Source organism: Brevundimonas vesicularis NBRC 12165 (assembly GCF_001592205.1).
GTDB lineage: Bacteria > Pseudomonadota > Alphaproteobacteria > Caulobacterales > Caulobacteraceae > Brevundimonas > Brevundimonas vesicularis.
The window spans coordinates 1-111,066 of the sequence record NZ_BCWM01000001.1 but is presented as its reverse complement, the minus strand read 5'-3'; the positions used below and the strand labels follow the sequence as shown (position 1 = coordinate 111,066).

General features: G+C 65.2%; 108 protein-coding genes and 7 tRNA genes (1 of these 115 only partly in view). 75 read left to right on the top strand and 40 right to left on the bottom strand.

Annotated features, from left to right (window positions below; all coding sequences use genetic code 11):
* Positions 1 to 39 carry the beginning of a CE1 family esterase gene (locus BVE01S_RS00550; protein WP_066622930.1) on the bottom strand. The gene continues 873 nt to the left of window position 1, outside the view, so the window shows 39 of its 912 coding nt (coding positions 1-39); its start codon is at positions 37 to 39; its stop codon lies off the left edge, out of view.
* A gap of 119 nt (positions 40 to 158) precedes the next feature.
* On the opposite strand from BVE01S_RS00550, the gene BVE01S_RS00545 reads away from it, so the two are divergent.
* Positions 159 to 836 carry a type 1 glutamine amidotransferase domain-containing protein gene (locus BVE01S_RS00545; RefSeq protein WP_066622927.1) on the top strand — a complete coding sequence of 226 codons (678 nt, stop codon included), beginning with the start codon at positions 159 to 161 and terminating at the stop codon, positions 834 to 836.
* 40 nt (positions 837 to 876) lie between these two features.
* Here the strand turns inward: BVE01S_RS00545 and BVE01S_RS00540 are convergent, their stop codons facing one another.
* Together BVE01S_RS00540 and BVE01S_RS00535 are read right to left on the bottom strand one after the other, a co-directional pair.
* On the bottom strand, positions 877 to 2,853 hold the full coding sequence (locus BVE01S_RS00540) for a M61 family metallopeptidase (RefSeq protein ID WP_066622923.1): 1,977 nt from the start codon (positions 2,851 to 2,853) through the stop codon (positions 877 to 879).
* 115 nt (positions 2,854 to 2,968) lie between these two features.
* Positions 2,969 to 4,930, bottom strand: coding sequence for a M61 family metallopeptidase (locus tag BVE01S_RS00535; protein ID WP_066622920.1), 1,962 nt, complete (start codon positions 4,928 to 4,930; stop codon positions 2,969 to 2,971).
* A gap of 220 nt (positions 4,931 to 5,150) precedes the next feature.
* On the opposite strand from BVE01S_RS00535, the gene BVE01S_RS00530 reads away from it, so the two are divergent.
* A complete protein-coding gene (locus BVE01S_RS00530) occupies positions 5,151 to 6,554 on the top strand; it encodes a Do family serine endopeptidase (RefSeq protein ID WP_066623324.1) in 1,404 nt (467 codons plus the stop codon).
* Positions 6,555 to 6,558: 4 nt separating this feature from the next.
* Here BVE01S_RS00530 and BVE01S_RS00525 read toward each other — a convergent pair whose 3' ends face one another.
* Complete coding sequence (locus BVE01S_RS00525; RefSeq protein ID WP_066622917.1) at positions 6,559 to 6,981, bottom strand: VOC family protein; 423 nt, start codon at positions 6,979 to 6,981, stop codon at positions 6,559 to 6,561.
* 74 nt (positions 6,982 to 7,055) lie between these two features.
* On the opposite strand from BVE01S_RS00525, the gene BVE01S_RS00520 reads away from it, so the two are divergent.
* The 6 genes from BVE01S_RS00520 to BVE01S_RS00495 all read left to right on the top strand — a co-directional run bounded on the left by BVE01S_RS00520 (position 7,056) and on the right by BVE01S_RS00495 (position 11,898).
* The gene (locus BVE01S_RS00520) at positions 7,056 to 8,384 is read left to right on the top strand and encodes a replication-associated recombination protein A (protein ID WP_066622914.1); all 1,329 of its coding nucleotides are present in this window, start codon (positions 7,056 to 7,058) and stop codon (positions 8,382 to 8,384) included.
* Between the two features lie 16 nt (positions 8,385 to 8,400).
* A complete protein-coding gene (locus BVE01S_RS00515) occupies positions 8,401 to 9,126 on the top strand; it encodes an RluA family pseudouridine synthase (RefSeq protein WP_066622911.1) in 726 nt (241 codons plus the stop codon).
* 64 nt (positions 9,127 to 9,190) lie between these two features.
* Complete coding sequence (locus BVE01S_RS00510; protein WP_066551854.1) at positions 9,191 to 9,679, top strand: CC0125/CC1285 family lipoprotein; 489 nt, start codon at positions 9,191 to 9,193, stop codon at positions 9,677 to 9,679.
* 40 nt (positions 9,680 to 9,719) lie between these two features.
* Positions 9,720 to 10,115: a fluoride efflux transporter CrcB gene (gene crcB, locus BVE01S_RS00505; RefSeq protein ID WP_066622908.1), complete on the top strand. Its 396-nt coding sequence runs from the start codon at positions 9,720 to 9,722 to the stop codon at positions 10,113 to 10,115.
* Complete coding sequence (locus BVE01S_RS00500) at positions 10,112 to 11,137, top strand: RluA family pseudouridine synthase (protein ID WP_066622905.1); 1,026 nt, start codon at positions 10,112 to 10,114, stop codon at positions 11,135 to 11,137. The genes crcB and BVE01S_RS00500 overlap by 4 nt, the downstream gene beginning before the upstream one ends.
* Complete coding sequence (locus BVE01S_RS00495; protein ID WP_084375226.1) at positions 11,134 to 11,898, top strand: ATP12 family chaperone protein; 765 nt, start codon at positions 11,134 to 11,136, stop codon at positions 11,896 to 11,898. The genes BVE01S_RS00500 and BVE01S_RS00495 overlap by 4 nt, the downstream gene beginning before the upstream one ends.
* Here BVE01S_RS00495 and BVE01S_RS00490 read toward each other — a convergent pair.
* On the bottom strand, positions 11,895 to 12,674 hold the full coding sequence (locus BVE01S_RS00490; RefSeq protein ID WP_066622903.1) for a pseudouridine synthase: 780 nt from the start codon (positions 12,672 to 12,674) through the stop codon (positions 11,895 to 11,897). The genes BVE01S_RS00495 and BVE01S_RS00490 overlap by 4 nt on opposite strands.
* A gap of 279 nt (positions 12,675 to 12,953) precedes the next feature.
* Between BVE01S_RS00490 and BVE01S_RS00485 the strand changes: the two genes are divergently transcribed.
* Complete coding sequence (locus tag BVE01S_RS00485; protein WP_228763712.1) at positions 12,954 to 13,445, top strand: hypothetical protein; 492 nt, start codon at positions 12,954 to 12,956, stop codon at positions 13,443 to 13,445.
* On the opposite strand, the gene BVE01S_RS00480 is transcribed toward BVE01S_RS00485, so the two are convergent.
* On the bottom strand, positions 13,446 to 14,081 hold the full coding sequence (locus BVE01S_RS00480) for a DUF938 domain-containing protein (RefSeq protein ID WP_066622901.1): 636 nt from the start codon (positions 14,079 to 14,081) through the stop codon (positions 13,446 to 13,448).
* 196 nt (positions 14,082 to 14,277) lie between these two features.
* Between BVE01S_RS00480 and BVE01S_RS00475 the strand changes: the two genes are divergently transcribed.
* Both BVE01S_RS00475 and BVE01S_RS00470 read left to right on the top strand, forming a co-directional pair.
* Positions 14,278 to 16,125: a phosphoenolpyruvate carboxykinase (GTP) gene (locus tag BVE01S_RS00475; protein ID WP_066622899.1), complete on the top strand. Its 1,848-nt coding sequence runs from the start codon at positions 14,278 to 14,280 to the stop codon at positions 16,123 to 16,125.
* A gap of 48 nt (positions 16,126 to 16,173) precedes the next feature.
* Positions 16,174 to 17,187 (top strand): NAD(P)/FAD-dependent oxidoreductase, encoded by a 1,014-nt coding sequence (locus BVE01S_RS00470; RefSeq protein WP_240612080.1) that lies wholly within the window; start codon positions 16,174 to 16,176, stop codon positions 17,185 to 17,187.
* Here BVE01S_RS00470 and BVE01S_RS00465 read toward each other — a convergent pair.
* Entirely contained in the window at positions 17,184 to 17,915 is a 732-nt protein-coding gene (locus tag BVE01S_RS00465; protein ID WP_066622893.1) for a TonB family protein, read from the bottom strand. The genes BVE01S_RS00470 and BVE01S_RS00465 overlap by 4 nt on opposite strands.
* A 166-nt stretch (positions 17,916 to 18,081) precedes the next feature.
* Here BVE01S_RS00465 and BVE01S_RS00460 point away from each other — a divergent pair, with 166 nt between their 5' ends.
* Together BVE01S_RS00460 and spbR are read left to right on the top strand one after the other, a co-directional pair.
* Positions 18,082 to 18,879: a transglycosylase SLT domain-containing protein gene (locus BVE01S_RS00460; RefSeq protein WP_066622889.1), complete on the top strand. Its 798-nt coding sequence runs from the start codon at positions 18,082 to 18,084 to the stop codon at positions 18,877 to 18,879.
* Positions 18,880 to 18,967: 88 nt separating this feature from the next.
* Positions 18,968 to 20,107, top strand: coding sequence for a SpbR family protein (gene spbR / locus BVE01S_RS00455; RefSeq protein ID WP_066622886.1), 1,140 nt, complete (start codon positions 18,968 to 18,970; stop codon positions 20,105 to 20,107).
* Positions 20,108 to 20,226: 119 nt separating this feature from the next.
* Here spbR and BVE01S_RS00450 read toward each other — a convergent pair whose 3' ends face one another.
* From BVE01S_RS00450 to BVE01S_RS00440, 3 genes are all read right to left on the bottom strand, one after another.
* The gene (locus tag BVE01S_RS00450) at positions 20,227 to 20,703 is read right to left on the bottom strand and encodes a hypothetical protein (protein WP_055754927.1); all 477 of its coding nucleotides are present in this window, start codon (positions 20,701 to 20,703) and stop codon (positions 20,227 to 20,229) included.
* Between the two features lie 61 nt (positions 20,704 to 20,764).
* Positions 20,765 to 21,559 carry an NAD kinase gene (locus tag BVE01S_RS00445; protein ID WP_244878333.1) on the bottom strand — a complete coding sequence of 265 codons (795 nt, stop codon included), beginning with the start codon at positions 21,557 to 21,559 and terminating at the stop codon, positions 20,765 to 20,767.
* Between the two features lie 31 nt (positions 21,560 to 21,590).
* A complete protein-coding gene (locus BVE01S_RS00440; protein WP_066622883.1) occupies positions 21,591 to 22,715 on the bottom strand; it encodes a DUF2336 domain-containing protein in 1,125 nt (374 codons plus the stop codon).
* A gap of 173 nt (positions 22,716 to 22,888) precedes the next feature.
* On the opposite strand from BVE01S_RS00440, the gene BVE01S_RS00435 reads away from it, so the two are divergent.
* The 4 genes from BVE01S_RS00435 (at position 22,889) to BVE01S_RS00420 (ending at position 28,845) form a co-directional block, all read left to right on the top strand.
* Positions 22,889 to 23,653 (top strand): class II aldolase/adducin family protein, encoded by a 765-nt coding sequence (locus BVE01S_RS00435; protein WP_055754843.1) that lies wholly within the window; start codon positions 22,889 to 22,891, stop codon positions 23,651 to 23,653.
* Positions 23,654 to 23,688: 35 nt separating this feature from the next.
* The gene (locus BVE01S_RS00430) at positions 23,689 to 24,423 is read left to right on the top strand and encodes a hypothetical protein (protein ID WP_240612081.1); all 735 of its coding nucleotides are present in this window, start codon (positions 23,689 to 23,691) and stop codon (positions 24,421 to 24,423) included.
* A 112-nt stretch (positions 24,424 to 24,535) separates the two neighbouring features.
* Positions 24,536 to 25,639 (top strand): efflux RND transporter periplasmic adaptor subunit, encoded by a 1,104-nt coding sequence (locus tag BVE01S_RS00425; RefSeq protein ID WP_066622880.1) that lies wholly within the window; start codon positions 24,536 to 24,538, stop codon positions 25,637 to 25,639.
* Positions 25,639 to 28,845, top strand: coding sequence for an efflux RND transporter permease subunit (locus tag BVE01S_RS00420; protein WP_066623310.1), 3,207 nt, complete (start codon positions 25,639 to 25,641; stop codon positions 28,843 to 28,845). Before BVE01S_RS00425 ends, BVE01S_RS00420 begins: the two co-directional genes overlap by 1 nt.
* A 4-nt stretch (positions 28,846 to 28,849) precedes the next feature.
* On the opposite strand, the gene BVE01S_RS00415 is transcribed toward BVE01S_RS00420, so the two are convergent.
* Complete coding sequence (locus BVE01S_RS00415; protein WP_066622877.1) at positions 28,850 to 29,353, bottom strand: c-type cytochrome; 504 nt, start codon at positions 29,351 to 29,353, stop codon at positions 28,850 to 28,852.
* A 151-nt stretch (positions 29,354 to 29,504) separates the two neighbouring features.
* Here BVE01S_RS00415 and BVE01S_RS00410 point away from each other — a divergent pair, with 151 nt between their 5' ends.
* From BVE01S_RS00410 to BVE01S_RS00400, 3 genes are read left to right on the top strand one after another with little or no spacing between them, the layout of a single operon-like run.
* The gene (locus tag BVE01S_RS00410; RefSeq protein ID WP_055754847.1) at positions 29,505 to 29,771 is read left to right on the top strand and encodes a FeoA family protein; all 267 of its coding nucleotides are present in this window, start codon (positions 29,505 to 29,507) and stop codon (positions 29,769 to 29,771) included.
* Positions 29,771 to 31,639 (top strand): ferrous iron transporter B, encoded by a 1,869-nt coding sequence (gene feoB, locus BVE01S_RS00405; protein WP_066622874.1) that lies wholly within the window; start codon positions 29,771 to 29,773, stop codon positions 31,637 to 31,639. Before BVE01S_RS00410 ends, feoB begins: the two co-directional genes overlap by 1 nt.
* A 33-nt stretch (positions 31,640 to 31,672) precedes the next feature.
* On the top strand, positions 31,673 to 32,437 hold the full coding sequence (locus BVE01S_RS00400; RefSeq protein WP_066622872.1) for a prepilin peptidase: 765 nt from the start codon (positions 31,673 to 31,675) through the stop codon (positions 32,435 to 32,437).
* Here BVE01S_RS00400 and BVE01S_RS00395 read toward each other — a convergent pair.
* The 9 genes from BVE01S_RS00395 to BVE01S_RS00355 form a co-directional block, all read right to left on the bottom strand.
* The gene (locus BVE01S_RS00395) at positions 32,434 to 33,060 is read right to left on the bottom strand and encodes a TetR/AcrR family transcriptional regulator (RefSeq protein ID WP_066622870.1); all 627 of its coding nucleotides are present in this window, start codon (positions 33,058 to 33,060) and stop codon (positions 32,434 to 32,436) included. The genes BVE01S_RS00400 and BVE01S_RS00395 overlap by 4 nt on opposite strands.
* Positions 33,061 to 33,081: 21 nt before the next feature.
* A tRNA-Thr gene (locus BVE01S_RS00390) sits at positions 33,082 to 33,157 on the bottom strand.
* Between the two features lie 137 nt (positions 33,158 to 33,294).
* Positions 33,295 to 33,384, bottom strand: a tRNA-Ser gene (locus BVE01S_RS00385).
* A gap of 87 nt (positions 33,385 to 33,471) precedes the next feature.
* Complete coding sequence (locus BVE01S_RS00380; RefSeq protein WP_066622868.1) at positions 33,472 to 34,404, bottom strand: NUDIX hydrolase; 933 nt, start codon at positions 34,402 to 34,404, stop codon at positions 33,472 to 33,474.
* Positions 34,405 to 34,408: 4 nt separating this feature from the next.
* Positions 34,409 to 35,050, bottom strand: a complete 642-nt coding sequence (locus tag BVE01S_RS00375) for a YfbR-like 5'-deoxynucleotidase (protein WP_088582949.1) — start codon at positions 35,048 to 35,050, stop codon at positions 34,409 to 34,411.
* Positions 35,051 to 35,144: 94 nt separating this feature from the next.
* Positions 35,145 to 35,948 (bottom strand): methyltransferase type 11, encoded by an 804-nt coding sequence (locus BVE01S_RS00370; RefSeq protein ID WP_066551818.1) that lies wholly within the window; start codon positions 35,946 to 35,948, stop codon positions 35,145 to 35,147.
* A gap of 73 nt (positions 35,949 to 36,021) precedes the next feature.
* Entirely contained in the window at positions 36,022 to 36,882 is an 861-nt protein-coding gene (locus BVE01S_RS00365) for an AAA family ATPase (protein ID WP_017505219.1), read from the bottom strand.
* A gap of 63 nt (positions 36,883 to 36,945) precedes the next feature.
* Entirely contained in the window at positions 36,946 to 37,140 is a 195-nt protein-coding gene (locus BVE01S_RS00360; RefSeq protein ID WP_017505218.1) for a hypothetical protein, read from the bottom strand.
* A 12-nt stretch (positions 37,141 to 37,152) separates the two neighbouring features.
* Complete coding sequence (locus BVE01S_RS00355; RefSeq protein ID WP_066623308.1) at positions 37,153 to 37,596, bottom strand: hypothetical protein; 444 nt, start codon at positions 37,594 to 37,596, stop codon at positions 37,153 to 37,155.
* 156 nt (positions 37,597 to 37,752) lie between these two features.
* Here BVE01S_RS00355 and flbT point away from each other — a divergent pair, with 156 nt between their 5' ends.
* Complete coding sequence (gene flbT, locus BVE01S_RS00350; RefSeq protein ID WP_045811316.1) at positions 37,753 to 38,175, top strand: flagellar biosynthesis repressor FlbT; 423 nt, start codon at positions 37,753 to 37,755, stop codon at positions 38,173 to 38,175.
* Complete coding sequence (gene flaF / locus BVE01S_RS00345; protein WP_066622861.1) at positions 38,135 to 38,500, top strand: flagellar biosynthesis regulator FlaF; 366 nt, start codon at positions 38,135 to 38,137, stop codon at positions 38,498 to 38,500. Before flbT ends, flaF begins: the two co-directional genes overlap by 41 nt.
* Before the next feature lie 251 nt (positions 38,501 to 38,751).
* On the opposite strand, the gene BVE01S_RS00340 is transcribed toward flaF, so the two are convergent.
* From BVE01S_RS00340 to BVE01S_RS00310, 8 genes are all read right to left on the bottom strand, one after another.
* Positions 38,752 to 39,516, bottom strand: a complete 765-nt coding sequence (locus tag BVE01S_RS00340) for an exopolysaccharide biosynthesis protein (RefSeq protein ID WP_205678486.1) — start codon at positions 39,514 to 39,516, stop codon at positions 38,752 to 38,754.
* Between the two features lie 99 nt (positions 39,517 to 39,615).
* Complete coding sequence (locus tag BVE01S_RS00335) at positions 39,616 to 39,801, bottom strand: DUF3008 family protein (protein ID WP_066622856.1); 186 nt, start codon at positions 39,799 to 39,801, stop codon at positions 39,616 to 39,618.
* Positions 39,802 to 39,858: 57 nt separating this feature from the next.
* Positions 39,859 to 40,554 carry a hypothetical protein gene (locus BVE01S_RS16675; RefSeq protein ID WP_146112046.1) on the bottom strand — a complete coding sequence of 232 codons (696 nt, stop codon included), beginning with the start codon at positions 40,552 to 40,554 and terminating at the stop codon, positions 39,859 to 39,861.
* Complete coding sequence (locus BVE01S_RS00330) at positions 40,551 to 41,720, bottom strand: isovaleryl-CoA dehydrogenase (protein WP_066622853.1); 1,170 nt, start codon at positions 41,718 to 41,720, stop codon at positions 40,551 to 40,553. Before BVE01S_RS00330 ends, BVE01S_RS16675 begins: the two co-directional genes overlap by 4 nt.
* 43 nt (positions 41,721 to 41,763) lie before the next feature.
* Positions 41,764 to 42,909 carry a glycoside hydrolase family protein gene (locus tag BVE01S_RS00325; protein WP_105625207.1) on the bottom strand — a complete coding sequence of 382 codons (1,146 nt, stop codon included), beginning with the start codon at positions 42,907 to 42,909 and terminating at the stop codon, positions 41,764 to 41,766.
* A 78-nt stretch (positions 42,910 to 42,987) separates the two neighbouring features.
* The gene (gene mgtE, locus BVE01S_RS00320; protein ID WP_066622847.1) at positions 42,988 to 44,406 is read right to left on the bottom strand and encodes a magnesium transporter; all 1,419 of its coding nucleotides are present in this window, start codon (positions 44,404 to 44,406) and stop codon (positions 42,988 to 42,990) included.
* Positions 44,407 to 44,471: 65 nt separating this feature from the next.
* Positions 44,472 to 44,556 (bottom strand) — tRNA-Leu (locus BVE01S_RS00315).
* An 86-nt stretch (positions 44,557 to 44,642) separates the two neighbouring features.
* Positions 44,643 to 44,894 (bottom strand): FliM/FliN family flagellar motor switch protein, encoded by a 252-nt coding sequence (locus BVE01S_RS00310; protein WP_017505209.1) that lies wholly within the window; start codon positions 44,892 to 44,894, stop codon positions 44,643 to 44,645.
* 65 nt (positions 44,895 to 44,959) lie between these two features.
* On the opposite strand from BVE01S_RS00310, the gene lipB reads away from it, so the two are divergent.
* The 4 genes from lipB to BVE01S_RS00290 all read left to right on the top strand — a co-directional run bounded on the left by lipB (position 44,960) and on the right by BVE01S_RS00290 (position 48,495).
* Positions 44,960 to 45,676, top strand: a complete 717-nt coding sequence (gene lipB / locus BVE01S_RS00305) for a lipoyl(octanoyl) transferase LipB (RefSeq protein WP_066622844.1) — start codon at positions 44,960 to 44,962, stop codon at positions 45,674 to 45,676.
* A gap of 127 nt (positions 45,677 to 45,803) precedes the next feature.
* Positions 45,804 to 47,288 carry a hypothetical protein gene (locus tag BVE01S_RS00300; protein ID WP_066622841.1) on the top strand — a complete coding sequence of 495 codons (1,485 nt, stop codon included), beginning with the start codon at positions 45,804 to 45,806 and terminating at the stop codon, positions 47,286 to 47,288.
* Between the two features lie 76 nt (positions 47,289 to 47,364).
* Positions 47,365 to 47,859 (top strand): peptide-methionine (R)-S-oxide reductase MsrB, encoded by a 495-nt coding sequence (msrB, locus tag BVE01S_RS00295; protein WP_066622838.1) that lies wholly within the window; start codon positions 47,365 to 47,367, stop codon positions 47,857 to 47,859.
* Positions 47,860 to 47,907: 48 nt separating this feature from the next.
* Entirely contained in the window at positions 47,908 to 48,495 is a 588-nt protein-coding gene (locus BVE01S_RS00290) for a hypothetical protein (RefSeq protein ID WP_205678487.1), read from the top strand.
* Between the two features lie 66 nt (positions 48,496 to 48,561).
* Here the strand turns inward: BVE01S_RS00290 and BVE01S_RS00285 are convergent.
* Positions 48,562 to 48,636: transfer RNA gene (locus BVE01S_RS00285), tRNA-Thr, on the bottom strand.
* Between the two features lie 110 nt (positions 48,637 to 48,746).
* Between BVE01S_RS00285 and BVE01S_RS00280 the strand changes: the two genes are divergently transcribed.
* The 14 genes from BVE01S_RS00280 to BVE01S_RS00220 all read left to right on the top strand — a co-directional run bounded on the left by BVE01S_RS00280 (position 48,747) and on the right by BVE01S_RS00220 (position 57,384).
* Entirely contained in the window at positions 48,747 to 48,944 is a 198-nt protein-coding gene (locus BVE01S_RS00280) for a hypothetical protein (protein WP_055754875.1), read from the top strand.
* Positions 48,945 to 49,046: 102 nt separating this feature from the next.
* Positions 49,047 to 50,336, top strand: coding sequence for a UDP-N-acetylglucosamine 1-carboxyvinyltransferase (gene murA / locus BVE01S_RS00275; protein WP_066622835.1), 1,290 nt, complete (start codon positions 49,047 to 49,049; stop codon positions 50,334 to 50,336).
* The gene (locus BVE01S_RS00270; protein WP_066551770.1) at positions 50,326 to 50,811 is read left to right on the top strand and encodes a DUF2948 family protein; all 486 of its coding nucleotides are present in this window, start codon (positions 50,326 to 50,328) and stop codon (positions 50,809 to 50,811) included. The genes murA and BVE01S_RS00270 overlap by 11 nt, the downstream gene beginning before the upstream one ends.
* Positions 50,808 to 51,275, top strand: coding sequence for a UPF0262 family protein (locus BVE01S_RS00265; protein ID WP_066622833.1), 468 nt, complete (start codon positions 50,808 to 50,810; stop codon positions 51,273 to 51,275). The genes BVE01S_RS00270 and BVE01S_RS00265 overlap by 4 nt, the downstream gene beginning before the upstream one ends.
* 103 nt (positions 51,276 to 51,378) lie before the next feature.
* The gene (infA, locus tag BVE01S_RS00260) at positions 51,379 to 51,597 is read left to right on the top strand and encodes a translation initiation factor IF-1 (RefSeq protein WP_008261544.1); all 219 of its coding nucleotides are present in this window, start codon (positions 51,379 to 51,381) and stop codon (positions 51,595 to 51,597) included.
* The gene (locus BVE01S_RS00255) at positions 51,598 to 52,179 is read left to right on the top strand and encodes a Maf family protein (RefSeq protein ID WP_066622831.1); all 582 of its coding nucleotides are present in this window, start codon (positions 51,598 to 51,600) and stop codon (positions 52,177 to 52,179) included. It abuts the gene before it with no gap.
* The gene (locus BVE01S_RS00250) at positions 52,176 to 53,210 is read left to right on the top strand and encodes a ribonuclease E/G (protein WP_066622827.1); all 1,035 of its coding nucleotides are present in this window, start codon (positions 52,176 to 52,178) and stop codon (positions 53,208 to 53,210) included. Before BVE01S_RS00255 ends, BVE01S_RS00250 begins: the two co-directional genes overlap by 4 nt.
* 3 nt (positions 53,211 to 53,213) lie before the next feature.
* Entirely contained in the window at positions 53,214 to 53,378 is a 165-nt protein-coding gene (locus tag BVE01S_RS16420; protein WP_082854100.1) for a DNA gyrase inhibitor YacG, read from the top strand.
* Positions 53,379 to 53,441: 63 nt separating this feature from the next.
* Positions 53,442 to 53,517: transfer RNA gene (locus tag BVE01S_RS00245), tRNA-Phe, on the top strand.
* Positions 53,518 to 54,049: 532 nt separating this feature from the next.
* Positions 54,050 to 54,931 (top strand): MotA/TolQ/ExbB proton channel family protein, encoded by an 882-nt coding sequence (locus BVE01S_RS00240; protein WP_055754881.1) that lies wholly within the window; start codon positions 54,050 to 54,052, stop codon positions 54,929 to 54,931.
* Positions 54,932 to 54,936: 5 nt separating this feature from the next.
* Positions 54,937 to 55,371, top strand: coding sequence for a biopolymer transporter ExbD (locus BVE01S_RS00235; protein WP_055754882.1), 435 nt, complete (start codon positions 54,937 to 54,939; stop codon positions 55,369 to 55,371).
* 14 nt (positions 55,372 to 55,385) lie between these two features.
* Positions 55,386 to 56,099, top strand: a complete 714-nt coding sequence (locus tag BVE01S_RS17335; protein ID WP_066622824.1) for an energy transducer TonB — start codon at positions 55,386 to 55,388, stop codon at positions 56,097 to 56,099.
* A gap of 123 nt (positions 56,100 to 56,222) precedes the next feature.
* Positions 56,223 to 56,299 (top strand) — tRNA-His (locus BVE01S_RS00225).
* A gap of 98 nt (positions 56,300 to 56,397) precedes the next feature.
* Positions 56,398 to 57,384, top strand: a complete 987-nt coding sequence (locus tag BVE01S_RS00220) for an aldo/keto reductase (RefSeq protein WP_066622822.1) — start codon at positions 56,398 to 56,400, stop codon at positions 57,382 to 57,384.
* 72 nt (positions 57,385 to 57,456) lie between these two features.
* Here BVE01S_RS00220 and BVE01S_RS00215 read toward each other — a convergent pair whose 3' ends face one another.
* Positions 57,457 to 57,879, bottom strand: coding sequence for a DUF2147 domain-containing protein (locus tag BVE01S_RS00215; RefSeq protein ID WP_066622819.1), 423 nt, complete (start codon positions 57,877 to 57,879; stop codon positions 57,457 to 57,459).
* Between the two features lie 201 nt (positions 57,880 to 58,080).
* Between BVE01S_RS00215 and BVE01S_RS00210 the strand changes: the two genes are divergently transcribed.
* From BVE01S_RS00210 to adhP, 3 genes are all read left to right on the top strand, one after another.
* Positions 58,081 to 59,055: a GAF domain-containing protein gene (locus tag BVE01S_RS00210; RefSeq protein WP_066622817.1), complete on the top strand. Its 975-nt coding sequence runs from the start codon at positions 58,081 to 58,083 to the stop codon at positions 59,053 to 59,055.
* A gap of 135 nt (positions 59,056 to 59,190) precedes the next feature.
* A complete protein-coding gene (gene exaC, locus BVE01S_RS00205) occupies positions 59,191 to 60,708 on the top strand; it encodes an acetaldehyde dehydrogenase ExaC (RefSeq protein ID WP_066623302.1) in 1,518 nt (505 codons plus the stop codon).
* Positions 60,709 to 60,851: 143 nt separating this feature from the next.
* Complete coding sequence (gene adhP / locus BVE01S_RS00200; RefSeq protein WP_066622815.1) at positions 60,852 to 61,880, top strand: alcohol dehydrogenase AdhP; 1,029 nt, start codon at positions 60,852 to 60,854, stop codon at positions 61,878 to 61,880.
* A gap of 70 nt (positions 61,881 to 61,950) precedes the next feature.
* Here the strand turns inward: adhP and ligA are convergent, their stop codons facing one another.
* Positions 61,951 to 64,284: an NAD-dependent DNA ligase LigA gene (ligA, locus tag BVE01S_RS00195; RefSeq protein WP_066623299.1), complete on the bottom strand. Its 2,334-nt coding sequence runs from the start codon at positions 64,282 to 64,284 to the stop codon at positions 61,951 to 61,953.
* Between the two features lie 120 nt (positions 64,285 to 64,404).
* Here ligA and BVE01S_RS00190 point away from each other — a divergent pair, with 120 nt between their 5' ends.
* The 3 genes from BVE01S_RS00190 to BVE01S_RS00180 all read left to right on the top strand — a co-directional run bounded on the left by BVE01S_RS00190 (position 64,405) and on the right by BVE01S_RS00180 (position 66,593).
* Positions 64,405 to 65,358, top strand: coding sequence for a M28 family peptidase (locus BVE01S_RS00190; RefSeq protein ID WP_066622813.1), 954 nt, complete (start codon positions 64,405 to 64,407; stop codon positions 65,356 to 65,358).
* Positions 65,355 to 65,852 carry a hypothetical protein gene (locus tag BVE01S_RS00185; protein ID WP_066622810.1) on the top strand — a complete coding sequence of 166 codons (498 nt, stop codon included), beginning with the start codon at positions 65,355 to 65,357 and terminating at the stop codon, positions 65,850 to 65,852. Before BVE01S_RS00190 ends, BVE01S_RS00185 begins: the two co-directional genes overlap by 4 nt.
* A gap of 171 nt (positions 65,853 to 66,023) precedes the next feature.
* Positions 66,024 to 66,593: a sugar transferase gene (locus BVE01S_RS00180; RefSeq protein ID WP_066622807.1), complete on the top strand. Its 570-nt coding sequence runs from the start codon at positions 66,024 to 66,026 to the stop codon at positions 66,591 to 66,593.
* Here the strand turns inward: BVE01S_RS00180 and rpiA are convergent.
* Both rpiA and glmU read right to left on the bottom strand, forming a co-directional pair.
* The gene (rpiA, locus tag BVE01S_RS00175) at positions 66,590 to 67,273 is read right to left on the bottom strand and encodes a ribose-5-phosphate isomerase RpiA (protein ID WP_066622803.1); all 684 of its coding nucleotides are present in this window, start codon (positions 67,271 to 67,273) and stop codon (positions 66,590 to 66,592) included. The two genes, BVE01S_RS00180 and rpiA, sit on opposite strands and share 4 nt — an antisense overlap.
* Complete coding sequence (gene glmU, locus BVE01S_RS00170; RefSeq protein ID WP_066622801.1) at positions 67,270 to 68,622, bottom strand: bifunctional UDP-N-acetylglucosamine diphosphorylase/glucosamine-1-phosphate N-acetyltransferase GlmU; 1,353 nt, start codon at positions 68,620 to 68,622, stop codon at positions 67,270 to 67,272. Before glmU ends, rpiA begins: the two co-directional genes overlap by 4 nt.
* A gap of 64 nt (positions 68,623 to 68,686) precedes the next feature.
* Here glmU and BVE01S_RS00165 point away from each other — a divergent pair, with 64 nt between their 5' ends.
* The 9 genes from BVE01S_RS00165 to BVE01S_RS00125 all read left to right on the top strand — a co-directional run bounded on the left by BVE01S_RS00165 (position 68,687) and on the right by BVE01S_RS00125 (position 81,829).
* The gene (locus tag BVE01S_RS00165) at positions 68,687 to 69,400 is read left to right on the top strand and encodes an HAD-IA family hydrolase (protein ID WP_066623297.1); all 714 of its coding nucleotides are present in this window, start codon (positions 68,687 to 68,689) and stop codon (positions 69,398 to 69,400) included.
* Positions 69,401 to 69,500: 100 nt separating this feature from the next.
* The gene (locus BVE01S_RS00160) at positions 69,501 to 70,790 is read left to right on the top strand and encodes a dicarboxylate/amino acid:cation symporter (protein WP_066622799.1); all 1,290 of its coding nucleotides are present in this window, start codon (positions 69,501 to 69,503) and stop codon (positions 70,788 to 70,790) included.
* 56 nt (positions 70,791 to 70,846) lie between these two features.
* Positions 70,847 to 70,921 (top strand) — tRNA-Val (locus tag BVE01S_RS00155).
* A gap of 172 nt (positions 70,922 to 71,093) precedes the next feature.
* Complete coding sequence (locus BVE01S_RS00150; protein ID WP_066622798.1) at positions 71,094 to 72,101, top strand: hypothetical protein; 1,008 nt, start codon at positions 71,094 to 71,096, stop codon at positions 72,099 to 72,101.
* Positions 72,088 to 72,753 carry a hypothetical protein gene (locus BVE01S_RS00145; protein WP_066622796.1) on the top strand — a complete coding sequence of 222 codons (666 nt, stop codon included), beginning with the start codon at positions 72,088 to 72,090 and terminating at the stop codon, positions 72,751 to 72,753. The genes BVE01S_RS00150 and BVE01S_RS00145 overlap by 14 nt, the downstream gene beginning before the upstream one ends.
* 46 nt (positions 72,754 to 72,799) lie before the next feature.
* Positions 72,800 to 75,976, top strand: coding sequence for a helicase-related protein (locus tag BVE01S_RS00140; protein ID WP_066622793.1), 3,177 nt, complete (start codon positions 72,800 to 72,802; stop codon positions 75,974 to 75,976).
* Positions 75,973 to 76,743: a DUF4391 domain-containing protein gene (locus BVE01S_RS00135; protein ID WP_066622790.1), complete on the top strand. Its 771-nt coding sequence runs from the start codon at positions 75,973 to 75,975 to the stop codon at positions 76,741 to 76,743. Before BVE01S_RS00140 ends, BVE01S_RS00135 begins: the two co-directional genes overlap by 4 nt.
* A 26-nt stretch (positions 76,744 to 76,769) precedes the next feature.
* Positions 76,770 to 78,800, top strand: a complete 2,031-nt coding sequence (locus BVE01S_RS00130) for a site-specific DNA-methyltransferase (protein ID WP_066622788.1) — start codon at positions 76,770 to 76,772, stop codon at positions 78,798 to 78,800.
* Positions 78,797 to 81,829, top strand: coding sequence for a type III restriction-modification system endonuclease (locus tag BVE01S_RS00125; protein ID WP_066622785.1), 3,033 nt, complete (start codon positions 78,797 to 78,799; stop codon positions 81,827 to 81,829). Before BVE01S_RS00130 ends, BVE01S_RS00125 begins: the two co-directional genes overlap by 4 nt.
* A 10-nt stretch (positions 81,830 to 81,839) precedes the next feature.
* Here the strand turns inward: BVE01S_RS00125 and BVE01S_RS00120 are convergent, their stop codons facing one another.
* Positions 81,840 to 82,418, bottom strand: a complete 579-nt coding sequence (locus BVE01S_RS00120) for a helix-turn-helix domain-containing protein (RefSeq protein ID WP_169802106.1) — start codon at positions 82,416 to 82,418, stop codon at positions 81,840 to 81,842.
* A gap of 114 nt (positions 82,419 to 82,532) precedes the next feature.
* On the opposite strand from BVE01S_RS00120, the gene BVE01S_RS00115 reads away from it, so the two are divergent.
* The 7 genes from BVE01S_RS00115 (at position 82,533) to BVE01S_RS00090 (ending at position 88,095) form a co-directional block, all read left to right on the top strand.
* On the top strand, positions 82,533 to 82,715 hold the full coding sequence (locus BVE01S_RS00115) for a hypothetical protein (protein ID WP_066622780.1): 183 nt from the start codon (positions 82,533 to 82,535) through the stop codon (positions 82,713 to 82,715).
* A complete protein-coding gene (locus tag BVE01S_RS00110; RefSeq protein ID WP_066622773.1) occupies positions 82,712 to 82,978 on the top strand; it encodes a hypothetical protein in 267 nt (88 codons plus the stop codon). Before BVE01S_RS00115 ends, BVE01S_RS00110 begins: the two co-directional genes overlap by 4 nt.
* Positions 82,978 to 85,059 carry a recombinase family protein gene (locus tag BVE01S_RS00105; RefSeq protein WP_169802105.1) on the top strand — a complete coding sequence of 694 codons (2,082 nt, stop codon included), beginning with the start codon at positions 82,978 to 82,980 and terminating at the stop codon, positions 85,057 to 85,059. The genes BVE01S_RS00110 and BVE01S_RS00105 overlap by 1 nt, the downstream gene beginning before the upstream one ends.
* A gap of 18 nt (positions 85,060 to 85,077) precedes the next feature.
* Positions 85,078 to 85,521, top strand: a complete 444-nt coding sequence (locus BVE01S_RS17190; RefSeq protein WP_244878332.1) for a hypothetical protein — start codon at positions 85,078 to 85,080, stop codon at positions 85,519 to 85,521.
* An 86-nt stretch (positions 85,522 to 85,607) separates the two neighbouring features.
* Positions 85,608 to 86,516 (top strand): tyrosine-type recombinase/integrase, encoded by a 909-nt coding sequence (locus BVE01S_RS00100; protein WP_244878331.1) that lies wholly within the window; start codon positions 85,608 to 85,610, stop codon positions 86,514 to 86,516.
* Between the two features lie 126 nt (positions 86,517 to 86,642).
* On the top strand, positions 86,643 to 87,200 hold the full coding sequence (locus tag BVE01S_RS00095) for a type IV toxin-antitoxin system AbiEi family antitoxin domain-containing protein (RefSeq protein ID WP_218015892.1): 558 nt from the start codon (positions 86,643 to 86,645) through the stop codon (positions 87,198 to 87,200).
* A complete protein-coding gene (locus BVE01S_RS00090) occupies positions 87,193 to 88,095 on the top strand; it encodes a nucleotidyl transferase AbiEii/AbiGii toxin family protein (RefSeq protein ID WP_066622761.1) in 903 nt (300 codons plus the stop codon). The genes BVE01S_RS00095 and BVE01S_RS00090 overlap by 8 nt, the downstream gene beginning before the upstream one ends.
* A 128-nt stretch (positions 88,096 to 88,223) precedes the next feature.
* Here BVE01S_RS00090 and BVE01S_RS00085 read toward each other — a convergent pair whose 3' ends face one another.
* Entirely contained in the window at positions 88,224 to 89,105 is an 882-nt protein-coding gene (locus BVE01S_RS00085; protein WP_066622758.1) for an ROK family protein, read from the bottom strand.
* Between the two features lie 242 nt (positions 89,106 to 89,347).
* Between BVE01S_RS00085 and BVE01S_RS16970 the strand changes: the two genes are divergently transcribed.
* The 4 genes from BVE01S_RS16970 to BVE01S_RS00070 all read left to right on the top strand — a co-directional run bounded on the left by BVE01S_RS16970 (position 89,348) and on the right by BVE01S_RS00070 (position 92,632).
* Positions 89,348 to 89,488 (top strand): hypothetical protein, encoded by a 141-nt coding sequence (locus BVE01S_RS16970; protein WP_165116349.1) that lies wholly within the window; start codon positions 89,348 to 89,350, stop codon positions 89,486 to 89,488.
* 66 nt (positions 89,489 to 89,554) lie between these two features.
* A complete protein-coding gene (locus BVE01S_RS00080) occupies positions 89,555 to 90,925 on the top strand; it encodes a class II 3-deoxy-7-phosphoheptulonate synthase (RefSeq protein WP_066622756.1) in 1,371 nt (456 codons plus the stop codon).
* Positions 90,926 to 91,015: 90 nt separating this feature from the next.
* On the top strand, positions 91,016 to 91,591 hold the full coding sequence (locus BVE01S_RS00075) for a prephenate dehydratase domain-containing protein (RefSeq protein WP_066622754.1): 576 nt from the start codon (positions 91,016 to 91,018) through the stop codon (positions 91,589 to 91,591).
* A gap of 318 nt (positions 91,592 to 91,909) precedes the next feature.
* Positions 91,910 to 92,632, top strand: a complete 723-nt coding sequence (locus BVE01S_RS00070) for a chorismate mutase (RefSeq protein WP_231868790.1) — start codon at positions 91,910 to 91,912, stop codon at positions 92,630 to 92,632.
* Between the two features lie 44 nt (positions 92,633 to 92,676).
* On the opposite strand, the gene panC is transcribed toward BVE01S_RS00070, so the two are convergent.
* Positions 92,677 to 93,537: a pantoate--beta-alanine ligase gene (gene panC / locus BVE01S_RS00065; protein WP_066622749.1), complete on the bottom strand. Its 861-nt coding sequence runs from the start codon at positions 93,535 to 93,537 to the stop codon at positions 92,677 to 92,679.
* Between the two features lie 75 nt (positions 93,538 to 93,612).
* On the opposite strand from panC, the gene BVE01S_RS00060 reads away from it, so the two are divergent.
* From BVE01S_RS00060 to BVE01S_RS00050, 3 genes are all read left to right on the top strand, one after another.
* Complete coding sequence (locus tag BVE01S_RS00060) at positions 93,613 to 94,272, top strand: SPOR domain-containing protein (protein WP_066622746.1); 660 nt, start codon at positions 93,613 to 93,615, stop codon at positions 94,270 to 94,272.
* Between the two features lie 129 nt (positions 94,273 to 94,401).
* Positions 94,402 to 95,238, top strand: a complete 837-nt coding sequence (locus BVE01S_RS00055) for a division plane positioning ATPase MipZ (RefSeq protein ID WP_066622744.1) — start codon at positions 94,402 to 94,404, stop codon at positions 95,236 to 95,238.
* Positions 95,239 to 95,245: 7 nt separating this feature from the next.
* On the top strand, positions 95,246 to 95,674 hold the full coding sequence (locus BVE01S_RS00050; protein ID WP_084375219.1) for a J domain-containing protein: 429 nt from the start codon (positions 95,246 to 95,248) through the stop codon (positions 95,672 to 95,674).
* Positions 95,675 to 95,677: 3 nt separating this feature from the next.
* Here the strand turns inward: BVE01S_RS00050 and BVE01S_RS00045 are convergent, their stop codons facing one another.
* A complete protein-coding gene (locus BVE01S_RS00045; protein ID WP_017506749.1) occupies positions 95,678 to 96,229 on the bottom strand; it encodes an FKBP-type peptidyl-prolyl cis-trans isomerase in 552 nt (183 codons plus the stop codon).
* Between the two features lie 340 nt (positions 96,230 to 96,569).
* Between BVE01S_RS00045 and rpoB the strand changes: the two genes are divergently transcribed.
* The 3 genes from rpoB (at position 96,570) to BVE01S_RS17330 (ending at position 105,239) form a co-directional block, all read left to right on the top strand.
* On the top strand, positions 96,570 to 100,685 hold the full coding sequence (gene rpoB, locus BVE01S_RS00040) for a DNA-directed RNA polymerase subunit beta (RefSeq protein WP_066551888.1): 4,116 nt from the start codon (positions 96,570 to 96,572) through the stop codon (positions 100,683 to 100,685).
* 103 nt (positions 100,686 to 100,788) lie between these two features.
* Positions 100,789 to 104,985: a DNA-directed RNA polymerase subunit beta' gene (gene rpoC, locus BVE01S_RS00035; RefSeq protein WP_055754901.1), complete on the top strand. Its 4,197-nt coding sequence runs from the start codon at positions 100,789 to 100,791 to the stop codon at positions 104,983 to 104,985.
* Positions 104,986 to 105,107: 122 nt separating this feature from the next.
* The gene (locus BVE01S_RS17330) at positions 105,108 to 105,239 is read left to right on the top strand and encodes a hypothetical protein (protein WP_255353850.1); all 132 of its coding nucleotides are present in this window, start codon (positions 105,108 to 105,110) and stop codon (positions 105,237 to 105,239) included.
* A gap of 2 nt (positions 105,240 to 105,241) precedes the next feature.
* Here BVE01S_RS17330 and BVE01S_RS00030 read toward each other — a convergent pair whose 3' ends face one another.
* Genes BVE01S_RS00030 through BVE01S_RS00020 form a run of 3 tightly spaced genes read right to left on the bottom strand, consistent with a single transcriptional unit; the run spans position 105,242 to position 107,351 of the window.
* Positions 105,242 to 106,078, bottom strand: a complete 837-nt coding sequence (locus BVE01S_RS00030; RefSeq protein ID WP_146112047.1) for a hypothetical protein — start codon at positions 106,076 to 106,078, stop codon at positions 105,242 to 105,244.
* Positions 106,075 to 106,773, bottom strand: coding sequence for a hypothetical protein (locus BVE01S_RS00025; RefSeq protein WP_146112048.1), 699 nt, complete (start codon positions 106,771 to 106,773; stop codon positions 106,075 to 106,077). The genes BVE01S_RS00030 and BVE01S_RS00025 overlap by 4 nt, the downstream gene beginning before the upstream one ends.
* Before the next feature lie 32 nt (positions 106,774 to 106,805).
* Positions 106,806 to 107,351, bottom strand: coding sequence for a hypothetical protein (locus tag BVE01S_RS00020; RefSeq protein ID WP_066622738.1), 546 nt, complete (start codon positions 107,349 to 107,351; stop codon positions 106,806 to 106,808).
* A 451-nt stretch (positions 107,352 to 107,802) separates the two neighbouring features.
* On the opposite strand from BVE01S_RS00020, the gene rpsL reads away from it, so the two are divergent.
* The 3 genes from rpsL (at position 107,803) to fusA (ending at position 110,956) form a co-directional block, all read left to right on the top strand.
* The gene (rpsL, locus tag BVE01S_RS00015; protein ID WP_008260482.1) at positions 107,803 to 108,177 is read left to right on the top strand and encodes a 30S ribosomal protein S12; all 375 of its coding nucleotides are present in this window, start codon (positions 107,803 to 107,805) and stop codon (positions 108,175 to 108,177) included.
* Between the two features lie 81 nt (positions 108,178 to 108,258).
* Positions 108,259 to 108,732, top strand: coding sequence for a 30S ribosomal protein S7 (gene rpsG / locus BVE01S_RS00010; protein ID WP_055754905.1), 474 nt, complete (start codon positions 108,259 to 108,261; stop codon positions 108,730 to 108,732).
* Positions 108,733 to 108,877: 145 nt separating this feature from the next.
* Complete coding sequence (fusA, locus tag BVE01S_RS00005) at positions 108,878 to 110,956, top strand: elongation factor G (protein ID WP_066622735.1); 2,079 nt, start codon at positions 108,878 to 108,880, stop codon at positions 110,954 to 110,956.
* Positions 110,957 to 111,066: the final 110 nt, after the last annotated feature.

Below are 111,066 nucleotides of genomic sequence, written 5' to 3'. Positions count from 1 at the left end.
GCCCATCAGGGCGGCGAACAGACCGAACCAAGGCTTCATGCGACGTCATCTCCGCTGATCGAGGCCGAAAGGGTGGGGTGTTTTCGGCTTCGAGGCCAGTCTTGAGCGGCGCCGTGCGGCTTCCCATCTGTGGACACCCCAAGACGGAGCCATCCCCTATGAAAATTCTGCTGGTGCTGACGTCGCACGACCAACTCGGCGACACGGGCAAGAAGACCGGCTTCTGGCTGGAAGAGCTGGCGGCGCCCTATTACGCGCTGAAGGACGCGGGCGCGGAGCTCGTGCTGGCCTCGCCCAAGGGCGGTCAGCCGCCGCTGGACCCCAAGAGCGACGACCCCGACGCCCAAACCGACGACACGCGCCGGTTCAAGGCCGACGCCGAAGCCCAGGCCGCCCTGGCCTCGACGGTCGTCCTGTCTTCGGTGAAGGCCGAGGATTTCGACGCTGTCTTCTATCCCGGCGGCCACGGACCGCTGTGGGATCTGGCGAACGACGCTGACTCCATCGCCCTGATCGAGGCCTTCGCCAAGGCGGACAAGCCGACCGGCTTCGTCTGCCATGCGCCCGGCGTGCTGAAGTCTGTGAACGGGCAGGATGGCAAGCCGCTGGTCAACGGCCGCAAGGTGACCGGCTTCACCAACTCCGAAGAGGAGGCCGTGGGCCTGACCGACGTGGTGCCGTTCCTGGTCGAGAACGTGCTGACCGCCAACGGCGGCGACTACTCCAAGGGGCCGGACTGGGGCTCCTATGTGCTGACCGACGGCAAGCTGGTGACCGGGCAGAACCCCGGCTCGTCGCACGCGGCGGCCGAGGCGTTGCTGAAGCTGTTGAAGTAAGGGGCGTGTCTCCTCCCCGCACTGCGGGGAGGAGACGCCTTCAGCGCCGGCGGGGCGCGAGGATGTCGGACAGGCGATCCGGCTCGCCTTCGATCCGTTCCAGCCGCGGGTAGCGCAGGCCGTCGTGGTAGGCGAAGGCCACCGTGCGGAAGCGATCGCCGGATTTCAGCAACAGTTCGATCGGGGCGTCGGTCCCTTTCGCCGCCGTGACGGCGTCGCGCAGGACCTCGGCCGAGCCGGCCTTGCCGTTGACGGCGACCAGGCTCCAGCCGGCGCCGAGGCCTTGCTCGAAGGCGGGGCCGCCCCAGCGGATGTTGGTCAGCTTGTCGCCCGACAGGGTGAAGCCGAGCGAATATTGGAAGTCGTTGGCCCAGCCGCTCTGGACCGACTTCTCCGCCGCCGAGGGCGTGTCGGTGTAGGTCAGTCGCCAGCCGCCACGCTCGATCCCGGCCAGCGGCGCGCGGGCGTCGGGACCGACGGCGTCCAGACGAGTGCGCAGGAAGGCGGCCCAGTCGTGGGGATAGACCGCATTCAGGGCCGCGACGACGTCTTCGAAGGTGTAACCCTGAGGCGCCCATTCGCCGTCGTCGTGACCGAAGAAGCCCTTGGCGAAATCATCCAGCGACTTGCGGCCATTGGTGCCCTCGCGGATCATGGTGTCGGCGTCCAGCCAGACCAGCAGGCTTTCGCGGTAGTAGTCGCCGGTGCCGCGCATCCACGAAGTGAACTGGCCCGGCACGCGATAGCCCAGCAGATTGTGGTTGTTGGTGTCCTGCAAGGCGCGCCACTGGCGGCCCGGCTGCTGGTCGTAGAAGGCGGCGACGCTGGCCAGGGTCGCCAGGGCCACGTCCTTGGAATGCAGCCTCGAACGGGCGGCCAGGACATCGCCCCAGTATTCGGTCTGACCCTCATAGACCCATAGCAGTGTGTTCTGGGTCGGGACGTTGTGGTTGGCGGTCAACTCGTCCGCCGGACGCATGAACTTGCCGTTCCAGGAGTGGGTGTATTCATGGGGCAGCAAGCCCCGGTCGCCGGCGCTCTTGGTCCAGTTGGTGAAGAAGTCGGGCGCGCCGGTGTTCTCGGACGAGCGATGATGCTCCAGCCCGATGCCGCCCATCTGATCGGTCAGGGCGAACAGGAATTCGTAGTTGTCGAAGTGACGGGCGCCGAACAGGCGGTCGGCCTGCTGAACCATGTTCTCGAACAGTTTCAACTGGTCGTCGGTGGCGGCCAGACCCTTGGCCTCGTCAGCCAGGATGTTCAGGTGGACGCGCTCGCCGCTGGGGTCGATGTCGACGCGGCGGTAGTGCGCGCCCGCGAAGATGGGGCTGTCGATCAGGGTGTAGAGGTCGGTCGGGGCGAAGGCCGCCACGTCGCCGTCCTGAGACGCCGTGGTCAGGGCGGTGCCGTATTTCCAGCCGGCGGGCAGGACCACCGACGGGGCGATCTGGATCTGGCGGCTGAAATAGCCGGCCGGATAGAGGATGGCCTTTTCCCACTGCAGATTGACCATGGCTGGGGTCATCAGCACGCGCCAGTTGGAGGCGTCCGGTTGGGTCAGTTGCTGGAACTGCACCTCTATGCTGGTCACGCGCGCCGGAATGTCGAGGTGGAAGGCGTAAGGGTCCAGCGTGTCGCGCAGCCACTCGATCCGCTGGCCGTTGGCGGTGACGGTCAGCCCGGACAGCAGTTGGATTGGGCCGGTGGCGGCGTGGTTGCCGGGCAGGAACTTCGGATAGAGCAGGGTCAGCGGGCCAGGACCGGCGACCGGGATGGTCTGGCTGACGCGGATGATGCGGCGGTCCAGGTCGGTGATGTCGGCGCGGTACTGGATCACGCCCGGATAGGGCTTGTCCTGCGGCGCCGGGATGGACGGCTGGGCGCGGGGCAGGGCCAGCGGCGCCTGGGTCGCATCGGCGACGATAGGGGTCGACTGGAAGCTCTGGGCCAGAACTGGCGAAGCGGCGGCCGTCATCAGGACGGCAAGGCAGGCGGCGGTCAGGCGGGTACGCGGCATTCGGTCATCCGGTTCGACGAGGGAGCCGCACCGTCGGGGGCGAGGGGCGATGCGTCAAGCGTGGCGTTGTGTCTCCTCCCCACGCAGTGAGGAGGAGACGTAGGTGTTCGGCGTTTTATCGCCGACGCGGCGTCAGGATGTCGCCCAGGCGGTCGGGCGTGTCGGGGATGCGTTCCAGGCGGGGGTAGCGCAGACCGTCGTGGTAGTCGAAGACGACGGTGCGGTATTGCTCGTCATCCTTGACGATCAGGGTGATGGGCGTCGACGGATCCTTGGCTGCGGTGACGGCCTCGGTCAGGCGTTCGGCGCTGGCGGCCTGCCCGTTGACGGCGACGATCTCCATCCCGGCGGCCAGGCCCGACTTGAAGGCCAGGCCGTTCCACTGGACGCTGCGGATCTTGTTGCCTTCGCCGGTCTGGAAGCCCAGCGAATAGGTGAAGTCGTTGCGTTTCAGCTCGGAGTACAGAGTCTTCATATAATCGGTGGGCTTGTCCGAATAGGCCAGCCGCCAGCCGCCGCGCGCCAGACCGTCCAGTGGGGCGCGGGCCTCGGGGCCATCGGCGTCCAGTCGGGTGCGCAGGAAGGTCGCCCAATCGTTGGCGACGACGCCGTTCAGGGCCGCGACCACATCCTCGAACGTATAGGGGGCGGGCGTGTAGCTGCCGTCCTGGACGCCGTAGAAGGCGCGGGCGAAGTCGTCGAGCGACTTCCGGCCGCCGGTCTTCTCCCGGATCGTCGTGTCGACGTCGAGCCAGATCAATTGGCCCTCCGAATAGTAGTCCTCGTCGCGCTGCCACGACAGCCAGCCCTTGGGCTGGCGCTGGCTGATGATGGGGTCGTTGGTCGTGTCCTGCATCGCGCGCCATTCGCGGCCGACGCGCGTGTCGAACGTCGCGGCGGTCATGGCCAGGGCGTCCATCGCCTGTTGCTTGCTGAGCAGGCCCGAGCGGGCGGCGATCACCTGGCCATAGTACTGGGTCTGGCCCTCGTAGACCCACAGCAGGCTGTTCTGCAGGGGGCTGTTGAAGTTGGGCACATACTGGTCGGCGGGGCGGCGCCATTTACCGTCCCAGGAGTGGTTCATTTCGTGGCTGAGCAGGTCGCGATCGGACAGGTGGGTGTCCCAGCCGGTGAAGAAGGCGGGATCGACCGAGTTTTCCGAACTGCGGTGATGCTCCAGCCCGATGCCGCCCAGCTTGTCCGTCATGGCGATCAGGAAGTCGTAGTGGTCGAAATGGCGTGCGCCATACAGCCGGTCCATCTGGGCGACCAGATTGCGCAGGATCTGGATCTGCTCGTCGGTGGCGTTCAGGCTGTCGGCCTTGTCGGCGACGATGTTGGCGCGAACGGGCGAGCGGCCGCCGGGATCGAGGTCGATCTGGCGATAGTGGACACCGGCGAAGACCGGGCTGTCGATCAGCACTTCCAGATTGACGGGCTTGAAGGTCTGGACGTCGCCAGCCTTGGTTTCGGGCTCCAGCGCCGTGCCGAACTGCCAGCCGGCGGGGAACTTGACCGTGGGCTGGACCGTGATGTTCCGCGACCAGTGGCCGGCGGGATAGAGCAGCATCTTCTCCCACTGGATGTTCAGCATCTCGGGCGTCATCGTGATGCGGCCCTGATTGCCGGTCGTCGGCGACAGGTGCTGCAGGGTGATGTTCAGCGCCGTCGCACCGGCCGGGACGACCACGTGGTAGGCGAAGGGATGCAGTGTGTCGCGAACCCACTGCACCCGCTGGCCGTTCGCGGTGATCTCGATGCCGGCCAGCTGCGCGATGGGGCCGACAGGGCCGTGGTTGCCCGGCAGCCACTCGGGGAAGAACAGGGTCATCGGTCCCGCCTGGGTGACCGGGATCGTTTCCTTCACCGCAAAGATGTGTTGGGCCAGGTTGGTGGCGTCGACATCCAGGGTGATGACGCCGGGATAGGCGACATCCCGCGCTTCCGGAATCGCGGGCAGGGGCGCAGGCAGGGCGGGCGGCGTGGTCGAGGCCTGCTGCGCCAAGGCGGCCGGGGCGGTCGAGGCCAATAGGAGGGCGAGGCCGAGAGGGGCGGCGCGCAGGCAAGAACGGATCATCGAGGACTCTTCAGGCGACTGGGGGAGCCGCGACAGTCCGACGCAGGGTGCAAGGCGTCAAGGTCGAAGCCGTTGACAATCTTGCGTTCGCCGCCGGGCGGAACGGCCTGTCCCGCTTTTCCGTTGATGCCGCGCACACGCCTTGATCCGGCCCGAAACCGGGTGCGGAATGGCGTCGCTTTACGCTTGCCAGTCTCGGATGCCCCAGTCTCGGATGCCCATGAAGACCCGATCGATCGTGCTCGCCGCCGCCTTCGCCCTGTCGGCGTGCGGCAATCCCTCGAACTCCAGGGCGCAGGAGGGCGAGTTCGCCCAGCCGACGCGCACCGCCCCGGCCGATGCGGCGGGGATGAAGTCCAGCTTCGCACCGGTGGTGCGATCCGCCGCGCCGGCTGTGGTCAATATCTCGGCGCGCAGCGTGCAGCGGGTGCAGGCCGATCCCTTCTTCCAATTCTTCGGCGGCGGCATTCCCCAGGCGCGGGTGGCGGAATCGGTCGGTTCTGGCGTTATCGTCCGTTCTGACGGGATCGTGGTGACCAACAACCACGTCATCGACGGCGCCCAGCAGATCAAGGTCGTGCTGAACGATCGGCGCGAGTTTCCCGCCACCGTCATCCTGGCCGACGAGCGCAGCGACATCGCGGTGCTGAGGCTGGAGAACGTCAGCGACCGCCTGCCGGTCCTGGCTATCGACGATCAGGAAGAGCAGCAGGTCGGCGATCTGGTCCTGGCCATTGGCAATCCGTTCGGCGTAGGGCAGACGGTGACGAACGGCATCATCTCGGCCCTGAATCGGACCGAGACCGGCATTTCCGACAGCGGCTCCTTCATCCAGACCGATGCGGCCATCAATCCCGGCAACTCGGGCGGGGCGCTGGTGGACATGGATGGCGACCTGATCGGCATCAACACCGCCATCTTCTCGCGCTCGGGCTCCTCGGCCGGGGTGGGGTTCGCGGTGCCGGCGGCCATGGTCAAGCGGGTCGTCGACAGCGCGCTGGGCGGCGCGACGGCTGTGGTTCGGCCGTGGCTGGGCGTGAAGGGCGATACGGTCACCGGCGACATCGCCGGCAGCCTGGGCCTGAGCCGACCGCAGGGGCTGGTCGTCACCGACGTCTACGCAAACGGTCCGGCCGCGCGCGCCGGCATTCGTCAGGGCGACGTCATCACCGCCGTCGATGGTCAGGAGATCAACGACCAGAACGGACTGAACTACCGCGTCGGCTCGCGCAATCCGAACGATCAGGTGCAGGTGTCCATCCTGCGCGACGGTCGGGCTCAGACCTTGACGGCGCGGGTTCAGACTCTGCCGGGCGACGCTGATCCGAAGCAGGGGGTGACGATCCAGTCTGGCCCCTTCGCCGGCGCCGAGGTCGTGGCGCTCAGCCCTGCTCTGGCGGACCGACTGGGCGGCGATCCGTTTGCGACGGGCGTCATCGTGACCGGCGTGTCCGGCCGCGGCTATGCGGCGCGCGCGGGCTTCCGCCAGAACGACCTGATTGTCAGCATCAATGGCCGCGCCATCGGCTCGGCCCGCGATGTGGAGGCCGCCAGTTCCGGTCGCGGCCCGTGGGAGGTCGTGGTCAACCGGGGCGGCCGTCAGATCCGCGGCGTGCTGAGATAGGTCGTCACGCCTTCGTCGGCCCGCCGATCGACCAGGTGTGGCCGAAGGGGTCGCGCAGGACGCCGTAGCGGTCGCCCCAGAACTGATCGGCCATGTCCAAGACGGGTTCAGCGCCGCCGACAGTCATGGCGCGCGTCCACCAGGCGTCGGGATCGGCGACCTGAAGATGCAGGGTGACGCCGGCTGGGCGGACATCCTGGGAACCGCCGTATTCCGGAAACTCGTCTTTCAACATGACGCTGGCGCTGTTGATCCTCAGGTGGGCGTGCATCAGTCGCTCGCCATCATCGGCCAGTCGACGGTCCAACACCTCGGCGCCGAAGGCGATGATGTAGAAATCGATCGCCGCAGAGGCCCCGCGCGACGGGATGGTCAGGTGCGGCGTCACGCCAGAAGTCGGACCCTGGTTCGGATTGGCGTCGGTCATGGGGCGGTCTCCGTGGCGGTTCGCCATACTAACGCGTGAAAAGCCTTTGGCGAACGCCTACATAGGTCGCACCCATGAGCGACCTGTTTGAAGCCTCCGGCATTCTGCCCCCCGACGCCCCCTTGGCCGACCGCCTGCGTCCGCGCACGCTGGACGAGGTGGTCGGGCAGGATCATCTGCTGGGGCCAGGCGGGCCGATCCGGCGCATGATTGAGGCCGGGCGGCTGGGCTCGATGATCCTGTGGGGACCGCCGGGGACGGGCAAGACCACGATCGCGCGCCTGCTGGCGCAGGCGGCCGGCTATGAATATCAGGCGATCAGCGCGGTGTTTTCGGGCGTCGCCGACTTGAAGAAGGCGTTCGAGGCGGCGCGGATGCGGCGTGCTGCGGGACGGAGCACGCTGCTGTTCGTCGATGAGATCCACCGCTTCAACCGCGCCCAGCAGGACGGCTTTTTGCCGTTCGTCGAGGCAGGCGTCGTGACCCTGGTCGGGGCCACGACGGAAAACCCCAGCTTCGAGCTGAACGGCGCCTTGCTGTCGCGCAGTCAGGTCTATGTGCTGAAGCGGTTGGACGACGCGGCATTGGATCAGCTGCTGAGCCGGGCCGAGACGCATATGGACCGGACCCTGCCGCTGACGCCGGAGGCCCGGCAGGCGATGCTGGCCCTGGCCGACGGCGACGGGCGGTATCTGCTGACCATGTCGGAGGTGCTGTTCGACCTGCCTGAGGGCGAAAAGCTGGACGTGCAGGGACTGGCCGGCGTGCTGCAACGCCGGGCGCCCGCTTACGACAAGAGCCGAGAAGAACACTATAACCTCATATCCGCCCTGCATAAATCGGTTCGGGGATCCGACCCTGACGCGGCGCTCTATTGGCTGGCGCGCATGCTGAACGGGGGGGAGGATCCGCTGTATCTGGCGCGACGGATCGTGCGGATGGCGGTCGAGGACATCGGCGAGGCCGATCCGCTGTCGATCCTGGTCGCCAACGCAGCCAAGGACACCTACGACTTCCTGGGCAGTCCCGAGGGGGAGTTGGCCTTGGCGCAGGCGGTGGTCCACTTGGCGACGGCGCCCAAGTCGGTCGGGGTCTATGAGGCGTTCAAGGCGGCAAAGAAGGCGGCCTATGAGACGGGCTCGCTGATGCCCCCCGCCCATATCCGCAACGCCCCGACCAAGCTGATGAAGTCGCTGGGCTACGGCAAGGGCTATCAATACGACCCCGATACGCCCGAAGGCTTCTCGGGCGCGAACTTCTTCCCAGACGAAATGGAACGCCGCACCTTCTACAAGCCCAAGGGCGAGGGGCACGAGGAGAAGGTCAAGGCGCGTTTGGAACGCTGGGCCGAGATGCGGGCGCGGATGGCGGTGGACGGCGCTGTGGACGCGGCGGGCGGCTGACCTCTAGAAGCGCCCGATGTCCGAACGCCAACCCGTCGCCCTATCCCAAGACGAAATCGCCGCCGTCCGGTCGTGGGTGATCCACGAGGATGCGCACGTCATCGCCTTTTCCAAGCCGCCGGGACTGTCCAGCCAGGGCGGGCGGATCAAGGCGCATACACTGGACGATCTGCTGTGGGCGTTCGCCCGGTCCAACGGCAAGCGGCCGGAACTGGTGCACCGGCTGGACCGAGACACCTCGGGCGTGATCCTGGCGGCCAAGACCAAGCCGGCGGCGAGTTTTCTGGGTAAGGCGTTGCAGATGCGGCGTTTCAGAAAACAGTATTTGGCCCTGCTGTCGGAGGCGCCTGAGCCCAAGGCGGCGACCATCGACGCGCCGCTGCGTCGCGAAGAGATCGGGCGCGAGAGCTATATGCGGGTCGTCGCCTTTGACGCGCCGGGCGCGCAAGGGTCGCAGAGCCGCTATCGGACCCTCGCCGCGGGACCGGAAGGGGCCGTGGTCGAGCTGGAGCCGCTGACAGGGCGGATGCATCAGTTGAGGGTGCATATGGCCCATATCGGTCGGCCGTTGATCGGGGATGTGCGTTACGGCGGCGCTCTGACCACGCCCGTTGGACCTGCGCCGCGTCTGATGCTGCACGCCGCCAGACTGAGCTTTCCGCATCCCGTGGGCGGGACGACGACGGTTGAAGCGGCGGCGCCCGAAGATTTCGCGAAGCTGAGGACGGCGCTGGGTCTTTAGGGCGCGGGCGCCTCAGGGAACGACGTGCGCGTTTTGGCGCTATGTCGTTGAAAGGATACCTCTGATGAAGCGTCTCGCCCTCGCCCTGACCGGCCTTTCCGCCCTGGCCCTGACCGCCTGCGCCAGCTTGGCGCCCTATGGCGCCCAGATGGGTCCGAACGGGCAGGGGTATTCCGAGCAGCGGATCGAATCCAACCGCTATCGTGTCACCTACAACGGCGTCGGCGCGGCGGGCCGTGTCGCCGATTGGGCGCTGGTGCGCGCCGCCGACCTGACCACCGAACAAGGTTACGACTGGTTCGAGGTGACGCAGAGCTGGACCGATGGTCGGCCGGGTGGCGCAGGCGGCGTCAGCCCGAGCGTCTCGATCGGCGGCGGCAGCAGCCGATATGGGGGCTATTCGGCGTCCGGCGTCGGCGTGGGCGTCGGTCTGAACTTCAGCGGACCGCAGCCGACCTCGACAACGCTGGAAGTGGTTCTGGGACGCGGCCAGAAGCCCGATCGTCCGAACGCCTATGACGCACGTTCGGTGCAGAGCTCCATCCCGCGCTGACCATCGCTTTCGGCGCGGGCGGCGTATATATCGCCGCACGATGACACGTTTTCTTCTCGTTGCAGCAGGTGGGGCCATCGGCTCCATGGCGCGCTATGGCCTCGGCCTCGCCGCCGGGCGGCTTGCGCCCAATGCCGGCTGGCCCGTGGGCACCTTCGCCGCCAATGTCGCCGGCGGTCTGCTGATGGGTTTGCTCGTCGGCTGGCTGGCGTTCCGGGCCGGGGCGCAGCAGGAGATGGTCCGCCTGTTCGCCGCCGTCGGCGTGTTGGGCGGGTTCACGACCTTTTCGTCCTATTCGCTGGAAGCGGTGCAGATGATCGAGCGCCGCCAGATCGGCCTGGCCGCCGCCTATGTGATCGGCTCGGTGGTTCTGGCTATCGCGGCCCTGTTCGTCGGCCTGATGGTTGCCCGCCGCGCCTTTGGAGTTCCCGCTTGACCGATCAGCCGCCCGCAGCCGATGCGCCCAAACGCGAAGTCCTGACGATCTATGTCGCCGAGGATGAGGACGGCATCCGGCTGGATCGCTGGTTCCGCCGTCGCTGGCCGCACCTGTCCAACATCCAAGTGCAGAAGATGGCCCGCAGCGGCCAGATCCGCGTGGACGGGGCCCGCATCAAGCCCGAAGGCCGACTGACTGCCGGCGCCGCCGTGCGCGTGCCGCCGATCCCGGACGACACCTCTCGTCAGGCGGGTGACGCCCACACCCTGTCCGAAAAGGACATCGCCTTCGCCAAGTCGCTGGTGCTGTATGAAGACGACATGGTCATCGCTCTGAACAAGCCGCATGGCCTGGCGGTGCAGGGCGGGACCAAGACGAGCCGTCACGTGGACCGTCTGCTGTCGGCCTGGGGCGAGGGATTGGAGCGACCGCGCCTGGTCCACCGGCTGGACCGCGACACCTCGGGCGTCCTGCTGCTGGGCAAGGGGCCGGAGGCGGCCAAGCGACTGGCGGGCGCCTTTGCCCGTCGGCAGGCCAAAAAGACCTACTGGGCCATCGTCATCGGCAATCCGAAACCCTATACGGGCCAGATCGACATGCCGTTGAAGAAAACCGGCATCAACGATTTCGAGATGATGCGACCAGCCGAGCGCAAGGATCCGCGCGCCGAACCGGCCGAAACGGCCTTCTCGACCATCAGCCGCGCCTCGCACCGGGCGTCATGGATGGCCCTGCGCCCCTTCACCGGACGGACGCACCAGCTGCGCGCCCATATGGCGGGGATCGGTCACCCCATTCTGGGCGATCCGAAATACGGCGACGAGAAATCGCGTGAACTGTCGGGCCCCCTGAAGCTGCAACTGCATGCCCGCAGCATCGAACTGGATCACCCACGCGGCGGCGTTCTCAAAGTCACCGCCCCCTTGAGCCCCGAGATGAAAGCCGGCTTCGCCCACTTCGGCTTCTCCGAGGACGAGGCCGAAGACGATCCCTTCCTGGGTGTGAAGAGACTCCGATGAGCCATATCCCGCCGCTCGACCCCATGGTCGCCGCTCGCAAAGGGTTTCGCGAGACAGAAGATCGCATCTCCCGCTTCTGGACCGAGGCGGAAGTCGGGCCGCATGCGGACGGGGGCTGGGCCGTGCTGTTGGATGGGCGCACGCCGAAAACACCGGACAAGGCGGCGCTGGTCTTGCCGACGCAGTCTGCGGCGCAGTTGGTCGCCGACGAATGGGCGGCGCAGGGCAAGTTTCTGGATCCCTCGACTATGCCGGCGACGCGCTTGGCCTCGACCGCGATCGACCGGATCGGTCAGGCGCGCGAGCCGGTCGCGGACGAGATTGCCGCCTATGCCGGATCGGACGTGGTCTGCTATCTGGCTGATCATCCGACGCCGCTGGTCGAACGGCAGGCGCGGGAGTGGGGGCCTTGGCGCGATTGGGCCGCGCGCGAGATGGGTGTGGTGCTGGAGCCGGTTGAAGGCATCGTGCATCGGCCGCAGTCGCCTGACGCCATCGCGCGGGTCAAGGCGCATGCCCTGTCGCTGGACGACTTCCGCCTGACCGGACTGGCGACGGCTGTGCCTCTACTGGGGTCGGCCGTGTTGGCCTTGGCGGTGGAGCAGGGGGCGTTGGATGGCGGGGCGGCGTTCGACCTGTCGCGGATCGACGAGCTGTTTCAGGAAGAGCAGTGGGGCGTGGACGCCGAGGCCGCCGAGCGCACCGAGGCGCGCCGTGAGGAGGCCCAACTGCTGGACCGGTGGTTCAGAGCGCTCGGTTAGGGCGCTGGAGGTGTCGTCGAGGCCGAGATCAGCATCGCGCGTTCCTGATTGGTCAGGTGACGCCAGCGACCCTCGGGCAGGTCGCCAAGTTTCAGCGGGCCGATGCGGATGCGGTAGAGATCCACGACCTCGAGCCCGACCAGTTCGCACATGCGGCGGATCTGGCGATACTTGCCCTCGGTCAGGACGAAGCGAAGGCGTTGCGGTTCGATCTGGGTGACGCGGGCGGGCTTCAGGGGCTTGTCGTTCAGCGACAGGCCGTGGCGCAGCTTGCTGAGCTTGCCTTCGGTGATCTGGCCTTCGACGACGACCAGATATTCCTTGTCCAGCTCGGACGCCGGGCCGATCACCGCCTTGGCGACGACGCCGTCCGACGACAGAAGCAACAGGCCGCGCGAATCCTCATCCAGCCGACCGATGGGGGGCAGGGAGGCGTCGCGGGCAGGCGTCTCACCCTCGCCGATACGATTGGGCGTCTTCAGCAGTCGCACGGCCGGGATCTTGCCGGGATCGGGCTGGCCCGAGACGTAGCCGACCGGCTTGTGCAGCACCAGGGTCATGCCCGTCGCTAAGGCCGCCTGGGCGGTGTCGTTCAGGGTCAGGGTTTCGCCCGGTTGAATCTTTCGGCCGGCGTCGCTGATCGTCTCGCCATCGATGGAGACCAGACCATTGGCGATCAGGGTATCGGCCTCGCGCCGCGAACAGACGCCGGTCTGGCCCAGCCACTTGTTCACGCGAACGGGTTCGTCGCCGTCATAGGTGCGGGTGAAAGCCATGCGATTCCGTCGTCCAGTCGATGCGGCTGTCTAGAGCCGGGCGGGATCGCGAGCAAGCGGGCCGCCGCTTTCAGGATTAGTAGGGCCGGTCCGTTTGAACTGATAGGTTGATCCGGCCGGGATCGTCACTATATCTGACGGCATTCCACAAATGAGCCAGAGTGCGGGACGACACGCGTCGGACCCGTCGATTTTCATTTTTCTGGTCATCGGCGTGGGTGGTTCGACAGCGTCGCTTGTCGGATCTGGATCAGTATTGAAACATCTCTAGGAGACGTCTTGTTCGCTCAAAACAAATCTTCCGCAGGCCCTCGTCGCACCGGTTACAACCGTCCTGTTCCCACCCGTCTGCGCATGGGGCTGGTGATGCGGCGTGACATGGCGTTCGGCGAGTTGGGCGACGTGGAGGGCGCGTTGCGGGCCGAAGGCGTTGGCTTGGCCCCGATTTCGACGGGCGACGCCAGTTTGATCGCCGGCGGCGTGACCGTGCTGGCCACCGCAACGGCCAAGGACATCGCCGAAGGCCGTCTGAAGGGTCTGGTCGTTCCGGGCGGCTCGACGGATGAGGCGTCGTTGGCGGCCGTGCGGTCGCTGATCGACCTGGCGCGCGCCAACGGTCTGACGGTCATCGCCTTCGCGGACGGCGTTGCGCTGGCGGCCGACAGCTTCGGCTTATCGGCCCAGGCCGAGGGCGCGGTGTTCAAGGACGGGGGGGTGACCCTCCTGAACGAGCGGGCCGAACTGTCCAAGCTGGTCGGCGCGATCGTCTGATCAGACGGCGCGGAACAGCAAAATGAGGTTGTTCGCCGGCATCTGAACCCGCAGCGTGGCCGCAAGGCCATGCGAGCGGGCTAGGGCCTCGACCGCTTCGCGATCACGCAAACCCCATTGCACGTTTCGCGCCTTCAGACTGGCCTCGAAGGCCGCGTTCGACTCCGCCAGCGGAACCTTGGCCTCGCGGTAGGGGCCGTAAAGCGCCAGCAGGCCGCCGGGCCGTCGCAAGACCCGACCGGCCAGATCCATCAGCCCCTCGGTCGCCGACCAGGGGCTGATGTGCGTCATGTTCGCACAATACAGAGTGTCAAACGTGTCGGCTGGCCATGTCGTGGGGTCGCCGGCGTCGAGCGCCAACGGCGGTTTCAGGTTCGACAGATCGAGCTGGCGGCTCCAGGCGGCGATGCTTTCGCGGGCCTGATCGCTGGGGTCGCTGGGCGTCCAGTCCAGATCCGGCAGGGCGGCGGCGAAGGCGGCGGCGTGTTCGCCCGATCCGGACGCGATCTCGAGCACCGATCCACGCGCCGACAGATGGGCGCGGAGCACGCGAAGAATCGCCTCGGCATTGCGCCGCGCAGCGGGCGATGTCAGTGCGCCGTCCGGCAAGACGGTGATGGAGTCCAGGCTGTTCATTCGTCCTAAGTATCGTCGAAACGCGACGAACACATCTGCGATTTCTCACCGCGAAAGGCCGGTTGTTTGTGCATTTTTTGCGCAACTTGACGATCCCCGAGGCCCGGCGCAATTCGCTTGTAACAGTGCGTGATCGTCACGCTCTGAAGGCCACGACGGCGTCAGATCGTCGGACCTTTTCGCTCAGGAGACGCCCTTGTCCATTCTCACTACGCCCGGATTGCGCCCGGCGCCCACCGCCCATGCCGGGCTGATCGCCTGGATCGAGCAGATCGCCGCCCTGACCAAGCCCGCCAAGGTCCATTGGTGCGACGGCTCCGAGGACGAGAAAGAAGCCATTACGGCCGACCTGCTGGCCAAGGGCACGCTGAAGGCGCTGGATCAGACCAAGCGGCCGGGCTGCTACTACGCCGCCTCCGATCCGCGCGACGTCGCGCGCGTGGAGAGCCGCACCTTCATCTGCTCGGACGACAAGGCTGACGCTGGCCCGACCAATAACTGGGCCGATCCGATTGAGATGCGCGCCCGTCTAGACGGTCTGTTCGACGGCTGCATGGCCGGGCGGACGATGTATGTCGTCCCGTTCTGCATGGGCCCGCTAGGATCCGAGATTAGCGCCCTGGGCGTAGAGATTACCGACAGCGGCTATGTCGCCCTGTCGATGGGCGTGATGACCCGTATGGGTAAATCGGCGCTGGATCAGTTGGGCGATAAGGGCGTCTTCGTGCCGGCCGTCCATACGCTGGGTGCGCCGCTGGCCGACAGTCAGGCGGACGTGCCCTGGCCCTGCAACGACGACAAATGGATCGTGCATTTCCCCGAGACGCGGGAAATCTGGTCCTATGGCTCGGGCTATGGCGGCAACGCCCTGTTGGGCAAGAAATGCTACGCTCTGCGCATCGCCTCGATCATGGCTCGCGATGAGGGATGGCTGGCCGAGCATATGCTGATCCTGAAGCTGACGGATCCGAAGGGCCGGGCGAAATACGTCGCCGCCGCCTTCCCCAGCGCGTGCGGCAAGACCAACCTGGCCATGTTGCAGCCCAGCCTGCCGGGCTGGAAGGCCGAGACCATCGGCGACGACATCGCCTGGATGCGGTTCGGCGACGACGGGCGGCTGTATGCGGTCAATCCCGAGGCCGGATTCTTCGGCGTCGCGCCGGGCACCAGCCGCAACACCAATCACAATGCGCTGGAGACTCTGGCCTCCAACACCATCTTCACCAACACCGCCCTGACCAACGATGGCGACGTCTGGTGGGAGGGGCTGACGAAACAGGCGCCTGAGGGCCTGACGAACTGGAAGGGACATCCGCACGATCCCGCGTCCGGCGAACCCGCCGCGCACCCCAACGCCCGTTTCGCGGCGCCCGCCAGCCAATGCCCGGCCATCGCGCCGGAATGGGAAGATCCCAAGGGCGTGCCGATCGACGCGATTCTGTTCGGCGGTCGTCGCGCCAGCGCCGTGCCGTTGGTGACCGAAGCCTTCGATTGGGAGCACGGCGTCTTCATGGGCTCGACCGTGGCGTCCGAAGGCACGGCGGCGGCCGAGAACAAGGTCGGCGAACTGCGCCGCGATCCCTTCGCCATGCTGCCGTTCTGCGGCTACAACATGGGCGACTATTTCGCCCACTGGCTGAAGATGGGGCAGGGGCGAGACGCCTCCAAACTGCCGCGCATCTTCTTCGTCAACTGGTTCAGAAAGGATCAGGACGGCCGCTTCGTCTGGCCCGGTTTTGGCGACAACGTTCGTGTTTTAAAATGGATCAGCGAGCGGATCGACGGCGAGGCCGAGGCGGTTGATACGGCGGTCGGGCGCGTGCCGTCCGTCTCCGCGTTGGACCTGTCAGGCCTGGACTTGACGCCGGCGCAGTTGTCGACCCTGTTGGACGTGGATGCAGGCGTCTGGGCCGAAGAGGCGGCATTGATCCCCCACTTCTATCGCCAGTTCGACGATCGACTGCCGACTGCCCTGTGGAACCAGCACGCGGCCCTGGTCGCGCGTCTGGACGACGCCGGCGCGGCCTCGATGGCGGCGGAATAGGCGAAAGCCATCTTGCAATAGGGACGTTGCGGGTCAATCAGACGGCTTGTGACGTCTTCCTCTCCCATCGTGATCGTCGGCGCTGGCGTGCTGGGCCTCTGCACGGCGTTTGAACTGCATCGGCGCGGCCGTGCGGTGTTGGTGGTCGATCCCGGCGAGGTGAACGCCTCCCTGGTGGCTGCGGGGATGATCGCCCCGGCGATGGAATCAGCCATCGAAGACGTGTCGGTTGATCGCGCGCAGCTGTTTCGGGCGGGACGCGACCTGTGGCCCAAGTTCGCGAGGGTGGCCGGCATCGCTCTGGAGCGTCGACCCGCCGAATGGCGAGGCGGCGATGTGGAGGTGATTGAGGCGCGGTTGCGCGCGCTGGGCTTCGACGCGCGGCGCGATGGCGCCAGCGTCACGACCGACGACGATTGTCAGGTCGAGCCGCCACAGGCTCTGGCGGCGCTGAAGCAGGCGCTGGGCGCGGCTGTGGTGGCCGGGACGGTAACAACGATCGCCCGCACCGATGGCGGCTGGCGGCTCAAAGTCGGTGATCGATGGCTGGATGCGGAGGGGGTCGTGCTGGCCACCGGCGCCGGTGACGCCATCATTGGTCTGCCCGAGACCGCGCGCCGTTTGATCGAGGAGATTCAGCCGATCGGCGGACAGATCGGTGTGACAGCCGGACATCTTGTCGATCATGTTGTGCGCGGGCCGGGCGCCTATGTCGCGCCAATGGCCTCGGGTGCGGTCATCGGAGCGACGATGGAGCCTGGGCGGCGGGATACGGCGCCGGATGCCAAGGCGTCCGAACGCCTGACCCAGGCGGCTTGGGCTGCGCTGGGTCGGTCGCCTGAGCCGCTGTTTATCGAATGGCGCGTCGGCATTCGCGGCGCGACGGCGGATGGCCTGCCGCTCGCGGGCGCGGCGCCCGGCGAAGAGGGCCTGTTTATGGCCTTGGCGCCGCGTCGAAACGGCTGGCTGCTGGGGCCCTTGGTCGGCGCCGTGGTCGCCGATGCGATCGAGGGGCGGACGGCGTCGCCACACGCCCGCGCCCTCGACCCTGGTCGGTTCTAGCCTTCCATCGCGAACCGGACGGTGAAGTTGACGGTCGCGCCGTCGACAGGCCGGCCGTCAACGGTGCGCGGGTTCATGCGGAACGACCGCGTCAGGCTCTGCGCGGCGCGGCCGAAGCCCTGGCCGCTCGGTGTTTCGCCCACGACCCGGCAGCCGTTCAGGCCGCCGTCCGCATTGACCACGCAACTGAGCGTCGCCGAACCCGGCGTGCCGTTCTCTGCGGCGCGGGTCGGATAAGCCCGCGCCATCTGCGCCGCCGAAGGCCGGCTGGCCCAAGTTGGATTGTTGATCACCGACGGCGGGCGCGGTGGCGTCTCGACGGTTGCCGTGCCGCCCTCGACGCCGGTGGGAGCGACGCTGATGGTCGGCAGACCGGGTTGAGCGGTCACGACGCCGGGCTCGGGCGGCGTCAGCGGGATCGTCTGCACCGTCGAGGGCACGGGGATCGCCGACTTGTGAATGGGCGTTGGCGGCGCCGCCGTTTCAGGCGTGGGCAAGGGCTTGGGTTTGGGCGGCGCCATCATCACCGAGACCGGCGGGTCGAGGATGTCGTCAATGGGCGCCGCACTCAACTCGAACCTCTGATTATAAAGCGCCACCCCCGCCGCAACGTGCAGGACGACCGAGACGCCGATGGCGCCCAGCATCCAGCGCGGGATGGGTTTCTTGCGTTCCCCGAAGTCGATCGGGCTGATCAAGCCGGGACCACCGGCAGCACGGATCATCATAACGTCACTCCCTCGTTCACCGCCCCCGCAGCGCCCGTAACTGGAAGTTGAGCGCGCAGGTTGTGGCGGCTTTACGGCGAAGTTTTCCCGTTCGACGAAGGTCGAGGCGTTAACGCGGCCGTTAAGAATTAAGAGTTGGTTAACTACGTTCGCCGACCCTTCGCACATGGGTGTCGGAGCGATTCCATCGACAGGCGGAGTAGAGGCGGCCATCCGGCGCGCGTCGAACGCCGTTGGCGTGGACTATGACTTCCTGGTCAAGACCGCGCGGCGCGAGAGCGCGATGAACCCGTCGGCCAAGGCCCCGACCTCGTCGGCCGCCGGCCTGTTTCAATTCATCGAACAGACTTGGCTGGGCACGGTCAAGCAGCACGGGGCCCAACACGGCTACGGCCAATACGCCGATCTGATCCATCGCGGGTCGGACGGACGTTGGCGCGTCGAGGGTTCGGCGCGTAACGTGGTGCTGGACCTGCGGTTCGATCCCCATGCGGCCTCGACCATGGCGGCTGAGTTGACGGCGTCCAATGCCGCCTATCTGCGCGGACGTACGGGCAAGGAACCGGGCGCAGGCGATCTGTATGCGGCTCATTTCCTGGGGCCGGCTGGGGCCGCCGGTTTGATGGAGGCGATGGATCGTAATCCGGGCGGCAGCGCCGCAGCGCTGTTCCCCGACGCTGCGCGGGCCAACCGCAGCATCTTCTATCGCAATGGACGCGCCGCCACGGTCGCCGAGGTCCACGCCAATCTGCAGCGCACGGCAGGCGAGGGCGCACCCGCCGCCGGAGCCGGCGAGACGAAATACGCCGTGCCGAACCTGAGCGACAAGGACCAGATGCTGGCCGCACGTCTGGATCGGCTGAAGCAGGATCAAGGCCTTCTGGCGCTATTGCTCGGTCAGGATGGATCGTCCAGCAGCGGCTTCGGCGGCGCTTTCTCGCCAAATGGCAAGGAATCGACCTGAGTCGTCGCATTGCAACCGATGGTAAACCGCCCGTTAAGCATGGCAGTCTCATTCTGGGATCAACGTCCGATTCCATCACGAGCCGTCCATGACCGCCTTCCGCGCCCGCCTGACAGAAGTGGACATTCGACGCCTGATCAAGGCGACGGACGACGATGAGCGGGCCGAAGCGGCGCACAAGCTGTGCCGCAACATGGAGCGCGCGGAACTGAATGAGGACGACCGGGCGGCGGCGCAGAAAATCCTGCGTCTGCTGGCCAATGACGCCGCCGAACTGGTGCGTCGCGCTATGGCCGTGACGCTGAAGGCGTCCGATCTGATTCCCAATGACGTGGCGCGCAAACTGGCCGGCGATCTGGACAGCATCGCCCTGCCGATCATCGCCTCGTCGCCGGCGTTCAGCGACGAGGATCTGATCGAGATCGTGCGCGCCGGATCGGTCGTGCGTCAGGTCGCCGTGGCGGGGCGGGCGCGGGTGTCGCGCGATGTCGCGACGGTGCTCGCGGCCGAAGGCTGCGAGCAGTCGGTTCGCACCTTGGCGGCGAACGACAACGCCGACCTGTCCGAAGGCGCGCTGGCGACCGTCGTGGATCGTTTCACCGAAGCGGCTGAAGTCCTGACCGCCGTAGCCTATCGCCAGGTCCTGCCGCTGCATGTGACCGAACGGTTGATCCAACTCGCCAGCGAGGCGGTGCGCGAACATCTGATCAGCCATCACGCTGTGGCTCCGGAAACGGCGATCCGTCTGGCCCAATACTCTCGTGAGCGGATGACGGTCGATCTGGTCGATCAGGCCAGCGTCAGCACCGATCTTGCGGCTTTCATGGCCCAGTTGAACGCCCGTCGCGTCCTGAACGCATCGCTGCTGCTGCGCGGACTGGCGCGGGGTCAGATGGCGATGTTCGAATATGGGTTGGCCGAACTGGCCAACACGCCCCATCACCGCGCCTGGCTGATGGTGCATGACGCCGGTCCGCTGGGGCTGAAGGCCATCTATGACCGCGCGGGTTTGCCGCCGCGCCTGTTCCAGGCCTTCCGCGCGGGCGTCGACACCTGGCGTGCGCTGGCGGCGGAGGGGATCGATACGTCGAGCGCCTATTTCCGCGATCAGATGCTGGAGCGGTTCCTGACCCAGCGTCCGGCCGTACTGCGCGACGATCTGGCCTATCTGATGGAGCGGCTGGATCAGTCGCCGTCGCTCAGCCTGACCGCCGCCAACGCGGCCTGATCCTGAGAGCCTGATTCACGGCATCGACGAGATCGCGAAGCGATTTGTTTCGACCGATCAGGCTCAAAGAAAAAGGCCCGCCGGAGACGACGGACCTTTCGCAAACGGCTGGAGGGACTTCAGCCTGCGAGGTGATCTGCGACGCGCGCTTCCAGGGTCTCGGCCAGGGCGCGGCCGGTCGGATGTTCGTCGGTCTTGATCTGGTCGCGGACCACGGCGCGGATAGCGTCGATGTGGGCGTCCAGAATGGCGATGGGCGCGGTCATGCGGCGATCAGCGTCGTCCAGCATCTTGCACAGCGAACCAGCGATGCGCGTCACCAGCGGATATTCATAGGTCGTGCCCAAGCCCTTCAGATCATGAGCGCGGAAATATAGAGCCTCTGCGGTGACGGGGGTGTAGCCCTGCTCACGGATGTCGGCCTGCGCCTTGTCCAGCTTGACGATCTCGTCGTTCAGCCACTGGCCGAACTGGGCCGACATGGCTTTCAGCGCCTCCTCTGCACGAGCGATGGCGTCGGCGTTGATGCCGAAGCCGCCGCCGACCTTGAGCCGCAGCGAGTTGGTCGGAGGGGTGATCTGCGCCGGATTGCTCATGGCGGGCTCCATAGGACGTTCACGCCAAGATACGGTAGCGGGCTTAAGAAGCCGTGACCGATCAGTTGGCGAACTGTTCGGCCATCACGCGTTCGTCGAACGACCGGCCCGCATCGAAGAGCATGGTCAGGGTGACGTCACGACGCTCGCGCACCTCGACGCGGGCGACACGGCGGACCTCGAAGTTGTCGGCGGTCGCCGAGACCGGGCGTTTGTCGGCCTCCAGAACCTCGAACCGCACCTTGGCGCCGTGCGACAACAGCGCGCCGCGCCAGCGACGAGGTCGGAAGGCGCTGATCGGCGTCAGGGCCAGGATGCGGGCGTCCAATGGGATGATCGGGCCGTGCGCCGACAGGTTATAGGCGGTCGATCCCGCAGGCGTCGCGACGAGGCAGCCGTCGCAGGACAGTTCTTCCAGCCGCACGCGCTCATCGACGGTGATGCGCAGCTTGGCCGACTGGCGCGTCTGGCGCAGCAGCGACACCTCGTTGATGGCCAAGCCGGTGTGGACCTCGCCGCTTTCGGTCCAGGCATCCATCTGCAGCGGGTGGATGACGGTCTTTTCGGCCGACGCGATCCGCTCCAGCAGACCGTTCTCGTCGTAGTCGTTCATCAGAAAGCCGACGGAGCCGCGGTTCATTCCATACACGGGCGTGCGCTGGCGCAGGTTGCCGTGCAGGGTTTCCAGCATCTGCCCGTCGCCGCCCAAGGCCACGATCACATCGGCCTCGTCTTCGGGCACGGCGCCATAGCGGGCGATCAAGGCCTTGCGCGCCGCCTGGGCTTCGGGCCGGTCGCTGGCGACGAAGGCCAATCGGGGCGACGACGGCAGGGGAGAGGAGCTTGACTGAGTCACTTGGCGACGTGGCCCGAGCAGGGGCGCAGAGTCAAACGGTCGCGGGCCTGTGCATCATCTGATGGAAGGCGCGAGAGGCGGCGTGCGCGCTCATCGGCGTCGCCTTCCAGCCGCCGTCGGCAGGCATTCCGCCCGAAAGCTTGCGCACCTCGACCAGAAGGGAGGCGAAGACAGCCTTATCCACGCCCACAGCGATGCAGGCCAGGTAAAGCGGCTCGGCGGTCGGCGCGCGGATGGCGTGATGCACCTGAGCCTCGCTGAAGCCGCCCAGGGCCGCCAGGGTTTGTTCGAACAGTTCGAAACGCTGTTCTCGTAGCGCGCGGACCAGCAGACCGGGGCGCAGCTGGCCGGCGGCTTGAAGTTTTTCCACCAGTCGTCGTTCCGCGTCGATGCGTACGCGATCCTCGGTCATCCGGGCGGACATGGCGCGCCATTCCGGGCTGCCGGCAGCCTTCGCCGCCGCGTCCTGAACCGCCGCATTCAACTGGGCGTCGTCGATGCGGAAGCGTTCGCCGATCGACTGACGCAGAGCCTGGCCGACCCATTGATAAAGCTGCTGAGCCAGTTGTTCGTTCAGCCTGGGGTGACGCGTCAACGGCGCCCGTAGGCCCGCGATGCGGCGCGAATGATCGACCAGCTTGCGCATGGCGTCTTCGCCAATGTCGGCCGTACGGTTGGACGCCAGCGCCGTCATGGTGACGGGTTCGGCGCGATCGACGATCGTGTCCACGACCGGCCGCGCCAGCTGCGGGCGCCGGGCGACGGCGATTTGATGCTCCAGCGTCGCCTCGATCAGCAGGCGTATCAAGTCGGCGTTTTGAAGAAGCGGGCTGGAGGTGATGACCGGGCGGGCGATCTCGATCTCATCCAGCGCCAGCATGTTGACCAGCGCAGGCGGCGCCCAGTCGACGCCCGCGATCCGTTCGGACAGGGCCAGTCGAATATCCCGCTCGGCCTGGGCTGTCAGAGCGAGGAAGATGTCGCTGAGCAGCGGCGCGACCTTGGGCGGCGGCGGATCGGATTCACACAACGAGGTGACCTTCAGCAGCAGGCGCTGACGGTCGTCGGCCGAACGGCTGCTGGCCAGCGCCAGAAGCTCAGACACAGTCCGGTCGTCCCAGGCGTCGCGGGGCGGCTCCAGTTGAACGACAGACAAGGCGGCTCCCCGAACCGGCGACGATGCTTAACCATATGCTTGCGTGATGAAGACCGGGTTAAGCAAGGCCGCTGCGGGGAGTGACGTCACGTCAACGGCGGCCTTGTCGGCTTGACGACGCGACCGCGCGGGGTGACGGTTTGTAAAAGCCCATCCAGAGGCAGGAGGAAATCATGGCGGACGGAACCAGTCCCTCGATCAAGTCGCGCGTGTCCGAAGCCGAATGGCAGGTCCGTGTGGAGCTGGCGGCCCTCTATCGGCTGGTCGCCTTGAACGGTTGGGACGACATGATCTTCACCCATATCTCGGCGCGCGTGCCCGGGCCGGAGCATCATTTCCTGATCAATCCCTACGGCTTTTACTTCGACGAGATCACGGCCTCTTCGCTAGTGAAGGTCGATCTGGAGGGGAACATCGTCCAGGACACGCCCTATTTCATCAATCCGGCGGGCTTCACGATCCACTCGGCCGTCCACGCCGCGCGCGAAGACGCCAAGTTCGTCATCCATCTGCATACAGTGAACGGCGTGGGCGTCGCCGCTCAGGCCGAGGGTTTGCTCCCCGTCAGTCAGAACGCGTGTTTACTGCAGCATCAGGTTGCGTATCATGGGTACGAAGGGTTGGCCCTGAACCATGACGAACGCGAACGTCTGGTCGCCGACCTGGGGGACAAACCGCTGATGCTGCTGCGAAACCACGGCACGCTGGCGGTCGGGGAAACGGCGGCTCAGGCATGGATCGGCATCTTCTTTCTGGAGAGGGCCTGCGCGCAGCAGGTTGCGGCGTTGTCTGGCGGGCGCGAGCACATCTTGCTGGCGCCGGACGAAGCGCAGGCCGAGACCAAGGAGCAGGGGCGCGGCATTGGGTTCATCTCGTCGCTGGCCTGGCCGGGCGCTCTGCGACAACTGGATCGCAAGTCGCCGGGCTACGACGCCTAGTTCCCGTCGTCGCCGGGGCGCTGGTCCTCGCGGCATTGACGCCGGCTGAAGTCGTCGCCGGCGCCTGGACCCAGCCGAAAGGCAAGGGCCAAGCCATCGTCAAATATGAGCGGCTGAGCGCCGACACAGGTTTCGACGCTGGTGGCGAGGAGCGTGATCTGCGCGGCCAGCGGCGCGACGCGACCTTGGGTCTGTTCGCCGAATACGGCGTGTCGGATCGGCTGACGCTGCAGCTCAAGGCGGACTGGCAGGACGGCGAGGACGCCTTCGTCGACTACAGCGGACGCGGCCCAATCGAAATCGGTGCGACTTGGCAGGTCTGGCGCGACGACCTGAACGCCGTCAGCCTTTACGGCGGCTATACCCAAGCCGGGGAGGGGCGCAACGCCGGCTATGCCGCGCCGGGCGTAGGCGATCACGATTGGGAGGCGCGAGTTTCGGTCGGCCGATCCCTTGGCGAGATGGGCGAGCGCTGGGGAATGGACGGCGCATTTGTCGAGCTTCAGGCCGCACGCCGTCTGCGGGACGGCTTGCCGGATGAAACCCGCATCGACGCCACGGCGGGCGCCCGGATCGGCGAGGATTGGATGATGCTGGGCCAGGCGTTCGGCGGCGCGGCCGACGGCGGCGCGCGCTGGCTGTCCTTGGAAGCCTCGGTGGTGCGTGATTTCGGCGCCTGGAGCTTGCAGGCCGGATGGAGACAAACCGTCGCAGGCCAGGAGATCCCCATCAGCAGCGGGCCCGTTCTTTCGATTTGGAGACGATTTTAGGCAAGATTTCCTCGACGGAAAATGTGATCCGGCACGTTACTGATACGTAACATTGCGCGCACTTCATTACCCGGTAATGCATGCGGCGTCCCCCTGACCGAGAGACCCCCGCGTGATCAAACGTCACTTCTTCCTCGTCGCCGCCGCCGTCCTGCTTGCCCTGATGGTCGTCGCCGCCATCGTCAAAGTCTCCGCTGGAGACGAAAAGAAGGCGGCAGGGCCGGGCGCGGGGCGCGGACGCGGGGCGCAGCAGGTGTCCGAGGCCGTCGTGGCGCAGCGACCCTTCTCGGATCAGATTCGCGTTTTGGGCGTGGCGCGCGGCGAGCGGTCGGTGAACGTCACCTCTTCGACCACCGAACTGATCACCCGCGTCCTGTTCGCGGACGGCCAGTACGTCTCGGCTGGCGCGCCACTGGTCGAACTCCAAGCGCGTGAAGAAGACGCCGCCATTATCGAGGCTCGCGCCAACGTGAATCAGGCCCAGCGTGAATACGATCGCTACAAGGCCCTGGCCGACCGGGGCGTCGCGCCCCAGGTCATGCTGGAACAGGCCGAGACCGGGTTGGAAACCGCGCGGGCGTCGTTGCAGGCGGCCCAAGCGCGTCGCGGCGATCGGGTAATCCGGGCGCCGTTCTCCGGGCGCGTCGGTCTGACGACGGTGACGCCCGGCACGTTGATCAACCCGGGCGCGGTGATCACGACGCTGGACGACACCTCGACGATCCGCGTCGATTTCCCCCTGCCTGAGCGCTATCTGAACCTGCTGCGTCCCGGCGCCCAGCTGACGGCGACGGCAGACGCCTATGGCGACGAGCCGTTCACTGGGCGGATCGCCCTGATCGACACGCGCGTCAACGAAACGACCCGCGCCGCAACCGCGCGCGCGGAGTTCCCCAACCCCGGCGGTCGGATCCGTCCCGGCATGCTGATGCGTGTGGCGGTCCAGCAGGGCCAGCGTCAGAGCGCCGCCGTGCCCGAGTCGGCCGTGCAATATGAAGGCGCCGGCGCCTTCGTCTATCGCATCGCGCCCGGCCAGAACGGCTCCACCGCCCAGCGGGTCGAGGTCGAAACCGGGGCCGTCGAGAACGGCTTTGTTGAAATCCTGTCCGGTATCGAGGCGGGCGACCGCATCGTCGGGTCGGGCCTGAACCGTATTCAGCCGGGCGCGCCGGTCAGCGTGGGCGGCCAGGGTCGCAAGTCGGGCGCCGCCAAATGATGCTGTCCGACGTTTCGGTCCGGCGGCCTGTCTTCGCGGCCGTCGCGGCCACCGTGCTGTGCGTCATCGGCGCGGCGGCCTTCTTCTTCCTGCCCGTGCGTGAACTGCCCGACGTCGATCCGCCGATCGTGTCGGTCAACACCAGCTACGCCGGCGCCTCGGCCGAGGTGATCGAAAGCCGCATCACCGAGCCGGTGGAGCAGCAGATCGCCGGCATCCAGGGCGTCGAACGCATCAACTCGACTAGCCGCGACGGACGCTCCAACGTGAACATCGAGTTCTCGCTGGACCGCAACATCGACGACGCCGCCAACGACGTACGCGACCGCGTCAGCCGCGTGGTCGGCCGCCTGCCGGACCAGGCCGACCCGCCTGAGGTGGCCAAGGCCGATTCCGACAGCCAGCCGATCATCATCGTCTTCCTGCGCTCGACCAGCATGAACCGGCTGCAGCTGACCGATTACGCTGACCGCTATCTGATCGACCGGATGGCGACGGTGCCCGGCGTGGCCCAGGTCAACATATATGGCGAGCAGCGCTATTCGATGCGCATCTGGCTGGATTCCGCTGCCATGGCGGCGCGGGGCCTGACGGTCAACGACGTCGAGACGGCCCTGACGAACCAGAACGTCGAACTGCCCGCCGGCTCGCTGGAATCGACGGACAAGGACTACACCGTCCGCGTGGCGCGCACCTACGCCCTGCCGGAAGACTTCCGCCAGTTGCCCATCGGGACGCGAGGCTCAGCCTCGGCCTCAGCGACAGTCGCCACGGGGACAGGCAGCGGCTCTTCAGCCATCATCCAGGGGCAGCCGACTTATGTGACGCGCCTTGGCGACATCGCCCGCGTCGAGGAGGCGCCGGAAGAAGACCGGCGTCTGTTCCGCGGCAACGGCATGGATCAGATCGGCCTGGCCGTGACCCGTCAGGCGCAATCCAACGACCTCGCCATCTCGGACGGCGTCCACAAGATGATCGAGGAAATCCGGCCGACACTGCCGCCGGGCGTGACCATCGAGGTCGGATCCGACAACTCGGTCTTCACTTCGCACGCGATCGACGAGGTCTGGATCACCATCGGCATCTCCATGGCCCTGGTGGCCCTGGTGAACTTCATCTTCCTTGGCAGCCTGCGAGCCGCGCTGATCCCCTCCATCGTGGCGCCGATCTGTCTGCTGGCGACCTTCATCGTCTTGGCCCCGCTAGGCTTCTCGCTGAACCTGTTGACTTTGCTGGCCCTGGTTCTGGCGATCGGCCTCGTGGTCGATGACGCCATCGTGGTGGTCGAGAACATCCAGCGCCGTCTGGATCTGGGCGAGCCGCCTCTGGTCGCCGCCGAACGCGGCGCGCGCCAGGTCTTCTTCGCGGTCGTGGCCACCACCATCGTCCTGCTGTCAGTGTTTGCGCCGCTGCTGTTCCTGCCGGGCTATGTCGGACGTCTGTTCGTCGAACTGGCCGCAGCGATCGCGGCGGCCGTGGCCTTCTCCGCCTTCCTGGCGCTCAGTCTGTCGCCGATGCTGGCGTCCAAGATCCTGCGCCCTGCTCATGGCGGCGGCTGGGTGGCGCGCAAGGTCGACTGGGGTATGGACCGGCTGAAGTCGTCCTATGGCCGGTCGCTGGAGATGCTGTTGGGCCGTCGCATCGCCGTGATCGGCGTCGGCGCCCTGATCCTGCTCGTCGCCGCAGGGGCGGGCGGCATCTTCCTGACCCTGCCTAACGAATTGGTGCCGGACGAGGATCGCGGCCGGGTCACGGTGCGCGTCGCCGGGCCCGAGGGCGCGGGCTTCGACTATACCCGCAAGATCATGCTGGGGCTGGAGCCTCTGCTGGCTGAATACAAGACGAGCGGCGAGGCCGACAGCTATCTGGTGTCCGCGCCCGGCTTCGGCGGCGGCAGCTTCAACTCCGGCAACGCCGTCCTCACGCTCGCCGACTGGTCCAAGCGCGACCGCTCGGCGGCCGAGATCGCTCAGGAACTGAATGGCAAGCTGCGCGGCCAGACGGGCGCCCAGGTCAACGCCTCGACCCCCGGCGCCTTCCAGCGCGGCGGCGGCAACTCCAACTCCATCGAACTGATCGCGACCGGCAGCGACTACCAGCAGATCTACGCCTGGCTCCAGCCGATGCTGGCCGCAGCCCAAGCCAATCCTGGCTTCTCGCGTCCACGCCTGAACTATGAGCCGAACTCGCCGCGTCTGCTGGTCGATGTCGATCCGCAGAAAGCCGCCGCGCTGGGCGTTTCCTCCCAGTCGATCGGCCGCACGCTGGAGACAATGTTTGGCTCTCGCCGCGCCACGACCTACATCAAGGGTGGTCAGGAATACGATGTCATCCTGCAGACCGAGCGCGACAATCGTCGCGAGGTCGCCGACCTGGAAGCCCTGTATGTTGCAACCGGGGGCGGCCAACTCGTGCCGCTGTCGGCCGTGGTCACGACCAAGACCAGCGGGGACACGCCGGACCGTCGCCGTCTGGATCGGCAGCGCGCGATCTCCCTGCAGGCCGACCTCAATCCCGGCACCACGATCGACGACGCGATTCAGTTCCTGAACGCCGAGGCGGCCAAGCAGCCGCAAGGCGCCGTCGTCACCCAGTGGGGTGGGGCGGCGCGCGATCAGCAGGAAGCGGGCGGGGCGGTGTTCGCAGCCTTCGGTTTGGCGCTGTTGCTGGTCTTCCTGGTTCTGGCGGCCCAGTTCGAGAGCTGGATCACGCCTGCGGTCATCATGTTAACGGTGCCGCTGGCGGCGGCGGGCGGGCTTTTCGGCCTGCTGATGGCGGGCTCCAGCCTGAACATCTACAGCCAGATCGGCCTGATCATTCTGATCGGCGTGGCGGCCAAGAACGGCATTCTGATCGTCGAGTTCGCCAATCAGCTGCGCGACCAGGGGCGCTCGATCAGGGAGGCGATCATTGAGTCGTCGTCCTTGCGTCTGCGTCCGATCATCATGACCTCGATCGCAACCGCCTTTGGCGCCCTGCCGCTGGTGCTGTGGCAAGGCGCAGGCGCCGGCAGCCGTCAGACGATCGGCGTAGTGATCTTCACCGGCGCCATCTTCGCCACCGTCCTGACCCTGTTCGTGGTGCCGGTGATCTATGGTGTCCTGGCGCGCTTCACCAAGTCGCCGGAATGGACCGCCCGCAAGATCGAGGAGTGGGAGGCTCAGGAACTGCGCGAAGGCGGCCCCAAGGAACTGCCCGAGGTCTGACGGATCAGGCGGCGGGCGCCGCCTCCGGCTTGTAGCCCGTCTCCACCTTCAGGAAGGCGATGACGTCGCGGCGATCCGCGGCGTCGGGCAGACCGGGGAAGGTCATCTTGTTGCCGGGCAGGAAGGTGCGCGGGTTTTCAAGCCAGTGGTCCAGCTTCTCGGCGTCCCAGGTGAAGTTCGCCGTGCGCATAGCGTTGGAATAGTTATAGCGCGGACGGTCTCCCGCCTTGCGGCCGAACACACCGTACAGGTTTGGCCCCGCCATGTCCGGGCCGCCTTCACCGATGGTGTGGCAGGCGCGACAGCGCGCAAACGCCCGGCGCCCGTTCTCGAGATCGCCCGCATTGTAGGGGGCGGGCAGGGAGGCCAGAAGCGTCGCCTTTTCCGCATCCGTCAGCACGTGAACCGGCGCGGCAGGCGTAGTTGTGGACGGTTCGCCCTGACCACAGGCGGCCAACGCCAAAAGAGGGGCCAGAAGAAGGGGGGCGACGAGGGCGTGGCGGGGCATGGCGGCTTCCTGTTTGCCTTGTGATAGCGCAACGCATCGGCGCGGCAATTGGTCAAGCTGTCCTGCTGGACGTAGGCCCCTCGCACCTGATAATCAGTGTCAAAGAAACGCGGAGCCGTTGGGGAGCGGCCTCGCCCGTGCGAGCGTAGAATTGACCGACACCATAAAGTTGAGCCAGGCCCGACGCGGCGATCGCGGCGTCATCGTTCAGGTGGGCGCCCATTGTCACCATCAGGGCGAGGCGGTCGAGTTGGAACGCCGTCTGCTGGAACTGGGCTTCGTCGAAGGCGCGCAGATCGAACTGCTGCATGAAGGTCTGTTCGGACGCGACCCGATCGCCATGAAGGTGGACGACATGCGCGTGGCCCTGCGTCGTCACGAGGCGGAAAGCCTGTCGATCCGGCTGGGCGCCGCCTGATGGACATTGCGCTGAAGACGGCTCGCGTCGCGCTGGTCGGCAATCCCAACAGCGGCAAGACGGCTCTGTTCAACGCCCTGACCGGGGCTCACCAGAAGGTCGCCAACTACGCCGGCGTGACGGTGGAGCGCAAGGAAGGCCTGATCCGCGCCGCCTCGGGCCGCACGATGTCGGTGCTGGACCTGCCCGGCACCTATTCCCTGCGCGCGCGCAGCCCGGACGAGGAGGTCACGCGCGACGCCGTCCTGGGGCGATTGGCCGGCGAGACGCCGCCCGACGTGGTGGTCTGCGTCGCCGACGCCACCAATCTGCGCCTGGTCCTGCGCCTGATTCTGGAGCTGAAGGCCGTGGGACGGCCGATGGTTCTGGCGTTGAACATGTACGACATCGCCCAGCGCCAGGGCCTGCGCATCGATTTGGAGCGATTGCGCGCCGAACTGGGCGTGCCGATCATCACCACCGTGGCCACGCGCAAGCGCGGCATCGACGATCTGGTCGCCGCCATCGAGGACCAGGCCGCTGTCGCGGCCGTGACCGAAAGCCAATGGCGCAGTCCGGACTCCGCCGAGCTACGAGCCGCCGCCCGCGAAGCCGAGCGGATCATGAAGGCCTGTGTCCGGCCGCCTGAACGGCCCGACACCCTTACCGGCAAAATCGACTCGGTGCTGCTGCATCCGGTCGGCGGGCTGCTGATCCTGTTCGCCCTGCTGTTCGTGATGTTCCAGGCCGTGTTCAGCTGGGCCGCGCCCGTAATGGACGGGATCGAGGCCGGCATCGCCTGGTTGGGCGGCTTGGTCGCCAACGTCCTGCCCGACGGTCTGCTGCAAAGCCTGATCGTTGACGGGATCATTTCCGGCGTCGGCAGTGTGCTGGTGTTCCTGCCGCAGATTTTGATCCTGTTCCTGTTCATCATCGCGCTGGAAGATTTCGGCTATATGGCCCGCGCGGCCTTCCTGATGGACAAGATCATGGGCGGGGCGGGGCTGCACGGCCGGGCCTTCATTCCGCTGCTGTCCAGCTTCGCCTGCGCCATTCCCGGCGTCATGGCGGCGCGGGTGATTGATTCCCGGCGTGACCGCCTGACCACCATCCTGGTCGCCCCCCTGATGACCTGCTCGGCGCGCATCCCGGTCTATACGCTGATCATCGCCGCCTTCATTCCGAACGAGACGGTCTGGGGCTTCGCCAACCTGCAAGGCCTTGTGATGTTCGGCCTCTACGCGGCCGGCATCGTCAGCGCCCTGATCGTGTCCCTGCTGATCCGCAAGGTGTTCTGGCGCGGCGCGGTCGAGCCCTTTATGATGGAGCTTCCGGCCTACAAGACGCCGGACCTGCGCAGCGTGGGCTTCAACCTGTGGCTCCGGGCTAAGATCTTCCTGAACCGGGCGGGCCGCATCATCCTGCCATTGGTAATCATCTTGTGGGTGCTCTCGACCTTCCCCTATCCGCCCGAGAATGCGACCTTGCCGGCCATCGACTATTCGTTCGCGGGCATGATCGGCCGGGCGCTTGAGCCGATATTCGCCCCTATCGGCTTCAACTGGCAGATGGTCATCGCCCTGATCCCCGGCATGGCGGCGCGTGAGGTCGCGGTGGCGGCGCTGGGCACGACCTACGCCATCGCTGACGCCGAAAATGCGACGGGCCTTCTGGCGTCGACCCTGGCGTCGCACTGGTCGTTGGCGACGGCCTTGTCCTTCCTGGCCTGGTACATCTTTGCGCCCCAGTGCGTGGCGACCTTGGGCGTCGTGCGGCGCGAGACCAACTCACTGAAGTGGACCTGGATCATGATCGGCTACATGTTCGGTCTGGCCTATCTGGCGTCGCTGGTGACCTATCATGTGGCGGTGGCGCTCGGAGGCGGTTAAGCCTGAGCGGTTCGCCGCCTTCGGGACGTCTTGATGAATCCTGTACTCGCCGCCGCCGTCATGGGCGGGCTGGGCATGATCGTCGGCAGCTTCATCGCCGCCGTCAGCGTTCGCCTGCCGCGCGACGAGGACGTCGTCTTCGCGCGCTCGCGGTGCCGGGGCTGCGATCAAATACTACGCCCTTGGGAGCTTGTGCCGGTCTTTAGCTGGCTTGGCTTGCGCGCTCGGTGTGCGCGATGCCACACCCGAATTTCGCCGCGTTATCCCCTGATCGAACTGGCGTCGGCCGGTATCGGCATCTGGGCCGGCCTGTGGGGCGCGACAGGCGGCGCCTCGACATTCATGATCGCCGCCACAGCCGTTCTGGGTTGGCAGTTGTTGCTGATCGCCATCGTCGACGGCGAACACTTCTGGCTGCCGGATAGTCTGACGCTGCCCTTGATCTCGACAGGGGTTACGGTCGCCCTGATTCTGGATTGGGGCCTCGGTTTTTCCCATCTGATCGGTGCGGCTGTCGGGTTTTGTGGTCTGTGGCTGGTCGGTTGGCTCTACCAACTCGTCCGAAAGCGTCAGGGACTGGGGGGAGGCGACCCCTTCCTGTTCGCGGGGGCAGGGGCCTGGGTTGGCTGGATGGGCCTGCCCAGCGTGCTGCTGTGGGCCTGCGCGGTCGGGCTCAGCGTGGTCTTCGGCATTCTGGTGGTCCGGCGCAGCGTCAGCGGATCAGAGAAGCTGCCTTTCGGCGTCTTCCTGGCCGTCGGGATCTGGATGACCTGGCTGTATGGGCAGTTGGGCCTCTAACGTCCGGTCGTCAGCTTGACGATAATAATGGCCGCCGTATCCAGAATGGCTTCGGGCGTATCGGCCCGTCGCAGAAGATCGAAACTGGCCGCCGTCGATTCGGCGATCGAGGCGATCTGATACGAGGCCAGCCGCGGACTATAGTCCTTGGTATGCAGGCCGCTGGCGTGGGCTTGGGCCACGCGACGTTCGATGGACAGGTGCAGCCGGCGCAAACGGCGCACCCGGCTTTCGACGAAGGCGGCGTCGCCATTGTCGGCCAGCATATGTTCGACACGCAGCACCTGACCGTGGCTGCGCCAGATGGCCATCACATCCAGAATGAAGGCGCGCGCGATGACGAAGGCCTTGTCGCCCGGCCAGTCGGCCTGGAAATGCGCCGCCAGCCCCTGAAAATCCGCTGCGGCGACCTCGCACAACGCCAGAACAGGTTCTTCGACCGTCTTGAAATAGGTGTAGAAGTTGGAAGGCGATACACCAGCGGCCGAGGCCAGATCGGCGACGCGAATTTCACCGTAATGCCGCTCGTTCAACAGGCGTTGGGTCGCGTCGAGGATCGCCTGGCGGGTTCTGCCGCCTCGCGCACCGATCTTGTGGCCCAGCTTGTTGGTTGTGTCGGCCATGTCCCCGATGGTCGAAAGGCGTGGTGCCGGCTGCAGGAATCGAACCCGCGACATCCAGTTTACAAAACTGGCGCTCTACCAACTGAGCTAAGCCGGCCCGCATTTGCGGTTTCGCTCTTATGTCTAGGCCTTGGCCGCGACGCAAGACGATGCTGCGCTGCAAACGGACAAAACGCGCCAATTCAACGCCCCCGACGTCAGCTAGATCATAATGTCACTGTGTCGTAGGGCCGATGGCGGAGAGGGTGGGATTCGAACCCACGGTACCCTTCCAGGCACGCCGCATTTCGAGTGCGGTACATTCGACCACTCTGCCACCTCTCCGCGGCGCCGATATCGCTTGGTCGAGCGAGGGGCTTCTCTAGTCGGAGCCGCAGCGCTTCGCAACCCGTCTGTGAAAGAAATCCGACGCTATCTTTGCGCGGGCAAGGACAGGCCCGGCGCGGCGCCGGTCTGGGCGTCCACGCCCTTGAATCGAAACAGTTCGGCGGGTCGGCCGCCCGTGGTTGAGGAGAGCTGTCCGGTCGGTTCGACGAGCCCTGTGCGCTCTACGCCGCGTCGGAAATTCTGCTTGTGCAGGCTCAGGCCCGACACGGCCTCGGCGCCCGCCTGGAGTTCAGACAGGGTGAAGACGCCGGGAGTCAGATCGAACAGGACCGGGCGGTATTTCAGCTTGCTGCGCAGACGGCCAAGCGCCGTCGCCAGGATGCGCCGGTGATCCGAGGACATGATGCGTCCCGGCATGGGCTGTGTGGGTGACAGGTCGGCGTCGCGCCACGCCTCGGCGACCAGACGCGCCTCGTAGAGGAGTTCGTAGCGCTCCAGGACCCGCTCCTCGTTCCAGCGGTGATCGGCCGTCAGGGCGAACAGGGCGCGGGCGCGGGCCAGGCGGTGCTCGTCGCCATCGGCCCAGGCGTGCAGGCCTTTCGTGATCTGAGTGTCTTGGCCGCCGCGCCGGTCTTCCCAGGGAAAGAACTCGAACACGGCGTCCCAGCGGGCGTCGTGGGTCTGGCCTTCCGCGGCGTCGGGCGTCAGGGCCAGATAGCCGACGGAGACCTCTCTGTGCCGGCCAGGACCGGGGGTGGCGCGCGGCGAGGCGCGGCCCGCGTCGCCGAAGGTGTAGAGCTGTTCAACGAAGCCGAGCCGAAACCCGGTCTGGGCGGTCACGAAGTCCCGCAGGGCGCGTTCGAAGGTGCGGTCACGCACGGGATCGAAAGGCCCGAAGGGCAGGGCGCGTGAACCGTCCTCGGTCGGGGTCGTCAGGACGACGGCCTGTCGGTCTCTCAAGGTCATCACGACCGCCGACAGACCGATGCGAACGCCATCCTCCGCCCCCTGAGTCATCGCTTTATTCCGTGTGCCAGGCGTCGTCGGCGGGGATCAGACCGACGGCTCCCGCCAGGACGCGGTAGCGTTCCAGATAGCGGGCCTGGGCGACCGGCGCGGGTTGAGGTTCGATCGTCAGGCTGTAGCCTTCGGGCGGGCTGCCGAAGAAGCCCAGAGATTCCTTTTCGGTGAAACCCGCCAACTGAGTCGCCTCGAAGAAGGCGCAGGCCTTGTCGGCCTTCTTGATCAGGGTCTTGATCGTTTGCGGCGTCTTGGGCGGCAGGCCGTAGCGCAGGTGGATCGCGGCTTCCAGCTTGGCCTCGAAGTCCTTGTACCCGGCGCCGAGCGCCGCCTTGAACGGCGAGATCATGTCGCCGATGACGTATTCCGAGGCGTCATGCAGCAGGGCCGCCAGACGCCATTTCGGATCCAGGCCGGGCTTGATGTGGGCGGCGATCTCTTCGACCACGCACGAGTGCTGGGCGACCGAGAATGCGTGTTCGCCGATGGTCTGACCGTTCCAGCGGGCGACGCGAGCCAGCCCGTGGGCGATGTCCTCGATCTCGATGTCGAACGGCGACGGGTCCAGCAGGTCCAGGCGACGACCGGACAGCATGCGCTGCCAGGCGCGGGGGGCGTTCTTCTTGTTGGGGCGCTCGGCCAAATCGCGTGTCCTGATCGCTTGTCGGCTGGTCAGGTGACGCAAAGACACGCCGGGATCAAGCGGGAGGGACCAGACGGCGAAGGAAATCGCCGCGTCAGCGTCCGACATTCAGCGTAACCAGTTCCTTGGCGTCGTCGAAAATGCCGTCGTTTCGGCGATCCTTGGACCTGACCACGGCGATGACGATCGGGCCGCCGCTGGGGCCGCGCGCCTCGAAGCCGACCTGGCGCCAGCCCGCATCGCCGGGCTGATCGTCAGCCAGGATATAGGTCATGCGCGTCGCCGCGCCCGGCGCACGGGTGCGCACGCGAGTGGAGTTGTCGTTGGCGTCCACGCTGACCGTCGAGGTTTCGGTGCGGACGTTTTGTCCGTCCTTGGACTGGATGTTGATGCCACCGATACGGACGCTGGCGTTATCGCCCTGGGTCTCGATCTTCAGGCCGGGCAGGCGGACCGAGGCGTCCTCGCCGCGCGTCTTGATGTCGACCCCAGGCGCCTGGACGGAAGTCGTATCGCCTGCCTCGATCGATGGCGGAGGCGGCGGCGCATCTCCGGCCCCGGGAGCAAGGCGCGCGACCGTATGGGGCAGATCGGCGCTGGCGCGCGCTTCGAAGTCCCGCAGGACGTCATCGACGGAACGCCCGTCCAGCTTGACCAGATGCAGCACGACGTCGGCGCCCTTGGGGCCGCCATAGACGCAGTTCGCGCCGCCCGCCGCCGCCAGGCCCTTTCGTGTCAGGACGCCAAGATTGTCTGGGCATTGCAGGGCGTCGATCACCTTCAATACGCCCGCGCCCTGATCGTCGCTGGAGGAGGTGGTGGTGATGCGGACCGAGTTGTCGCCGTCGCAGGCGGCCAGGCTGGCGCTGAGGGCTAGATAAAGCAGGACATGACGCATGGTCGAACCTCTCTTGGCTCCCATTCTGCGCGCTGTGGTCGCACGATCCAGTGAAATCGCGGTAATCACAGGGTCAGCCGCCGGGGCGCGAGCCTTCGCGGCGGTTCAGGAACGCCAGGCGTTCGAACAGATGCACGTCCTGCTCGTTCTTCAACAGCGCGCCATGCAGCGGCGGGATCAGCTTGTTCGGCGTCTTCTCGCGCAGGGTCTCTGCGTCGATGTCCTCGACCAGCAACAGCTTCAGCCAATCCAGAAGCTCTGATGTCGACGGCTTCTTCTTCAGGCCCGGCGTATCGCGGATTTCGTAGAAGGTCTTCAGCGCCTCGGACACCAGGCGCGGTTTGATGCCGGGGAAGTGCACATCGACGATGGCCGACAGGGTCTCGGCGTCGGGGAAGCGAATGAAGTGGAAGAAACAGCGGCGCAGGAAGGCGTCGGGCAGTTCTTTTTCATTATTGGAGGTGATAATCACGATGGGGCGCACTTCGGCGCGGATCGTCTCGTCCGTTTCCTGGACGTAGAACTCCATCCGATCCAGTTCCTGAAGCAGGTCGTTCGGGAACTCGATGTCGGCCTTGTCGATCTCGTCGATCAGCAGGACGGGGCGGGCAGGGGCGGTAAAGGCCTCCCACAGCTTGCCCTTCTTCAGATAGTTGCGCACGTCATGGACGCGCTCCTCGCCCAACTGGCTGTCGCGCAGTCGGCTGACGGCGTCATATTCATAAAGTCCGTTATGGGCCTTGGTCGTGGATTTGACGTGCCAGGTGATCAGCGGCGCGTCGAAGGCCTTGGCGATCTCATAGGCCAAGACCGTCTTGCCTGTGCCGGGCTCGCCCTTGATCAGCAGGGGACGCTCCAGTGCGACCGCGGCGTTCACCGCGACCTTGAGGTCGCTCGTCGCGATATAACGGTCCGTGCCTTCGAAACGGCTCATAGAAAAACCCACTCCATGTTTCCACGAAGTGGGTTAGCGGATCGCCTGCGTCGTGAACAGCGATCAGGTGATGCGCTTGGCCGAGACCGGATCACTGGCGGGGAAGGTCTCTTCCAGGCCTTCATCGACCAGAGCTTCCTGGCGGCTGTCGGACTTGTCGATCTTGTCGAGCTGGTCCGGCACGCCGTCCTGCGAGGTCGTGCGCTTGGCGTGCGGGGCGTCGGGCGACGCGTCGTGACGGGCTTTGTCGTCGGTCATGTCATTCTCTCCTTATCGAGCCGGAGCGTCTTGATCGCCGTCCGGGCCGTATCCCAGATCCGTGATGTCGTCATCCGAGAGCCGTTTCGCCTCCCAGTGGGCGGCGCTGGCCTGTGCGCCGCGTTCGTTTTCCATCAGGCCCGAATAGACGAGCTCGACTTCATCTGGTGCTGACGGGGGCCCGCCTTCGGCGTCGATCTGATCGCGGTTTTCGCCATCGACGCCCAACAGGGCGTCGGCTTCGCGTTCGATGCCGTCGAGGGCCAACTGGTCATCGAGATCGACCTCGGCGTCCTCGTCGAAATCCTCTTCGTCGGCGTCGCCTTCGGCCTGGGTCACGTCCAGCACCTGGTCGGCTTCATCCAGCAGAAATTCGCCGTCGCCCTCGTCGTCCAGATGGGTTTCGTCGAACGTCTCAGACTGTTCCTGATCGTCCTGATAGTCGTTGTCCGGCATCGTCGTCTCCTCTTCGACAAGCCAACGCAACGGCGACGATACGCGTTCCAGCGGATCGATCTCACAAGGGATGGTTAACTGATGCCGGGGTAGAGTCTGATTCACTCGGAGCTGTCGTGCGCGACCGGCTCGACCACGACTGGAGTACGGTCCTCAATGGCCTTGAAGCTGTCGCTGAAACCCGGCGAGAAGTTCGTTCTGAATGGCGCCGTGGTCCAGAACGGCGATCGTCGCGGCGTGCTGATCCTCCAAAACCGCGCCAGCGTTCTGCGCGAGAAGGACATCATGCAGGCCGAGGACGTCACCACGCCCGCACGCCGCATCTATTTCCCGATCATGATGATGTATCTGGACGAGAGTTCGGCGTCGAAGTTCTTCGACGAACTCGCTCTGCGGATCACCGAATTCATGGGCGCGACGCAGAACCCGGACATCCTGGCCGAATGCGTCTCGGCCTCGCGTCATGTGCTGGCGCGCGAATACTACAAGGCCCTGATGTCGGCGCGTAAGATTGTCGAGTATGAAGAGAGAGTGCTGAATGTCGCTTCAGGCCTACACAGCGGCGACAGCGAGGGCTGAGAGCCCGCGCGACCTGGAGTACCGTCTGTTCGGTCAGGTCACGCGCGCTCTGGTTCACGCCTCGACCGTCGACGAGTCCGACATCGCCACACGTATCGACGCGCTGGACTGGAACCGGCGTCTGTGGTCGACGCTGGCCGGCGAGTGCAGCGATGCAGGCAACGCTCTGGGCGCTCCGATGCGTGCTCAGATCATTTCCCTGAGCCTGTTCATCAATCGCCATTCCTCTGCGATCATGCGAGGTGAAGAGAACTTTCAGGATCTGATCGACATCAATCGCATGATCATGCAGGGCCTGTCCGGCGGGGCGTCGCCGACGCAGTAGGTCGGCACGCGTTCACGAAAGCGCGAAGCCCATTGGCGCAAGGCGTTGAGCCGTCTTATGTTTCACCTCCCTGTTCAACAGTCGAAAGGAGGTGATCCAGTGTCTCATTGTCATCAATCGCGAGCGGCGACCGCGACCCTGGCCCTCGGAGAGGGTCTGGTCTGAGCCTTTCAGACTGAGTTGCGGCCGGACCGTTAGCGGTCAGGCAATGAAGGGTCGCCGGGGAAACCCGGCGGCCCTTTTTGTCGCCGTCAGTGCAGCAGTTTGGCGAACCAGCCGGTCACGTGCTGGGCCACCTCGACCACCGTCGCCCAGATCAGGAACAGATAGAGGGCGCTGGCTGCGGTGCCGACGACGCCGAGCAGGATGGCGACCCCGTCGCGCTGCATCATGCCCAGGGCGAACAAAACAAGGGCGATGCCGGGCAGGGCGTCTCCAAATGGGATGGGCAAGGCCATGATCAGGGCCAACACGACACAGACCAGGCCGGTGAAGGTGTCGGCGACATCGCCGGTCAGCAGCGGCAGGCGCGGCCGGGTCAATCGTTCGATGGCGCGAACCATCTTCAGGACGCTCATGCCATTCGGGCGTCTGCGAACGGCGCGCCTCACGCCGTCGGAAAAGATGTAGCGGCGCCCGGCGATCCGCACCTTTGCCGACAGGACCCAGCGGCGTAGCCAGGCCGGAGCTGCGAACGGCGTGGCGATCAAGGAATTGTAGGCGGCGCGTGACACCGAGGCCTTCAACATCCATCGCGGCAGCCACACGCTCTGTCTCTGAAAGGCCAGTTCAAGAGACATCAGGATGATCGGCACGGCGAACACCGCCTTGCCGCCCGGCGGCCACGGCAGGAGCGCCAGTAGAGACAGGATCAGGATCATGGCCCCGAAGCCGCGCTCGCCGAACGACGCGACCAGTTCGGCCATGGTCAGCTTGGGTTCTGGGGCGTGGCCGAGGTCTTCAAGGACGTCGGAAAACCGCCGCAGGTCGTCGTTCGGAGGCGGTTGGGCGGGCATCAGGCGGGGCGCTCGGCTGGAGATTGCGCCCATCTAGGCGGTCGGCGCGCGGATCGCCACTTACAGAACGGACAGGCGATCAGATAAATCGACTGTGTCTCAGTCCTGCACGTGTTCGGGTTTGCCCTTGCGCTTGGTTTCGGCAAGGTCTTCCAGCTGCTGTTCCGTCATGGACTCAACCATGGACTTGGACGCGCCCTTCAGCTTCGACTTCGGCGTGTCTCCTCGCTTGGCCGACAGGGCGGCGCCGGCGGCCTTCTGCTGAGCGGCGGATTTTGCGGGCATGGTCTGTCTCCTTGCGCGGAGACAAGCCGTCAGCCGCCCAGCAGTTCCCGCTATCGCCTAGAACGGCCATTTACTGGGCAGGGAGAAGACATTTTCGAAAGCTTGATCGGTAAGAGTCAAAAATCTCTCTTCTTGCTCTTTCAGCTCTTGAATCAATGCGCGCTTAGTGCGCCGCTCAGCATCCTTTCGTTGGGATGTCATAAGCGCGACAAAATTCTTATCTGCGACCGCATCGGATGTTAGAAGTTCCAGAGTCTTTAGTTGCTCGACAAGTGGATGATGGGCATCGTATTCATGTGTGTGACGGTGGCGGGCATATAGGATACGATCGGATTGCTTTTTGTAAGTGGCCATCGCTTTTTTAATATCTGCCTCTAATCCAGCAGCACAGGGGCTTAACTTAAGCAAATCAACGAGATTTCTAAGCCGTTCTCTAGCGGTATATTGACTATCCCAACTTTGAATGAAAACGATATGGGCTCGTTCTGATAAGGGGAGCGACGCCAGTCGAAGTATGACTTCTCGTGTTGATGCTGAGCTGATAAGCGCTTGCCTTGCCATGACGAAAGAGAAAGCAAGTCTTTTAAAGCGGTATTCTCCCTGAGAATCAGAAAACGGATTTCGCTCTTTGGCGCCGCTTTCAGACAGAAGGTCCTCGTTGAACGCGGCTTTCATTTCAGGTGTCGGCACTACACCGCTAACTGAATCGAGTAGTGCTTGCTGAAAGCGATCGAAGGTCGGACCTTTGTTCACCCGCCCAGCAGTTCCCGTCCGATCAGGAAGCGGCGGATCTCGTTGGTGCCGGCGCCGATGTCATAGAGTTTGGCGTCGCGGACCAGTCGTTCAACCGGCCATTCCTTGGTGTAGCCGGCGCCGCCTAGGGCCTGAACGGCCTCCATCGTGACCTTCACCGCATTTTCGGACGCCAGCAGGATCGCACCCGCCGCGTCGTAGCGCGTTGTCAGGCCGGCGTCGCAGGCACGGGCGACCGAATAGACATAGGCGCGGGCGCTGTTCAGGGCGACGTACATGTCGGCGATCTTGCCCTGCATCAGCTGGAATGAGCCAATCTGCTTGCCGAACTGTTTGCGGTCGCGAACGTAGGGCAGGACCACGTCCAGCGCGGCCTGCATGATGCCGAGGGGGCCAGCGGCCAAAACGGCGCGCTCATAGTCCAAGCCGCTCATCAGCACGCCGGCGCCGCCGCCCAGCGGACCCATGATGTTTTCTTCGGGCACTTCGCAGTCCTCGAACACCAGTTCAGCGGTGTCGGATCCACGCATGCCCATCTTGTCCAGCTTCTTGGAGACGCTGAAACCCTTCATGCCCTTTTCGATCAGGAAGGCGGTGCAACCCTTTGATCCCGCGTCCGGATCGGTCTTGGCATAGACGACGAGGGTGTCGGCGTGGGGGGCGTTGGTGATCCAGAATTTGGTGCCGTTCAGGACGTAGCGATCGCCCTTCTTTTCAGCGCGGGTGCGCATCGACATGACGTCGGAACCTGATCCGGCCTCGGACATGGCCAGCGAGCCGACATGTTCGCCGCTGATCAGCTTGGGCAGATATTTCTGCTTCTGCTCGGCCGTGCCCCAGCGCCGAATCTGATTGACGCAAAGGTTGGAGTGGGCGCCGTAGCTCAGGCCGATCGAGGCCGAGGCGCGCGACACTTCCTCCATCGCCACAACATGTTCGAGATAGCCCAGGCCAAGGCCGCCGAACTCTTCTTCGACGGTGATTCCGTGCAAGCCCAGTTCGCCCATCTCGGGCCAGAGCTCGCGTTTGAATTCGTTCTTTTCGTCGATCTCGGCGGCCAGCGGGGCCAGGCGATCGGCGGCCCAGCGGGCGGTGGTGTCGCGGATGGCGTCGGCGTTATCGCCAAGGCCGAATTCCATGGATTGGGGCGCGAAGGGAATGCTCATGCGCTAGGGCGTAGCATCGCGCACGGCCTTCCGCCAAGCGCTGTCAGACGCGGTCAGCCCGTCCCCAGCGCCGATAGCAGTTGTAGCCCGACACCCCCAGGCAGGCGGCGGCGACCAGGATCAGGACCCAGGCGACCGTGGCGGTGTCGCTGCTGTTCGATATCGACGCGCGGCGAAAGGCGGCCATGGCGACGCCGAGGCACAGGGCGCCTAGGCCGCCCATGATGACGAAGGTCAAGGTTTCCCCCAGGCCCGAACGCCGCTTGGCCCGAGCGCGGGCCACGACGTCACGCATGCTCAGCACGTCTTCGCTGGCTGCCGCATCACCCTCGATGGCCGGTGCGGCGGCGCTGTCGCCGGACGTGGCTTCGGCCAGTCCCGGCGCGGTCAGCACCACGCTGGCTTTCTGCGCACCCGCGAAGCCCGACGGCGTCTCCGGCTGTTGGGTCTCGACCGAGGCGTGGATGTCGTTGGCGGCGATGATCGGCGCAGCGACGGACACGGTCTCCGATTGCCCGGTCAGCGGCACGACGTCCGGGACCGGGCCGACAGCCGTCGCGGCATAAACGGCGTGCGGCTGAGTCACCGTGGTCGCTTGAGCCAGCGCCACGTCGTCCTGGGCCGGGAAGGGGGCGACAGCCTCATCCAGGGCGCCGTCCACGGCGGGCAGGGCCGGCTCGTCCGTCTCGAAAGGAGACGGCAGGGGCGCTGCGAGAAGATCCGCCAAGGTGACCGGCGCGCCGGGTGCGGCGTTGAACAGCGCGTGTTCAGCCGAACGACGGCGGGTTGGGGTCTCGGCTGCGGCTTCATCGGCCCAGGCGCTCATGGAGGCGGACGCCTGACGAGCAGATCCTGCATTCAACTGCTCGACCACTTCGGATGCGGCGAACCTGTCTGCGCCGATGGAAAAGGCGAAACTGGCCAGGGCGTCGAACTGATGCTGGGTGAGGGCAACGCGGACATGATCGGTCACGGCCTTCACGACCGGGATCAGGTCGTACTGCATTAGCAGTTCGGCCTCGGCCTCGGACACCCTCGCGCCCTCGCGAGCCGACCGGGTGTGGCCATAGCCGATGACCCAGCGACCGTCGCTGCGCTGCATGGCCCGAGGCCGGAAGCCTTCGAAACTCTTGATCAGCAGGACGCCCTCGCGGGACACCTTGCTGGGTTTGGGGAGGACGTCAGACACAGTTGACCCAATTGGAAACAGGCGCGCGGCGCTCGCACCGCTCCCAGCAAGGGCCGCGCCGGATCGTCCGCGCTTTGTCTAGAGCAGCACCAGTGTGGCCAGACCAAGGAAGATCAAGAAGCCGAAGAAGTCGGTGGTCGCCGTGACGAACACGGCCGATGACACGGCTGGGTCGAACTTCAGCTTGGACAGGGTCAGGGGCGTCAGGACCCCGATCGAAGCGGCGACCAGCAGGTTCAGGATCATGGCCGCGCCGATCACCAGGCCGATCTTCCAGTCTTCGTCCCTGAACCAGAAGCCGGCCGCGATTCCGATCAGGGGGGCCAGGATCAGACCGTTGGCCAGGCCGACCATCATTTCACGCCAGAAGGTGCGCGGGGCGTTCGAACTGTTCAGCTCGCGTGTCGCCAGGGCGCGCACGGTGACGGTCAGGGCCTGGGTGCCGGCGTTGCCGCCGATGGCCGAGACGATCGGCATCAGGACGGCGAGGGCGACGATCTGCTGGATGGTGGCCTCGAACAGGCCGATGACGCTGGCGCCCAGCGCCGCCGTCGCCAGATTGATCGCCAGCCAGGGCACGCGACCGCGCACGATCTCGGGCACGGACGAACCGCGGTCTTCGTCGGCGACACCGGCCAGACGCAGGATGTCCTCGCGGTTCTCTTCCTGAATGATGTTGACGATGTCATCGACGGTGATCTGACCCACCAGCCGACCGGCCGCGTCCACGACGGGCGCCGAGATGAGGTGATATTTCTCGAAGATGTAGGCGACTTCTTCCTGATCCTGATCGACGGCGATCTCGTTGATCGGCTCCATCAGATCGGTCAGGGCGACGGTGCGGCCGGCCCGCAGCAGGCCGCTGATCGGCACGCCGCCGACCGGGCGGTTCAGCGGATCGACCACATAGATGTCGAAGAACAGCTCGGGCAGGTCGTCGCCCTGTTTGCGGATGTGGTCGATGGTGTCGCCCACGCTCCAGAACTGGGGCGCGGCCATCACCTCGCGCTGCATCAGCCGGCCGGCGGACTCTTCCGCATAGCCCAGGCTGCTTTCGATGGCGGCGCGATCGACTTCGGGCATGGCGGCCAGAACGCGTTCGCGCTGGTCGTCTTCCAGGTCTTCGACGACGGCGGCGGCGTCGTCGGAATCCAGTTCCTGCAGCGCCTCGGCCAGGGTGCCGTGCGGGACCCGCTCCAGCACCTCTTCGCGGATATTGTCGTCGAGCTCGGGCAGGGTCTCGGCCAGAAGCTCGGGCGGCAGCCACAGCACGACGACGGCGCGGTGTTCCGCCGTCAGAAAGCCCATCAGGTCAGCGACGTCGGCCGGGTGCAGGTCTTCCAGCAGCGAGCGCAGCCGCATCCCGTCGCCGTCGTCGGCGGCGTCCACGACTTTCTCGACGAATTGAGGGGTGAGGACATAGTCCTCGTCCAGGGCGGCGTGGTCTTCGTTGTCGAGCGTCTCGTCTGGAGCAAAGGCGGTGTCCGTGGTGCTCACGTGGTCGCCTCCCTTGGTAGAATGTCCAGCCGTACTTAGCCGATGAATCGCCCTGTTTAGCCAGATGGTGCGGTCGAGAAGACTCGAACTTCCACGGGTTGCCCCACAGCGACCTCAACGCTGCGCGTCTACCAATTCCGCCACGACCGCTCGCATCGGAGCGGCGGCGAATAGACGAAGCCGTTGGAAAAGGAAAGGGCGAAATGAACGACGCAAAGACGTCGCGGATCAAAGCCTCAGGCCGACCCGGCCATGAAGTCGTACACGTCGGCCTGGCGGGTGACGGTGATGGCGATACGGTCGTCGCGGATCTCGATTTCGCCGCGCGCGACCGGATAGTTGTTGGCCAGGATCCAGACCTCGTCGCCCTCTGCGGCGTCCAGGGGAATCACCGCGCCGCGACCCATGCGCAGCAGTTGCGACATCGGCAGCACCGAGCGACCCAGCACCACTGAGATTTCGACATCGACGGCGTTGATCTGGGTCACATAAAGCTCTCTTCACTGGAGGGCCGTCTCTTGCAGAAACGCCCTGGCGACCACATTGAAGCGTCATGCTTGCTGAGCCGTTAAGCCCGTCCCTTCAGAAACTGCGTCTCGACGATGGCCGACCGGTCGAATGGGCCGTGTCGAAAGGCTACGTAGACTATGCGGCCGCGGAGGCTTTCATGGAGGCGCGCGTCGCCGCCATTGCGGCCGGCGAGGCGAATGAGATGGTCTGGTTGCTGGAACATCCGCCGCTCTACACGGCTGGCGTCTCGTCCAAGGACGACGACCTTCTGGATGCCGGCCGGTTTCCGGTGCATCGCACAGGGCGGGGCGGACAGTTCACCTATCACGGGCCGGGACAGCGCGTGGCCTATGTGATGCTGGACCTGAATCGGCGCGGCAAGGACGTCCGGTGTTTCGTGCGCGGGCTTGAGCTGTGGCTGATCGGCGCCTTGGATACGTTTGGCGTAAAGGCCGACATCCGGCCGGGTCGCGTGGGCGTGTGGGTCGAGCGCAAGGGGGCGGGCTGGTCGCGTGAGGACAAGATCGCCGCCATCGGCGTCAAGGTCCGCAAATGGGTCAGCTTCCACGGCATCAGTCTGAACGTGGAGCCGGATCTGGATCATTTCGGCGGCATCGTCCCCTGCGGCATTCAGGAACACGGCGTCACCAGCCTGGTCGATCTCGGCGTTCTGGCGACGATGGACGAGGCGGACGAGGCCTTGAGGCGCAGCTTCGATCGGATCTTCGGCGCAGCGGTCGAGGCGCCGGCGCCGCTTTGATGCGCGCCGCATCGCCGCAGCCCATGTGACAATCGGGCGAAAACCCGCGCGGCGGGGTTGGCAAGCGCCGGACGCATGGGGTTTAACCTTTCCCACGAGCTTGAAATCAAAGGCCGCAGGAAACCCCATGAACCGAATGATCGCCGCCGCATCAGCCGCCGTTCTGTCGCTGACCGTCGCTGCTGGCGCCGCTGTCGCACAGGATTTTCGCGCTCTGGCGCAGCAAGACCTCCAAGCCGCGCATGACGCCCTGGCCGCCAACCACCCCGCCGCCGTGATTCCCGGCGCGCCCAGCGAAGCGTTTCGCAGCTGGATCGATGCGGGCCTGACCGATGCGCAAGGCAAGGTGGGACGCGTGAACAGCGGCGACAGCCACGCCTATCTGATGCGCTACTACGCCAACGGCTTCCGCGATTCGAACATCGCGATTCGCCCGACCTACGAAGGCCTCGGCCCCTTCTTCGCGACCAGCTGGCCGGGCGTCACCACGGCGTGGCGCAACGGCGAATATGTCGTCTCCTATGTGAAGCCCGGCGTTCGCAACGTGCCGCCGCTCGGCGCGACACTGGTCAAATGCGGCGACAAGACCGCCGCTCAGTTGGCCGAAGAGCGGCTGGACCGCTGGGAAGGCGACCTCACGACGGAAGCCGGACGTGTCCGCACCGCCCCCTATCTGCTGTGGAACCGCAATAACCCGTTCACCGGCGGCGTTCCGTCGCTGTGCACCTTTAAGGTCGGGCGTCGCGATCGTGACTTCCAGATGCAGCCCCAGCCGGCCGACGCCGCCAGCCTGGAAGCCGCCTATCGCGCCACCGTCTATACGCCGGGCGCCAATCCGTTGTCGGTCGAGACGGTCGACGGCCGTCCGTGGATCAACGTTCACACCCTGACTGACGACGCCGGATGGGACGCCTTCTACGCCGCTGTCGAAGCCCAACTGCCCGCCATTCGCGGCGCGCAGGGGCTGGTCATCGATTTGCGCGGCGCAAACGGCGCTTCGCTGAATGCGACGGGCAAGGGCTATGGGCTGGCCAACCGCATCTGGACGCCGGAGTTCACTGTCAGCCGTCAGCCTGAAGCCGGCTCGATCACCTACCGCGCCACGCCCGCGAACCGTCAGTGGTTCGCCGACACGCTGACCCGCATGCAGGCCGACCCGCGCTTCGTCGCCGAATCCGGCCCGGTGATCGAACAGACCCAGGCCATCGTCGCCGCCTTCGATTCGGCCCTGGCCGCTAATCAGCCGACCTTCACCATGCCGGGCCGTCCTTCCGTGGCGGACACGGGCGCGGCGAATCCGGTTGCGGGTCCGGTCGTGGTCCTGGTCGATAGCGGCTGCACCAGCGGCTGCTTGGATACGTTGGACCTTCTGACCCGCCTGCCGAACGTGCGTCTGGCTGGCTCGGTGACGGCCGAGGATTCGATCTTCATTGAGCCGACCGTGCTGCGCCTGCCGTCGAACTATGCCGAGCTGACCTATGGTCATAAGGCCTGGACCACGCGTCAGCGCGGCAACGATGCGCCCTTCACCCCGGCGCAGGGCCTTGCCTATACCGGATCGGCGACGGACGAAGCGGCCGTGCGCGCTTGGGTCGGGACGCTGTTCCAATAAGTAAGGACCGGTCCGTCGAATGAACGAGGGGCGGGCAGGGGTGGAACCCTTCGCCCGCCCTTCTTATTTGCAGTCCATGACCGATCTCGCCCAAACCTCCGAAACCCTCCGTTCGCCGTCGGGCTATGACCTGACGCCGCCGAACGCCGAAGAACGCGCCCGGCTCGAAGCCGATTTGAATCCTGAGGAAAAGCGCGTCCTGCTGTCCCATGGAACGGAGGCGCCGTTCTGCGGCACTCTGCTGGGTGAGAAGCGGGCTGGCGTCTTCTGCTGCCGCGAATGCGGCTTGCCGTTGTTCAAGAGTGGAACGAAGTTCGAAAGCGGCACCGGCTGGCCCAGCTTCACCCAGCCGGTCGATGAAGCGCACGTCCATGCAATCCGCGACACCAGCTACGGCATGATCCGGGTCGAGACCCAATGCGCCCGGTGCGGCAGCCACCAGGGTCACGTCTTCCCCGACGGCCCGCCGCCCACCGGAAACCGCTATTGCATCAACTCGGTCGCGCTCAGTTTCGTAGCCGAGGGCGAGGCCTTGCCGGACCCCCTGAACCGTGGCGACGGCATCGCCTGACCTTGGCCTCAATCGCTGTGCTAGGATGATGTCGAACGGAGGTGGCCTATGCTGATCGCAAGTCTCTTGGCGGGTGTGGCGCTGGCGGCGTCGGACGGTGATCCGGATGGCGTGGTGACCACGGCGCCGACAAACGCGCCCACCTTGGCCCAAGCCCTGGCTGCGACGCCTGAGGCGTCGGTGACTGCGCCGACGGCTCAGGACGCCGCCCCGCACGGCATGACCACCGAACAGCAGATCCAGAACTGGATCAGCGCGCGCACGCCGGGCGCAACCTTCGACGAGAGCGCAGAGCCGGGGGCGCCGGCCGAACGCAAGATGCATGGCATGGTCGAGGCCGGGATCGGCACCGGCGGCTATCGCAGCTATGGCGCGGCCGTTTCCTTGCCCGTCGGCGAGAATGGTCGCCTGGACCTCGCCTACCGCGAAGGCCGCAACGAGCCGTGGGGATACGGCTACGGCGGCTATGGTCTGCGCGCGCCGGGCTTCTACTCGCCCTATGGCGGCGGCTGGCGCGGTCGAGGCTATGGGGCCGACACTACGACCAAGTCGATGTCGATGGGGTTTAGCTGGAGCAAGGACGGGGATGCGGATGATCGCGATCCCTATCGCCGCGGCCTGTACGGCTACGACTGAAGGCTTTTCCGTCCGATTTGGAAATCAAAAAGGCCCGGCGAAAGCCGGGCCTTTTCAAGTCTCAGATGGTGCCGCCGGGGGGAATCGAACCCACGACCTCAGCCTTACCAAGGATGCGCTCTACCACTGAGCTACGGCGGCCCCGACTGAGGAAGCGGCCGTATAGCCAAACCCTTCCGGGGAGGGAAGCGGCTTTTTGACGATCTGAAAGAAAGTTTGGACATGACCCGTGATCACGGCATCATCGCGCCATGACTCGCACGCCGCATGACGCCGATACGCCCTCCGCCGCCGCGCAGGCGACGCCGATCGTCGAATCGGGGCCTGAATTCGAGAAAGCGCGCGCAAAGGCGGAAAAGGCCATGCGGCTGGCCTCCGCCCTTCGCGCCAACCTGCGACGCCGCAAGGCGCCCGCGCGGACGCCTGCTGCGCCGCGCGACAGCAACTGAAAGTCATCGGCTCGCGATCACGCAGCCCTTTGGCAAGCGCCCATCGGCTTGCTAGAGAACCTTCCCCCCGAGGCGTTGGCATCGGGCGCGCTTAAGGACGTCATGGACAGCATCGCCATTCAGGGCGGCGCCCAGCTTTTCGGGGACATTCCCGTCAGCGGCGCCAAGAACTCCGCCATCAAGCTGATGGCCGCCTCGATCCTGACGGATCAGCCCTTGCTGCTGACCAATATGCCGCGTCTGGCCGACACCCGGTTCCTGGGTCAGTTGCTGCGCCAGTTTGGCATCGAAGTGACCGAGCGTGACGGCGCGGACGGGCAGGAGAGCCTGTTTCACGCCAAGGACCTGACCTCGACCTTCGCCCCCTATGATCTGGTGCGCCAGATGCGGGCTTCGTTCAATGTGCTGGGGCCGTTGCTGGCGCGCACAGGCGAAACCAAGGTCTCGCTGCCGGGCGGCTGCACCATCGGTGCGCGTCCGGTCGATCTGCATCTGCAGGCGCTGACGGCGCTGGGCGCCGAGATCGAGCTGGACGAAGGCTATGTCACCGCCCGCGCGCCCAAGGGCCTGAAGGGCGCCGAGATCGAGTTCCCCTTCGTCTCGGTCGGCGCCACCGAACACGCGCTTCTGGCCGCTGTGCTGGCTGAAGGCACGACTGTCCTGCGCCGTGCGGCGCGCGAACCCGAGATCGGCGATCTGGCCCACTGTCTGACGGCCATGGGCGCCAGGATAGAGGGCATCGACACCGACGTCCTGACCATCACCGGCGTCTCGTCGCTGAATGGAACGACCTGGTCTGTGATTCCCGACCGGATCGAGATGGGCTCCTACGCCGTCGCCGCCGCCATGGCGGGCGGCGAGGTGCGTCTGACCAAGGCGCGGGCTGAGTTGATCGGTTCGTTGACGGACAAGATGGTCGAGGCGGGCGTCGAGGTCTCGCCGACCGCCGACGGCGTTCTGATCAAACGCGACCCGAAGCAGCGCCTAAAGGCCGTGGATGTCGAGACGGCCATCTATCCGGGCTTCGCTACCGATCTCCAGGCCCAGTTCATGGCGCTGATGACGACGGCGGAGGGCGTCAGCACGGTTCGCGAGACGATCTTCGAAAACCGCTTCATGCATGTGCCGGAGTTGGCGCGACTGGGCGCCGACATTTCGGTTCATGCCGGAGAGGCGCACGTCACCGGCGTCGAAGTCCTGCACGGCGCACAGGTTATGGCGACGGATCTTCGGGCCTCGATGTGCCTGGTCATCGCGGGCCTCGTCGCCGAGGGCGAAACGACGGTCGGACGCGTCTATCATCTGGATCGCGGTTTCGAGCGTTTGGAAGAAAAGCTCGGCGCATGCGGAGCCGACATCCGCCGCATAAAGGGAACAGGTGATGAGCACTGAGATCGACGGCGTCATCCCCGAAGCCAAGGCGCCGGTCGAACCGCTGCGTCTGCTGGCCGAGGACGCCGACGATCTTCAGATCATCTCCGCCGCGCTCCAGGACGCCATCCTGCGTCCCGTGGATATCGTCTGGGAAAAGGCGGCCCGGACCCTGACCATCGCCTTCAGCCGCTTCTGCTGGGAGTGCGGCGGGACGCGGGTGATGTGCGCCATGCAGTTCGGCGACGTTCTGGCGGTCAAGAGCCGCCGCCTGTCGCGCAGCCCCGACGCCTCGCTCGAACTGCTCGCGCTCGACTTCATTCCGACCGAGGATCTGAGCGGGCGCGTCATCCTGATGTTCGCCGGCGGCGGTGATTTGCGAATCGACGTCGAATGCCTGGACGCCGTGGTCACGGACATCTCCGACCGCTGGCCTGCACGGATCGCGCCGACCCACCTGGACACGCCCGAACTGGACGAAGGGACTGCGGCATGAGCGCCGATCACAAGCTGGCCTCGGTCGAACTGGACGCCGCAACCCTGCCGGCGGCGACGGCCGAGATCGAGCACGAGCGTCGCGTCGCCATCTTTGATCTGGTCGAGAAGAACAGCTTTGAGCCCGTCGGCGCCGAGGGCGGACCCTACAGGCTGAAGCTGTCGCTTCAGGACAATCGTCTGGTGTTCGACATCGACGCCGAGAACTTCACGCGCACCTACGCCATCAGCCTGACGCCGCTGAAAGGCGTGATCAAAGACTATCTGATGATCTGCGACAGCTACTATGAGGCTCTACGCGGATCCTCGGCCAGCCAGATCGAATCGGTCGACATGGGACGGCGCGGCCTGCACAACGAAGGGGCCGAGCAGCTGAAGACGCGGTTGGACGGCAAGATCGTGGTCGATCACGAGACGTCTCGCCGCCTGTTCACATTGCTCTGCGCCCTCTACCGTCGCGGCTGACCTCGACTATCTCTGTGTTTTCGGGCATTAGGCCCGTCCATTCCGCCCCTCGCGCCCGCCCGGCGTGGGGTCGAACGCATATTCAACGGGCGTGAGAGGCCGCATGGCTAAGGAAGAACTGCTCGAGTTTCCCGGCACCGTCAGCGAACTGCTGCCGAACGCCACCTTCCGCGTGACGCTCGAGAACGACCACGAGATCATCGCCCACACCGCCGGCAAGATGCGCAAGAACCGCATCCGCGTTCTGGCCGGCGACAAGGTGCTGGTCGAAATGACCCCCTACGACCTGACCAAGGGTCGCATCACCTATCGCTTCAAGTAAGTGGCTGCGGGTCGCCCCGAACTGGTGCTGGCCTCGGCCAGCCCGCGCCGCATCGAATTGCTGGCGCAGGTCGGGATCACGCCCGACGACATCGATCCCGCCGACATCGACGAGACGCCTCTGAAGGGCGAGACCCCGCCGCGTCTGGCCGAACGGCTCGCCATCTCTAAGGCCCAGGTTGTCGCAGAACGCCGTCCCGACGCGGTCGTCATCGCCGCCGATACGGTTGTCGCCGTGGGGCGTCGCTTTCTGGAGAAGGCGGCGGATGAGGCCGAGGCGACGCGTTTTCTGAAACTGCTGTCCGGCCGCAATCACCGCGTCTTCACCGGCGTCGCTGTCTGGCGCGACGGAAAGATATCGTCGCGCGTCAACGAAACCCGCGTGACCTTCAAACCCTTGTCCGACCACGAGATCGCATCCTACGTCGCCACGGGCGACTGGCGCGGCAAGGCCGGGGGCTATGGCATCCAGGGCCCGGCGGCCGCCTTCATCCAGCGCATCGTCGGCAGCCATCCGTCCGTGATGGGCCTGCCCGTCTATGAGGCCGTCCAGCTTCTGCACGGCGTCGGCTGGCGTTCATGAGCGGCGCAGTCGAGGTCTTCCTCGACGAGACGCCTGGCGAGACGCGTGGCGCGATCATGCGCGACGGCCGCTACACTCATCTTCTGATCCACCGCGAGGATGATGCGGCGCAGACCCGGCTCGGCGCCCGCTCGGTGGGGCGTGTGATCGAGGTGAACCCTGGCTTACGCGGCGCCTTCGTCGATATCGCCGCACCGGCCGCCGCCTTTCTGCCTTTCCCGAGAAACGACCGTCTTACCCAAGGCCAGCGGCTAGCAGTCGTCGTCACCGCCGAACGTCGGGCCGGGAAAGGGGCGGTGGTTCGCCTTCTGGGGGCGGGAGAGGGGACGCCCCGCCTGATTCAGCCCGCGACCAGCATCGCCGAACAGTTGCGCGATCTCGCGCCCGGCGAGGAATCAGTCACCGGCATCGCCGCCATCGACGCCGTGATCGAGGCGGAGGAGGAGGCCCTAGCTCGGTCGTGCGTTTTCGCCTCGCAAGGAATCGATCTCGCCATAGAGCGCACCCGCGCCCTGGTGGCTGTGGACATCGACTTCGCATCCACGCCCGGTCGTGATCCGAAACAGGCAAGGGCGGCTGCGAATCGCGAGGGGTTGAAACAGGCGGCGCGGCTGATCGGCTTGCGGAACTGGGGCGGCCTGGTCGTCATCGACATGATCGGGGACGGTACGGACGCGGAGGCCCAGGCCAAGGTTGCGCGGGCCGCGTTCGGTCACGAACCCCAGGCCGTCTTCGGACCCGTCAGTCGATTCGGCCTGTTGCAGATGTCGCTTCCCTGGCGCCGTACGCCGATCGAGGAGGTTCTGCTCGACGCCAGCGGACGCCCGTCTGTTCAAACACGAGTTTTGTCTGTCGTGCGCGCTGTGCGACGGCAGCTACTGACGGATACCTTGTCGCCGCGCATCATCGCGCGTTGCGCGCCGGAAGAAGCTCTGATTGCTCATCCGTTGGCGGCTCGTCTGGGACCGCGAGCGGTGATCCAGGCCGATCCCGCGATCCCGGCTGGGCGCGGACGAATAGAAGAGGGTTGAGCCGTGGCTTCCTGTCCCATCTGCCGCAAGGCCGACGCCGATCCCAAGTACAAGCCCTTCTGCTCACGCCGCTGTTCCGACGTCGATCTGCAGCGCTGGTTCACTGGCGGCTACGCCATTCCGGTCGCCCTGGACGAGGGTGCGGAAGATGATGACGAAAAGGACTGATTGGGCGCTGGACAGGCGGAAAAGCCTCCCCTATAGACCCGCCTCTCGCGACGCCGCGTCGGCGCCTGGATAGCTCAGCTGGTAGAGCAGCGGATTGAAAATCCGCGTGTCGGTGGTTCGAACCCGCCTCCAGGCACCATCTTTTCCCGCCCCACAAAAATCGATTGCGCCTGCGCATTATCTTGCGCTGCGGCCCTTGCGCCGTCCTTGGCTTTCAGGCGGCTTGCAGCGATCTGCCCTACAATTTGCAGTATTGGGAAACGATCGCGCTCAGGATGGCCGTTTTGAACAAACTTGCTTCATCTGACGCCAGATCATCATCAAAATGTCGCGCGGCCGCACTTTAATGCGCCGGTTGGTGGAACTTTTCTCCATGTCTCTCGACGGGTTAAAAGCCCCTCTTGTCCCTTGACGCTCCGGTAAGGGTTCGTCAAAGGGTTGAGGCGCCTTCGCAAGAAGACGTTAATACGGATCGCCGGGGACGTGTCTCCGAAGGTTCGACCAGCGGAGACGAGGCGGGCGACCGGTTCGATTTCCACCGAAGATTTCAGCGAGCTCTGATCCTCGAAAGGACGGGCGCGTTGAAGGAAACATTTCAGGTTGGGGGGCGGTCGCTGACTATGGCCGCACCTTTGGTTCCACGAGTCAGACCAAGCAGGAACTGGCGAATTATGCTGAACAGCAAAAAGACGAATATCCTTCTCGCCATGGCCGGCGCCGCCGCGCTGATGGCGAGCTCGCCGGTCCTGGCCCAGGCCCCGGCCGAGCCCACCCCGGCCGCCTCGACTGCGGCTCCCGCAGCCGCCGCTCCGGCTGCCGGCGAAGCTGATCCCGCAACGGTGAACGACGCCGTCGGCGGCGGCCACGGCGACATCACCCCGATCTCCATGTTCATGGAAGCCACGGTCGTCGTTAAGGTCGTCATGGCCGGCCTGCTGCTGGCCTCGATCCTGTCGTGGACCCTGCTGCTCATCAAGCTGTTCGAGTTCGGCGCTCTGAACCGCAAGACCGACACCTTCCTCGAGAACTTCCGCGGCGCCCGCACCATCGCTGACATGCGCGCTGTCTCGACCCAAGAAGAGTTCGACGGCAATCCGCTGGCCGACATGGCCGCCGCCGCCACCGAGGAAATCGAACTGTCGCGTCAATCGGGTCTGTCGGTCACCGGCGATCACCTCGATTCGGCCATGGGCCGCGCTCAGTCGGCTGTCGCCGCCGTGCAATCCGGTCTGGCCCTGCGCCTTTCGGGCGGTCAGCAGTTCCTGGCTTCGGTCGGCTCGATCGGTCCGTTCGTCGGTCTGTTCGGCACCGTGTACGGCATCATGAACTCCTTCATCGGTATCGCCCAGTCGAACACGACCAACCTGGCCGTCGTGGCGCCGGGTATCGCTGAAGCTCTGCTGGCCACTGGTATCGGTCTGTTCGCCGCTATTCCGGCCGTTGTGTTCTACAACTACTTCAACACCCGCATCGCTGCTTACGGCACGCGCGCCGACGGCTTCGCCGCTGAGCTGCTGAACGGCATCTCGCGTCAGCTCGACAAGGGGGCGTAAGACGGATGGCCGCCAAGATTAAATCGGGCGGCGCTGGCAACCTGCCTCAGGCCAACAGTGATATCAACGTTACGCCTTTCGTTGATATCATGCTGGTCCTGCTCATCATCTTCATGGTGGCGGCTCCGCTTGCCTCTGTGTCGGTGCCTGTCGAGTTGCCAATCGCCGTCGCCAAGGCGGCCCCGAACCCGCCCAAGCCGGTCTATATTTCGATCCAGAATGACGGCGACGTCTATGTGGGCGACTTCAAGACCGACGTCGGATCCCTGGGCGCCGATCTGAAAGAACAGATCGGTTCCCGGAACCCGGCCGATGAGCGGATCTTCATTCGGGGCGACCAGAACACCCGTTACGGCGACTTCATGCAGGTCATGAATGCGCTGCAGGATAACGGCTTCTATAGCGTTGCGCTGGTCGGCGAAGACCAGGCGACGAGTTAGGATGCGGAGATAGTATGACAGACGTCGAATATCATCGCAGTCGCTACGACGTACCCAAGAAGAAGGGCTTCATGGGGGTGTCCTACCCCGTGCTGATCGTCTGCCTGATGGTGGTCAGCATCTTGTTTGCGTTGCTGATCTTCTTTGTTCAGCAGTCCAAGTTCAAGCTGAAGGAGTTCAACTACGTCGACGAGTCCGTCGAGGTCGAGTTGGTCGAGCCGGTTCCGCCGCCTCCGCCGCCTCCGCCTCCGCCGCCTCCGCCGACGGATACGCCTCCGCCGCCGAAGCTTCAGGTGCGCGTGCCGGCTCCGGTCCCGAACATCGTCCCCCCTCCGCCGGTCAACATCACGCCGACGAAGAAGGAAGATCGGGTTGAATACACGGGTCCGCCCGTCAATATTCCTGGACCGCCGCCTCCGCCCGCCCCCCCGGCTCCGGCTCGTCCTTCGACGATCACGAACGTGTCGTGGTCGCGGCAGCCCCGCCCGGAATTCCCCGCTCGCGCTCAAGAGCGTGGGATCGAGGAGGGAACGGTCGTGTTGCTCTGCTCGGTTCAGGCCAATGGATCGGCGACGAACTGCAGCGTCGTTTCCGAAACGCCTTCGGGCGCCGGGTTCGGTCGCGAGGCGCTTTCGTCCATGCGGTCTGCGCGCTTTGCGCCAGGCACGGTGGATGGTGTCGCTCAAGGTGGACAAGCGCGCTTCACGGTTCGCTTCCGCCTTCAGTAGGACCAATCTTCGACCAGACAGAACGCCCCGGCATCCGCCGGGGTGTTTTTGTTTGTCTGTTCCAAACTCTTCGCTTGATTGGCCTGTAAGGCCTCGGTAGAGAACGCGCCTCGCGATGCGCGGGCCGCCTTAGCTCAGTTGGTTAGAGCGCCGGTTTGTGGAACCGGAGGTCCTCAGTTCAAGCCTGAGAGGCGGTACCATCGCAAAGCACGGCCGGGCTTGCAGCCCGCCGTCGCCGCGACCATCTCCTGATCATCGGCCGTGTGGTCGATCCCCCACATCGACAGGAGAAGGCCCCATGAAGACGCGCAAGTTGGGTGCGAACGGCCCCCAGGTTTCGGCCATTGGTCTGGGCTGCATGGGCATGAGCGCCTTCTACGGCGGCGCCGACGAGGCCCAGTCCATCTCCGTCATCCATCGCGCGCTCGATCTGGGAATCACCCTCTTCGACACCGCCGAAATGTACGGCCCTCATACAAACGAGGTGCTGGTCGGCAGGGCGCTGAAAAATCGGCGCGACCAGGCCTTCATCGCCACCAAATTCGGCATCAACTATAACGCCGACCGGACCAAGCTGATGACCGACGGCAGCCCGGCCAATGTGCGTCGCGCCATCGAGGGCAGCCTGCAACGCCTGGGCGTCGATCACGTCGATCTCTACTATCTGCACCGCGTTGATCCGGACACGCCGATCGAGGACACGGTCGGGGCGATGGCGGAACTGGTCAAGGAGGGCAAGGTCCGCTTCCTGGGGCTGTCCGAGGCCGCGCCCGACACCCTGCGAAAGGCGCACGCCACCCATCCGATTACGGCGCTGCAGACGGAATACTCGCTGTGGAGCCGCGAGCCCGAAGACGAACTGTTCGGGGTCGTGCGCGAACTGGAAATCGGCTTCGTGCCCTATAGTCCGCTGGGACGCGGCTTCCTGTCGGGCGACATCACCTCGATCGATGACCTAGACGCAGACGACTTCCGTCGCACAAATCCGCGCTTCATGGGCGAGAACTTCCAGAAGAATCTGGATTTGGTGGAGGCGGTAAAGGCCATTGCTTCGGACAAGGGCATAACCGCTGCTCAACTGGCGCTGGCCTGGGTGCTGGCGCAAGGCGAGGATTTGATCCCGATCCCCGGAACGCGTCGCATCGCGACCCTGGAGCAGAATGCGGCGGCCGTAGACGTCGTGCTGACGCCTGAGGATCTCGCCCGGATTGAGGCCGTCTTCCCCAAGGGCGCGGCGACGGGGCATCGCTACGCCGAGGCGGCGCGGGCGGCGCTTAACCGCTAAGCTGCTGATCGATACAAAAAGGCCCGGTCAGATTTCTCCGGCCGGGCCATTCGTCCGTGTGTCGTGCTGATCCTATTGGATGCGGGTCCAGGTCTGGGTCTTGCAAAGCGGCGCGACGATGCAGCCGCGCAGACGCAGGCTGTTGTCATTGGTCATGGTGATGGTGCCGCGATAGGTGCCGCCGTCGGCCGGATTATAGACCGAGCCATTGCGCCATTCCGTCGGACCGCCGGTGAAGCCGGTCAGCATGGGCAGATTGCGCAGGGTGCGGTTCCGCTGGGCGGCATTGCGATTGTTGCCGTCCCGCGCATTGGCGTCGGCGCGAATATGGTCCGAAGTCACCAGCGTGCCGCACAGCGCCTGGCCGCAACGCGCGATCCGCACCTGGCCGCCATTCGTCGGCGTCTGCCACAGGCCGGTTGGATCACCCGCCAGGGCCGGAGAGGCGAGGGCCGTCGCCAGCGCGGCGGCGGCCAGCATGATCTTGGTCTTCATGGTCGTTCCCTTGTTCAGGCCGCCTGTGCGACCCTTTGATGCACAAGGTGATCCGGCTTTCGGCCGAAAACAAGGCCGAACTCATCCACGAAGACCAATGAAAACCGGACCTTAGGGAAGCTTTTGAAGCTTTGCGACGCATCCCTTGACCTTGGCTCGGTGCGGGCGTCTGATCGGAGCGAGAATGTCCTGGGAGACACCATGGCCGACCGGCCGGGACACAACCATGGAAGCCTGATCAAGCGGGCGCTTGAAAACGGCGCCGAGCCTGCGCGCTCGGCCCTGGCGGCGTCGTGGCGCCGATCCCTGTCGCTGTATGGCCTGGATCCCGGCGACCAAGGCATGCCGCAAACCCTGACCGAGGGTCAGCTGCGCGAGGCGCGCCAAGCGATGGAGCCGATGACGCGGGCCGCGCAAGGGGTTCTGGATCGGCTGTTTCTGGCCGTGGGTGATACCGGCTGCTGCATCCTGCTGACCAATGCCGACGGGGTGCCGCTGGAGCGCCGGGGGGCGGCGGCGGACGACGTCGCCTTTCGTCGATGGGGGCTGTGGCCGGGGGCCATATGGTCCGAGGCGGTGGAGGGCACCAACGGCATCGGAACCGCTCTGGCGGAGCACAGGCCCGTGACCATCCACCGTGACCAGCATTTTCATACGCGCAACACGGCCCTGAGCTGCACGAGCCATCCGATTCACGATCACCTGGGGCGGCTGGCGGGACTGCTGGACGTGTCGTCCTGCCGCGCGGATGCGACGGAGGGCGTGCTGGGACTGATCGCGGCGGCGGTCGCCGACGCCGCGCGCGCCATTGAGGCGCAGACTTTCCGCCAGGCCTTCCACCAGGCCCGGATCCTGCTGGCGGGCGATACCGGCGAGCGGAACACGGCGGCGCTGTTGGCTGTCGACCGGGACGATATGGTGATCGGCGCCACTCGCGCCGCACGCCTGGCCCTGTCTATCACCGATGAACGGATCGCGGCGCAGCTGGCGGCGTCAGAGGTGCTCGACACGGGGTCGGTCGAGGCCGAGCTTCTGGAAGCCGAGCGAGGCGCGGTGCGTCGGGCCCTGGCGCGCACCGGGGGCAATGTGTCCGCCGCAGCGAAAGCGCTGGGCGTCAGCCGGGCGACTCTGCATCGCAAATTGCATCGTCTGGGGCTGTCCCGGGAAACCCACTGAACCGACTGTCGCAGGGATGCGACAGGTTTGCGCTGCACCATGGCGTCGTCGTCTGGCGGACGGGCGCAGGCCGATGGCACTTCTTGTTCCAACGACGTCGACAATCGACGCCAGAGGAAACCGCAGGAGGCCATCATGACCAAACCCGAGTTCAGCCGCGCCGCGACCCCCAAGTTCAAGGCGCGCTACGACAACTTCATCGGCGGACAGTGGGTCGCGCCCGTCAACGGCCGCTATTTCGAGAACACCTCCCCGGTGAACGGCCGCGTCCTGTGCGAGGTCGCACGATCGGACGCGGCCGACGTCGAACTGGCCCTGGACGCCGCCCACGCCGCCAAGGACGCCTGGGGGCGAACTAGCGTCGCAGAACGCGCCGTCATCCTGAACAAGATCGCCGACCGGATCGAAGCCAATCTGCAAGCCGTCGCAGAGGCGGAGACCTGGGACAACGGCAAGCCGGTGCGCGAGACCACGGCCGCCGACATCCCCCTGGCGATCGACCATTTCCGCTACTTCGCCGGCTGCATCCGGGCGCAGGAAGGCGGAATCTCGGAACTGGACCACGACACGGTCGCCTATCATTTCCATGAGCCGCTGGGCGTGGTGGGGCAGATCATCCCCTGGAACTTCCCTATCCTGATGGCGGCCTGGAAGATCGCTCCGGCTCTGGCGGCGGGCAACTGCATCGTGCTGAAGCCGGCGGAGCAGACCCCGGCGTCCATCCTCGTGGTGATCGAACTGATCCAGGATTTGCTGCCGGCCGGCGTGCTGAACATCGTTTCGGGCACGGGGGCCGAGGTGGGCGAGCCGCTGGCCACCAATCCGCGCATCGCCAAGATCGCCTTCACCGGCTCGACCGCCGTTGGTCAGAAGATCATGCAGTATGCCACCCAGAATCTGATTCCGGTCACGCTGGAGCTCGGCGGCAAGTCGCCGAACATCTTCTTCAAAGACGTGATGGATCACGACGACGCCTATCTGGACAAGGCGCTGGAAGGCTTCGCCATGTTCGCGCTCAATCAGGGCGAGGTCTGCACCTGCCCCAGCCGCGCTCTGATCCACGAGGACATCTATGAGGCCTTCATCGAGAAGGCGATCGCGCGGGTGGAATCCATCGTTCAAGGCGACCCTCTGGACCCGGCGACCATGGTCGGCGCCCAGGCCTCGGACCAGCAACTGAAGAAAATTCTCGGCTATCTGAAGCTGGGCAGGGAGGAGGGGGCCGAGGTCCTGACAGGCGGCGATCAGGCCGCGCTCAAGGACGATCTGGCCGGCGGCTATTACGTCAAGCCCACCGTGTTCAAAGGCACCAACGACATGCGGATCTTCCAGGAGGAGATCTTCGGCCCGGTCCTGGCGGTGACGACCTTCAAGACCTTCGAAGAGGCCATGGAAATCGCCAACGACACCGAATACGGCCTGGGCGCCGGGGTATGGTCGCGCGACATGAACACCGCCTACCGCGCCGGTCGCGCCATCCAGGCGGGACGGGTCTGGACCAACTGCTATCACCAGTATCCGGCCCATGCGGCCTTCGGCGGCTACAAGAAGTCGGGCATCGGGCGGGAGAACCACCGCATGATGCTGGATCACTATCAGCAGACCAAGAACCTGTTGGTCAGCTACAGCCCCGACAAACTGGGCTTCTTCTGATCTGCATCAAGGATGGCCGGTCCCGGATCGGCCATTCTGTGATCGCTCTCTGATCCGTCGGTTCGGAGAAGCATACGTCCCAAGAGGGCGGGCCGGTGTCCTGCTTCCGGCCCGTCTGTCCCCTAAAATGACGAGGATGTTCCATGCCCAGAACCATGAAGGCCGCTGTCGTGCGCGCGTTCGGTCAGCCGCTGACCATCGAAGAGGTTGCGGTGCCCGAGCCGGGTCCAGGTCAGATCCAGGTCAAGATCGAGGCGTCGGGTGTCTGTCACACCGATCTGCACGCGGCCGAGGGCGATTGGCCGGTCAAGCCGAACCCGCCCTTCATTCCGGGCCACGAGGGCGTCGGCTATGTCTCGGCGGTCGGGGCGGGGGTCACCTTGGTCAAGGAAGGCGACCGGGTCGGCGTGCCGTGGCTGTACTCGGCCTGCGGCCATTGCAAACACTGCCTGGGCGGCTGGGAGACCCTGTGTCACGATCAGCAGAACACCGGATATTCGGTCAATGGCGGGTTCGCGGAATACGCCATCGCAGACCCCAACTACGTCGGCCATCTGCCGTCCAATGTCAGCTTCACCGACATCGCCCCGATCCTGTGCGCCGGGGTGACGGTCTATAAGGGGCTGAAGATGACGGACACCAAGCCGGGCGACTGGGTCGTGATTTCCGGCATCGGCGGCCTGGGCCATGTGGCGGTCCAGTACGCCAAGGCCATGGGGCTGAATGTCGCCGCCGTGGACGTGGACGACGCCAAGCTGGATCTGGCGCGACGGCTAGGCGCGACCGTCACCGTCAATGCCAAGACGTCCAACGATCCCGCCGCCGACATCAAGGCCCAGACCGACGGCGGCGCCCAGGGCGTGCTGGTCACGGCCGTCTCGCCCAAGGCGTTCGAACAGGCGGTCAACATGACCTCGCGCGGCGCGACCGTTGCGCTGAACGGCCTGCCGCCCGGCGACTTCCCTCTGTCGATCTTTGATATGGTGCTGAACGGAACCACAGTGCGCGGCTCCATCGTCGGCACCCGCCTGGATCTTCAGGAGGCGCTTCAGTTCGCGGCCGACGAGAAGGTCAAGGCTACGGTCTCGGTCGAGCCGCTGGAGAATGTGAACGGCATCTTCCAGCGGATGCGCGATGGTCAGATCGAGGGCCGCGTCGTGATGACGATCTGAAGCGCGGCAATGGCCCAACTGATGCCTTCGGGTGTCGACAGTTTGGGCGCGCTAGGCCTCGCCGGCGCGCCTACCCTCCGATCAGGGCCAGCCAGTCGTCCTCGGTCAGCACCTGGACGCCGTGCTTTTCGGCGTCCTTCAGCTTGGACCCGGCGCCGGGCCCGGCGACGAGGTAGTCGGTCTTTTTCGACACCGAACCCGACACCTTGGCGCCCAGGCTTTCGGCGCGGGCCTTGGCCTCGTCGCGGGTGAAGCGTTCAAGAGCGCCGGTGAAGACGACGGTCTTGCCGGCGACCGCAGTGTCGGACTTGGGCCGTTCGGCGTCGAGGATTTCGGTCAGTTCGGCTTCGAGTGCGGCGACGACCTGCAGATTATGCGGCTCGTGGAAGAAGTGGGCCAGGGCCTCCGCCGCGACCGGGCCGACCCCGGTGACGCCCGCGATCTGGTTCAGGATTTCGGACGGACCGTCCTCGCGCGCGACACGGGCCAGTTCGACCAGCCCGGACCAGTCGTTCGCCATCGTCGCCAGAGACCGGCGGGCCGGGGCGGCCATGCCGGGGAAGGCCTGGCTGATCTTCATGTCCATCGTCGCCTCGGGCCAGGGATCGACGGCGGGGGGCTTAGCCTCGGCCATCAGGGCCAGGACGCGGGGCGATATGGCGTGGGCGGCGGCCAGGTCGGTCCAGGCGTCGGACGGGACGCCAGAAGCGGCCTGGAGGCAGGCGGCCTTCAGCGCGGGCCAGCTCTCGAAGGCGCGGGCCAGGACGATAGAGGTCTGTTCGCCGATGTCGCGGATTCCCAGACCGAACAGGAACCGGTCCAGCGCGATGACGCGGCGGGCGTCGATGCCGGCGACCAGATTTCGGATGCTGGTCTCGCCATAACCGTCGTCACGCTCAAGCTCCCTCAGCCGCGCCTCGTCGCGCGCCAGTCTGAAGATGTCGGCCGGCTCCTTGATCCAGCCGCGCGTATGGAAGGCGACCAACTGCTTTTCGCCCAATCCCTCTATGTCGAAGGCGCGGCGGCCGACGAAATGCTTCAGCCGTTCGACGATCTGGGCGTCGCAGATCAGGCCGCCGGTGCAGCGGCGCTTGACCTCGTCGCCCTCGCGCACGGCTTCCGAGCCGCAGACGGGGCAGTGTTCCGGGAAGACATAGGGGGCGGCGTCGGCCGGACGTAACTCCGGGACCACGCCCAGGATCTGGGGGATGACGTCGCCGGCGCGCTGCAGGCGGACCGTGTCGCCGATGCGGACATCCAGACGCTCGATCTCGTCTTCATTGTGCAGGGTGGCGTTGCGGACCACGACGCCGCCGACGGTGACGGGGTGGAGCCGGGCGACGGGGGTCAGGGAGCCGGTGCGGCCGACCTGGATGTCGATCCCTTCCAGCACCGTGGTCGCCTGCTGCGCCGGAAATTTGTGGGCGATGGCCCAGCGGGGGCTGCGGGCGACGAAGCCCAGGCGGCGTTGCCAGTCGATGCGGTCGACCTTGTAGACCACGCCATCAATGTCATAGCCCAGGGTGGCGCGGTCGCGTTCCAGTTCGCGATAGACGGCGATCAGCCCCTCGGCGCCCTCGACCCGGCGCGAGCGGGCGTTGACGGGGAAGCCCCAGGCCTTGAGCTTTTGCAGGGCTTCCCACTGTGTCTCGGCGAAGTCGCTAGAGTGTTCGCCCCAGGCGTAGGCGAAGAAGTTCAGCGGGCGCTTGGCGGTGATTTCCGCATTCTTCTGACGAAGGGATCCGGCGGCGAAGTTACGGGGGTTGGCGTAGGTGCGGCGGCCCTCGGCTTCCGCTGAGGCATTGAACGCGGCGAAGGCGTCGTTGGGCGCATAGACCTCGCCCCGGATCTCGATCCGGTCGGGCCAGCCGTCGCCGGCCAGGGTCTGCTGCACATCGGCGATGGTGTTCAGATTGGCGGTGACGTCCTCGCCCGCGCGGCCGTCGCCGCGCGTGGCGCCGATCGTCAGCTTGCCTTCGACATAGAGAAGATTCGCGGACAGGCCGTCGATCTTGGGCTCGGCGACGAAGGCGATCGGTTCGTCGGCGGGCAGTTTCAGGAAGCGCGTGATCCGGGCCACGAAATCGCGCAACTCGCCCTCGTCGAAGGCGTTGTCCAGCGACAGCATGGGCACGCCGTGGCGCACCTCGGCGAACTGGGTTGAAGCGACGGCGCCGACCTTGTTCGACGGAGAGTCAGGCCGGATCAAATCGGGGAAGGCGGTTTCGATCGCCAGGTTGCGCGCACGCAGGGCGTCGTAGTCGGCGTCGGAAATCTCGGGCGTCGCCTCGTTGTAGAGCGCGTCGTGACGGGCCATTTCGGCGGCCAGCCAAGCCAGGGCCTCGGCGGCCGTCTCGGCGGTGAGGTCTTCGACGGGGACTTCAAGAGGAATCGCATTGGCCATGGCCGTCGTCATATCATCTGACGCGCCGCCCGTGCATCGCGCAAAGCCGATGATGACAGAACCGTAGGCTGACGCGCCGTCCGCTCTTCGCTAGGTTCGCGCGTCCTTATCGGAGCCTGTATGACTCGTTCGAGACTCTGCCTTTTCGTCGCCGGCGCCCTAATCGTCAGCGGTTGCGCCGCCGTTCCCGCGACGGCGCCGATTGCGCCGAGCGCCGTCGCGACCGGTACGAGCCAACTGCTGGAGGACGTGCGCATCCTGTCGGCCGACGACATGCAGGGCCGCGACACGGGCTCAGAAGGCGGCGAGCGGGCGCGCGCCTACATCGTCTCGCGATTGGAGGCCATGGGCATTCAGCCGCCGCCGTTCGGGCGTTTGCAGCGGTTCGAGACACCGGGCCGCACGCGCGAGGGCGTGAAGACCTTCAGCGGCGTCAACATCGTCGGCCTGATTCCCGGTACCCGCGTCGCTGACCGCTATATCGTGGTGACGGCCCATTATGACCATGTCGGCGTCAATGACGGCCAGATCTTCCACGGCGCCGACGACAACGCCTCGGGCGTGGCGACGATGCTGGAACTAGCGGCGCGACTGAAGGCCCAACCGCCGGAACACAGCGTGCTGATCGTTGCGCTGGATGGCGAGGAGCGGGGGCTGTTGGGCGCTCGCGAGTTCGTCAAGGCGCCGCCGGTGCCGCTGTCGTCATTGAGCCTGAACCTGAACTTCGACATGACGGCGCGGGCGGAGACGGATGGCCATCTGTGGGTCACGGGGACCTATCAGCATCCCAATCTGCGCCCCGTGCTGGAGGCCGTGGCGCCGAACGGGGCCGTCTCCTTCGCCTTCGGCAAGGACACCCCTCAGGACACGGGCGAGAACAACTGGGTAGACGCCTCCGATCATGGCGCCTTCCACGAGGCGGGGGTGCCCTTCCTGTACATGGGCGTCGATTATCATCCAGACTATCACCGACCGAGCGACACCTTCGACCGGATCACGCCGTCGGTCTTCACCAGCGCGACTGAGATCGCCATCGCCGGGTTCCGCGCGCTGGACCAGGCGCTGGATCGATGAGGTCCTCATGGGTTGTCGTCGCAGTCATTGCCCTGCTGAGCCTGGCCGCTTGCGAGCGGCGCGACGCTGCGACGCCGACGTCGACGCCGGAAGCGACGTTCCAGCATCGTCTGAGCGGTGATATTTCGGGCGACTATCGCCCGACAGGTGAGGGAGCCATTCAGCCCGTGGCATCGCTGTTCATCGGACAGGATGAGGCCTTCGCCGCCTGGGAAGGCGGGTCCCGCGCTTCGCCGCCGCTGATCCTGTCGCTGGCCGCGCCGCAAGGTGTGATCAGGGTTTTGCCGGACGCCTATGTCGTCACCGACGATCGGATCCAAATGAGCGGGTCTGCGCCTGGCATGGGCCCCGTCGAGTTGTCGACGCGGATTGACCAGGGCGCTTTGGCGACGGCGCGGCGCAATCTCGGCGATCAGACGCCTGTCGTTACCGGGACGGTTTCGGTGAGCGGCCGTCGCACGCCCTTCACGCTGAGTTGGTGGGGCGGCGACTGATCTGAGCAATCTGTGCTGACGACGCGCCAGGATTGCCACCCATGCAATCCCAAGTCATGGTGACGCTTGGGGGCCTGAATGTCTATATCGGAAGTGGCCGGGTGCGATGTGACGTCGACATGCGGCGTCGGTGCGTCTCGGCGCCGTGTTCGTCACGACCCGACCCGCGCCATGGATATCGCATTCGCCCTGATAGGCCTGCTTCTGACCTGGCCGCTCTTCCTTTTCATTGCTCTGGGCGTCAGGACGCAGGACGGAGGGGCCGCGATCTTTCGCCAGCAGCGCATCGGCCGCGACGGCCGAATGTTCGACTGCCTCAAATTCCGTTCGATGACGGTGGGCGCGGAGCAAGCCTTGCCGTCAGCCTCTGATCCGGAATGGCAGGCGATGCGAAAGCTGACGCACGATCCGCGCGTCACGTCGCTGGGCCGCCTGTTGCGACGGTCCAGCCTTGATGAACTGCCGCAGCTGATCAATGTGTTGAGAGGCGAGATGTCGCTGGTCGGCCCCCGACCGATCGTGATCGACGAGGCGGCGCGATACGGCCGTCGACTGGCCGACTACTGCACGGTCCGACCGGGCCTGACGGGGCTGTGGCAGGTCTCGGGGCGCAACGCCGTGCCCTATCCGCGCCGCGTGGCGATGGATGTCTGGTTCGTCAGAAACCGCACCATCGGCGTCTATCTGGCCATCCTGGCGCGCACGGTTCCGGCGGTGCTGAGCCGCCGGGGCGTGTCCTAGGGAAGACGCTGCTCAACGCCGTCGTCCGTGCCGATGATGGCGAGGTCCGCGAGATCCAGGAACAGTCCGTGCTCCACCACGCCGGTGATCAGTTTCAGGTCGTCGGCCAGACGGACCGGATCGTGGATCGCTTTGCAGCCCGCATCGTAGATCAGATTGCCGCCGTCTGTGCGGACCAGGCCGCGATCCGCCTGACGCACGCGCGCCGGCTGGTTGATGTCGTGGTCGATCAGCACATCGGCGATGCGGTTGGCCGTCGTCTTGTGACCAAAGGCGACGACCTCGATCGGAAGGGGGAAGGTTCCCAGCACAGGCACCACCTTGGCCGCGTCGGCGATGACGATGCAGCGGGCCGAGGCCTCCCACACCAGCTTCTCGCGCAGCAGAGCCGCGCCGCCGCCCTTGATCAACGCCAGACCCGGCCCGATCTCGTCGGCGCCGTCGACGGTCAGGTCGATGCGCGGCGTGTCTTCCAGCGTCGACAACGTCAGTCCAAGTTCGCGCGCGAGATCTGCAGTCTTTTCGGATGTCGGCACGCAGCGCAGGCCGGGAAGGTTGCGCGACGCCAACGCCTTGACGAACCAGGCGGCCGTCGAGCCGGTGCCCAACCCGACGATCATGCCCGCCTCGACGTGGGCGGCGGCGGCCTCGCCGGCGTTCTTCTTCTGGAGGTCGCTCATTTGGATTTTGCAGCCTTCCTGGCCTTGGCTTCGACACGGAAAGCCGCCGCCGCTTCGGGTTTGACAGTCTGGCGGGCGCGGCCGAAAGCCATGGCGTCGGCGGGCACGTCCTCGGTGATGACGGAGCCGGAGGCGATCAGGGCGCCGTCGCCGATGACCACCGGGGCGACCAGGCTGGAGTTCGATCCGACGAAGGCGCCGGCGCCGACCTGGGTCCGCGCCTTGTTGAAGCCGTCGTAGTTGCAGAAGATCGTCCCTGCGCCGACATTGGCGCCTGCGCCAACCGACCCGTCGCCCAGATAGGCCAGATGATTGGCCTTGGCGCCTTCGGCCATCTTGACGTTCTTTACCTCGACGAAGTTGCCGACCTTGACCCCGGTCGCCAGGTCCGCGCCGGGACGCAGGCGCGCATAGGGACCGACTTCGGCGCCGGCCGCGACCCGCGCGCCCTCGATATGGCTGAAGCTGCGAATGCGCGCGCCGGCATCGATCACCGCACCAGGGCCGAAGACCACGAAGGGTTCGACGACGGCCCCGCCGCCGATCTGGGTGTCCCACGCGAAATGAACAGTGTCCGGCGCCGCCATGGTCACGCCGGCCGCCAGGAAGGTGTCGCGTTGCACGCTCTGGAACAGGGCCTCGGCCTGAGCCAGCTCGGCCTGGGAGTTGACGCCCATCACCGCGTCCTCTGCGGCGAAGACGGCGCGGGTCGGGTGGCCGCCTTGGCGCGCCAGAGCAACGACATCCGTCAGATAGTATTCGCCCTTGGCGTTTTCGTTCTTCACCTCGGCCAGCAGCGAGAAGAGCAAGGCCGCCGGCGCAGCCATGACGCCGGAGTTGCAGGCGGTGATGGCGAGAACGTCTGACGACGCCTCCTTGGCCTCCGTGATGGCGGTCAGGGTGTCGCCGTCGACGATCAGACGGCCATAGGCGCCGGGATCGCGAGCCTCGAACCCGATGACGGTCACGCCGTCGGCATTGAACGCGGGCTCGATGTCGGCGGCCTTTAGCAACGGCACGTCGCCATAGGTGACGACCACCTCGCCGTCGAAGCCGGCCAGGGCCTGTTCGGCGGCGCGCACGGCGTGGCCGGTGCCGAGCGGCGGGTCCTGGACTGCGATGGCGGTCTCGCCCAGTCGTTTCACCACATGGGCCCGGACCTCGGGCGAGTGTTTGCCGACCACGACGACGATGCGTTCGCACCCCAGGCCTTCCGCCGCATCGATGGCGTGGTCCAGCATGGCGCGGTGGGCGACGGGGTGCAGCACCTTGGGCAGCGGCGACTTCATCCGCGTGCCCTGGCCAGCGGCGAGAATGATGGCGGCGCGGGCGCGCGTCTGGCTGGTCATGAATCGTCTCGCAGTCTAGTCGTCCTGCGATCTAGCCCATCATGCGGGCCAGCGGGAGATGTGGATGAGCGATCGCGACCTGGAAGGCTGGACCATCGCCTTCGACCTTGACGGCACGCTGGTCGATTCCGCCCCGGACCTGATCGGCACGCTGAACCGGATGCTGGTCGAGGAGGGTCTGCCGCCCGTGCCGATGGAGTCCGCCTCGACCCTGATCGGATCGGGCGCGCGGGCGCTGCTGGTGCACGGCTTCGAAGCCGCCGGCGCGCCGGTCGAGCGGGCCAAGTCGGACGAACTGTTCGAGCGGTTCCTGGTCGATTACGCCGCCCATATCGCCGACGGCTCGCAGCCCTTCGAGGGTGTGGTCGAGACGCTGGAGCGGCTCAGCGAGCGGGGCGCAATCCTGGTCGTGGCCACCAACAAGCGTTCGGACCTGTCTGAGCTGTTGTTGGGCAAGCTGGACCTGACCCGACATTTCGCCGCCATCGTCGGCCCGGATCGGGTCAGCGCGCGCAAGCCCTCGGGCGCCCATCTGAAGGAAGCTGTTGTGATCGCGGGCGGCGATCCCGAACGAGCCATCATGGTGGGAGACGCCGCGCCGGACGCGGATGCCGCCAAGGACGCCGGCATGCCCTGCATTCTGACGACCTTCGGCTTTACGCCGACGCCCGTCGAAGACCTGGGCGGGGACGTGCTGATCGACGCCTTCGAAGACGTCGAAGAGGCGATCGACGGCATCCTCTCCGACTTCTACGTGAGGCGGGCGCTGAAATTCTGATACCGGCCGAGAGGAAATCTGTCGGCTGAATGATCGCTGCTTCGGTTGCGGATCGCCATGGCGATGGACAGATTGGCGCACCCCTGTTGAAAGTGCCGTCATGCTCGCTCGCTTTTTTAAGATCCCGCTGTGGCAGCGGACCGCCGCCGGCTTCATCCTCGGTATCATCGCCGGGCTGATCCTGCGCGAGCGGGCCGAGACTTGGCTTCAGCCGATCGGCGACGTCTATCTGAACCTGATCCGCATGGTGGTGGCGCCTCTGGTGCTGTTCACCATCGCCAGCTCCATCGCCAAGCTGGGGGAAGGGGCGGGGGCCGTGCGGCTGGGGGTGCGGACCATCGTCTGGTTCGCCATCACCTCCTTGCTGGCGGTGTTGGTCGGGTTTGCGTTCGGCCACATCATCAATCCGGGCGTCGGCCTGTCGAACCTGCCGCTGGGCGAGGTCAAGGACCGGGTGATCCCGACGCCGCTGGAAGTCCTGATCGGCGTCGTGCCGACCAATCCGTTCGCGGCCCTGGCCGAAGGCAAGGTGCTGCAGATCATCTTCTTCTCGGCCCTGGTCGGCATGGCCCTGGTGGCGCTGGGCGACCGGGCGCAGGGCGTTCGGCGTCTGGTGGATGAGGGCGCGGCCATCATCTTCCGCATCACCCGCTGGGTGATCCAGCTGACGCCCATCGGCGTGTTCGGCCTGATCGGATCGGTCGTCGGCGGCTACGGCTGGGAGGCGCTTCTGCCCCTGGTGAAGTTCATCCTGGCCATCTACGCCGCCTGCCTGTTCCACATCCTGATCGTCTATTCGGGCCTGCTGAAGGTGCATGGGCTGAAGGTGACCAGCTTCTTCCGCGGCGCCTTCGCGGCCCAGCAGACCGCATTTGCGACCTCATCCTCGCTGGGGACGTTGCCGATCACCCTTCGCCAGACGGTCGAACGGCTGGGCGTGCCCCAGGCCTACGCCGCCTTCGCCGTGCCTTTGGGCGCCAATGTGAAGATGGACGGGTGCGGGGCCATCTATCCGGCCATCGCCTCGATCTTCATCGCCCAGTATTTCAAGATTGATCTGACGCTGACCCAGTACGTCCTGATCGGCCTGACGGCGGTGCTGGGGTCGCTGGGGACCGCAGGCGTGCCGGGGACCAGCATCGTCATGCTGACCCTGACCCTGTCGACCGCCGGTCTGCCGCTCGAGGGCATCGGCTATATCGTCGCCATCGACCGGATCATCGACATGATGCGCACCGCGACCAATGTGACCGGCCAGATGCTGGTGCCGGTGCTGGTCGCCAAGGAGGAGGGCATACTGAACCAGGACATCTACAACGGTCATGTCGCCTGGTTGCCGGGCGACCCGGAAGCCGATACGCCCGAAGGCGTTCGCGCCGCCGGAATCTGAAACAGGCGCTTGCGCGGGGCCGGCGACCGGGCTATGTCGCCGCCTCCGCAAGGCAAGGACGCGTAGCTCAGCGGGAGAGCACCTCGTTCACACCGAGGGGGTCACAGGTTCAATCCCTGTCGCGTCCACCATCCTTTTCAAGCGGTTGGCCAAAAAGGCCAGCTTTGCCCCCCCGATATACCCCCAGAAACGTGGGCCTGGCAGTCCGACTCTAGGTCAGCTTTTCCAGGTTCCGGACAGCGCAAGAGTGCTGCTCGTTGCCTCTCGCAGCCGCAGCTTCTACAAGTTTGGCCAGGGGGGCTCATGAGACAACACCAAGCGCTGTTCGCGAACTTCATCTGCAAGTTTGGCGGTCTCAACATGGCGGACCTCCTGAAAGAGGTTGTACTTCCGGCGTTCACCGACGACACGATGGTGCGCGAAGCATACGGCTCTAGCTTCCACCTGCTCGACGTTGAACTTTTTGAGACTCTTGCCGGAGCCGGCGAGGCCCCCGAACCCGCACTTGCGGGGCAATTTGTACGCGACACCGTCCTGACTCGGGAACAAGTGTTTGATGCGAAAACGGGCCAGCTAGTAGCCGATGAGGCATCTCTTGAGACTTCACCATCGGCGTTCTTCGTCCTCCTTCTGAAAGACCACCGCCTTATTTACTTTGCCGAAACCCGGCACGCTCCGAGTATAGGTTCATTTCAATCTACGATGGACCGCTTCCTCACTCGAAAGCATCGCGACTTCGTTGACGCGTCTTATGCGGCTTTTGAGGGACCGGGAAAGCGCGCGTTCAGAAAGGCACTTAAGGAAAAATATCCTGTCCCAACCCTGAGCGTTGTTCCGATCACGAACAGCGATCGCCTCGCCGACTTCATTAAGCGCTACGCCACACTTCAGAGGGTGGACATCATCGTCCACCGAAAGAACGATGAACCCACAACTGCCTCCCTCATCGAGAGTGCAGAAGCGTTCTCCGACATACTCAAAGCGAAAAAGACCGTTATTTCGGCCCAAGACAACCAAGGCTTGGATAAGGACGGGGCAGCCAAAGCTCTGGATCAGGCAACAGACGGCGCTAACGAAACCATCCGCCTCGCAGGAGTTGACCTTCAGGGCGACCGGCTCGTCGGCGAGAATGAGAGTTTTTCAGTTACCGCCGTTATCGACCACCTCGCGGGCGGCGTCAGGGACAAAGCGGCAGGCCTCCTTACCAAATTCAAAGAACTAGTGGCGCGGAACCATATATCTAGGCCTGCGGTCTCGGACGAAAGAGCATCCGCTATATCAGAAATGGTGGCGGGCGATGGCGAAGCCTAAAGCATCGGACGTTCAGGAAGTACCGGACTGGCGCAGGGACGCAACGCAGGACACCGGCCTGATTGCGATCTTGAGGGCATCTTTCGGAGTGGTTGGAAATGCCGGCGACTTGGCAATTTTCGCCGCCACCTTCGCGCTTGGACTGATCGGCGTGGCGGGGGCCGCCTATTACGGCGTGCTCGCGAGTGCTGGCGACACTGCCCGGTTAGTTCAGCAGTGGGCTGCGCTTGGATCAAATATCGCAGTTGCAATTCTTGGCTTTTTAATCGCCGGATTTTCTGTATTCGCCACTGTGACACGGCCGGAGCTGTTCAGATATATGGCTCGTTACAAGGCGAAGGGACGATCCATTTCTGAATTCAAGTTTGTTTTCTACAATTTTCTCTACATTTTCGCCCACTACATTATCTTCCTGACCGGAAGTGTAGCTGTTGCATTTTTAGCAGCTCCGCACTCGCCACTTTGGTGGCTCGCAGAGACGTTCTATGATGACTATAACAATATTGTAGATATTGCCGCTGCGATGATAGGCGTTATGATTGCGTCGTACGCCTTGTTTTCTATGCTGCTTCTGAAAAGTTTTCTTTGGAATCTATACCAGACACTAGTTTTCGCAATTTTTTTCAAACCTCCTGAAGGGGCCGAGGATTGACGGGTTTGCCTAGACTTTTGCCGCTGATGTCATCGGCCGCCTTCTCGTGAAGATCATTTCTAATCGAGGCACTGATCGCGCCATCGATCAGATCGAGGCCGCACCCGCGACCGCTGACGCCAGCGCCGTCAGTTCAGGCATCTCGATCTTCGGCCTCTCGACGCTGCAAGGCGCGCTGCCGCGCGGCCTGCCCCTGCGCCTGCTGCTGTCCGCCGACACCGTGCTTTCGGAAAGCATGCTGGGCGGCCGATCAGACCGCTTTCTGCGCAACGGCCTAACTGCCCGTCGGCTGGCGGGCGATGCGGCGCGCTGGATGTCGAGCGCCCAGGTCCGGGTCGCCCAAAGTCGGGTGCCGCAGTCTGCTTTCATGTTGCGCGACGTCGACGGCCTGCCCACGCTCGCCATGGTCGGGTCCTGCTCGATCACCACCCCCGGGCTAGGAGTCACGCCCGCCTACCCATTCAGCCTGCTTCAGACGGCGGAGACGCCCACCGAACTGACGACTCTGGCGTCTTGGTTTGAGGAGCAGTGGCGGACCCTGGGCGACAAGCCGGATGGCCGGGATGATTTCCTGAAGCGCCTGACCCGTGTTGCCGACCGCCGTTCGGCATCCGAAGTCCACCTACGTATCCTCGACGCCCTGTTCAACGAGATGGGCGAGGCGCTGGACGAAGAGCGGATCGTGCGGTCCGCGACCGGCATCCGCGACACCACGGTCTGGGCGAAACTCTACCGCTTCCAGCGAGACGGCGTGGTCGGCGCGATCGACAAGCTGCAACGCTATGGCGGCTGCATCATCGCTGACAGCGTCGGCTTGGGTAAGACGTTCGAGGCCTTAGCGGTCATCAAGTATCACGAACTGCGCAACGACCGCGTTCTGGTGCTCTGTCCGAAGCGGCTGAGGGACAACTGGACCCTGTGGAAGGCCAATGACCGACGCAACTCTCTGGCTGGCGACCGCTTCAACTACGACGTTCTGAACCACACCGACCTGTCCCGCGACGGCGGCATGTCAGGGGACATCGATCTGAGCCACGTTAACTGGGGCAACTACGACCTGATCGTCATCGACGAGTCTCACAATTTCCGGAACCGGGCCGCCCACAAGGATCGGGAAGGCCGTTACGACAAACTGATGCGGCAGATCATCAAGGCTGGGGTGAAGACCCGGGTGCTGATGCTGTCGGCGACGCCGGTCAACAATCGTTTGGCCGACATCAAGAACCAGATCGCCTTCGCCACCGAGGGCAATGACGCCGCCCTGGCTGCCCAGAACATTCCGTCGATCGAAGCCACGATCCGCTTCGCCCAGGGGCAGTTCAACCGCTGGCAAGAAATGCCCGAGGCCCGGCGCACCTCGGCTCGGCTGTTGGACATGCTCGGGTTCGACTACTTCCGGCTGCTGGACTTGATGACGATCGCACGCAGCCGCAAGCACGTCGAGCGCTACTACGGCACCAGCGAGACCGGCCGGTTCCCCACGCGCCTGCCACCCTTGAACATTAAGGCCGATGTCGACACCGAGGGCGGCTTCCCCCCAATCGGCGAGATCAACAATGCGATCCGGCGGCTGAACCTCGCCGTTTATGCCCCGCTCCGCTACGTGCTGGATTCGAAGAAGCAGGCCTACGACGAGAAATACAGCCAGCAGGTCCGGGGCGGAGGCGGCGTGTTCAGCCAGTTGGACCGCGAGGAGAGCCTGGTTCACCTGCTTCGCGTCAATCTGCTGAAGCGGATGGAAAGTTCAGTCGCCAGTTTCGCGATGACCCTGCGTCGTCAGCTTGAGTCCGTCGATGCCTTGATCGGCCGCATCGACGCGCACGAAGAGGCTCTGGACGAACCGTCTATCGACGACCTCGATTTGGATGATCCGCTTTTCGAGGTCCTGGCGGTCGGGCGGCGTGTCCGAGTGCTGCTGGCCGACGCCGACCGGGTGCGCTGGCGCCAGGACCTCGAAGAAGATCGCGCCGGTCTCGCCGCCATGCTAATCGACGCCGAGACGATCATCCCCGAACGCGACGCTAAGCTGGCGCGATTGCGGGCCTACATAGCCGAGAAGGTCGCGGTGCCATTCAACGCCGGCAACCGCAAGATCATCGTATTCACCGCCTTCGCTGACACGGCGCGGTATCTTTACGAGGAACTGACCCGATCCGGCGGCATGAACACCGCTTTGGTCACCGGCTCCGGTGGCAACCGCTCAATGGTGAAGGGCCTTCGCTCGGACCTGGGGTCGATCCTCACCGCCTTCTCGCCTCGCTCGAAGGGACGGCCCGACGACCTCGCCGAAGAAGGCGAGATCGACCTGCTGATCGCCACCGACGTTATCAGCGAGGGCCAGAACCTTCAGGATTGCGACTGCCTGATCAACTACGACATCCACTGGAACCCGGTGCGGATCGTCCAGCGGTTCGGACGGATCGACCGGATTGGCTCAATCAACGACACGATCCAGTTGGTCAACTTCTGGCCCAACGTCGATCTGGACACGTACATCGGACTGGAGAAGCGGGTCTCGGGCCGGATGAAACTGCTCGACGTCTCGGCCACCGGCGAGGAGAACATCATCGAGCCTTCGTCCGGCGACGTGATGAACGACCTCGACTATCGCCGTCGCCAGCTTGAGGCGCTTCAGACCACGGTCATCGATCTGGAAGACCTGTCATCGGGTGTGTCGATCGCTGACATGACCTTGAACGATCTGCGCGCCGACTTCGCCGCGCTGAAGCCGGAAGCGCGCGAGGCCTTGGCCTTACTGCCGCTAACGGCGCACGCGGCGGTGTGGGCTGATGATGAGGTGCCCGCCGGTGCGATCTTCTGCCTGCGCGCCGAGACGCCAAAGGCGCTGGCGGCCCTGTCGCCGAACGATCCGCTGCGGCCCCATGTCGTCGTCCATGTCGGGCCAGATGGCGAGATGCTGCTGACGCCGAGCCAGGCCAAGCGGGCGCTGGACCGGACGAAGTATCTGGCTGATTGCGGTCAGACTCCCGACGACTCGGCGTGGGATCGGCTGGATGCAATGACCCGGCAGGGCCGCGTCATGAACCCGTGGCAGGACGCCTTGGCCGCCGCCGTCGCGGCCGTCTCGGGCAAGGCCGAGGAGCGCGCCATCGACAGTCTGTTCAGCGCCGGCGACTTGGCCGATCCCGCCGGCTTCGCGGGCATGGACGACTGGGAGGTCGTCGGGTGGTTCGCGGTGCTGGAACGGCCCGGCACCGCATGACGGCCACCCTCGAACGCCTGTTTGAGGCTCTGGCCCTGCCGGCGGCGACCGCGATCAACCGGCGGGTGCCCAAGACGGTCTTTAACGAGCAGGCCGACTTGTCGGCGGCGGACAAGCGTCTGCTGGACAGCGGTCTGGAGCGTCTGGACTGGCGCAGTACGCTCAGGCCCGCGTCGGTCGGCCTGGCAGCCTATGAGGACGAGGTCCGAGCCTATCCGCAGATCGTGGTCATGTCGGCGCGGCTGCGGCCGGGGGCGGGGGTCGAGCGGCTGACGACCGTAGTCCACCGGGCCATCGCCCATCCGCTGCTATTGCTGTGCGAGGCGAAGGACGGGGTTGTTCTGTCCGTCGGGTTGAAGCGACGCCACGAGCGCGAGACGGAACGGGTGGTGGTCGAGCGGACGGCGGCCTCGCCGTCGCTGACCGTAGCGGCCAACCAGTCCCCGGTGACAAAGGCATTCCTGGCCAGCCTGTCGCTGGACGGGGTTGGCGGGCGCGACCTGTGGACACTGCATCAGGGCTGGGCCGAACGGATCGAAGCCCTGACGGCCGCCGGGATCACCGGCACCTTTCGCCTGCCACGCAACGAGACAGAGGCAGAGGCCCGGCGCACGGGCCTGGCCGAGCATGGCGCGCAGGTCCGCGAGATCGCGACCTTGCGCAAGCGCGCCCAGGCTGAAAAGCAACTGAATCGGCGTATCGATCTGGCGGGGGACGTGGCGCGGGCTGAACAACGGCTCACCCACATCGTCGCCCGATTGAACTGACGCCTGACCGACCGGAGCCCATACCTATGTCATCGCCGACATCCCTGCCCCCGATCACGCCCGTGACGGCCGATGAGCCGGAGGCGATGAGCGCCGATCCGGTGGCGTCCAATGTGCAGGCGCTGAAGGCCCTGTTCCCCGACGCGTTCAGCGAGGGCGGCGTCGATTTCGACACCCTGCGCCAACTACTGGGCGACGCGGTCGATGACGGCGAGGAGAAGTACGGATTGAACTGGAACGGCAAGCGCCGCGCCCGCCGTCTGGCCCTGACCCCGTCCTTGGGAACCCTGTTGCCGGCACCCGAAGACAGTGTCGATTGGGACACGACGAAGAACCTGATGATCGAAGGCGACAATCTGGAAGTTCTAAAGCTGCTTCAGAAGAGTTACGCCGGAAAGGTCAAGCTGATCTACATCGATCCGCCGTACAATACGGGGAAAGATTTTGTCTATCCAGATGACTACGCAGACAGCTTGGGTAACTACCTGCGTCGCACGGGCCAGAGGGATGCCGAAGGCGTCCGCAACTCCTCAAATTCCGAAAGCAGCGGCCGCTATCACACTGATTGGCTCAACATGATGATGCCGCGACTCATGTTGGCGCGAAATCTCATGACAAAGGATGGATGCATCATCGTCAGCATTGATGAAACAGAAGTAGATAATCTTAGAGGCACGTTGAATATAGTATTCGGTGAGCAGAACTTTCTTGGCACTGTCGTTCTGCAAACAGCTACTGACAACAACCCTACCCAAGTGGCCACAGAACACGAGTATATGCTTGTGTACGCGCGGGACGCCGGAGAGGTCGGGCCGTGGGGGCGGCCAAGCGAGAAGGCAGCTAGGATAGTCGCTGAGCACGACCGGCTACGAAAAGAAATAGGTCCTGACAACGCCGCAATCCAGTCTGCCCTCAGAGCATGGATCAGAAAACACCAAGATGAACTGGATGGTGTAACCCATTACGACAATGTGGATGACAAGGGCGTCTTCCACGACGGCGACGTGGCCAACACGAAATTCGGTGGATACCACTATGCCGTGCCACACCCAATAACGGGCAAAACCTGTAAAATACCCGCGAAAGGTTTCCGCTTTCCCGAAGCAACAATGAAGCGGATGATCGCAGACGGCGACATCATGTTTGGTGAGGACGAAACAACACTCATAAAACCTAAGAAGCGCGCGAAGACCGTGACAGAACTTCTTCGATCTATTATTTACGAAGATGGCCGCTCGTCGACAAAACGTCTCGACACTATGATGGCCCGAGGCGTTTTCGACAATCCGAAGTCAGAGACCATTCTATCCCGCTTAGTAGAATTGGCTTCCAGTACGGACGCGATCATTCTCGACTTCTTCGCCGGCTCAGGCACGATAGGCCATGCAGTCATGGCCCAGAATGCGGCCGACAGTGGTCGGCGCCGCTACATTTTGGTGCAACTTCCCGAACCGCTTGACCCCGAGAATAAAGATCAGAAGACGGCCTCCGACTTCTGCGACACGATCGATAGGCCCCGCAACATAGCGGAACTAACGAAAGAACGACTCCGGCGGTCGGCCACGAAGGTACAGGCGGATCATTCGGGCGCCACATTCGACGGTGGCTTCCGCGTCTACAAGCTGGCTGCTTCCAATCTGAAGGCTTGGCAGCCGGGAGCAGACCTGGAGGCCGACCTCTTGTCCGCCGCCGACAACCTGGTCCCGGGGCGTACCGAGGACGATCTGCTGGTCGAACTGCTGCTGAAGCGCGGCATCGACCTGGCCGAGCCCAGCCAAACGCGCGAAATTGGGGGACGCACGGTCCACGCCTTCGGCGGTGGCGTCATGCTGACCTGTCTGGGCGATGTGCGGGTCGCGGACGCCGAGGCCCTGGCCGACGGCATGGCCGACTGGGTCGAAGAACTGGTGCCGGTCGCCCCCACCATGATCTTCTTCAAGGACGCCGGCTTCGAGAACGACGTGGCCAAGACCAACGTGGCCAAGATTCTGGACCAGCGTCTGAACGGGCGCGGCCCTGGCGAGGCCCACCTGCTGGAAGCGGTGCGCAGCGTATGAAACTGCGTTTCGAATCCGACCTGGAGTTCCAGAAGCAGGCCATCGAAGCCGTCTGCGATCTGTTCAAGGGCCAGGAGATCAACCGCACCGAATTCACGGTGTCGCGGGTGAGCGCCGACGCCGCTCAGGCGCAACTGGGGCTGGACGACGACGGCCTGGGGGTCGGCAACCGCCTGACCCTATTGGACGACGAGGTGCTGGCCAATCTGCGTGATGTCCAGCTGCGTCACGCGCTTGCCCCAGCCGAGACGCTGGAGAGCATGGACTTCACTGTTGAGATGGAGACCGGCACGGGCAAGACCTACGTCTACCTGCGCACCATCTTCGAACTGAACCGGCTGTACGGCTTCACCAAATTCGTCATCGTCGTGCCGTCGGTGGCAATCCGCGAGGGCGTGGCCAAGACTCTGGAGATGACCAGGGATCACTTCCGTGCGCTGTACGCCGGACAGCCGATGGACTCGTTCGTCTACGACAGCGCCAAGCTGGGCCAAGTGCGCGACTTCGCCACCTCGTCGACGATCAAGGTCATGATCGCGACCATCGGTTCGCTGAACAAGCTGGACACCAACGTCTTCTATACGCCGCACGAGCGGACCGGCGGCGAACGTCCCGTCGATCTGGTGCGGGCGACCCGTCCCGTGATCATCGTTGACGAACCCCAGTCAGTAGACGGCGGTGCGACCGGCAAGGGGAAACAGGCGCTGGACGAGATGCGCCCGCTTTGCACCCTGCGCTACTCCGCAACCCACGCCACCAAGCATCACATGGTCTATCGGCTCGACGCCGTGGACGCCTATGAGCAGAAGCTGGTCAAGCGGATCGACGTCGCCGGCCTGGAGATCACCGGCGCGCACAACACGCCCTACGTCCGGGTCACCGACATCAAATTTTCCAAGACGAAGGCGCCGGTCGCCTCGGTCGAGATCGATATGCAGGGTCAGGGTACGATCCTACGTCAGATCAAGACCGGCCTGACTGACGGGCGCGACCTGGCTGACCTGACCAAGCGCGAGGTCTACCGCGACGTCTCCATCGGCACGATCGAAAGGTCGGCGACCGGCGAGGCGTTGATGCAGTTGAACCTGCCCGGCGACGTGAAGTGGCTGCGGGTCGGCGAAGCGCATGGCGACGTCGATCGCGGCAGCATTGTCCGTCGCATGATCCAGCGCACCATCAAGGAGCATTTCGACCGCGAGAAGGTGTTGAGGCCCTTGGGCATCAAGGTCCTGAGCCTGTTCTTCATCGACCGCGTCGATCACTACCGCGTCCATGGCGACGACGGCTCCCGCGCGATGGGCCCCTACGGCGTGATCTTCGAGGAAGAGTACCGCAAGCTGGCGACCCACCCTGATTACCGCTCCGCCCTGTTCGGGGAAGGACCGATTGAGCCCGACCGCGCCCACGACGGCTACTTCTCTCGTGACCGCAAGGGCAAGGTCACCGAGCCGGAGGTCAACGCCTCTGGCGATCTGAAGAACGCCGCCAGCCGCGAAGACGCCGAGCGCGGCTTCCACCTGATCATGCGCGACAAGGAGAAGCTGCTGGATGAGAAGGAACCGCTGCGGTTCATCTTCTCGCACTCGGCTCTCCGCGAGGGCTGGGACAATCCCAACGTCTTCCAGATATGCGTGCTGCGCGAGATGGGCGGCGACCGTGAGCGCCGCCAGACCATCGGTCGGGGGCTGCGTCTGTGCGTCGACAGCAAGGGCGAACGCCGGCGCGATGAAGGCCTGAACGTCCTGACCGTCATCGCCGAAGAAAGCTACGCCAGCTTCGCTGAGGGGCTCCAGAACCAGATCGAGACCGACCTGGGCATCAACTTCGGAACGGTCACCAAGGACGCCTTCGCCCACCTGCCCGTCGAAGACGACGACGGCGTGCTGGCCCCTCTGGGCGTGGCCGCCTCGACCGCCTTGTTCGATTACCTCCAGGCGCAGGGCTACCTGAACGCCAAAGGCAAGATCGACGACAGCCTGCGCCGCGAACTGAAGGCCGGGACGCTGAAGCTGCCCGAAGCCTTCGACGCCGTGGCGACCCACGCCCGCGCCCTGCTGACTAAGCTGGCCGGTCGCCTCGACGTCCGCGACGCCGATAAGCGGGTGCGCATCGGCATGAACCGCGAGGTCTTCCTAGGCGAGGAGTTCCGCAGCCTCTGGGAACGCGTCTCGGCCCGGACGACCTATCGCGTCACCTTCGACAACGAGGCCTTGGTCGCATCCGCCGCCGAGCGACTGAAGGCATCGATCCAAGTGGCTCCGGCTCAGGCCCGCTGGCGCAAGGGCGAGATGGAAATCTCCAAGGGCGGCGTGTCCGGCGTACGCGAGACAACGTCCCAGTTCATGACGCTGTCGGCCGAGAACGCCGCCGTGCCGGACGTGCTGGGCGAACTGCAAAACCGAACCGAACTGACCCGCCGAACTCTGGCCCGCGTCCTGATCGACAGCGGCCGGCTTGACGATCTGCGCCAGAACCCCGCTTCGTTCATCGACCAGGCCGCCGACCTGATCAACCGCGCCAAGGTCGATGCCTTGGTCGATGGGGTCCGCTATCAGGCCATCGGCCCGGACAGCGTCTACGCCCAGGAACTGTTCGAGACCGAGGAACTGAACGGCTACCTCGACAAGATGGTGGAGGTGCAGAAATCGGTCAGCGACGCCATCCGCTACGACTCGACGGTTGAGCGCACCTTCGCCGAGGCCTTGGACGCCAACGAGGCGGTGAAGGTGTTCGCCAAGCTGCCCGACTGGTTCAAGGTGCCGACACCGCTGGGGCCGTATAACCCCGACTGGGCTGTGCTCCTGACAGACGAGGCCGGCGACCGGCTATATTTCGTGGTCGAGACCAAGGGTAGCCAGTTTCTCGAAGACCTACGAGCGTCGGAGGCGGCGAAGATCCAGTGCGGCGCCGAGCATTTTCGCGAGATCGCCCGGTCGGAGCGGGAGCCGACGTTCATGCAGGCGGCGACGGTGGAGGATGTGCTCAAGCAGGCGGCAGTGGGGGCTAGCCGAGGTGGCAGCCGGCGCTAATCTTCAACTATCAGCGCTTTGGCATGACCAAGGTGAAAAGAGGCCGTGGGGCGGCCTTGGCAATCGCTGCCGCCACCGCCCATAGATTGATCAAGCCCGCCGCTTCGATTGTCTCATCGGCGGCGTCTTCGTTCAGGACGTGGAGAAGCCGACACTCGCCGTTCTCGATAAAAGCGTGCCGGTAAACCTGGGCCATGTCGTTAAGCTCGGCCAGGATCAGCATGTAGGATTGATCGACGCCCCGTTCGAGCGAGTCGATGTAGGCGGCGGCCTCCGCTGCCGTCCCGTCGACGGCCAAAGTCTGCTTCTGGTGTTCAGCCAGAGCAGCGAACACGACGCCGGGCGCCGCTTCCACCGCCGCCCGCCGGGCGTCCGGCAGGGACACCCCCAGGCTGCGCAAGCGCATCATCAACCGCATTTCAGCCAATTCGCGCGGTGTGAAGCTTGCCCGGCCTCCTTCGCGTGGCCGCAACAGGCCTTGGCTGCGCCAGTCACGTTGCAGGTGCAGCGGTGTGCTGGTGATGGCTGCCGTTTCCGAGGGCGTGAACTGGCCCTCTCGGTATCGGAGCGAAATCTCAGCGCTTGACATCCTGCTCATCCCGTGTGAACCAAACACTAACCGCATCGACGACACGGTATTAGATGTTGGTTACGTTATGAACCGCGCCAACGCGACGCGCAAGCGCAATCACAGGAGGAGAAAATGATTTTGCCGATCGACGTGAGCGGTTACGACATGGCCGAAACGCTGGCCAAGGACCGCCGTCGCCGTGGCGAAGCCGAACTGAGCGAAGGGATGGCCGACCTGGACGCCCTGCTGCTGCCGTTCGCCCTGGCGGTGGCGCGCCTGTCGGCGCGGGTGCGGGTGGCGGGCGACGTCCAATGAGTCGAGTCGCCATCCACCTGGCCGGTGCCCTGCCTGTCGATCACAACACGATCTGTGCGGTTTTCCGCGAAGTCCGGCTGTCGGGTGGACGCGTTGTGGTGCTGACCGATGATGCCGGCGAGGACGACGAAACGCCCCGCCAACTGCTCTATCGACTGGGTGACGAGTTCGACCGGCTGTTCAGCGTCGCTGGCGAAGAATTCTACGAATGGATCGTGGACGGCGACAACGGCCCGCAGCTCGCGACAGCGACGGCGCCCTGATGCGCGCCTTGCCCCCGCCCGGCAGCCGGGTCGCCTTCTATAGCCGCTACTCCACTGATCGCCAGAAGCAGGCTTCCATTGAAGGCCAGGAGCGCCTCTGTGCTGCGTATGCCTCTGAGCGGAGTTGGTTGGAGTTCAAGCGGTTCAGCGACGCAGAGCGCTCCGGTACCACCACCATGGGTCGCGCGGGCTTGTTCGAGATGCTGGCTGCGGCGGAACGTGGCGAATTTGATGTGCTCCTGGTCGAGGACATCGACCGCACCAGCCGCGATGCGGCCGATATGCACCAGATCGCCAAGGACCTGGACGAGTTGGACGTCGTCATCTGCACCGTTGTCAGTGGTGTGGTCACGGACATCGAACTGGCTTTCAAGGCCGTTCAGAACAAGGAGTTCATCAAGCAGACTGTCTTCAAGTCCAAGCGGGGCCAGGAACTGGCGGTCAGCCAAGGCCGCATGTCTGGATCGATCCCTTATGGCTATTGCAAGGTCCACAAGTTGGATGCCAAGGGCCAGCCCATCAACGGGCTACGGGAGATTGAGCCCAAGAAGGGGGCCATTGTTGTCCGCATCCACAACGAATTCGACGCCGGTCGCACCACTTTCGAAATCTGCGCGGCTTTGAACGCCGACGGCGTGCCCGGGCCGAAGGGAAAGGACTGGCGTCCCGGCGCGCTCCTGGGCAACCGTAACGGGGGTTTGGGCATTCTGCGCAACCCCATCTACACCGGCGAATACCAGTTTCGGAAGACCAGCCGCCGGCGCCGCAAGGGGCGGATGAAGACCCGTTTCACCGCGCATTCGGAACGCATGATTACGCAGCACCCGGAGCTGGCGATCATCGATCAAGGCCTGTGGGACCGCAACCAAGCGCGCCTTGCTGAGAACTTCGACCGTCCGTTCTACACCAAGCGCAAGGTCGAATACGTCTTCAGCGGTAAGGTTCACTGCGGCGTCTGCAAGTCCACCTGCATCGTCAACACCGGCAAGTTCGTCTGCACGGGCCGCCAGTTGAAGGGCATCTGCTCCAATTCCCGCCGCGTGCCGCGCGAGGCGGTAGAGACCTCCATCTTTAACCGCATCAAGGTCCACGTCCTGAACACGGCCGTTCTCGGCCCCGCTCTGTCGGCTTTTCGCGAGGAGGTCGAAAGTGCCCGGGCCGACCACGCCGCCAAAGTCCAGTCCCAGCGCGATCGCCTGAAGAACATCGACGAGTGCATATTCAATCTTATGGTCCAGCTTGGCGGCGCCGCGGAGTCGTCCTTCGCCAGCCAACTTCTGCTGACCGAGCTGGAGCGCCTGGGCGCAGAGAAGCGGGGCCTTGAACTTCAGGTCAAACAGGTGCCGCCCCCACCGCCCGTGGGCGGCGACATCGAGGCGATCATCGCCTCCATCTCGGGCACCCTTGATGACCTGCACACTGCGCTCCAGGCTGACGACGCCGAAGCTGCCCGGGCCAAGGAACTGCTGCGGGGTCTGATTACCCGGATCGTGCTGGTCCCCACTCCGGGCACGGTCGCGGATGGCCGGGGTGCGGGCGACATGACCATCACCGTGGAGGGGCCCATGGCTGCCCTGATCGATCTCGCCGGCTTCAACGTCGATCGCGTTGCCAAGCATGGACATCGGCCGATGTTCGGTCTGGGCAACGCGATTGACGTCTGGACCATCTCCTACGTACTGGAGTGGCGCGACCCCCGTTTGGCCACGGTGCGGGCCGACCTGCCGATCCTCGCGCGCCTGCTGGATGAGGCTGACGTGCCGGTGCCCATGGACAGGATGGCCCGGGCCCTCGGCGAGGCGGGCCCCACCACCGGGCCCGACACGGACCGCTCGCCGGACCAGCGCGCCCGCAACGCCGTCGGCTATCTGCAGGAACAGGGCCTCATCCGCTGCATCAACATGCGCAGTCCCGACACCGGGTATGTCTGGAACGACCGGGGGCTGAGCGACGACGACTGGAAGGCGCGCATCGCCCAGCCCCCGATGATCCAGACCATCCCGGTCATGCGCCTCAGTGCACCCGAGGCCGTCGTGGTGGTCGTCGGTCCTCCTCGCACCGACGAGGGGGCGGACGATTGATATATGGTCCGTAACCCGATGGCTCGTCTTGCGCTTCGTCCTTCGCCCAACGACTGGGCCGATGACGAGCCGATGACCCTGAAGGAAGCGGTGGCGGTCTTCTACCCCCAAGGACCGCTCACAGTGTCCTCCCTACGCACGGAGATCATCAACGGCCGGCTGCCCACGGCCATGGTCGCCGGTCGCTACTACGTCACCCCCGCCAACCTCAAAGCCCTGTTCCAACCGCGCACCCTGTCATGCCCCGAAAGCCAAAAGGCCCCCGACTTCATCTACGCCCGGCGCGAGTCGACCGACGGACAGAAGCCGTCTACGTCATCCGCGATGGTCGAACAGAGGTCAGCACTGGCTGCGGCCCGAATGAGTTTGAAGGCGCTCAAGAAGCGCTCTGGCAGTACCTCGGAGCGAAACGCCAACCGGAACCGCAACATGGACGCGCCCGCGACCCCGATCATGTCCTGATCGCCGACGTCATCGCCCTGTATGCACGGGAAAAGGCACCGAGCGTCGCTGACCCCGTGTCTTGCCGGGGGCGGCTGGAAACTCTCTTGGAGTTTTGGGGAGAGGCGACTGTCGGCGACATCAAGCGGTCGAGTTGCAATGACTATGTGGCTTGGCGCGTGCTTCAACCGAACCGGTCCTACAAGGACACCGCGAACGCGCCTCGGGTCAGCGATCAGTCCGCCCGCCGGGAACTTGAGGACCTGTCCGCCGCCGTCTCCTATTGGAACGGCGAGTTTCCCCTGACCCGGCTGCCGGTCTTCACCCTCCCGGACAAAGACGAGGGCAATCGCGACGCCCTGACTCGCCAACAGGCCGCCCGGCTGCTGAAGGCAGCGATGGGCTATCGCTTGGACAAAACGACCGGGAAGTGGACTCGGCTGGTGCCGTCGAGCCGCAAGAACCGAGCCCATCTGCGCCGGTTTCTGCTCATGGGTTTCTATACGGGGACGCGGCCCGGGGTTCTGCCGAAGGTGCGGTGGGAGATGTCGGACGAGTCGGCATGGGTCGATCTGGACGCGGGCATCATCTATCGGCGCGGTCGTCGGGAGCGGGATCATCGCAACAAGCGTCGCCCGCTGGTTAAAATCCCGGGTCGCCTGCTGGCCCATCTGCGCCGCTGGCGCCGGATGGATAGCCTCTCCTTTGCTGACGGCGGTGACGACGACGATGGTCCGGGCACGGTGATCCACCATGGCGGCCGCGCGCTGGCTGGCCGGATTCGCACGGGGTTTGAAGGGATCGCACGGGATGCCGGTCTGGACCCCGAGACCCTGACGCCTCACTGGATGCGCCACACCTGCGCGACTTGGCTGATGGAGAATGACGTTCCGGTATGGGAAGCCGCTGGCTACCTCGGCATGACCGTCGAGATGCTGGAGAGGAACTACGGTCACCACAGGCCTAATCATCACGCCAGCGCCCGTTCGGCCTTTACGAACACCAAGGACCGGTGACCGGCCTTAACCGTCGTGATACAAATCCTCGGATATTAGCACCTAACCTCTGAGGTTTCGTAGCCTTTGACCAACGCGCCAACCAACCGTGACCTTGCCCGTAAGACCCTTGCCGCACGAGGCATGATGCGTCTCGCTGACCTCAAAGCCGTCGGCGTCACTGCCGCAACGGTCCGTCGAATGCTGGACGCAGGCGAGGTCGTGAAGCTGGCGCGCGGCCTCTACCAGGCGACGGACGCAGACTACACAAGCAACCACACGCTCGCGGCAGCAGCCCTGCGGGTCCCGAACGGCATCATCTGTCTGGTGTCCGCTCTCACCTATCATGGCCTGACCGATCAACTGCCGTCCAAGGTCTGGATGGCGATCGGACATAGGGACTGGTCGCCCAGCGCCTCACAGCCGCCGCTGCGGATCGTTCGGTTCGCGGATCACCTGCTGGAGACCGGCGTCGAGACCGTCGTCATCGAAGACGTGCAGGTCCGCATCTTTGGTGTTGCCAAGACCATCGCCGATGCCTTCCGCCACCGCCGCACCGTCGGGCTTTCTGTTGCCCTGGAGGGGCTCCAGGAAGCGCTTCGGCAGCGAAAGGCCAGTCCGTCCGACATCCTGATCGCAGCAGAACAGGGTCGGGTCGGAACGATCGTCCGGCCCTATCTGACGGCGCTAACCGCCAATGGCTGACCCAGCCCGCAACATTGAAGCCTCGGTCCGCGCACGGCTGCTGAATCTTTCGCGGGAGACGGGGCGGCCTTTCGAGAGCCTCCTTGTGCATTATGCACTGGAGCGTCTGTTGTATCGGCTGGCACGAACGGAGCACGCCGAGCGCTTCGTGCTCAAGGGCGCCATGCTGCTCATAACCTGGCTCGAAATCCCGCTCCGAGCCACGCGTGACATCGACTTCCTTGGCTTCGGCGAGCCGAGCCCTGAGGGCATGTTGCAGGTCTTCCGCGAGGTCCTTGCCGTCGATGTCGACGACGGCGTCGCCTTCGACATCGACGCCCTGAAGGTCGACAGAATTCGCGAGGAGGTCGCCTATGGGGGCCTGCGCTTGCAGACCACTGCCACCATCGACAAAGCCAGGATCAAGGTCACGATCGACATAGGCTTTGGAGACGCCACCGAGCCGGGCATCCAGGAGTTGGACTACCCCGCCTTGCTCGATTTCCCTGCACCCCGATTGCGGGCCTATGCCCGCGAGACGGTCATAGCCGAGAAGTTCCAGGCTATGGTCGACCTCGGACGGGCCAATACCCGGCTCAAGGACTTCTACGACATCTGGGTGCTGAGCCGTCTGTTCACCTTCGACGACGACCGGCTGGCGCGGGCCATGGCGGCAACCTTTGCTCGGCGCGGCACACCATTGCCAACCGAACCGCCCGACGCCCTGACGCCGGCCTTCTCAGGCGATCCGGAAAAACAGGCGCAGTGGCGGGCTTTTGTAGAAAATGTTGCTGAGGACCCCGGCACCCTCGACGGCGTCGTGGTTGCGTTGGCCGGCTTCCTCATGCCGCATGTCGTCTCCGCTTCCCGTCTTGATCGGGCGCCCCCGTGTTTCCCCCCAGATACGACCTCGTAGGAAGACTTTTTGCGCTAAAACTTACCCCTGAAACCCCTGCTATGACTGGACAGCATCTGTATCGCCCTTGTTCACACCGAGGGGGTCACAGGTTCAATCCCTGTCGCGTCCACCATTTCCACTTCGATCTAAACTTGGCCTTGCGTTCCCCAGTTCTTGGGCCACGCGCCCGTGACGGAACGATAGGCGAGGGCCAATGCGCCGACCAGGCCCGCGGACACCCCCGCGGTCGGCGCCGCGATATAGGTCTTCATATCCAGATCCCGCAGGCTCGCGTCATAGCCGCCAAGCTGTTTCACCAGCGCCTGTCTGACCAGATCGTACATGTGCGGCTGCATCACGCCGCCGCCGATGATGATTCGCTCCGGCCGCAGCGTGTAGGTCAAGTTGGTGCACAGGCCGGCGATATACTCCGCCGCCATCGGCCAGGCCGGATGATCGTGAGAAAAAGTCTCGGCCGCCGCGCCACAGCGCGCTTGCAGCGCCGGCCCGCTCACCAGGCCTTCCAGGCAGTCGCCGTGGAAGGGGCAGACGCCCGAGAACGTCTGGTCGCCCTTGGCGCGCGGCAGTCGGATATGACCGGCTTCGGGATGGTTCGCACCGCCATGCGGCGCGCCCCCGATCATCACCCCGACCCCGACGCCCGTGCCGACCGTGACGTAGCAGAAGCTCTCCAGCCCTTGCCCGCTGCCGAACAGGCGTTCGCCCACGGCCGCGCCGTTCACGTCGGTGTCCAGCGTCATTGGAACATCGATGAAACGGCGCAGATGGGCCAACAGGTTGACGTCGCTCCAGCCGGGCTTGGGCGTGCTGGTGATAGCGCCGAAATCCGGCGCGTCCGGTTTCAAGGACAAAGGGCCGAAACTGACGATCGCCAGCGCAGAAAGCCGGCCGTGCCTCGACTGGGCGTTGACGAAGAAGGCTGCAACCGCATCGAGCGTCTCGTCGGGCGACGTCGTGGGTATACGAATCTGGTCGACACCGCCGAGGAGGATGGGTTGGGTAGACATGGCTCCTGTCTTTCGGGTGCGACGAAGGTTCGCGGGACTGAACATCAAATAGGGCCAAGCGTTCAAAGCCCATGACCCTTCTAGCCCGCCTGTTCATCGCCTTCGACGCCGCCGCCAAGATTTTGATGCGCAAGGAGAGACTGCTGTGAGCCGCTTTTGCATGGTGCTGGATTTGGCGATTGCGTCTGACCGAATGCATCGCCACCTTCACCGCAAGATCAAGATATGAGACGAGGACGCCGATGGCTCGCAAACCCAACTACAGCTTTGAGCGTCAGGAACGCGAGCGCGCCGCAGCGCTGAAGGCGGCCGAGAAGGCGGCGGCGAAGGCCGAACGCAAGGCTGAAGCTGCGGCGGAAAAGTCGCCTTCTTCGGAAGACTGACATTTCGCGGCAAAATCCGCCTGCCTTTTCGTTGTTTGAATAGGCGCGAAGCCCTATTCTTGCGCGATGACACGCTGGACCCCCGAAAGCTGGAGAACCAAGACCGCCCTGCATATGCCGGCGGACTATCCGGATCCTGCCGCCCTCGCGCGGGTGGAAGACGAGCTGCGCGCCTTGCCGCCGCTGGTCTTCGCCGGCGAAGCGCGGCGCCTGACGTCGAAGCTGGCGCAGGTCGAGCGGGGCGACGCCTTCCTGCTTCAGGGCGGCGACTGCGCCGAGAGCTTCAAGGAGTTCTCGACAGACAATATCCGCGACACCTTCCGCCTGATCCTGCAGATGGCGGTCGTCCTGACGTTCGCTGGGCGCAAGCCGGTGGTGAAGGTAGGGCGGATCGCCGGCCAGTTCGCCAAGCCCCGCTCGTCGCCATTGGAAGAGATCGACGGCGTCGAACTGCCCAGCTATCGCGGCGACATCATCAACGGCATGGGCTTCACGCCAGATGAGCGCGCGCCCGATCCGCAGCGTCTGATCCGCGCCTATAACCAGTCGGCCTCGACGCTGAACCTGCTGCGCGCCTTCGCCGGCGGCGGCTATGCCGACCTGTACAATATCCATCGCTGGACCCTGGGCTTCGCCGGCGACAATGCCGCCGGCGCCCAGTACCGTGAGCTGGCCGACAAGATCACCGAGGCCCTGGCCTTCATGGAGGCGGTCGGCGTCACGCCCGAGACGCATCCGGACCTCAGCCGGGTCGAGGTCTTCACCAGCCACGAGGCCCTGCTGCTGAACGTCGAAAGCGCCCTGACGCGTCTGGACGGCGGTTCGGGTGAATGGTTCGACACCTCGGCCCACATGCTGTGGATCGGCGAGCGCACGCGTCAGCTGGACGGCGCCCACGTCGAGTTCATGAAGGGGATCAAGAACCCGATCGGCGTGAAGTGCGGGCCGACCATGACCGCCGACGACCTGCTGCCGCTGATCGACGCCCTAAACCCGGACAATGTTTCCGGTCGTCTGACGCTGATCGGACGCTTCGGTCACGACAAGGTCGGCGAGCGCCTGCCCAAGCTGATGCGCGAGGTGAAGGCCTCGGGCCGCAAGGTGATCTGGTCCATCGACCCGATGCACGGCAACACGTTGAAGGCCGGCAATGGCTACAAGACCCGGCCGTTCGACCGGATTCTGGGCGAGGTCCGGACCTTCATCGACGTGGCCGAGGCCGAGGGCGTCCACCCCGGCGGCGTCCACCTGGAAATGACCGGCCAGAACGTCACCGAATGCATCGGCGGCGCCCAGGCGGTTACAGAGGACGATCTGTCCAATCGCTACCACACCCACTGCGATCCGCGCCTGAACGCCGACCAGGCGCTGGAGCTGGCCTTCCTGGTCGCGGAGCGGCTGAAGGCCGGGCGGGTGGCGCAGTCGGCGGCGGCCTAGCCGTCGTCAGCGCCCCAGATGCGGGCCGATCCGGTCATGGTGACGCCACCGAGGCAGCGCCAGATCGATCCGAGACCGAGGGAGTGATCGATGCAAGTAGCGGCTCCAACTGAGGAAAAGCCCGGCCGGGTCGCCTATCAGGGCGCGCCCGGATCGTTCAGCCATGAGGCCTGTCTGGCCCTGCGTCCGTGGGACGAGGCGGTGGCGTTCGAAACCTTCGCCCAGGCCCTGGATGCGTTGCGCGCCGGCGACTGTGGTTGCGCCCTGATCCCTGTCGAGAACTCGACCATCGGCGTGGTCGAGCCGGCGGCGACGCTGGTCGGTGCGATTGGCGTGGAGCCGGTCGCTCAGGTCTGGCGGCCGATCCGTCATGCGCTGATGGCGATCGACGGCGCGCGTCTGTCCGATATCCGCACGGTCGAGAGCCACCCCATCGCCCTAGCCCAGTGCAAGGACACGCTGGCCGGTTTGAATGTCGAGGTCATCGAGCATTTCGATACCGCAGGCGCGGCGCGCGATGTGGCAGAAGCGGGCGACCCGACACGGGCGGCCATCGCCCCGGTCGGCGCCGCCGAGGTGTATGGTCTGTCGATCCTGCGCAACGACTTGCAGGATTCCGGCGATAATCAGACGCGTTTTGTCCTGTTGAGCTTGCCTGAGGCTTGACGGCGCACGGTCTTTGCGTCCTTAAGACACCCACGGATCGCAACACGATCCGCATAGACCGGAACCGGACCATGTCCCGCCTGCGCGCTCTTTCTGTTTCTTTCGACCGTTCGCGCGCGGTTTCCGGCCTCTATTTCGGCTACGGCTTTTACGGCTTTCGATACGCCGGCTGAGGCGTCGGGCGCACTCCGTCCCTGACTGCTTCACCGGCGACCGCTCTGGACCAGAGCGGCTGTTCGCCCCTGCACATATCGAATCTCAGAATCCTGAAAGCCCTATCCCATGCCCCATTCCAACCTTCAGCAAGTCTGGCCTGACATGGCCGACCTGACCCCCGAACAGCAGGCGCTGGCCGCCCTGCGCGCCGAAATCGACGGCATCGACGACCAGATCCTGGCCCTGTTCGAGCAACGCCTGGCCATCGCCGCCACCGTCGGCCGGGCCAAGGACGCGCCCACGGGACCGCACACCAAGCTGCGTCCCGATCGCGAACAAACCGTCCTCTCGCGCATGCTCAAGCAGGCCAAGCCCGAGAACGCCGAGGCGGTTGAACATCTGTGGCGCGAGATCGTCGGATGGGGCCTGGCGCGCCAGGGCCGCCTTCAGGTGCAGGTCTGGGCCCCGATCGAACCGACCCGCGCCTATGACGGCGCGCGCCTGCGTTTCGGCGCCGCCGCCGACATCAAGATGGTGCGCGATCCGCAAAAGGCCCTGGCCTTCGCCGCCGAGGGCCACGGGATCGCCGTGCTGGCGATCAATACCGAGGACGCTTGGTGGATGGGCCTGCGCCGCGAATGGTCGATGTTGAGCGTGTTCGACGGCTACGGCGGCGAGACGCCGACGTCTCTGGCGGTTGGGAAGATCGATCCGCCGGCTCTGCCCAAGGGCCGACGCGTGGTGGTCACAGCGGGTGGGGACGCCGGCGACGGCGGCGGCGCCCGGCGCTGGGGCCTGAACACCCATCACGGCTGGACCATCGCCCTGACGGACGCCGATCTGGCGCCAGGCGACGCCGAGGGCTGCGTCGGCGCGATCGGCTGATCTGACACGGCCGCATCCGGCGAACGGATGCGGCCATTGTCGTTTCAGACCGCCATATTGTCGATCAGGCGCGTCTTGCCCAGCCAGGCGGCGGCCAGGATGCGGGCGGGGGCGTCGACGATGTCGTTGCGGAAGGGCGTAAGGTCCTCGGCGTGGCGGATGGCGACGTAATCGACCCGATCAAACCCGGCTTTTAGAAGGGCGGCATAGGCTTCACGCTCAACGCCGGGCAGGGGGCGGCCGCTTGAGGCATGGACGCCGGCTTCCGCCAGAATGCCGTTCAGCCGGCGCGCGGTCTCAAGCTCAGTCTCGGACAGGTAGGCGTTGCGTGACGACAGGGCCAGGCCCCAGCCGTCCCGCTCCGTCGGCGCGCCGACGATCTCGACCGGCAGGTCCAGGTCGCGCACGAACCGACGAACGACCATCAGCTGTTGGTAGTCCTTCTCGCCAAAGACGGCGACATCGGGCTGGACCTGGTTGAACAGCTTGGTGACCACCAGGGCGACCCCGCCGAACATCTGCGGCCGGAAATCGCCCTCAAGACCCAGCGCCGGGCCCGCGACGGCGACGGTTGTCGCAAAACCCTCCGGATACATCTCGTCGGCTGAGGGCGCGAACATCAGGTGGCAGCCGGCGCCGGCCAGCAAACGGGCGTCGTCCTCCTGCTGGCGGGGATATTTGCCCAGATCCTCATGCGCCGCGAACTGGGTGGGATTGACAAAGTTGGAGGCGACGACGCGGTCGGCGCGGCGTGCGGCCTCGCGCACCAGGGTCAGGTGGCCTTCATGCAGGGCGCCCATGGTCGGAACCATGCCGACGCTCAGGCCTTGACGTTTCCAGTCCCGGACGATCGCCCGCAGGTCGGCGACGGTGCGGACGACGGGGAGGGGGGCGGCGTCTATCATGATGAAGCGATTAACCTTTCCGCTTAAGCCTGTTGATGCACCAGACCGCAAAGTCTGGGCTCTAGGGTCGTGCTTATGACGCCCGCAGAAGCGACCCGTCCAGTTCTGATCGCCCTGGCTTTCGCCAGCAGCCTAGCCGTCGCCGGCTGTGGCGCGGTGGACAGCGATCCCCATCGATTCAGTGCGATGGCCGAGAACGTCGCGGCGATCGACATTCCGCTCTCGGCCGGTGACCGCGAAACCCGGCATGCCGTGACTGAAAAGGCCGGACTGCGGCCTGTGCGCTTCACGCCGGTTAAGGTCGAAGTCATGGATCCCCACGCCATGTGGGACGCCCGAGACGTTCAGGTAGGCCTTCGCCCCGTCGGTGAAGATGCAGGCCTGCGCGATGCGGTCGTTCGGGCTGCCTCGCCCGCAGTTGTCAAAGCCGTGGCGGATGAGGCGGTCTCGCGGGTTCGCCCGCCGGTGTTGCGTCCCGCCAGCCTTACGACGGCGCGTGAGACCGGACGAACAATCCAACTGGGCGCCTATGCCAGTGCGGCCGGCGCGCGTCAGGCTTGGGATCGGATGAAGGCCACGTCAGACCTGTCGGGATTGTCGCCGATCTATCAGGAGGTTGAAGTCAACGGCCGTCGGCTGACGCGGCTGAAGGTCGGGCCGGTCTCGACCGAAACCGCCGCTGCGGTGTGCCGCTCCGCCGCTGTCGCCGACGCTTGGTGCGCGCGCAACAGCTGACCGACCCCGGTTCGCCGTCCACAGGTCTGCGTTAAGGTTCCGTTGACGTTTGGCCCGTTGAGGCCGAGTCTCGCCGGACCTAGGACCGCGCAGTCTGAGTCGCGCGGTCGGCACAGAGGATTCCCTCGAATGACGCAGCCGCATGTGATCGTCCTCGGCAACGAAAAGGGCGGGGCGGGCAAGTCCACCCTGGCCATCCACATCGTGACCGGCCTGCTGCACGCCGGGCGCTCGGTGGCGATCATCGATCTGGACCTGCGCCAGCGCTCGATGCAGCGGTTCTTCCAGAACCGCGCCGCCTGGCTAGCCGCGAACGGTCACGAGCTTCCCCAACCCTTCGTGCCCGACATGGGCGACGGCAAGGCCCTGGCCAAGGCGGATGTCGCCGACCAGATCGCCACCTTCGAGCGCGCCTTCGACGAGGCGGCGGCGCGGGGCGTCGACTGCATCCTGATCGACACGCCCGGGGGGGACACGGCCGTTTCGAGCGCCGCCCACGCCCGCGCCGATCAGATCGTGACGCCGATGAACGACAGCTTTGTCGATTTCGACCTGTTGGGCGACGTCGATCCGGTCACCCTGGACCTGCTGAAACCCTCAATCTATTCCGAGAGCGTCTGGGAGGCGCGCAAGCAGCGCGCCATCGCCCAAGGCCGTCACGCCACGATCGACTGGCTGGTGGTCACCAACCGCCTCGCCGTCGCGGAGGCCCGCAACCGCAAGCGTCTGGAAGAACGGATGACCAAGCTGGCTAAACGCGTCGGCTTCCGCGTCGGGCCGGGCCTGCGCGATCGGGTCATCTATCGCGAGCTGTTCCCGTTCGGCCTGACGGTGGCGGACCTGTCGAACGACATCCGGCCGGTCGCGGTGTCCTTGGCCCATGTCGCCGCGCGCCAGGAGATGCGCAATCTGATGATGGCCATGGGCCTGGAGCAGGTTCTCAGCCCTTTGGACGTGGCGGCCTGATCGCCTGATGGGGTTGATCTGGCTGGCCCTGGCGGCGATCGCCGTATGGGCGCTGGTGCGGCTGGGCCGGCAGACCGAGCGACGCGGACGGGGCCACTGGCGCGTGACCGCGACCCTGCTGGGCGCGGTGCTGCTGGCGGGCGGCGCGCTGGCGGCGTTTCGTGGATCGTGGCTGACGGCGGCGGCGCTGGCCGGGGCAGGACTTTATCTGGCCTGGTCGTCCCGACTCCGACCGATCATCCGATCCGAACCCATCAGCGATGCTGACGCCCGCGCCGTGCTGGGCGTCGGGCCTGCCGCGACCGAGGCTGAAATCCGCGCGGCATGGAAACGCGCCATGGCCCGCGCCCACCCAGACCAGGGCGGCACGGAGGGACTGGCGATGCGCGTCAACGCCGCGCGCGATCGACTGCTGGGAAAATCCGGGCGCCGCTGATCGTCAGCCCGGCTTGACGTCCAGCAGTTCGACCGAGAAGCGCAGGGTCGAGTTGGGCGGCAGTTCGTCGCCGCCGACCCAGCGCGAGCCGTAGCCCAGCGAGGCGGGGATGACGAACTCGTAGATTTCCCCGACGCGCATCAGGGCCACGCCCTCGGTCCAGCCCTTGATGACGCGGTTCAGCGGGAACTCGGCCGGTTCGTTGCGGGCGTAGGAACTGTCGAACTCGCGCCCGTCAATGAAGGTGCCGCGATAGTGGACCTTGACCGTGTCGGTCGCCTTCGGCTGAGCGCCCTCGGGGTGGGCCTTGCCGACGCGGCGATATTGCAGGCCGCTTTCGGTGGTGGTCCAGCCGCGCCGCGCGCCGTTCCAGGCGAGGTAGGCGGTGTTGCCGGCGTCCCAGGCCTGCTGCGGCGTCAGGGCCCCCTGGCCGTTGACCTGATCGGCGGCGCGCGCGGCGGCCGAAGCCGTCTCGGCATAGGTCACCGGCTCGCGATGGGTGGCGCAGGCGGAAAGGGCGAGAGCGGCAAGCAGGGGCAGGGCGATACGTGTCATAAGGCGACGCTAGATCAGGCCATCGTCGCTCGCAACGATATTGGTCCGCTCTGTCGAAAAGGTTCCCTGGGGCCTTTATTTCGTCGCGAATGCGCGTATATGTGCGCGCTCCGCAACACTCCATATGAGTCTGCGCGCAAGCGCCGAGGCCCGGTCCGTCGCCCTCCGACCGAGCGAAGGCGCGGCTCCTTCCCAGGGAGCCGGTACATTTCAGGCGTCCTGGCCCGGCAGCGGGCCGAGGGTGGATGCCGAAACCCTGGCTGCGGACGCGGAGACGCGCGCCGTGGCTGCTGCATTTCACGCACGCCTTCCCCGGGGCGTGCGCCATGGGAAACACTGAATGACTGACGTCGCCCACGATCTCGCCATCAACGGTCAGATCGCTTCCGCCACCTCGTTCACCGGCAAGAAGCGCATCCGCAAATCCTTCGGGCGTATCCCCGAAGCGATCGCGATGCCGAACCTGATCGAGGTTCAGCGCGCTTCCTACGAACAGTTCCTGCAGCGCGAGGTCCGTCCGGGCGTCCGCAAGGAGCAGGGCATCGAGGCGGTCTTCAAGTCGGTGTTCCCGATCAAGGACTTCAACGAGCGCGCCATCCTGGAATACGTCTCGTACGAGTTCGAAGAGCCGAAGTACGACGTCGAGGAGTGCATTCAGCGCGACATGACCTATGCGGCGCCGCTGAAGGTCAAGCTGCGCCTGATCGTGTTCGAAACCGACGAGGAAACGGGAGCCCGTTCGGTCAAGGACATCAAGGAGCAGGACGTCTACATGGGCGACATCCCGCTCATGACGGACAAGGGCACCTTCATCGTCAACGGCACCGAGCGCGTGATCGTCTCGCAGATGCACCGTTCGCCGGGCGTCTTCTTCGACCACGACAAGGGTAAGACGCACTCGTCGGGCAAGCTGCTGTTCGCCGCCCGCGTGATCCCGTACCGCGGCTCATGGCTCGACTTCGAGTTCGACGCCAAGGACGTGGTCTATGTCCGCATCGACCGCCGCCGCAAGCTGCCCGCCACGACCTTCCTCATGGGTCTGGGCATGGACGGCGAAGAAATCCTGAAGACCTTCTACGAGACCGTGCCTTACGAGAAGCGCGGCGAGGGCTGGGTCACCCCTTACAAGGCCGAGCGCTGGCGCGGTGTTAAGCCCGAGTTTGACCTGATCGACGCCGACACCGGCGAAGTGGTCGCCCAGGCCGGTCAGAAGATCAGCGCCCGCGCCGCGAAGAAGCTGGGTGAGACGACGACCTCGCTGTCGCTGGCCGCCGACGCCCTGGTCACCAAGTATCTGGCCAATGACGCCGTCAACTTCGAGACCGGCGAAATCTTCGCCGAGGCCGGCGACGAACTGGACGCCCCGACCATCGAAGTGCTGGAGCAAAACGGCTTCACCACCATCGAAGTGCTGGACATCGACCACGTCACGGTCGGCGCCTACATGCGCAACACCCTGCGCGTGGACAAGAACGACAACCGCGAAGACGCCCTGTTCGACGTCTATCGCGTGATGCGTCCGGGCGAGCCGCCCACCCCGGAAGCCGCCGAGGCCATGTTCAACTCGCTGTTCTTCGACAGCGAACGCTACGACCTGTCGGCCGTCGGCCGGGTCAAGATGAACATGCGTCTGGAAAGCCCCGAGGTCTCTGACGAGATCCGCGTCCTGCGCAAGGAAGACGTGCTGAAGGTGCTGCAGATCCTGGTCGGCCTGAAGGACGGCCGCGGCGAGATCGACGACATCGACAACCTGGGCAACCGCCGGGTCCGTTCGGTCGGCGAGCTGCTGGAAAACCAGTACCGCGTCGGTCTGCTGCGCATGGAGCGCGCCATCAAGGAGCGCATGTCCTCGGTCGATATCGACACGGTCATGCCGCACGACCTGATCAACGCAAAGCCGGCCGCCGCCGCGGTTCGCGAGTTCTTCGGCTCGTCGCAGCTGTCGCAGTTCATGGACCAGACGAACCCGCTGTCGGAAATCACCCACAAGCGTCGTCTTTCGGCGCTTGGCCCGGGCGGTCTGACGCGTGAGCGCGCGGGCTTTGAAGTCCGCGACGTGCACCCGACCCACTACGGCCGGATCTGCCCGATCGAAACGCCGGAAGGCCCGAACATCGGCCTGATCAACTCGCTGGCCACCCATGCGCGCGTCAACAAGTACGGCTTCATCGAGAGCCCGTACCGCCGCGTGAAGGACGGCCAGGCCCAGGGCGAGGTGGTTTACATCTCGGCCATGGAAGAGTCGAAGTACACGATCGCTCAGGCCAACATTGAACTGAAGAACGGTCAGATCGTCGAGGACCTGGTTCCCGGCCGGATCAACGGTGAATCCCAGCTCTTGAACAAGGACGCCGTGGACATGATGGACGTGTCGCCGAAACAGGTCGTTTCGGTCGCCGCCGCCCTGATCCCGTTCCTGGAAAACGATGACGCCAACCGCGCGCTGATGGGCGCCAACATGCAACGTCAGGCCGTGCCTCTGGTGCAGTCGGACGCGCCGCTGGTCGGCACCGGCATGGAAGCGGTTGTAGCCGTGGACTCCGGTGCCGTCGTGGTCGCCCGTCGTGACGGCGTCGTCGAACAGATCGACGGCACCCGGATCGTCGTGCGCGCCACCGGCGACGTGGACGCCGCCCGCTCGGGCGTCGACATCTACCGCCTGTCGAAGTTCCAGCGTTCGAACCAGTCGACCTGCATCAACCAGCGCCCGATTGTGCGCGTGGGCGATCAGGTGAAGGGCGGCGACGTGATCGCCGACGGTCCGTCGACGGACCTGGGCGAACTGGCCCTGGGCCGCAACGCCCTCGTCGCCTTCATGCCCTGGAACGGCTACAACTTCGAAGACTCCATCCTGATCTCCGAGCGGATCGTGCGCGACGACGTCTTCACTTCGATCCACCTGGAAGAGTTCGAAGTCGCCGCCCGCGATACGAAGCTTGGCCCTGAGGAAATCACGCGCGACATCCCCAACGTCGGCGAGGAAGCCCTGCGCAACCTCGACGAAGCGGGCATCGTGGCCATCGGGGCCGAGGTCCAGCCGGGCGACATTCTGGTCGGCAAGGTCACGCCGAAGGGCGAAAGCCCGATGACGCCGGAAGAGAAGCTGCTGCGCGCCATCTTCGGCGAGAAGGCTTCGGACGTGCGCGACACCTCCCTGCGCCTGCCGCCCGGCGTCGCCGGCACGATCGTCGACGTTCGCGTCTTCAACCGTCACGGCGTCGACAAGGACGAGCGCGCCATGGCGATCGAACGTGCCGAGATCGAACGTCTGGGCAAGGACCGCGACGACGAGCTCAAGATCCTCGAGCGCAACGTCTATGGCCGCCTGAAGCCGCTGATCGTGGGCAAGAACGCCGTGTCGGGGCCCAAGGGCATCGGCCGTGGCGAACTGACCGACGAGAAGCTGGCCGAGGTCAGCCGTGGTCTGTGGTGGCAGATCGCCCTGGACGACGAAAAGGCCATGGGCGAGCTGGAAGCGATGAAGCGCCAGTTCGAGGACGCTCGCAAGCAACTGGACCGTCGTTTCGAAGACAAGGTCGAGAAGCTGCAGCGCGGTGACGAACTGCCCCCCGGCGTGATGAAGATGGTCAAGGTCTTCGTGGCCGTGAAGCGCAAGCTTCAGCCCGGCGACAAGATGGCCGGCCGTCACGGCAACAAGGGCGTCATCTCCAAGATCCTGCCGATCGAGGACATGCCGCACCTGGAAGACGGCACGCACGTCGACGTCGTTCTGAACCCGCTGGGCGTGCCTTCGCGCATGAACATCGGCCAGATCTTCGAAACCCACCTGGGTTGGGCCGCCGCCGGTCTGGGCAAGCAGATCTCCGGTCTGCTGGAAGCCTGGCAAGCGGGTGGTCAGAAGCAGGCGCTGATCGATCGTCTGACGCATATCTACGGCGAAGAGACCCCTCTGCCGCAGGATGAGGAAGAGCTGATCGAACTGGCGAAGAACCTGTCCAAGGGCGTGCCCTTCGCGACCCCGGTCTTCGACGGCGCGCACATCGGCGACATCGAGCGTCTGCTGGAAGAGGCGGGGCTGAACAAGTCGGCCCAGTCGATCCTGTACGACGGTCAAACCGGCGAGCAGTTCAAGCGTCCGGTCACGGTCGGCTACATCTACATGCTGAAGCTGCACCACCTGGTCGACGACAAGATCCACGCCCGCTCCATCGGCCCGTACTCGCTGGTCACCCAGCAGCCGTTGGGCGGCAAGGCGCAGTTCGGCGGTCAGCGCTTCGGGGAAATGGAGGTCTGGGCTCTGGAAGCTTACGGCGCCGCCTACACCCTGCAGGAGATGCTGACGGTCAAGTCCGACGACGTGGCCGGCCGGACCAAGGTCTACGAGGCCATCGTCCGTGGCGACGACAGCTTCGAGGCCGGCATTCCCGAGAGCTTCAACGTGCTCATCAAGGAAATGCGTTCGCTGGGTCTGAACGTGGAGCTGGGGAACAGCTGATCCGGATCACGAGCCCTCTCTCGCCACGGCGGGGGAGGGCGATCCCTCCGCTTTTCTCCGTTCTGAATAATTTTCGCGGGTCAGCCCCGCAGAAGGAATCAAGATGAACCAGGAAGTCCTGAACATCTTCAACCCGGTCCCGGTCACCCCGACCTTCGACCAGATCAAGATCGCCCTGGCCTCGCCCGAGAAGATCCGTTCGTGGTCGTTCGGCGAGATCAAGAAGCCGGAAACCATCAACTACCGCACGTTCAAGCCCGAACGTGACGGCCTGTTCTGCGCGCGTATCTTTGGCCCGACCAAGGACTACGAATGCCTGTGCGGCAAGTACAAGCGCATGAAGTACAAGGGCATTATCTGCGAGAAGTGCGGCGTCGAAGTCACCCTGGCCCGCGTTCGCCGCGAGCGCATGGGTCACATCGACCTGGCTGCGCCGGTCGCCCACATCTGGTTCCTGAAGTCGCTGCCCAGCCGCATCTCGCTGATGCTGGACATGGCGCTGAAGGACGTCGAGCGCGTCCTGTACTTCGAGAACTACATCGTCACCGAGCCGGGCCTGACCCCGCTGAAGCAGAACCAACTGCTGACGGAAGATGAGTTCTATCGCTACCAAGAAGAGTTCGGCGATGACGGCTTCACCGCCGAGATCGGCGCCGAGGCCGTCCGCAACCTGCTGATGGGCATCGACCTGAACGCGGAAGCTGAAAAGCACCGCGCCGAGCTGGCCGACAACCCCTCGGAAATGAAGGCCAAGAAGGCGTCCAAGCGCCTGAAGCTGATCGAGGCCTTCCTGGAATCGGGCAACAAGCCCGAGTGGATGATCCTGACGATCGTGCCGGTCATCCCGCCGGAACTGCGTCCGCTGGTGCCGCTGGACGGCGGTCGTTTCGCGACCTCCGACCTGAACGACCTGTATCGCCGCGTCATCAACCGCAACAACCGCCTGAAGCGCCTGATGGAACTGCGCGCGCCGGACATCATCATCCGTAACGAAAAGCGGATGCTGCAGGAGTCCGTCGACGCCCTGTTCGACAACGGCCGTCGCGGCCGCGTGATCACGGGCGCCAACAAGCGTCCGCTGAAGTCGCTGGCCGACATGCTGAAGGGCAAGCAGGGTCGCTTCCGTCAAAACCTGCTGGGCAAGCGCGTCGACTATTCGGGCCGTTCGGTCATCACCGTGGGTCCGGAACTGAAGCTGCACGAGTGCGGCCTGCCCAAGAAGATGGCGCTGGAGCTGTTCAAGCCGTTCATCTATGCGCGCCTGGACGCCAAGGGCCTGTCGGGCACCGTCAAGCAATCCAAGCGCATGGTCGAGCGCGAGCAGCCCGCCGTCTGGGACATCCTGGACGAGGTCATCCGCGAGCACCCGGTTCTGCTGAACCGCGCGCCGACGCTTCACCGCCTGGGCATCCAGGCGTTCGAGCCCAAGCTGATCGAGGGCAAGGCCATCCGCCTGCACCCGCTGGTCTGCACCGCCTTCAACGCCGACTTCGACGGCGACCAGATGGCCGTTCACGTCCCGCTGAGCCTCGAGGCCCAGCTGGAAGCGCGCGTCCTGATGATGTCGACCAACAACATCCTGTCGCCCGCCAACGGCAAGCCGATCATCGTGCCGTCGCAGGACATCGTCCTGGGCCTGTACTATCTGTCGCTGGTCAAGGACGGCGAGCCGGGTGAAGGCAAGCTGTTCGCCAACATCGGCGAGATCGACGCGGCGCTGGACGCCAAGGTCGTCACCCTGCACACGCGCATCAAGGCGCGCTGGACGGAACAGGACGCCGAAGGCAATGAGGTGACCAAGGTCATCGACACCACGCCGGGCCGAATGAAGCTGGCGGCTCTGCTGCCGCGCAACCCGAACGTCGGCTACCGCCTGCTCGAGAAGAACCTGACCAAGAAGGAAATCGGCAATCTGATCGACGTGGTCTATCGCCACTGCGGTCAGAAGGCGACGGTCATCTTCGCTGACCAGATGATGGGCCTGGGCTTCCGCGAAGCCGCCAAGGCCGGCATTTCGTTCGGCAAGGACGACATCGTGATCCCGGCCAAGAAGGTCGAGCTGGTCGCCGAGACCCGCACCCAGGTCGAGGAGTACGAGCAACAGTACGCCGACGGCCTGATCACGCGCGGCGAGAAGTACAACAAGGTGGTCGACGCCTGGTCCAAGGCCACGGACCGGATCGCCGACGCCATGATGGGCGAGATCGCGCAACCGCGCGTGCTGATCGAGGGTGAAAACCCCGACATCAACTCGGTCTTCATGATGGCCAACTCCGGCGCCCGGGGTTCGCAGGCCCAGATGAAGCAACTGGGCGGCATGCGCGGCCTGATGGCCAAGCCGTCCGGCGAGATCATCGAGACGCCGATCACCTCGAACTTCAAGGAAGGCCTGACCGTCCTTGAATACTTTAACTCCACCCATGGCGCCCGTAAGGGTCTGGCCGACACCGCGCTGAAGACCGCCAACTCGGGTTACCTGACCCGCCGTCTGGTGGACGTGGCGCAGGACTCCATCGTCACCGAGCAGGATTGCGGCTCGACGCGCGGCATCACCCTGCGTGCGGTGATGGAAGGCGGCGACGTGCTGGTCTCGCTGGGTCAGCGCATCCTGGGTCGCTATGCGGCCGAGGACATCAAGGAGCCGGGCACGGATACCGTCCTGTTCCCTGCCGACACCTATCTGGTGGAAGAAGTCGCCGAGGCCGTCGAGGCTGCGGGCGTCCAGTCGGTCAAGGTCCGTTCGGCCCTGACCTGCGAGGCCGAAGCCGGCATCTGCGCCCACTGCTACGGCCGTGACTTGGCGCGCGGCACCAACGTCAACATCGGCGAAGCGGTCGGCGTCATCGCCGCCCAGTCGATCGGCGAGCCGGGCACCCAGCTGACGATGCGGACCTTCCACATCGGCGGTACGGCTCAGGTGGCGGAAACCTCCTTCATGGAGGCGACCAACGCCGGTACGGCCAAGGTCACCGGCCCGACCGTCGTCGCGGCTCACGGCGATCTGGTGGCCATGAGCCGCAACGTCATCGTGACCGTGGTCGTCGACGGCAAGGACCGCGAGACGCACAAGGCTCCTTACGGCGCCCGCATCCGCGTCAAGGACGGCGACGAGGTCAAGAAGAACCAACGCCTGGCGGAGTGGGACCCCTACACCACCCCGATCCTGACGGAAGTCGGCGGCGTCGTGCGCTTCGAAGACCTGGTCGAAGGCCTGTCAGTCAAGGAAGAAACCGACGAAGCGACGGGCATCGCCCAGCGCGTCGTTAGCGACTGGCGCGCCAGCCCGCGCGGTTCGGACCTGCGTCCGGCCATGGGCGTCACCCTGGGCGACGCCTACGCCAAGCTGTCGTCCGGTTCGGACGCCCGCTATCTGCTGCCCGTGGGCGCGGTTCTGTCCGTGTCGAACGGCGATGAGGTCAAGCCGGGCGAGATCATCGCTCGCGTTCCGACCGAAGGCGCCAAGACCCGCGACATCACCGGCGGTCTGCCGCGCGTCGCCGAACTGTTCGAAGCTCGCCGTCCGAAGGACTGCGCGGTCATCGCCGAGATGGATGGTCGCGTCGAATTCGGCCGCGACTACAAGAACAAGCGTCGCATCAAGATCACGCCGGAGCCCAACGCCGACGGCGTGCAGGGCGAACCGGTCGAGTTCCTGATCCCGAAAGGAAAGCACATCTCCGTCCACGACGGCGATCTGATCCAGAAGGGCGACTACATCATCGACGGCAACCCGGATCCGCACGATCTGCTGCGCATCCAGGGCGTCGAGGCGCTGGCCGAGTATCTGGTGAACGAAGTGCAGGAGGTCTATCGACTGCAGGGCGTGCCGATCAACGACAAGCACATCGAGGTCATCGTGCGTCAGATGCTGCAGAAGGTGGAAGTGCTGGATTCGGGTGAAACCACCTTGATCCGCGGCGACACCGTCGAAGTCGCCGAAGCCGTTCTGGAAAACGCCAAGGTCGAGAAGCGTGGCGGCCGTCTGGCCACCACCCAGCCCGTCCTGCTGGGCATCACCAAGGCGTCGCTGCAAACCCGCAGCTTCATCTCGGCGGCGTCCTTCCAGGAGACCACTCGCGTCCTCACCGACGCCTCGGTCCACGGCAAGAAGGACATGCTGGAAGGCCTGAAGGAAAACGTCATCGTCGGCCGCCTGATCCCGGCCGGCACCGGCGCCTACCTGCGCAGCCTGCAGAAGATCGCCAACGAGCGTGATGCAGAACTGACCTCGGCCCTGGAAGAGGCGATCGAGCCGCTGCCGGCCGATCTGCAACTGGAGCTGGAGAGCAGCGAGAGCTGATCTTTCGTTTCAAAAGCGAAGACATGAAGGGGGCGGCGCCGGCGACGGCGTCGCCCTTTTTCTATGACTTGACGCGTGCTCGGATTGCGGTGAACTGAGCCAGGGTTGTGTAGAGGGCCGCCATGACGAAAGCCGACAAGGTGCTGTGGGGCCTAACGGCCGTGATTTTGTCGCTCTTCGTCGTCGTTGAAGCCAAGACGATGATGCTCAATCTCGGCGCGGCCATGCACGACGCCTATTGCCAGGATCACTGACCTCAATCTTTCCACCGCTCTATCGGGGCTGAAGCACCTGGCGTGATCGGTGCGCCGCCGGCCCGGTGGCCGTCGCGTCGGGTCTGGACGTTGCGGGTCGAGTCGGGCGCCAGCGAGGGATTCAACTGCGCGCCAGCGCAGCCTGTGCCGAAGTTCGAGCCGACGCAGTCCGCCGGGCCCACCACGCCGACGCCGCCGGACAGAGGACGACGGCCCGCCTCCCATTCAGCCAGACGCCGCGCGCCTTCGCGCGCAAAGGCGGCGTCACGTTCGGGGTTGCCCGTGCCGGTGATCGGAGCGGCGTTCATTCCGCGTCGCATGGCATCCTCGCGGCAATGGGCGCGCTCGGCGGCGTTGAGCTGTTGCGGCGTGGTGCAGCCGATCAGGCCCTGACGCAGGACACGGGACATGGCGCCGGCGCGATCGTTCGGATTGACCGTCCAGGCGCCCGGCGGCGCGGGCGCGCCTTGGGGCGTGGGCGCAGCGATGCGGGGACGCATTGGGGCAGGGCGACTGTCCGGTGCGGACGCGACCCTGTCTGTGGGAGCGACGTCGAGGCTGCCGGCGTCACGCGATGCGGACATGGCGACGGGCTCGGGCGTCTGCATCGCAGGGCGGGGCCGCTCGTTCGGCAGCAGAGGGCGTGGGCTGATGTCGATGTAGAGGGGGCGTGAATCGGGCGCGCTCGGCGGAGCGTCGATCCCCAGGGCGGTGAGAGAGAGGGTGGCGATCAGCCCTGCGTTGATGGCGACCGAGGCGGTGGCCAAGGCGACCTTGCGCCAGTCCGGACGAGTTCGTCGCGGCCATGGGCCAGGGGAGGGCGCGGAGGCTGCGGTCATTCGCGACGCTTTCTGAGATTGGGCAGGAAGCCATCTCGCGAGGAGAAGAGTTCGACCTGAATGTTCACGCCCTCGCATCCTGCCATCGGATGTGGCGTTACGCACGGCGGATCTCCGCGCGGCGGTGCGGCGCGTTGAGCCTCCCAGGCCGCCAAGCGACGTGCGCCTTGCTGAGCGAAGGCCGCGTCGCGTTCTGTATCCCCCGTGCCTCGAATGGGACGGACCGCCGCATGACCGCTCCAGCGCTCTTCGCAGCGGCGGCGGTCGTCGGGCGCTAGGCGGTGCGGGGCGTTGCATGAAGGGGAAGATAGTCTCGGCCCCGCAAAGGCGCCGTCGACCCGCCAGCGGGGGTCGATCCCGACTTCCTCTTTCGCCTGGTTCATGGACGCGAGGGGGCGCGCCGACGTCGTCAGATCGCCTCTGTTGGGCGCATCCCCTTGCGATGCCTGCGCGCGTCGGGGCGCGGCTATGGCGTCCTCAGAGGACGTGACAGACGGAGCTCTTGGCGCGTGGACCAGGGCCGGCCAGGCGTCCTCAAGATAGACGATCATCGGCGCAGGCCGCAGCGACCGCGCGCGCAGCCCCGGATCCGTCATGGATAGAAGCACGACGGCGCCCGCATTCAGCCCGACGGCTGCGGCCGCAAAGGCCGCCTTGCGCCAGCCAAGACGGCGGGGCGCCTTTGTCGGCGTCATCGCCCCAGGTCCGATGTCAAGCGCAGCCATCCTCAGTTCATGCCGAACAGGGACCGCAGCCCGGGATAGGCGCTGTCGCCCTCGCGGTAGTCGCGCCAGCGTTTCTTGACGGCGGCTTCTTTTGCAAAGCCCGCCGTCCTTTCCTCATCGCCGGAGCGCACCATCGGCGGCGATGAATCAGCGGCTGCGCTCGCCAGCGCCCGGCAAACGTGCCGGTCTTGCGTGGACCGTGCCATTTCGGGGCGGCAATCCGGTTCGCCATTGCGCGTCGCGTTCCCCGTCGGCCAGGCGGCGTCGGGTAAGTGGCTCGGTCGGACTGTCCAGCGCGGGTCATAGGCGGGCGTGGCCGGACGATCCGATGTCGGCGTCACGGTCGGCTCCGATCCCGCAGTCTCGGAATCTCGCAAGCCGACTGGCGCCCGGCGCTGGTCCTGCGCTTGCGGCGCGGGCGTGGGCGCCGGCGCCTTGCGGGCCTTGGCCCCTATGATCACGGGTTCGATCTGGATGTAGAGAGGCGAGTGTCCCGAAACCCGACGCGGCGCCGGGCGGCGGTCTTCCAACGCGATCAGCGTCAGCAAGCCTGCGTTCACCGCAAGCGAGAGCGCAATCGCCCCTGTTCTGGCCAGCCCCACCATGACCCATCCCCGGTTGGTCGTGTCGTCAAGCTGAGCGCGAAGCGTGGCGGGTTTCAGGCGAAAGGTCGCTCCATTGAAGACCGCTAGGCTTCATCGAAGCGGCTGCATTCTGGAGTGTTAACGCCTCCGCCTTGACCTTCGCGCCCATCGCGCGTAGAAGCCGCCCACTTTCGAGGCGTGGCCGGTTCGCCGGTCGCTGAGATCGTGACAATCCAACGGACGGGCTGTGCCCGCCGGAACGCCCAAAGCGCGCGTTCCGGTTTTTCTGTTTGTCGCTGTCACATCTCAGTCTCGATGACACCCGGGCGAGGGGATGGTCCCCCGTTCACAAGAAGGCGAGAGGCGCTTCGGTCGAAAGACACACGCCTCCATCAGAAGTCGAGACGAGTTTCGAATGCCTACGATCAACCAGCTGATCCGCAAGCCGCGCAAGCCCAAGCCCACCCGCAACAAGGTGCCGGCTCTGGAGGGTTCGCCCCAGCGTCGCGGCGTCTGCACCCGCGTTTACACCACGACCCCGAAGAAGCCGAACTCGGCTCTGCGTAAGGTCGCCAAGGTCCGTCTGGCCAAGAATGGCTACGAAGCCGTTTGCTACATCCCCGGCGAAGGCCACAACCTGCAAGAACACTCGGTTGTTCTGATCCGCGGCGGCCGCGTGAAGGACTTGCCCGGCGTTCGCTACCACATCCTGCGCGGCGTTCTGGATACCCAAGGCGTCAAGGACCGTAAGCAGCGTCGTTCGCACTACGGCGCCAAGCGTCCGAAGTAAGCCATTCTTCTCCGGGCCATCGCGCCCGGAGGCCTTTTCGAGATCTTCCCGGCGCTGGTCGGGCACTGCAAGGAATACCCCATGTCGCGTCGTCACCGCGCCCAGAAACGTGAAGTTCTGCCGGATCCCAAGTTCGGGGACCTGATCGTCACCAAGTTCATGAACTACGTCATGTACGAAGGTAAGAAGGCCGTCGCCGAAAACATCGTGTACGGCGCCTTCGACATCCTGGCCGAGAAGAAGAAGGACCAAGAGCCGGTCGCGACCTTCCACGCCGCTCTGGACAACGTCTCCCCGTCGGTCGAAGTGCGCTCGCGTCGCGTCGGCGGCGCCACCTATCAGGTGCCCGTCGAAGTCCGTCCGGACCGTCGCCGCGCCCTGGCGATCCGCTGGCTGGTGAACGCTGCGCGCAAGCGTGGCGAGAACACCATGACCGAGAAGCTGGCCGCCGAACTGCTGGACGCCTCGAACAACCGCGGCACCGCGGTCAAGAAGCGTGAAGACACCCACAAGATGGCCGAAGCCAACCGCGCCTTCAGCCACTATCGCTGGTAACGCCTTCAAAGCGTCATCTACGCTGACTATCTAAGGGTTTCCGGCGCGGGCGGTTTAAGTTAAATCGCCCGCGCTCGCTTATCCGAACACCGACATCCTTCCGAGGGCGCACCTGAGCGTCCTGAAATTTTCAAGGCACGCTTTCATGGCCCGCACTCACAAGCTCGAGGACTACCGCAACTTCGGCATCATGGCCCACATCGACGCGGGCAAGACGACGACGACCGAGCGGATCCTGTATTACACCGGTAAATCCCACAAGATCGGCGAAGTCCACGACGGCGCTGCGACCATGGACTGGATGGACCAGGAGCAGGAGCGCGGCATCACCATCACGTCCGCCGCGACGACCGCCTTCTGGCAGGGCAAGCGCCTGAACATCATCGACACCCCCGGCCACGTGGACTTCACCATTGAGGTCGAACGTTCGCTGCGCGTCCTCGACGGCGCCGTGACCGTGCTGGACGGCAACGCCGGCGTCGAGCCGCAGACGGAAACCGTCTGGCGCCAGGCCGACAAGTACAAGGTGCCGCGCATCGTCTACGTCAACAAGATGGACAAGATCGGCGCCGACTTCGACGCCTCGGTCGAGTCGATCCGCGACCGTCTGGGCGCCAAGGCCGTGCCGATCCAGTTCCCGATCGGCGCTGAGTCCTCGCTGTCGGGTCTGGTCGATCTGGTCCGCATGACCGGCGTGGTCTGGGACAACGACGGCCTGGGCGCTTCCTACAAGGACGTGCCGATCCCCGACGACCTGATGGACAAGGCGATCGCTGCTCGTCAGTACCTGATCGACAACGCCGTCGAGCTGGACGACGAGGCGATGGAAGCTTACCTCGAGGGCAACGAGCCCGACGAAGCCACCATCAAGAAGTGCATCCGTAAGGCCGTTCTGACCGGCGCCTTCTATCCGATCCTGTGCGGCTCGGCCTTCAAGAACAAGGGCGTGCAGACGCTGCTGGACGCCGTCGTCGACTACCTGCCGTCGCCGCTGGACATCCCGCCGACCCCGGGCATCGACTTCAAGACCGAAGAGCCCGTCGTGCGTAAGGCTTCGGACGAAGAGCCCCTGTCGGTCCTGGCCTTCAAGATCATGGACGACCCCTTCGTCGGCTCGCTGACCTTCTGCCGCCTGTACTCGGGCAAGATGGAAACCGGTCAGTCGCTGCTGAACTCCAGCCGCGACAAGAAAGAGCGCGTCGGCCGGATGCTGCAGATGCACTCCAACAACCGTGAAGACGTCAAGGAAGCCTACGCCGGCGACATCGTCGCCCTGGCCGGCCTGAAGGAAACCCGCACGGGCGACACCCTGTGCGACCCGATCAAGTCGCCCGTCATCTTGGAGAAGATGGAGTTCCCGGCGCCGGTCATCGAGATCTCGGTCGAGCCCAAGACCAAGGGCGACCAGGAGAAGCTGGGCGTCGCCCTGGCCAAGCTAGCCTCGGAAGATCCTTCCTTCACCGTCTCGACCGACCACGAGTCGGGCCAGACGATCCTGAAGGGCATGGGCGAGCTGCACCTGGACATCAAGATCGACATCCTGAAGCGCACCTACAAGGTCGAGGCCAACATCGGCGCGCCGCAGGTCGCCTATCGTGAATCGCTGGGCCGCAAGGTCGACATCGACTACACGCACAAGAAGCAGACCGGCGGTACGGGCCAGTTCGCCCGCGTCATGATCACCTTCGAACCCGGCGAGCCGGGCTCGGGCTTCGTGTTCGAGAACTCGATCGTCGGCGGCGCGGTGCCGAAGGAATACATCCCCGGCGTCGAAAAGGGCCTGAACTCGGCCAAGGACAACGGCCTGCTGGCCGGCTTCCCGCTGATCGACTTCAAGGCGACGCTGACGGACGGCAAGTTCCACGATGTCGACTCCAGCGTGCTGGCGTTCGAAATCGCTTCGCGCGCCGCCTTCCGTGAACTGAAGGAAAAGGGTTCGCCCAAGCTGCTCGAGCCGATCATGGCGGTGGAAGTCGTGACCCCCGAGGAATACCTCGGCTCGGTCATCGGCGACCTGAACGGCCGTCGCGGCATGATCCAGGGTCAGGACATGCGCGGCAACGCCACCGTCGTGAACGCCTTCGTGCCGCTGGCCAACATGTTCGGCTATGTGAACACGCTGCGCGGCATGTCGCAGGGCCGCGCTCAGTTCACCATGCAATACGACCACTACGAGCCGGTGCCGCAACACGTCGCCGACGAAGTGATCAAGAAGTACGCCTAAGCTTTCCCTTTTCGGAAAGCCCGCCTATATGCGCCCGGACCGTAAGGACCGGGCGTCCTTAACCCCCAAACTGCAGGAACCCCGGTTCGGGGACCTTAGGAGCTAGAAAA

What these genes read in the sequence shown, in the direction of transcription:
- spbR (WP_066622886.1), top strand. Translation starts at nt 18,968, where the DNA reads ATGACCGCCTTCCGCGCCCGCCTGACAGAAGTGGACATTCGACGCCTG.
- BVE01S_RS00465 (WP_066622893.1), bottom strand. Translation starts at nt 17,915, where the DNA reads ATGATGATCCGTGCTGCCGGTGGTCCCGGCTTGATCAGCCCGATCGAC.
- BVE01S_RS00215 (WP_066622819.1), bottom strand. Translation starts at nt 57,879, where the DNA reads ATGAAGACCAAGATCATGCTGGCCGCCGCCGCGCTGGCGACGGCCCTC.
- BVE01S_RS00105 (WP_169802105.1), top strand. Translation starts at nt 82,978, where the DNA reads ATGCGCGCCTTGCCCCCGCCCGGCAGCCGGGTCGCCTTCTATAGCCGC.
- BVE01S_RS00110 (WP_066622773.1), top strand. Translation starts at nt 82,712, where the DNA reads ATGAGTCGAGTCGCCATCCACCTGGCCGGTGCCCTGCCTGTCGATCAC.
- BVE01S_RS00270 (WP_066551770.1), top strand. Translation starts at nt 50,326, where the DNA reads ATGAGCACTGAGATCGACGGCGTCATCCCCGAAGCCAAGGCGCCGGTC.
- BVE01S_RS00380 (WP_066622868.1), bottom strand. Translation starts at nt 34,404, where the DNA reads ATGACTCAGGGGGCGGAGGATGGCGTTCGCATCGGTCTGTCGGCGGTC.
- ligA (WP_066623299.1), bottom strand. Translation starts at nt 64,284, where the DNA reads ATGGCCAATGCGATTCCTCTTGAAGTCCCCGTCGAAGACCTCACCGCC.
- BVE01S_RS00530 (WP_066623324.1), top strand. Translation starts at nt 5,151, where the DNA reads ATGAAGACCCGATCGATCGTGCTCGCCGCCGCCTTCGCCCTGTCGGCG.
- BVE01S_RS16970 (WP_165116349.1), top strand. Translation starts at nt 89,348, where the DNA reads ATGGCTCGCAAACCCAACTACAGCTTTGAGCGTCAGGAACGCGAGCGC.
- lipB (WP_066622844.1), top strand. Translation starts at nt 44,960, where the DNA reads ATGCTTGCTGAGCCGTTAAGCCCGTCCCTTCAGAAACTGCGTCTCGAC.
- BVE01S_RS00130 (WP_066622788.1), top strand. Translation starts at nt 76,770, where the DNA reads ATGTCATCGCCGACATCCCTGCCCCCGATCACGCCCGTGACGGCCGAT.
- BVE01S_RS00070 (WP_231868790.1), top strand. Translation starts at nt 91,910, where the DNA reads ATGGCCGACCTGACCCCCGAACAGCAGGCGCTGGCCGCCCTGCGCGCC.
- BVE01S_RS00400 (WP_066622872.1), top strand. Translation starts at nt 31,673, where the DNA reads ATGAATCCTGTACTCGCCGCCGCCGTCATGGGCGGGCTGGGCATGATC.
- BVE01S_RS00120 (WP_169802106.1), bottom strand. Translation starts at nt 82,418, where the DNA reads ATGTCAAGCGCTGAGATTTCGCTCCGATACCGAGAGGGCCAGTTCACG.
- BVE01S_RS17335 (WP_066622824.1), top strand. Translation starts at nt 55,386, where the DNA reads ATGACAGACGTCGAATATCATCGCAGTCGCTACGACGTACCCAAGAAG.
- BVE01S_RS00415 (WP_066622877.1), bottom strand. Translation starts at nt 29,353, where the DNA reads ATGCCCCGCCACGCCCTCGTCGCCCCCCTTCTTCTGGCCCCTCTTTTG.
- BVE01S_RS00160 (WP_066622799.1), top strand. Translation starts at nt 69,501, where the DNA reads ATGCTCGCTCGCTTTTTTAAGATCCCGCTGTGGCAGCGGACCGCCGCC.
- BVE01S_RS00330 (WP_066622853.1), bottom strand. Translation starts at nt 41,720, where the DNA reads ATGAGCATTCCCTTCGCGCCCCAATCCATGGAATTCGGCCTTGGCGAT.
- BVE01S_RS00525 (WP_066622917.1), bottom strand. Translation starts at nt 6,981, where the DNA reads ATGACCGACGCCAATCCGAACCAGGGTCCGACTTCTGGCGTGACGCCG.
- BVE01S_RS00095 (WP_218015892.1), top strand. Translation starts at nt 86,643, where the DNA reads ATGCGTCTCGCTGACCTCAAAGCCGTCGGCGTCACTGCCGCAACGGTC.
- BVE01S_RS17330 (WP_255353850.1), top strand. Translation starts at nt 105,108, where the DNA reads ATGACGAAAGCCGACAAGGTGCTGTGGGGCCTAACGGCCGTGATTTTG.
- BVE01S_RS00515 (WP_066622911.1), top strand. Translation starts at nt 8,401, where the DNA reads ATGTCCGAACGCCAACCCGTCGCCCTATCCCAAGACGAAATCGCCGCC.
- BVE01S_RS00080 (WP_066622756.1), top strand. Translation starts at nt 89,555, where the DNA reads ATGACACGCTGGACCCCCGAAAGCTGGAGAACCAAGACCGCCCTGCAT.
- fusA (WP_066622735.1), top strand. Translation starts at nt 108,878, where the DNA reads ATGGCCCGCACTCACAAGCTCGAGGACTACCGCAACTTCGGCATCATG.
- feoB (WP_066622874.1), top strand. Translation starts at nt 29,771, where the DNA reads ATGGACATTGCGCTGAAGACGGCTCGCGTCGCGCTGGTCGGCAATCCC.
- BVE01S_RS00180 (WP_066622807.1), top strand. Translation starts at nt 66,024, where the DNA reads ATGGATATCGCATTCGCCCTGATAGGCCTGCTTCTGACCTGGCCGCTC.
- BVE01S_RS00355 (WP_066623308.1), bottom strand. Translation starts at nt 37,596, where the DNA reads ATGCCGGACAACGACTATCAGGACGATCAGGAACAGTCTGAGACGTTC.
- BVE01S_RS00335 (WP_066622856.1), bottom strand. Translation starts at nt 39,801, where the DNA reads ATGCCCGCAAAATCCGCCGCTCAGCAGAAGGCCGCCGGCGCCGCCCTG.
- BVE01S_RS00220 (WP_066622822.1), top strand. Translation starts at nt 56,398, where the DNA reads ATGAAGACGCGCAAGTTGGGTGCGAACGGCCCCCAGGTTTCGGCCATT.
- BVE01S_RS00165 (WP_066623297.1), top strand. Translation starts at nt 68,687, where the DNA reads ATGAGCGATCGCGACCTGGAAGGCTGGACCATCGCCTTCGACCTTGAC.
- BVE01S_RS00395 (WP_066622870.1), bottom strand. Translation starts at nt 33,060, where the DNA reads ATGGCCGACACAACCAACAAGCTGGGCCACAAGATCGGTGCGCGAGGC.
- BVE01S_RS00265 (WP_066622833.1), top strand. Translation starts at nt 50,808, where the DNA reads ATGAGCGCCGATCACAAGCTGGCCTCGGTCGAACTGGACGCCGCAACC.
- BVE01S_RS00150 (WP_066622798.1), top strand. Translation starts at nt 71,094, where the DNA reads ATGAGACAACACCAAGCGCTGTTCGCGAACTTCATCTGCAAGTTTGGC.
- BVE01S_RS00495 (WP_084375226.1), top strand. Translation starts at nt 11,134, where the DNA reads ATGAGCCATATCCCGCCGCTCGACCCCATGGTCGCCGCTCGCAAAGGG.
- BVE01S_RS00030 (WP_146112047.1), bottom strand. Translation starts at nt 106,078, where the DNA reads ATGACCGCAGCCTCCGCGCCCTCCCCTGGCCCATGGCCGCGACGAACT.
- BVE01S_RS00075 (WP_066622754.1), top strand. Translation starts at nt 91,016, where the DNA reads ATGCAAGTAGCGGCTCCAACTGAGGAAAAGCCCGGCCGGGTCGCCTAT.
- BVE01S_RS00460 (WP_066622889.1), top strand. Translation starts at nt 18,082, where the DNA reads ATGGGTGTCGGAGCGATTCCATCGACAGGCGGAGTAGAGGCGGCCATC.
- murA (WP_066622835.1), top strand. Translation starts at nt 49,047, where the DNA reads ATGGACAGCATCGCCATTCAGGGCGGCGCCCAGCTTTTCGGGGACATT.
- BVE01S_RS00365 (WP_017505219.1), bottom strand. Translation starts at nt 36,882, where the DNA reads ATGAGCCGTTTCGAAGGCACGGACCGTTATATCGCGACGAGCGACCTC.
- BVE01S_RS00240 (WP_055754881.1), top strand. Translation starts at nt 54,050, where the DNA reads ATGCTGAACAGCAAAAAGACGAATATCCTTCTCGCCATGGCCGGCGCC.
- BVE01S_RS00090 (WP_066622761.1), top strand. Translation starts at nt 87,193, where the DNA reads ATGGCTGACCCAGCCCGCAACATTGAAGCCTCGGTCCGCGCACGGCTG.
- panC (WP_066622749.1), bottom strand. Translation starts at nt 93,537, where the DNA reads ATGATAGACGCCGCCCCCCTCCCCGTCGTCCGCACCGTCGCCGACCTG.
- BVE01S_RS00340 (WP_205678486.1), bottom strand. Translation starts at nt 39,516, where the DNA reads ATGCCCGCCCAACCGCCTCCGAACGACGACCTGCGGCGGTTTTCCGAC.
- rpoB (WP_066551888.1), top strand. Translation starts at nt 96,570, where the DNA reads ATGACTGACGTCGCCCACGATCTCGCCATCAACGGTCAGATCGCTTCC.
- BVE01S_RS00055 (WP_066622744.1), top strand. Translation starts at nt 94,402, where the DNA reads ATGACGCAGCCGCATGTGATCGTCCTCGGCAACGAAAAGGGCGGGGCG.
- BVE01S_RS00045 (WP_017506749.1), bottom strand. Translation starts at nt 96,229, where the DNA reads ATGACACGTATCGCCCTGCCCCTGCTTGCCGCTCTCGCCCTTTCCGCC.
- exaC (WP_066623302.1), top strand. Translation starts at nt 59,191, where the DNA reads ATGACCAAACCCGAGTTCAGCCGCGCCGCGACCCCCAAGTTCAAGGCG.
- BVE01S_RS00235 (WP_055754882.1), top strand. Translation starts at nt 54,937, where the DNA reads ATGGCCGCCAAGATTAAATCGGGCGGCGCTGGCAACCTGCCTCAGGCC.
- BVE01S_RS00135 (WP_066622790.1), top strand. Translation starts at nt 75,973, where the DNA reads ATGACGGCCACCCTCGAACGCCTGTTTGAGGCTCTGGCCCTGCCGGCG.
- BVE01S_RS00190 (WP_066622813.1), top strand. Translation starts at nt 64,405, where the DNA reads ATGACTCGTTCGAGACTCTGCCTTTTCGTCGCCGGCGCCCTAATCGTC.
- BVE01S_RS00435 (WP_055754843.1), top strand. Translation starts at nt 22,889, where the DNA reads ATGGCGGACGGAACCAGTCCCTCGATCAAGTCGCGCGTGTCCGAAGCC.
- BVE01S_RS00420 (WP_066623310.1), top strand. Translation starts at nt 25,639, where the DNA reads ATGCTGTCCGACGTTTCGGTCCGGCGGCCTGTCTTCGCGGCCGTCGCG.
- flaF (WP_066622861.1), top strand. Translation starts at nt 38,135, where the DNA reads ATGTCGCTTCAGGCCTACACAGCGGCGACAGCGAGGGCTGAGAGCCCG.
- BVE01S_RS00210 (WP_066622817.1), top strand. Translation starts at nt 58,081, where the DNA reads ATGGCCGACCGGCCGGGACACAACCATGGAAGCCTGATCAAGCGGGCG.
- BVE01S_RS00450 (WP_055754927.1), bottom strand. Translation starts at nt 20,703, where the DNA reads ATGAGCAATCCGGCGCAGATCACCCCTCCGACCAACTCGCTGCGGCTC.
- BVE01S_RS00360 (WP_017505218.1), bottom strand. Translation starts at nt 37,140, where the DNA reads ATGACCGACGACAAAGCCCGTCACGACGCGTCGCCCGACGCCCCGCAC.
- BVE01S_RS00535 (WP_066622920.1), bottom strand. Translation starts at nt 4,930, where the DNA reads ATGATCCGTTCTTGCCTGCGCGCCGCCCCTCTCGGCCTCGCCCTCCTA.
- BVE01S_RS17190 (WP_244878332.1), top strand. Translation starts at nt 85,078, where the DNA reads ATGGCTCGTCTTGCGCTTCGTCCTTCGCCCAACGACTGGGCCGATGAC.
- adhP (WP_066622815.1), top strand. Translation starts at nt 60,852, where the DNA reads ATGCCCAGAACCATGAAGGCCGCTGTCGTGCGCGCGTTCGGTCAGCCG.
- BVE01S_RS00370 (WP_066551818.1), bottom strand. Translation starts at nt 35,948, where the DNA reads ATGCGTCATGTCCTGCTTTATCTAGCCCTCAGCGCCAGCCTGGCCGCC.
- rpiA (WP_066622803.1), bottom strand. Translation starts at nt 67,273, where the DNA reads ATGAGCGACCTCCAGAAGAAGAACGCCGGCGAGGCCGCCGCCGCCCAC.
- msrB (WP_066622838.1), top strand. Translation starts at nt 47,365, where the DNA reads ATGACCGATCTCGCCCAAACCTCCGAAACCCTCCGTTCGCCGTCGGGC.
- rpsG (WP_055754905.1), top strand. Translation starts at nt 108,259, where the DNA reads ATGTCGCGTCGTCACCGCGCCCAGAAACGTGAAGTTCTGCCGGATCCC.
- BVE01S_RS00510 (WP_066551854.1), top strand. Translation starts at nt 9,191, where the DNA reads ATGAAGCGTCTCGCCCTCGCCCTGACCGGCCTTTCCGCCCTGGCCCTG.
- BVE01S_RS00520 (WP_066622914.1), top strand. Translation starts at nt 7,056, where the DNA reads ATGAGCGACCTGTTTGAAGCCTCCGGCATTCTGCCCCCCGACGCCCCC.
- BVE01S_RS00125 (WP_066622785.1), top strand. Translation starts at nt 78,797, where the DNA reads ATGAAACTGCGTTTCGAATCCGACCTGGAGTTCCAGAAGCAGGCCATC.
- BVE01S_RS00060 (WP_066622746.1), top strand. Translation starts at nt 93,613, where the DNA reads ATGACGCCCGCAGAAGCGACCCGTCCAGTTCTGATCGCCCTGGCTTTC.
- flbT (WP_045811316.1), top strand. Translation starts at nt 37,753, where the DNA reads ATGGCCTTGAAGCTGTCGCTGAAACCCGGCGAGAAGTTCGTTCTGAAT.
- BVE01S_RS00025 (WP_146112048.1), bottom strand. Translation starts at nt 106,773, where the DNA reads ATGACGCCGACAAAGGCGCCCCGCCGTCTTGGCTGGCGCAAGGCGGCC.
- infA (WP_008261544.1), top strand. Translation starts at nt 51,379, where the DNA reads ATGGCTAAGGAAGAACTGCTCGAGTTTCCCGGCACCGTCAGCGAACTG.
- glmU (WP_066622801.1), bottom strand. Translation starts at nt 68,622, where the DNA reads ATGACCAGCCAGACGCGCGCCCGCGCCGCCATCATTCTCGCCGCTGGC.
- crcB (WP_066622908.1), top strand. Translation starts at nt 9,720, where the DNA reads ATGACACGTTTTCTTCTCGTTGCAGCAGGTGGGGCCATCGGCTCCATG.
- BVE01S_RS00145 (WP_066622796.1), top strand. Translation starts at nt 72,088, where the DNA reads ATGGCGAAGCCTAAAGCATCGGACGTTCAGGAAGTACCGGACTGGCGC.
- BVE01S_RS00540 (WP_066622923.1), bottom strand. Translation starts at nt 2,853, where the DNA reads ATGCCGCGTACCCGCCTGACCGCCGCCTGCCTTGCCGTCCTGATGACG.
- BVE01S_RS00115 (WP_066622780.1), top strand. Translation starts at nt 82,533, where the DNA reads ATGATTTTGCCGATCGACGTGAGCGGTTACGACATGGCCGAAACGCTG.
- BVE01S_RS00250 (WP_066622827.1), top strand. Translation starts at nt 52,176, where the DNA reads ATGAGCGGCGCAGTCGAGGTCTTCCTCGACGAGACGCCTGGCGAGACG.
- BVE01S_RS00085 (WP_066622758.1), bottom strand. Translation starts at nt 89,105, where the DNA reads ATGTCTACCCAACCCATCCTCCTCGGCGGTGTCGACCAGATTCGTATA.
- BVE01S_RS00050 (WP_084375219.1), top strand. Translation starts at nt 95,246, where the DNA reads ATGGGGTTGATCTGGCTGGCCCTGGCGGCGATCGCCGTATGGGCGCTG.
- BVE01S_RS00300 (WP_066622841.1), top strand. Translation starts at nt 45,804, where the DNA reads ATGAACCGAATGATCGCCGCCGCATCAGCCGCCGTTCTGTCGCTGACC.
- BVE01S_RS00480 (WP_066622901.1), bottom strand. Translation starts at nt 14,081, where the DNA reads ATGAACAGCCTGGACTCCATCACCGTCTTGCCGGACGGCGCACTGACA.
- rpsL (WP_008260482.1), top strand. Translation starts at nt 107,803, where the DNA reads ATGCCTACGATCAACCAGCTGATCCGCAAGCCGCGCAAGCCCAAGCCC.
- BVE01S_RS00280 (WP_055754875.1), top strand. Translation starts at nt 48,747, where the DNA reads ATGACTCGCACGCCGCATGACGCCGATACGCCCTCCGCCGCCGCGCAG.
- rpoC (WP_055754901.1), top strand. Translation starts at nt 100,789, where the DNA reads ATGAACCAGGAAGTCCTGAACATCTTCAACCCGGTCCCGGTCACCCCG.
- BVE01S_RS00545 (WP_066622927.1), top strand. Translation starts at nt 159, where the DNA reads ATGAAAATTCTGCTGGTGCTGACGTCGCACGACCAACTCGGCGACACG.
- BVE01S_RS00490 (WP_066622903.1), bottom strand. Translation starts at nt 12,674, where the DNA reads ATGGCTTTCACCCGCACCTATGACGGCGACGAACCCGTTCGCGTGAAC.
- BVE01S_RS00185 (WP_066622810.1), top strand. Translation starts at nt 65,355, where the DNA reads ATGAGGTCCTCATGGGTTGTCGTCGCAGTCATTGCCCTGCTGAGCCTG.
- BVE01S_RS00290 (WP_205678487.1), top strand. Translation starts at nt 47,908, where the DNA reads ATGCTGATCGCAAGTCTCTTGGCGGGTGTGGCGCTGGCGGCGTCGGAC.